We start from the raw sequence: 115,343 nt of genomic DNA, 5'->3' as shown, positions 1-115,343 counted from the left end.
TCCAACACATCCTTGACCAAATCAATGCCGATGACAATGCCAGAATCATTCGCGGTCATTTGAACATCGTGTATTGGTCTAAGGATGCCAAAGCTCTAGATAAAATCACTTCAAAAATCAAGACTGAGTTCAAGGAATTGGATATCATTCCCTACTATCCGAGAGGCGAAGAACGGAAAAACTACATTCTAAACAGCTACTGCTGTTTTTCCTCTAACTTCTCGAATAACGATTTATATGTAACCGATTTAAAACACGCGCTTTGCCTGTTCATCAATAATACCAATTACAAATCTGATGCTACCGGAATCATTTTTAACGACCGTGAACATAACATTCCTGTTTTAAAGGATGTTTGGGATGAACAGAAGAAACGAATTAAAGCGCGGAACTTTGCTATTTTTGCTCCTACTGGCGAAGGCAAATCCTTTTTGGCCAATAACATTTTGCGTCAATACTTTGAAAGTGGCGTTCGCCTGGTCATAATCGATTTGGGTGGTTCTTACACCAAATTCGCCAAACTCTATCCAGAGAAGTACACCGTACTTCGCTACGAAAGCGGAAAGAATTTGGGTATTAATCCATTTTATATTAGCGACACGAACGACCTTACACCGGAACGCTTGGAAGATTTATCCGTGTTCCTGTTTGAACTCTTTGCTTCAGATTTAAAAGTGACCAAAGCACAATCGGTTTCTATCAAAAAGATCTTGCGACATTATTACGAAAGCATTTCTGAAAATCACTCATTGGATGGATTTTACAGCTTTATAGAAAAGAATCAAGAAAATCTACTTGATACTCTTAAAATCCATCCCGACTACTTCAATATCACGAGTTTCTTGCACGTAATGTCCGAATATGTCGGCGATGGTCTATATAGCTTTCTATTTGAGGTAAGCGAAGATCAGACCTATAAAATCGAAGACAAACGATTGATTGTTTTTGAACTTGATGAAGTGAAGGACAATAAGGAAATCCTGTCCGTAATGTTGAAACTGATAAAGTCGGCAATTCAAAGAACGATTTGGAAGAACCGAGCGGAAAAAGGCATCATCCTCTTCGACGAGTTTGCCAAACAACTGAAGTTTGAAAACGTATTGGAAAGTGTCGAATTTTATTATCAGGCGATAAGAAAGCAGAACGGTGCGATTGGGATTATCCTGCAATCCATCAATCAGCTTCCAAATAATTCAACTTCCGCAAGTATTTTGGAAAACACGCAAGTTATCTATAGTCTCAATAATGAAAAAGGTTATGCAGAATTGGTCAAGCGGCTCAATCTCTCAACGCACGATTTAAACCAATTAAAATCTATCAAGAACAATCTTTCCGGGCCACGAAAGTACACTGAAATGTTCATCAAAATTGGTAAGGAAAGCAACATTTTTCGGCTCGAAGTGCCTAAAAAGGTTTATGCGGCTTACCTCACAGACGGTAAGGAAAATGAAGAAATAATGAAGCTCTACGAGCATCATCAGGATATGGAAAAAGCAATCATTGAATTCACTTTTAAAACTTAATACTATGAAATCAAAAATTTTAATACTCGCTATGGCGCTCTTGTTCAGCTTTAATAGCAAAGCCCAGGGAATGCCCACTTATGACAACACCAACTTTATCAGCTTGGTAAAACAACTGGTAGAATCAGGAAAACAAACAGCTCAAATGATTAAGTCTGTGAAATTTTTAAAAGATGCAAAAGAAAGCATCGAGAAAGTATCGAGCGTAGTACGGCAGCTCAGAGCGGTGCAAGAAATTGGAGAAAATAATCAACGTCTGATCAGTGTGATGCAGAATGATTTACAAGATATTCTAAACTCACCCTATATAAAACCAGATGAAGTCTCAAGAGTGACGGAATCCTTTAACGCAGTGGTAGAAAATTCCTTGGAAACTATGGACTTTATCGATGAAATTCTTTCCAGTGATTACCTCAAAATGAGCGATGCGGAACGAGCGGAAATTTTAAAAGAAAAAGAAATGCAATCTAAAGAAATGGTATCGGACATTACGTTAAAAACGAAGCGCTATCGAGATATAATTTCTTTCAGAAAAATGCAGGACAAAGTCAATAACCGTGAAACAGATTATTAAAAGATGACTGCCAATATCATTTTAGGAATAGGTTTGGAATACGTTGATACTGTTTTTCAAACCATACAAGCCAGCGATTTTTCGCAATACACAATTGCGGGAATGAAAACGCTTGCTGTGCTTTTTTTCTTGGTAAATATTCTTAAAAAATATAATGAGGGCGTCGCTGATAAGGACGGTTATACTTGGGGCCTAAGTCCTACGGAACTGGTTAAAAACTTTGCCATCGTGCTATTGGTCATTTTTTCTACTCAGATATTGGGCTTTTTTGATGGTATTTTAGTCGCCATTGAGGGGCAATATCGAAGTACCGCTCCTGCGCTTCTTCCACTCCAAATGCAGGATATTCCTATTGAAGAGGATGTATCGGCGTTGGAAGCTGCCAGAAAAGCGATGTCCCTGCTTTACGAAGCTTTGGTCACGCCCCTTTATGGTTTTAAAATTTTCGCCTTCTTAATAAGCCTTTTTCTGTGGATATTGGACTTGTTCATCTATCCATTGTTTCTCGCTGAACGCTTTTTCTTGTTGGGTATAATGCAGGCCTTTTTCCCGTTGGTCTTAAGTCTTGCCGTTTTTGAAAAATTCCGTTCAATGGCATACAATTTTTTCAAATTGTATGCAGCGGTCTATATGCTCGTGCCAGCATTCTTCCTTGTCAACGTTTTTGTGAATGCGATTTACACCGAACTCAACACCAACTTTTGGCAAAACCTCTTCGGGACCGATTTTGGAAGTGGCTTTTTCGCACCGGTAGTAGAACTTGGATCCATAGGCTTTATCGTTTTCCTGAAATTCAGACTTTATAAGCGCGCAACCTCTTTTACCCTAAAATTATTTACTGCTTAATACAAAATCTATGAAAACACCCTATAAAAATATTTATGCCATTTTAAAGCTCAATAGGTTTATCGTATTGGCAGTAATAATTTGCGCGTTGCTGTCTAGCACTTTTGCCGTATGGATGGCCTTCACCACGAATAAAAAAGCGTTGAACAGCGCTTTCGCTATAAATACAGATGGCAGTATTATTCCCTTAAAACTCGTCACTCAAAAGGAAAATTTTAAGGTCGAGGCTTTGTCACATTTAGAACTGTTTCATAATTATTTCTATAATATCGATGCCAGCAATTATGAAAAGAACTTGAAAAAGGCGCTATGGCTCGGGAATAGTTCCGTAGATAATCTCTATCGCCAAAAGAAAGCCGATGGGGTTTATAATCGGTTGTTGCAATATTCCCTGGTTCAAAAAGTATTGAGCATCGATTCCCAAATCGAGAAAAAAAACGACACCTACAGTTTTAGGACAATTACCATTTTTGAAATCAACCGTGGGTCTATCGTTGACACCTACGAACTGGTTTCAACCGGAAAGTTGATTACCGTTGACCGAAACTTCCCGAATAACCCGCACGGACTTTTAATAACCAATTATTTTGAAAACACCTTAAAGAAAATTTCAAATGAAAATCAATAATCCGAGTGTGAAAAATCACGCGAGTATTTAAAAATTAATAATTATGAAAATAGAAAAGAACAAAATAGTATTTGGGTCGGTGCTCGCTGTGATATTCATTTTCCTGATCTCCTATTCCGTGATGGTTATGGGCGATGACGAAAGTGAAAACGAAAACCTTAAACAGACCGCTGTTCCTGAATTGGAACAAGATCAAAAAGAATACGATTCCAAACTGGATGCCATCAACGATTTAAAAGAAGTGCGTGAAACCAATGCGCCTAGTATTTACGATGAAAAATTGATTGACTCATTGGGCATATATGACCCCGATTTACCTGAAAAGGAAAAAGAACGTATCGTGGACAGCATTTATGCCTCTGGCCAGATCAAATATTCTGATAGGACCTACCAAAATTTAGGAGACAAAAAAGCTGCTTCTGTTAGTACGCCTGAAGTGGATTCTTCAGAAATAGAACAGAAACTAAAAATCGATGCCAAAGAAATGGGATTGGAACACCAACTGTTCTTTGCTTCAGACCCGAAAAAGAGTTCCATTTCAATTTCTGGAACTACTGATGCGATGATTTATGCAGTGGTTGATGGTGACCAGGTGGTAAAGGTTAATTCACGTTTAAAAATGCGTCTTTCTAAAGCCGCAACCATTAACAACAAGAGGATTCCGAAGAACACTCCCATTTTTGGCTTTATTAGCTTTCAACCCAATCGTGCCCTGATTGAAATCGAAAATATCCAACATCATCCAACCAACTTGAAAGCTTTCGACTTACAAGATGGTAGCGAAGGGATTTATGTGGAAAACAATTTCCGGGCAGAAGCCACCAACGAAGTCTTGGATGACATCATCGGCGATATCAATATCCCAACCGTACCGCAAGTAAGCGGAATAACGAAAGTGCTTAAACGCAATAACCGAAACATAAAAGTCACCGTTCTCAACAATTACAAACTCATTTTAAAACCTAAATTATGAGCTCATAATCCCGAACAGAATTCAGGGTAAATGAGACATTTAAAACTCAATCTTATGAAAAAGTATATCTCTATTTCGATATTTTTATGTGGTATCGCTTTCGCCAAAGCACAAACACCAATTATACTTGATACCATTTACGCCAACGACCAAAAGAACGTTGCGCTGTTCTTTCCAGAACCCATTCGTCAAGGAATTACAGGAGCTGAAAACTTTGTGTTCACCTATAATCGAGAAAAGCAGCAATACTTTGGTCTCTTGCAGGCAACCCCTGGGAAAGAAAGTAATCTTTTGGTAATCAATCAAAATGGTTCGATTTTTTCGTATATTGTTAGGTACAGTAAGCAACTTTCGACGCTGAATTATTTTATCCCAAAATCCAGTAGCATCGGCAACGAGAAGCCAATTGTAGCGGATTCTATTAAAGTCGATACACCCAAAGCAGCGATAGATAATCAGGCATATTATTATCAAAAATTCTGCTCATACCTAATCGACCGAAAGCAACGGATCGGCAGGATTAAAAAACGTAATGAGGGCATTGTTTTGAGCATTGAAAACATTGTTTTTGATAAAGAAGAGCTGTACTTCGTTATTCAAATTGAGAACAAGTCCAGTTTGGATTACGATTTGAATTTCTTGAACTTTTCAGTCGAAACCCGACAAAAAGGAAAGAAAAAATCATTGCAGACTCTGCTGAAAGAACCTGTTTTTAAACATAATGTTCCTTTAAAAATCAAAGAAAACGAAACCGCGAGGATGGTTTATGTGCTGCCAAAATTTTCAATAGGCAATGACCGCAGGGCTATCTTGGAACTGAATGAGAAAAATGGCGAGCGTGATATACAACTGAAAGTCTCGCATAGATATATCAATAATCCTAATTAAGAACGTTATGAAAAAAACAGTTATTTACTCCATAGTCTTGCTATTTATGGCCTGTGCAGGGAAACAAACAGCAACTCCCACCGAAACTGCAAAAACAGTTATTGAAAGCTTTTATCAAGGCGATAAGGACACACTGAAGAAATACACGACCGATGAAAGTTATGCCAATTTTATGAGCATACAAGACTTATATTCAGAGAGTGGAAATTCAAACTTTAAAGTTCTAAAAGAAACCTCTGACGGTAAAACAGCTTGGGTAAAATTCACCACTTCCTACACCGATGAACCAGAAACCTTTAAACTTATTATGGACAATGGGCATTGGAAGGTCACGGAACGGGATAAGGGGGAGAAAGCGCCATATTAATTTTTAAAATCTACATTACAACGGATACTGATAAAACATTTTTTCAGCAGAATTAATTTTCTAAAAGCCCTTCTGGGCTTTTTTATATTATGAACATCTTCTTAAAAAGCCCTCACTAATTAAACCGTTAAGTGGTTCACAATAAGCACTAAGCCCAGCGAGCCAATTCAGAATGTTTAACGCTGAAACATTTACAATGTTTTCCTAAACTAATCCAACAATTTTTTTATATTTACAATGAAGTTAAACTTTAATTTTTATTAAACTAAATATGCTTAAGGAACTTCTTAAATCAAAAGGTGTCAAGCAAAAATGGCTTGCTAACAAAATAGGTGTTAGCGAGGTTTCTGTTAGTAATTGGGTAAAAGGTAAAAGTGAGCCAAGCCTAAAAAACTACCAGAAAATTAGTGAACTACTTGACATCCCATTAAAAGAATTGACGAATTAATGGTGGTAGAAAAAAAATATAATTTTTCATTTACGGCTGCTTCTCTGCGTACAAGAGAATTAGTGATCGTTGCAAAGCATCAATTAGAAAATCCAGTTGAAGATATTGAAGCTGTTCTAGGAAACGGAAAAAAAACTACAGGTAAACGCTATTTGAATGAAATGTCTAAATGGCTTGAAGTGCTTACAGACACTCAAAAAAGTTATCTACTGGATAAAAGCTTTAAAGTTCAAAACGAAATAGCATTTCTTGCTGTCTCCAAATATTTTGAATTCATACGTGATTTTATTGTAGAAGTAATCCGAAATAAATATCTCGTATATGATTATGAATTAACCGAAGGCGATTATATTTCTTTCTTTCGTCGTAAGGCAGAATATCATCCAGAAATGGACACGCTTACAGAAATCACTCAAAAGAAAGTAAAGCAAGTCACCTTTAAAATATTAGAGCAAGCTGGCCTTATAAATAACATAAAAGCAAAAATGATACAACCTCAAATTATTGAGCCCGAAACTAGAAAAGCAATCCTAAACGATAATATAGAACTGTTCAAAATCTTCTTATTAAGTGATTTTGATATTGAAAATTTGAAAGCTTAGATATGGAGAGTTTAACACATAAATTTGACCATCTATTTAAAGTCATCTCTTCGTCTAATTTTCTAAAAAAAGAATCTCTAGGTGGTGAAATTCCATTTTTTATTTCATCTTATAAAGCTGAAGAAGAAGTTGCTTGCAGGGAAGAAATACGCTTACTGAAAAAAAAATTAGAAAATAAAGGTGTGCCCATTTTAGAGTTGAATCTTTATGAGCTTGCTTGCGAGATTTTAGAATCTAAAGGTGGTATGGAACGAATGTTCAAAGTTGAAAAAGCAAAATCGAAAGATAAGTTTTTAAGCGCATTGCAATCTTCACTAAATATGCATCAAGTATTGATGCCATTAATAAAACAAAAGATAGAATCAAATAATGCAAAGGTTTACTTCCTGACTGGAATAGGTCTGGTATTCCCCTTTATACGTTCCCATAACGTACTTAATAATCTCCAAAATATCGCGAAAGAGGCACCTACAGTTGCTTTTTTTCCAGGAGATTATAATGGGCACACCTTAAACCTTTTTGGGTTGTTGAAGGATGACAATTACTACCGTGCATTTAATATGGATAAAATAGAGGCTAAAATATGATCAAACAATACTTCGACAGACCTATAGACCGTGCTATTGAAACGGTTATTAAGGCAGATGACCGCGATAATATTTCAACAGAAGTTACAGAATACGTTATTACTAACGAAATAGGAAAAAAAGTTAGAGACTTTTTTCAAGCCTATAATGATTATGCCGGCGCAAATGGCGTTTGGATTTCTGGTTTTTTCGGAAGTGGTAAATCTCACTTATTAAAAATACTGTCTTATGTGCTCGAAAACAAAGAATACGAAGGCTGGAAGTCTGGGGAGCTGTTTGCAGAAAAAGTAGAAAATGATGCAATGCTTAAAGGCGATATCCTAAACGCAACACGCATCCCTTCAGAATCTATATTGTTTAATATAGACCAGCAAGCCCAAATTACGAGTAAGGAAGATGCCAACGCTATCTTATCTGTATTCTATAAAGTGTTTTATGACCATTTAGGCTATTACGGTTTTCAACCCCACGTTGCAGAATTTGAAATGTGGCTAGATGGCAAAGGCAAGTACGACGCTTTCAAAACTGAATATGAAAAAGTAAATGGCAAAGATTGGGAAGTAGATCGGTTAGAGTATTTCGTTTTAGAAGTAAAAGATATTCTAGCTACCGTTTTTAATGAAAGTCCAGAAAAATATGAGAATATTCTTGATGAGCTTGAGGATAAAAATAAACAATCTATTGAAGATTTCTGTAATCGTGTAAAAATCTACATCGATTCTAAGCCTAAAGGATTTCGATTAAACTTCTTTGTAGATGAAGTAGGTCAATATATTAGCGATAACACCAAGTTGATGCTCAATTTACAGACCATAGCCGAAACCTTAACGACAAAAACAAAAGGCAACTCTTGGATTTTAGTGACATCGCAAGAAGATATGGAAACTGTTGTAGGCGATATGAATAAAAGTCAGCAAAATGACTTTTCTCGTATTCAGGCACGTTTCAAAATAAAAGTACCGTTGACGTCTGCAAATGTCGATGAAGTCATAGAAAAACGTTTACTTGACAAAAATGATAACGCCCAAGAAGAGCTAACCAAAGCATACAAAAAGAATGGCCCACATTTAAAATCGCTACTTTCTTTTTCTGAGGCTGGGGTTCAGTTCAAGGGTTATCAAGACAATGCCGATTATGCTAATAAATTTCCTTTTGTACCGTATCAATTCGATTTGTTTCAGCAGTGTAGAATTGCCTTATCAAATCATAACGCCTTTCAAGGAAAACACGCTTCGGTAGGAGAACGTTCTATGCTTGGTGTGTTTCAACAAGTTATTAAAGAAATCCAAGAGCGTGATAATAATGCCTTAGTAAGTTTCGATTTAATGTTCGAAGGTATTCGTAATGAACTACGTGGCGAAATTCAGCAATCTATAATTCTAGCTGAAAAACAACTGGACGATCGCTTTGCCATTAAAGTGCTTAAAGCCCTGTTTCTAGTAAAATACTTCGGAAATTTTAAAACTACAAAACGCAATATTTCAGTGCTATTGATAGATGATATCAATGTAGATCTTAAAGCACACGAAACAAAAATTGATACTGCGTTAACCCTATTGGAAAATCAAAGTTATGTGCAACGTAATGGAGACATTTTTGAGTTCTTAACCGATGATGAAAAGGATGTTGAAGAAGAAATTAAGAACACAGATATTGATGAACAAGCCATCACGCAACTTCTAAAAGAAATTCTGTTTGATGAAATCATACGAGATAATAAAATTAAATATTTAGATAATAAACAAGACTACGATTTTACCAGTAAAATAGACGGTAGTTTCTTTGGTCGTGAAAAAGAGCTGGAAATTGAAATTATAACCGACAATTATCAAGATTATGATAACGAAGCTTTCTTACAGTCTCAAACAATGGGAAGTACAGGGATGAAGTTGGTTTTGGCATCTAATGCAACTTTTATGCACGATGTTAGAATGTATATTAAAACAGCAAAATACGAAATGCAAAATAGAGGTTCTGGAACTAGACCTCAAGTAGCCCGTATTCTTCAAGAAAAGTCAATGCAAAATGTGACACGTAAGAAGAATTTAATCTTTATGGCAAATAAAGGCTTAGGGGAATCTAAAGTGTACCTAAATGGTGGTAAGCTAGAAATGACAGCTTCTAGCGATGGTAAAACTAAAGTTATCAATGCTTTCCAAAAACTAGTAGCGGTAGTCTATCCTAATTTACGAATGTTAAAAGCGGTTTCTTTTTCTGAAGATACCATAAAGAATACTATTCGTACTTCACCAGACGCTTTGTTTACAGATGATGACAGCACAATGTCTGAGGCAGAGGGCGAAATTTTTGGTGAGATTTTAAAACGCAAAAAGCGAAGTGATCGTACAACGCTTAACGACCTTAAAAACACGTTTACTAAAAAACCCTATGGTTGGTATCCTAACGCTATTTGGACAATAACGGCAAAACTTTATAAACGTGGTAAAATCGAAGCCAAGCAAGATTCTAATTTATTAGAGAATGAAGCTTTTTTAAACGCTTTACTCAATAGCTCAAATCATACCAATACCATCCTCGATCCGCAAGCAACTTTTGATGCAAATGCTGTTAAAAAATTAAAAGAAGCCTTTAAGGATGCTTTCGATGAAAGCTGCCCGTTACGTGAGGCAAAAGATGTGGCTGTTGCTTTTAAAGATAAAATAGTACAGATGCGTATAGATGTAGATCAACTTCTAGCACGCAAACAGTCTTATCCATTTTTAAAAAGTCTAGAACCATTTTCAGAGAAATTAGGCCGATGGTCTAAAAAAGAATATAGCTATTTTATTACCAATTTAGCTGAATTTGAAGATGCTTTATTGGATAACAAAGAAGATTTGCTCTCGCCAATTCAACGCTTTATGAATGGGGAACAGCGTACTATATATGACGATGTTAAAACCTTATTAGAAGGCAATACAGCAAACTTTGATTATATACAAAGTGATGAATTAGACACCTTAAAAACCTTAGTAGCAAGTGACGCACCCTATAAAGGTAATGGCGTTCAATTGGCCAAAGCAGCAAAAGATGCGCTTTCAATTAAGGTTTTAGAGCTTATTGAAGAAGAAAAGAAAGCTTTTGTAAAAAAGGCAGATGATTACATAGATGATATTAAGAAACGACCTGCACTTAAAAAATTAGATACAGAGCAGCAAGCCAATGTAATAAGTACATTAATTCGCAAAAAAAGTGCAATAGAAAATGAACGTTTTATAGCTAACATTCGCCAATCTAAGCAAGAATTATCTCAACTTCATACAGATGCACTAAACCTTATGGCTAATATGGCGGCGCCTAAAGAAGAAGGTAAAGCAGCAGAACCCGTTACAAAATACATAAGACGCTCGCAAATTCACGTAGATTATGAAAAGAATGAACTGGTGACAGAAGCCGATGTAAACGAATATGTAGAAGCACTTAGGGAAGCCTTTTTAAAGCGTATTAATGATAATACTAAGATTAACTTATAGTAAATGACCAAAAAGGAACTCATAGCAAAGCTAAACGATCTGGAATGGGAAGATTTTGAGGTAAAAGAAGCCAAAGCATCTGTACCAAAATCTTGTTGGGAAACGGTGAGTGCTTTTTCTAATACGTCTGGTGGTTGGCTTGTTTTTGGAATTAAAGAAATTGGAAAATCCTTCGAAATTCAAGGGGTAAATAATCCGGAAAAAATAGGACAAGATTTTTTAAACACCTTAAGAGGTGAAAAATTCAATGTGTTTATAGACACCAAGCAAGAGCGCTACACTATTGATGATAAAACAGTTTTAGCATTTTACATTCCTGTTTCAGCTCAAAAACCTGTGTATTACAATACGCAAGCTAATACATTTATTCGCAGATCAAGTAGCGATCAAAAAGCACGTAAAAATGAAATAGATGCTTTTTATAGAGACCAAACCTTTGGAACAAAAACATCTGAATTAGCGTCAAACACCTCTAAAAAAGACATAGATACCACATCACTAAAGCAATATCGCGATTATATGGCACGCTTTAATCCAGATGTGAGCTATAACCGTTTTGATGAAGATGTATTTCTTTCGAAGCTTCGTATTGTTGATAACAATCAGTTAACGTATGCTGGTTTGTTGTTTTTAGGAAAACGGGATACCATTGAAAAACATTTTCCAGATTTTAGAATCGATTTGCTGGAGATTGAAGGCAAATCTATTTCCGAAGCCACTTCAACGTATAGTTTTCGTTTAGGGGAATTTGAAAACCTTTGGGATTATTATTTTGAATGCTTTAAACGCTTAAAGCCCGAAGTAGATGTAGCATTTCAGTTAACAGATCAAGGTTTTGGTCAAGAACTTTCCCCTGGTTTAAAAGCCATACGCGAAGCTTTGGTAAATATGCTAATGCACGCCGATTATTTTGCACCTAGCCATTCGCGCATCCGTATTTTCACAAACCATATAGAATTTTATAATCCTGGTGGACTACCCAAACCCATTGAAGAATTAAAGGCAAAAGATTTATCCTTACCACGAAATCCATTGATTACCAAATTATTTAGAATGGTGCGCCTTGCAGAAAACGCCGGCTATGGGTTTGACCGTATAGAAGCCAACTGGAAAACCTATAACAATACAACACCTGAATACGATATTAGTTTTGACGCCACTATCCTAAAATTATACACATACGCGCAAGAAGAAAACAAAGAAATTTCGGACAATAATAAAAATAACTTCGGAGTAACTGTAGAAAAGCTTCGGAGAGAACTCGCAAATCAAAAATTGAACAAATCACTGATTAATAGCATTTTAAATACTGGTTTTGATGGTTTTTTAGAATATCTGGAAGCTGAATTTCCAAAAACTTCGGAAAAGCTTCGGAGTAACTTCGGAGAAACTTCGGAGAAGCTTCGGAGAGGAAGTGCCAAAAATAGTATTCAATTATTGATGTTAATGGAAAGCGATGGCAGTACCTCGGCAGAAAAGGCCAGTGCTATTTTAGCGGTGTCCTCCCGAACCGTAGAAACCTATATTGCTAAATTAAAAGAACTAAATATTATAAAACGAGAAGGATCAGATAAACTGGGTCAATGGATATTAATAAATGATGATTTATAAAAAAAAGGCACTGCATTGTCACTGTAAATAAAAAATAGAATTGTAACAAATGAACACCAACCAACTAAAACGCTTTGCCCAAGAAGCCCGTATAAAACTCATAGACCAAATAGGTGCTAAACTAGAAAAGGTATTAACCAGCGATAGTGTTGCCTTGCGTGAAAAAGCAGGTCATTTAAAAAAGCTCCAGGAAGCTATTAATAAAACGTCTAAAACAGCCGTAATAGACACTGTAGCTTATACGTGGTTTAACCGTTTTGTGGCCTTGCGTTTTATGGATGTAAATGGGTACGAACCTCTAGGCATTTCTATAGTAAGCCCAATAAAGGATGGTACATTACCCGCTATTTTACAAGAAGCCAAACAAGGTAACATACCAGAAGAGTTGCCTGTACAACAACAACGTATTTACGATGTGTTAGACGGTAGAATACCGAGTACAGATGCACAGAATGAAGCCTATGCAGACTTATTAGTGGGTGCTTGTAATCATTTAAATAACGTATTCCCTTTTCTATTTGAAAAGATAGATGACTATGCAGAGCTGTTACTGCCGGATGATTTAATTTCTAGCTTTTCTATTATAGAAGATATTAGAGTTGGAATGCAAGCTGGAGACTGTGAAGAAGTTGAAATTTTAGGTTGGTTGTATCAGTTTTATATTTCAGCTTTAAATGAGAAGTTAATTAGCTCAAAAAAGAAATACACTAAAAATGAATTAGCACCAGCCTCACAATTGTTTACACCTAAATGGATTGTGCAGTATATGGTCGATAACACTTTGGGGCAAATTTGGTCAGAAATTCGTCCAGATTCTAAGGTAATTGATACGTTAGAATTTTACATTAAGCCAACCTATACCGATAAATTAAGTAAACGAGAATCTAAAAGTATTGAGGACATCAAATTCTTTGAACCCTGTGTGGGTTCAGGACATATTTTGTCGTATGCCTTTGATGTATTTTATAAAATCTATGAAGAAGAAGGTTACAATCCTTCTGAAATACCAGCATTAATCATTACCAAAAATTTATTTGGAGTAGATATAGATCGTAGAGCTTCACAAATAGCTTCTTTTGTTTTATTAATGAAAGGGCGTCAAAAACAGCGTCGTTTTTTACGTACAGTAGCTAAAGACCATATAGAACCTAATATATCATTTTACCAAGATTTTGAATTTGATAATAAATTCAAAAATGCAACTGCATTAGGATCTCTAATAGAAATTACACCTAAAGAAGTTGCTAACTTTAAAATAGAAGAAAACTCATTATTTGCAGAGCGTCAACGAGAAGTATTTAAATTGTACAAACTATTGGGACAACGATATGATGTAGTTGTTACTAATCCACCGTATATAAGTTCAAAACGTATGGAAGGTAGTTTAAAACAATATGTCGAAGTAAATTACCCGGAAACTAAATCAGATCTTTTTGCAACATTCATATTAAGGTGCTTGGGCTTATGCAATGATAATGGCTTAACAGGATATATGACGCCTTTTGTTTGGATGTTTATTTCTAGTTACGAAAAACTAAGAGGCGAAATTATTGCTAAACATTTTATTAATAACCTCATACAATTAGAATATTCAGGCTTTGATGGGGCAACGGTGCCTATATGTACATTTACATTAAGAAAACAAAACTTAGATAATGCTAAAGGAAGTTATATACGTTTAAGCGATTTTAAAGGCTCTCAAAACCAAGCACCAAAAACACTAGAAGCTATTGAAAAACCAAATTGTGATTGGTTTTTTGATGCTAATCAGAACGATTTCAAAAAAATTCCAGGTAGCCCTATTGGTTACTGGTTAAGTGAAAATATGATTCGCCCTTTTGAGTTGGATGATAGTATTTCAGAATATGGCTTATTGAGAGAAGGTATTCATACTGGTAAAAATGCTTTAGTAATACGTTTTTTCTTTGAAATAAATAGGAATGATTTGCTTATAAATTGCAGTTCAAATGAAGAAATTGATATAAATAATAAAACATTTGTTAGATATAATAAAGGAGGAAGTTATAGAAAATGGTATGGAAATAATGAACACGTAATAGCGTGGAATAAAGTGTATCGTGAAAAATTATCAAAATTGAAAGGACACGTAAGACCAAGCAAACATTTATATTATAAGAAAGGTAATGAGTGGACTTTAATCAGTTCCTCTATGTTAGGAGCCCGATTTTACAATGATGGAGTATTAAATGATGTTGCCTCACATTATATTGTTTGTGAAAATGAAATCGACAGACTGATATCTTTGGGTTTGCTCAATAGTAAAGTTTCAATTCAATGGTTAAAAGTTTTAAACCCAACATTAAATTTCAGTAGCGGAGTAATCAAAAAAATTCCATTTAGAAAGAACCTGAAAACATTGGTAAATAAAGATTTTATAGTGGATTGTGTCCAAATTTCAGAGATGGAATGGAATTCGAGAGAAACCTCTTTGGATTTCCAACAAAATGAAGTTATACGCATAAATGGTCAGGACCTTGAAGAAGCCTACGACAGTTATCGTCAATATTGGCAAAACAAGTTCTTTGAGTTGCATAAAAACGAAGAAGAACTCAATCGTCGGTTTATCGACATCTATGGGTTGCAAGACGAGCTAACCCCAGAGGTGCCGTTAAAAGATATTACTATTCTTAAAGACGAAACCAGTATAGAAAACAACCAATTGGTGTTTGATGCCAAAGAAGTGATGCAGCAATTTATAAGTTATGCGGTAGGCTGTATGTTTGGGCGATACAGTTTGGACAAACCAGGTTTAATACTGGCTAATCAAGGAGAAACATTGCAGGACTACCTGCAAAAAATCCAAAATTCGAATAACAAATTCCAAACGCTAGATGACTTAACCTATATTCCTGATGATGATAATATTATCCCAATACTGGATAACGAGTGGTTTGAAGATGATATCGTCAACCGTTTCTACGACTTTTTAAAAGCCACCTTTGGCAAGCCACATTTTGATAAAAACTTGGCCTTTGTAGAAGACTGCATTGGCGATATACGCAAGCACTTCTTAAAAACATTTTATACAGACCACGTAAAGCGTTATAAAAAACGCCCTATTTATTGGTTGTTCTCTTCGCCTTCTGGTGCTTTTAATGCCTTAATTTATATGCACCGCTACACACCAGATACGCTAAACACAATGCTCAATGGGTATTTAAAAGAATACCAAGAAAAACTAAAAGCACAAGACACCCAATTAGAGCACGTTAAAAACGTAGGTACAGACCGCGAAAAAGTAACCGCAGAAAAAGAACAAGCACGCATTAATAAAGTGCTTATAGAACTGCAAGAATACGACCGCGAATTGTTTAAAATAGCCACCGAGCGTATCGCCATAGATTTAGATGACGGTGTGTTGGTTAACTATAACAAGTTTGGCAACGTGATTAAAGAAGTAAAAGGCTTAAACGATAAAAAGGCAAAGATTAAAGTGAGGAAGTTTGATTGGATAGATGTAACAGAAATACAGTAGGGATATGGCACTTGAAGTTCTATTTAATAAAACCGAGAATTTACACGAGAATGTCCAATTCAATCGTGTTGTAAAACGATTGATTCCATTTTTTGAAGAACAAGGATGGGATGGATTATTAATAGGTAATCCCGAAAATGAAGACTATCCTAGATTTAGAGCAGACGCTATTTTATTCTACACAAATGGTATTGTAATTATAGATTTCAAGGATTATTCCGGGGAAATATTGATGCCAATAAATGATGTGGATTTCGGTAAAAAGTCTTGGTTTATCAATGTTGCTGATGGCGATAAAGTAAAGATAGAGGCTGGTAATAATCACACTAATCCATACAGACAACTGAACACCTATCGCGGTGTAATGAAATCTATGATAGAGGATGATTCATTGATGCGTTATGTAATAAACAAGGGGCGTATTTGTGCTCTTAATATTTTTTCTGGTCCCATTACTCAAAATCGTAAAACTTCAAGGAAAGTTCCTTATTATCAACTTGTTCAAGAAATTGACTTGCATACCTTTCTTGATGCGTTCTCTAGTGAAAACAAATACGAGGTAACGATTGCAAATAGATTTAAGGCACTATTTCCTTCAGATGAATGGAAAGGGGATTTAACCATACAATTAGATAATCCTATTAAATCAGTAGAACAGACTTATAACTATATTGATCAAAATATACAGCCTATATTAAAAGAGTTTTTTACAACTGAAGGTTCAGGAATATTGGTACTTGAATCAATGAGTTCTGAACTAAGAAGCCAATGGTTGCAAAATGTAAACACTTTTGCTTTAGACCAAGAAGTTCCCGAAACAGATTTATGGTGTCACTCTTCAAGAATTGCCCATAAATTACAACGTAGTACGGGATTTGACATCACCAGTTTATATACAGTTATTTATGGAGGGAAGACTAAAACAGAAACGACCTCAGCTGATGAGGAAAGTGAAAGTGAGGATGAAGAAACTGTATCTCAAGAACAGATTGGTTTGAAAAGCGATAGAGATATTGATGATGCGGCAGTTATTATTATTCCAGAGTCACATCTTGTTTCTAGAAGTTTGCATCAATCGGACTTGCTTCGGTTTGGTTCGGGTAGATTATTAGAAGATTTATTTCAATTTTTAAAACTGAAATCTAATAACAGGAAGATAGTTTTTATAGGAGATCCATATATGCTGTCTTATGGCAAAAATGAAGATTCGGCATTAAATATTGAGACATTAAATGAATTATTCCCTGATGGAGATATTTTACATTTTAGACACGAACACAAGATTAAAGAAAACGATAATAAGTTATTAAAACTTAGAAGGTCTATTGCTGGCTCAATTGATCACTCAATTTTTAACTATTTAAAATTTAACTACGATCAGTCTGTTATTTTAACCAAGCACGAACAAGCGACAGCGCATTTACAAGAATGGTTTAGTGAGAAAATAGAAAATGAGCCACAAAATGCTGTATTGCTTTATTCAAAAAAAGAAGCAAGAACCACCAATAATTGGATAAAAAATAATGTGCTAAATAATGGAAAACATCTAGCTAAGGGCGACTTACTTTTGTTAAATAACAATATCAATATTCCTGATCAAACAGGTTTTGGGACACCCACTAAAATTGCTAATGGCAGTTATTTTTTAGTGCAAGAAGTTTTACACCTGGAAAATGAGGATGTCACAACTAAAAAAGATGGGCTTATTGCTAGATTAAGGTATCGACATCTTGAAGTTAAATTACTCGCAAATAATGCTATCCCAAATTTTAAATTAATTTTTCTAGAAAACTATTTTGATGGTGTAGAAGATTTGACACGGGAAGAGTTAAAAGCTGTAAAAATTTTCACATCCCAAAAACTTGCAAAACTTAAAAAGCAGCACCCGTTTGAAGAGAGTTCAGATTATCAAAACCTTGTATCTGACAAAGAATTTATTGAGTTTCAATTAAAAATTGAAAATTGGCAAAAAGCCAAACAGAATAATGAAAAAGTTTTAAAAAAGGATTTAAAAGAATTTGAAGTTGGTCGTAACAAGATTGAAAGATCTTATAAAAGGAATTATACTTCTCAATTATTGTTTCAATTGCGCAAAACAGATCCATACATCAATGCAGCTTTAATTAATTATGGCTGGGCAATTACGGTACATAAGTCAGTTGGCTCTAAATTTGAAAATGTGCTTTTTAAAGCACTACAGTCAGAAGATTCGGGTATTACAAACGAAAGTTATTATAGATGGTTGTACACAGGATTAACTGCATCTTGGAAAACAGCTCACATATTAAATCCACAAACTATAGACCCTTTTATCAATTGTCATTTTACAGATGAAGTAGAAATTACTGATAATGTTAGCCTTGATATCAACAGTCAAATGCTAAGTTATGACAATGAAGTTACCTTAGATGAATTATCGGGGTACTTTCCTGATGGCTTAAAGCACAATACAGCAGTCTTTATTGGGAAATTACATAAGGAACTCAATGATTTTAAGATAGAATCTGTTAGAAAATATTCGGATTATTTAAGTAAAGTCGTACTAATCTCTAAGAATGAAAATAACGTGATAGTTGCGATTAACAATCGTGGAAATGAAGAAATTTCATCGGTACGAATTGAAGGAAATGATACTGAAGATGGATTGGTTAAAAAAGCCATAGATCAAATTTACGAACAAGAGTCTCAAAATTCTTTTCCAACGGATTATCGAGGTGATATTTATAACGACTGGAAGGAACAATTATCTTTTGAAGAAATTACATTACACCTTTTAGAATGCCACAGGAATGAAGATAGACTTGCAGTAGTGGATGCAGATGATGTGGTGAAATTTAATTTAAGATATACAACTGGAGAAAGAAACAGTGGTTTTTTCACTTCACTACAAATAAAAGAGAAATCGAATCAAGCATTAGTTGAAGACATTAAAGCATTATTGGATGAAAACTAAAAGAGAATTTCAAGATGAAGCAAAACAGTTGCTAGAAAACGACCCAAGTAAATCTTTGGACGTTTGTCTTGAAATGTATACTAACTATCCAAGTGAGTTTAATAATTATGATGCAGTAACCCTACTGCAAGCTGCCAGAGCTTCTAAAAGAATAAATATTAATAACCTTCCTGAAATTATAGAAAATTTTAAGGACTATGAAATTGTTTCAAGCTTATGCGGATGGTATGTATTTGACAATTTTATAAAACACAAACAACCACAGGTGATTTTAAATAGCGAGAACTTAATAAATAGCTATATAAACATCATAAAACAAAAGGATATAAGCGTTGATGATAACTATCCTTGTCCATTTACCATCATACTTTTTAATTTAATTGAGGCACATTCCAACAACCTCTTCAATGCCAATAGAATCTATGAATATTGCAAGAAAATAAATCCAGAGTACCTTTCTAAAAAAACATCTGAATATACAGATCAAGAAGGAAAGACGAAAGAAAACCCTTCTGACTTAGAATCCTTTTACCAATACTACACTAAGGCTTGTGATAAATTAAACAAAAGTAATGAAGCCATAGAAGCCTGTGAGAAAGGGCTAAAGGCAGTTGATAATTATCACTACGATAATGATTTATGGTTCCAAATGAGAATTGCTAGAGCCACTAGAAATTTAAAAGATTACGAGACTAGTGAAAAAAAGTATTTAGAGATTATCAATTCTCGAGCTGGAAGCACTAAATATTTTTTATTTAAAGAATACTCTGAATTACTTTATGAACAAAAACGTTACCAAGAGAGTTGGATTCAGTCTTTGCGAGCTGGAATCCAATTATATGATGTGAAATTTAGTGCAGGCATACTACTTCATCAATCGAGATTGCTTGCCAGATTAAATCGGATAGATGAAGCAAAGAAATTTGCTGAGATTATATTTTTAGGTGTTCAAGAAAATTTATGGAATAATTCTACGAATTATCAAAAGCTTATTAACTACTTCGAAATTAAAGAAGTAAAAGGAAAAGCAGACAAGTCCTTTAAAGAATTGTACAAGACATTTAAGGATGAGCTTTATATGGAGTATGAAATCAATCAAGGTGAGATAGTATTTATACATCCACGAGGTAAAGTAGGGAAAATTAGATATTCAAAAAATGAAAGTATTAATTTTTCGAAAAGTTCTTTTAATAATAGAGTTCGAAATCTGGATGAATTTGCTGGTGCGAAAGTGTCCTTTGTAATTGATTACGATTACAAAAGTGAACCGATTGCAGAAAATATCAAAATAGAAAGTTTAAAAGTCCCGGAAGTATTAGTTGGGGAAACTTTTGAGGGAAAAATTCAGAATATTGTTGATTTTGGATTATTTATAGATATGGAAAATGGTAAAACTGGATTAGCGCATCAATCAACCCTACCAAAGAATTTCCGAGAAATTTACGAAGTAGGTATTACTGTGAAAGTACGTATTGAAAAAGAAACCGACAAAGGTTATAGTTTAAAGGTAATTGAATAATATTTATAGCCAAGGACTTATAGTGAAAAATTCGACTAATTAGACAACTCAAAAAATAATTATAGTTAAAATAGAAGATATAATTAATATTAAACACATTTGTTAAGACCACAAAAATAGAATGGACTTTATGAGAAATTGACTAAAGCATTTGAATTTTCAAAGCTTTTGGAGTGTCTACATTTGCTGTAACGAATTTAAATAGTCCGCAAACCATAAGAAAAAAACTATGAGTAATATTATAATATACCCAATTGAAGAACAAAACAAAATCACTAAAAACCCTATTAATATCGGGATAGATTTAGGGACAACTTATACACTTATGGCCACTGTTGATGCTGCAAATGTCAATTTTAATAAAACCAATCAAATCCCTGTTCAATTTGTAAGATTTCCACAATTCAGCCCTTTTGAATTTGACCAAACCATTGAAGATGAAAAAATTGCCTCTATTGTAGCGTTTTATAAGGGCAAACCCTATGTTGGAAATAATTTATATCACTTAAAAGGGCATCCAGAGTTTCAATACAAAAAAAATATTTTTTACCATTGGAAAGTAGAAATGGGTGTAGATCATCATCCATTATATCCAAACGCTATAAATGAAAAGTTAGATATGCCATATAAAATAGCAGGTGGCATAATGAATTATATGCGAAAAACCTACAGTCAAGGAAATGATTATGAGCTAGCAAACACCATTATTACCGTTCCTGCATCTTTTCAAGCCAACCAACGTAAAGATACTTTAAAAGCTGCTAAAATGGCTAAAATTAGCACGAACGACACAATGTTAATTGATGAGCCTAATGCTGCATTTTTAGGGTATTTTAATCGGCTGGTTGATAGCGAAAAAGAACGTTGGTCAAAAGAAGTAAAAAACAAAAACGTATTAGTAATCGATTTTGGTGGTGGTACTTTAGATTTATCATTACTTAATGTAGACTTTAGACGTGATACAGGTATTACAATAAGTAACAGAGCTATTTCTAGATATAATGACTTAGGAGGTCAAGATATAGATTTATTAATAGCAGAAGAACACCTCTTGCCTAAAGTTATAAAAACAATTCCAAATTTTGATAGTTTAGATATTTCCGACGTAAAAAACACCATTTTACCACAACTTATCGTAATGGCAGAAGATTTAAAAATCACGGTTTGTAACGCAATGAGTTTAAAAGTTGGTAGCGGAGATATTTCAAATTTAAATCTCAGTGAAATAATTGCAACGAGATTAGATAATATTTTAGTGTTAAATAATAATAGTTACGATTTAGGGGAATTAAAGCTAACAGCAGAAAAGTTCAAAGAATTATTTGTCAAATTTTTTAGAGGCAAACAATACAAATTCAAATATTTCGATAAGGCCATCACAACAATCAGCACTTCAATTTCTGAAATTATTGAAAAATCAAATGAAACTCTTGATGCAGTAGATTTTGTATTATTGGTTGGCGGTAGCTCTTTCAATCCCTTATTAGGAGCTTTAACACAAGAGAAACTTATAAATGCTCAATTATTAGTATCACCAGAACCAGATAAATTAGTTGCAGAAGGAGCTGGTGTGTATTCCTTTTTTGTCAACCAATACGGTATTTCATTAATAAGTCCAATTACCAGTGATAATTTAGGTGTGCGCTTAAAAGGAAACCGTTTTTATCCAATAATTGAGCGTGGTCAGTCATTACCTCAAATAGTGAATATACCGGATTTTAAATTACAAACTAATCTGCTTTCAGAGGTAATAGTACCAGTTTGTATTAATGGAGCTGATTTTTCTATTGGAGAAATTCGTTGTTCTTTAAATAAATTTTATGATATAGATACAATTATTAAAATAGAGGCTGAAATAACCCAAGATAAAGTATTTAAAATGCAGGTTATTGCAGATGATGAAATTATTGGAAATGCAAAATTTGAGAATCCGTATGCCATAGGGAAATTAACAGAAGAACAACTAGAAGTATTTGAAGCGCAATCAAATCTAAACAAAGCACAACAAGCTAGAAATACTTCAGAAGAAAAACGATTTTTAAAAACGCTCATTGACAAGCACTTTAAAGCCAATAATTATTTAGGAGCACTTGAAAATGCAGAAGTCTACATCAAACGCTTTGACGATCAAGATAGCTGGATTTGGAATATGAAATACATCCTTAATTCGCGTCTAGGTCGTTTAGGAGCTGCTAAAAAAGCATTAGAGCGTGCTATTGAGATAAATCCAACTGAACCCGCTTGGAGACATAATTATGCGGTGTTATTGGAAAAAACAGATGCTAAAGCTGCTTTAGAATATTTAGAAATGCAAGCTGAAGATATAAAAGAAGAAACCACTATTAGATGTAAAATAGCATTACTTAAAAATGAAGTCAATAAGGATACTACAGAATTACAAAAGATAGTTAAAGATTATAAGAATAATCCAGCTGGTTTTTCGCAATTTGATAAACGAGTATTGTTAAATGATATTTTTGGTCAAGTAGATGAACCTTATGCCTATATAGACCCTAAAACTAAAAGAAGAAAAGAAGATGAAGGAAAGTATTTAGATATGAATAACCTGCCATTTTAAATAAGCTTAAACAATCAGATAATATGTTTTTAATACCGTACAACCGTTTATCGGAAGAACAAAAGGGAATTGTAAGACGAATTTCACGTGAACAACAAAATTTATTTGTAGAAGGCCCACCGGGTTCTGGTAAAACTCTGATTAGTTTATATACACTTAGAGATATGGTACAAGAGGGCACAATTAGACCTTTACTTTTAATGTACAATCATAGCCTATATGGATATTTAAGAACAGCAATGCGAGAACTAGAAATCTCTGACAACATTACTATTGCAACAAAGGATAAATTTTTTTGGGATTTAGCATATCAAAATAATATAGATAGAAATCAGGGCGGCTCTTATGAAGAAAAATATGATCGTTTGTTGTCTTTACTGCTACAATGTAATTTAAGTAAGACTTATGATGTTACAGTAGTAGATGAAGTTCAAGACTTAAATCCCAAAGAATGGGTGTTAATAAAGAAAATATCGAAGAGAATTACTTCTCTTGGTGATTTTAATCAAGGAATTTATGAAACAAAACTTACTAAACTAGAAATTGTTGGTCAAGGGTTAATGGAGCGGCTAAACAAAATATTTAGATTTCATCAAAATATAGCAAAATTGGCAGCACTATTTTCTAGATCCAATGATGATATAGAAGCGAAGGTTTCAACTACTTCTCAAACCATTCCTCAAATAATTCAAGTTGAAAGAAATCAAGAGTTTCATAAAATAAACGAAATTTTAGTTTCTTTAAGAAATATGAGACAACGTATTGGAGTAATTTGTCCAGACAGGGATTTACTTAATGAATTGTCTGATTATTTAAGAAATCAAAATATTGATTTTAATTACTACAAAAAAAATAGAGACTTAAGGGATCACGATTTTACATCTACAACACCTTTATTAATTTCTAGTTATAGTTCTAAAGGTCTGGAGTTTGAACACGTTATTCTATTTGGGTTTAATAATAGTAGTAGTATGGTTCAAAAATTAAAAAAAGAAAATAGGTTAAAAGATGTGTTATATGTAAGTATTACACGAACTAATGCCAATCTTTATATTATTAAGTCTTCAGATACGATTTCAGAAATTACAAATATCAATCTGTTTAGCAACAACATCCCAAATAAAGTAGAAGACGACTGGTTTTAAAATTTAGCAAATGGAACAAAAAATTTATATCTCACTAAAGGAATCAGAGAACCTTGTTTTTAATAAACTTATAATCATTCCTAAATCTAGGTTTCAAATAAGTCGCGCTCAAAAAGATTGGAGTATAGCATTATTTGTGATCGAAGAAAACTTAATAGAACACAATGAAAGATTATTTATAACATCAGGCTCAGTTATTAAATATGAAATACCAGAAAAAGAAGAAAATTTATTTATAAATCATTTTAGAGTCCCCAAAGGTCTGTTGGTCATTGCTAAACGTGAGGTCAGAGATAGTCAAAATATTGAAGATAAAATTAATTTTCCAGATGAGGCTGGTTTTAGTCCCGAAATCAATCTTTTCAAAGGTTTTCGAAGAGGTTTAGTGCAAAACTATTCTTTAATTATTAATGATAATCTTTCAAAAGAATTTTCAGAGGAAGTATTCGCTGTTATTAATAATCTTGAAGCATTATCTGAATTCAAGGTTAATTTTATAAAAGAAATAATCTCACAGGGGTTTTATCCTATTAAAGAAAGAAACGATGGTAATTTTTACACCGAAGCTGTGAAGCGATTCAATTGGTTAGGTGCTTTTATTTTTAAAGAGTTTCCTCGTATAAAAGAAGTAAGTGAAGAGGATTTAAAAAATGCTAAGCAATGGCTTCTAAACTTAAAAGACAAAGAAGACAGTAAGACAATACTAAAAAGTATTGCAAATGTGCCAGATATCTTTTTTGAGGAATTTGAATTTATTATTGGTTATTATGTTGCAGCTTCATTTTTTGAAGAAACGAATACTGGTGAAAATTATTTTTTAGAAATTAAAAATTATCTTAAAAAACTGAAACTCGAAAAAAACTACAAAGCTTTATTTTGGTCAATCTTTTTTAAAGCTATTTTTAAAGAGGAAGTGGACTTCCTTTATCTAATCCCTTCTATCCAAAATCAGCAACGACGAATTGAATGTAAATTAATAGAATTGTTATTTGATGGATTATCAGTCTCCTGCAAAAATGCGGAAAATATATCGATATCAAAAAGACAAGCTGTCGCCGAATATCTTCAACTACAAAATGGTGGAGCTTTAATAGAGCCTATATTTATAACTAAGAATGATAAAAAAAATCTTTTAGAAAATAATTTTAGTAATAAACGATTATTAAATATTGGTATAGAAATCAAAAACGACTCTTCGTTTAAACACTTATTTCATAATAGTTGCCTATCTGGGAATTCAAACTTTACCTTAAACTTAACAGTAAAACCTTCAGAGGCAACATTTTACATAAATGATACTAGCGAAGTCAAAGATTGGTTAAAAGGTTTGAAAATTAAAACAAAACCTTTAAGTAAAATAATTGATAATAATAAAAAAGCATTAGTAGGTTTTTTAATACCAGAATCTTATGAACGTAGTTTATTTAAATTTTACGAATGGATATTAAATAATGCAGTGAAGTCTATCTTATTTAAAACTATTGTTTTTGTGTTGTTAGTTGATGAAGAAGTTGAATATATACAATCACCTGAATTTCAAAATAAGAAAATTGAAATGGAAAGATTTTGCAAAGCTAAATTTGGAGATAATACAACTGTCCTAGTGAAAAATGAAAGTGTAAGTTCTGATGGTGAAATAAAGAGAAATTTAAAACATCTTTTAGAACACTATAATATTAAGGATATTGAGCTGATAAATGAAAATATCGATGATAGAATACATAATTGGGTTTTAAGTGTGAACAATGAATATCTTGTCGAATCCGAAATAAATGATTTTTATACAGTTTTAAACAAATGAGCATTAAAATACAAGAAGCGTTAGAAAAAAAGTTCCAAGATCACGATGTGATTTTTTGGTATGATGAGCGCAATGAATTAAAAGAAAGCTTTGATGTCCTAGATTTGAAAGGTGTTGAAAAGTGCCATCTACAAGACAATGAGTTTGAAATAAAGTATAAGATAATAACGAACACACCTAAAACTAAATTTCTAGTCTATAGCAATGCCCCTAAACCCAAACCCAATGAAAATTGGTTACTGGATTTAGAATTGGCATATCACATTTTCCATACCGATCAAGAAGCAATTATTCTTCAAGAATTAGGGTTAGAATTTAGTTTTAAAGAATTAGTTGGGGAACATATTCAATTTTTCAAGTCAAAAGATCGCGTTGATAAATTAAAGGAGTTATTAGGCAAAGGGGACTCTCATAGAGACATTCGCTACAAAATGGTAGCGGTAACCCTTAATACCGATTACGTTAACCTAAACACGTTTATTCACGCACACGGAACTGCCTTTGCCAATGGAAATGAGAAATTACAAAGAGATTTAGAACGTTACGAACTATCAAACTTTTACTGGACTCAAATTCTAAATAAATTTAAGTACACAAGTAAAACGCCATCCATCTATGATTTTCTTGTAGAAGCGTTTACAGATAATTTCAATGAAACTGAAACCCCTAAACTATCTAAAGAAACAAGACTATTACTCGCGCTTTGGAAAGATACCATTACCTACCGTGAAGGGTTTGATAAAATTTCTTTGCAAATAGCCAGTGACCTTCAAATTGAAAGTGTTCTCAACAACTTACCATTAGAAAAAGCAGTGAATGATGAACTGTTTAAACTCACGGATAAGAAAATAATACACGATCTCGTTCAGCGTTTAATTACAAATGAAATCTCAAATGACAGCTTACAGCATATTGTAAAGCAACGAGAACATACATTTTGGTACAACCCACATTTTGTTGCATTCTATGAAAGTGTGTCGTTTGCATCACAACTACAATTTCAAATTCAAAAACTTAAAGTAGCATTTAAGTCTGCTGAAAACGGTTTAGAGCAATACACCACGTCACTTTATAAAATTGATTATCTCTATAGAAAGTTTATACTAAACTACCGAAGATCTAATCAAGATAACATACTTTCCGGATTGGCTCAAAAAGTAGAAAAGCTATATACCAATGATTGGTTACTGAAGTATAATGACAAATGGCAAGCTGTTATTGATAATTTAGAAACCTGGCCAATAGCCAGAAACTATAGTCAACGACAATTTTTTAAAAAACATATTCAAGCTTTTGTAGAAAAAAAGCAACGTGTATTCGTCATTATTTCTGATGCATTACGATATGAGTGCGGTGTTGAATTGCATAAAAGATTAACACAAGAGAATAGATATGATAGTGAGATTGAAGGCGCTTTAGCGTCTTTGCCATCTTATACCCAATTAGGGATGGCGTCTTTATTACCTCATAAAGAACTATCCATAAAAGAAGGAACAGACCAAATTTTAGTAGATGGAATGCCTTCTATGGGTATTCCATCTCGATCTAAAATTTTAGCTAAAAATTCTGGTGCTCGTGCAACTGCAATATTAGCTGAAGATTTTATGAAGTTTAGTGCCAATACAACAGGCAGGGATTTTGTAAAAAATTATGATGTGATTTACATCTATCATAACGATATAGATGATACTGGTGATGATACTACAACGCAAGACAAAGCATTTGAAGCAGTTGAAAGAGAGTTAAATTATCTGATTGATCTATTAAAGAAGATCTCTAATATGAATGGTAATAATATGATTATTACTTCAGATCACGGTTTTTTATATCAATATCAAACATTAGAGGAAAGCGATTTTACTGAAGCTGAAATAAAAGGCGAAGTAGATAAATTGAATAGAAGATTCGTTCTTGGAACTGATTTAAAAGGTAATGAGGCAGTAAAATCCTTTACCCACAACCAGCTTGGCTTTACCAGTAACGGAAATGGACTCATTCCAAAATCCATTAACAGATTACGTGTAAGTGGATCTGGTTCAAAGTTTGTTCACGGAGGAGCTTCTTTACAAGAAATTGTATTGCCAGTAATAAAAGTGAATAAAAAGCGTCAGGACACCACAGCTCAGGTAGAAATAGATATTATTAAATCTACTGATAAGATTACTACTAACCTACTCGCTGTTTCCTTCATTCAAACAGAGCAGGTAGATGACAGTATGTTGGAACGTAAAATTAAAGCCTCTATTCAAGCAGAAGATGGCACGTTGTTAAGTGATCAATTTATCTACACTTTCGATATTAAAGAAGAGAATCAACGACAGCGAGAAGTTAAAAATAGATTCCAATTAACTGCTCAAGCAAGCGGTAAATATAAGAATCAACGTGTAAAATTGGTGCTAGAAGAACCTATGGATCGCGCTAACAAATGGAGAACATACAAAGAGTATTACTATACCCTTAATATTTCTTTTACTAACGACTTTGATGAATTTTAGAACCTATGAACGCACTAAATGTAAAAATAAACGAACACTTTGCAGGTAAGGTAGTTCGTAAGGATTTAACCAAATTAGTAAAAGGCAATGCTATAGTTCCTACGTATGTTTTAGAATATCTATTAGGACAATACTGCGCTACAGATGACGAAGCAACTATTAATGAAGGCGTAGAAACGGTTAAAAATATCATTGCCAAACATTTTGTGCATCGAGACGAGTCTCAAATAATTAAATCTACAATTCGAGAAAAAGGTTCTCATAGAATTATAGATAAAGTAGCAGTTCAGCTAAATGACAGACAAGATAGATATGAAGCTTCCTTTGCTAATCTAGGTTTAAACCGCGTTCCAATTTCAGATGCCCTCATTAAAGAACATCAAAAACTGCTATCTAGTGGTGTTTGGTGTATTTTAACTTTGGGGTATGTTCCTTCCGAGGAAAGAAATCATATCCCTTGGATGGTTGAAAGTTTAAAACCAATTCAAGTTTCCAATGTAGATATTGAAGAATATAAAGGTGCTCGGAAACATTTTGACAAGGAAGAATGGATGGATATTTTATTACAATCTATAGGTCTTAATCCAGAAGAATTTACATTTCGTTCAAAACTGTTGCAATTAACTAGACTTGTTCCGTTTGTTGAGAATAACTATAACCTCATAGAATTAGGACCAAAAGGAACAGGAAAATCACATATTTATTCTGAAATGTCGCCACACGGTATCTTAATTTCTGGTGGTGAAGTATCAAAAGCAAAGCTATTTGTAAACAATAGTTCAGGTAATATCGGATTAGTTGGGTATTGGGATGTTGTTGCTTATGATGAATTTGCAGGTAAAACAAAGCGTGTAGACCGTGGTTTAGTGGATATAATGAAAAATTATATGGCTAATAAATCCTTTTCAAGAGGAACTCAAGTCTATGGTGCTTCTGCTTCAATGGTATTTGTTGGAAACACAGACCATTCCGTAAACTATATGATGAAACATAGCGATCTTTTTGAGGCCTTGCCTAAAGATTATTATGACACGGCTTTCCTTGACCGTATGCACGGATATCTTCCAGGGTGGGAAGTTCAAAAATTACGAAATGAAATGTTTACTTCGCAATACGGTTTTATTGTTGATTACCTTGCTGAAATATTAAAGAACCTACGAAAAGAAGATAGAACCCACGATTATACAAAACACTTTGAACTATCAAGTTCAATTACGACTAGAGACAAAACGTCCATTGCTAAAACATTTGCGGGATTAATAAAAATAATCTACCCAGATAATGATTTCACAGAAGCTGATGCTAAAGAAATTTTAGATTTCGCTATTGAAAATAGAAAACGTGTAAAAGACCAACTTCGCAAAATGGATGAAACCTTTGAAGAAGTTGATTTTAGTTACGTCAGTAAATCCACAGGAGAACATTTTCCTATCCTGACACTTGAAGAGGTTGAAAATGAAATAAGACCTACAACAAAACAAACGGAAGTTACTGAGAACAAACCACTTCAGAAATCTGAAACCGCTAAGTTATCACTAGAACCTGGACAAAAAATAATTAGAGATAATCAGTCCGGTATTTCCTATGATAATTTGTTTGGAGCTTATTTATTAAATGCTACTGATTTTAAAATCACAGATCCCTATATTAGGTTACCATATCAGTTGCGGAACTTTATGGAACTTGCAAAACTCATTAGCGAAAAGAAAGATCCAGACACAGAAGTTAAACTTCACTTAGTAACAAGTAATAATGAAGAGTTTATTGAAAATGCGAAAGATGCTTTTGAGCAAATGCGCTATTCTTTGGAATCAATGGGTATCCTATTTTCCTATGAGTTTGACGATTTTATTCACGACAGATCTATTGAAATGAATAACGGATGGAAAGTGATTTTAGGGAGAGGACTAGATATTTGGCAAAAAACTGGCGGTTGGTATGATATCAATGAATACATCCAAGAACGACGGGTTTGTAAAGCTTGTGAAGTGACTTTTGTGACAGTTGGCTCTTAGACTTCTTTCAATATGAAGAAAATACGTTTTAGCTAATATGAAGAAGGAAACTTTAAAAACCGTAAAAAACTTTGCTAAATTTATAGGCTAAAACAACCATTCACTTATAATATGTATGTATCGCAACTTGAAATTTCAAATTATAGAAACTTTATCAATTTTACTGTTAAACTAAAACCGGTAACGCAAATTATTGGTGAAAATAATATCGGGAAATCCAATCTTTTAGACTCTTTAGGCTTAATATTCAGCCAAGAAGTGTCTTTTTTCAAAAGGCGTATGTTAGAGGTCTCAGACTTTAATTACGAGACTATTCTGAAGCTTAAAAAAGAAATTCTTGATACTTCTATAGAGCCAAAGGATATTTCCTATCCAAAAATTACAATAAAAGCAACTCTTAAGGATTGGGATCTAAAACAAGAAGCTGTTATAACTGACTGGATGAGTAATTCTGAATTTACAGAAGCTACTCTTACCTATACGTTTGCACCAATATCATCTTTTGATACATTTGAAGAAATAACCCAGCAAAGACAGTTTCTTAAGGACTACGAAAATGAATTAGGGTCTGAGGAATTTACTAAAATACCCGAAAGCGAAATTCTGAATCTGATAAATTTTCCCATTACAAAGTACCACTATCGTATACACGGTGGAAATCAAAATGAGAGCGTAGCGAATACCTATCACTTAAACCAACTTAAATTTGAACTATTGGATGCACTCAGAGATGCCAAATCAGAACTTTCCGCAAGTAGGAATAATGGATTACTTTTTAGAGTGCTTAATGCAAATGAAGAAACCGAATATCAAGACTTAAAAAAACAGTTAGTAGGTCTTCAGCGAGCAATTGAAGGTAATGTAGCTATTTCAGGAATAAAGACTCGGATTTCAGAGCAACTTGATAAAATATCATTGAGTACCGAAACATCCAATAATGTTGTAGACCTTATATTCTCTCTACCAAATGTATCGGACTTATTGAGGAAACTGAGCCTAATTTATAACGATAACCCCATAAAAATCGAACGTAATGGAACTGGGCGAAACAACCTTCTTTTTATTTCGTTAATGCTCTCTTTCATAGAAGATCCTGAGCGAATGCAGTCCACTTTCTTCAGAATTGTCGGACTTGAAGAACCAGAAGCGCATCTTCACGCAAATCTTCAGAATCATTTAGCCTCAAATTTTGAAGGGCTTATAAAAAAAGAGGACGGTACTTACAGAAAGGATATACAGCTCATTCTAACTTCACATTCTAACCATATTACCACCAAAATAGATTTTGAAAATACTGTGGTGATTCATTATAAAAACGGCATTGTACAACCTCATTATATATTGGAAGGTTTTGGAACAACTGCCGAAGAAAAAAGACAAGTAAACTATCTCAAAAAATATCTTGATAGTGAGAATGTCAATTTGTTTTATTCAAGACGATTGGCATTGGTAGAAGGGATTTCTGAAAAACTTCTATTCCCTATATTCTATAAAATCCAAACTGGCGAAACTATTGACCAATCTGCAACTGCTGTGGTTAATGTTAATGGACTTGCCTTCAAAAATTTTATACAAATAATCTTAAACGGCTTTCATACAAGGTGCTTAGTTTTAACTGATAGCGATATTGGAACACAAACAGAGCATAGGGCTCAAGAACTTAAAGACAAATATGATGCTGTAGATGAAGTTGGTGTTCAAATTTCTGAATTATCTACGTTTGAAAAAGATTTAATTGACTGCAATAAATCTGGAAATGGTAAAAAAATCTTGTGTAAAGTTGTTCAACTGGTACGGCCTAACTCTGGAAAAAAATATGTAGAAGAATTAGGCACAAGTGATATTGATGTCGAAGGATATTTTGCTTTAATTGAAGGCTATAAAAGCGAATTTGCTTTGCAACTCTCACTATCGCTGGCAGAAGACCATAGCGGTTTTACAATACCAAAATACATTGAAGATGGTATTAAATTTTTAGACCCTTTGATGTAATAGATATGGGAAATGTAACTAAGCCAAAACTTGTTATCGCTGGTCCTGGGGCTGGAAAAACCCACGGAATGGTAGACGAAATAATTCACGCCCTAAAATCCTTGGAACGTCATCGTTATATGATAGTTGTTACCTATACCAATTCGGCAACAAAAAACATAAAAAAACGGCTCGGCAAGAGATTAGCCATACCACCTAATTTATTTATTGGCACCATTCATTCCTTTTTGAATAGATTTATAGTGATTCCGTATTCGAGTTTACATAACGAAGATGTCAATGGTGAAAAATTGTTTATTCAATGTGGAACTGATGATGTTTTAAAAAGGATGTTTGATAATAGTGGTGAAACACCAGACTATAAAGCTAAAAATTATATTAAAAGTAGATTAACTACGTCCTTACACAAAAGTGGATACATTACCTATGACCAGACCCTCAATTTAGCTAAAAAAGCCATCACGAACCAGAGAATAAAAGAAATGTTGGCTAACAGAATACAATATTTGTACGTGGACGAATTTCAAGATACTGGAAATAAAATGTTCTCAATAATAGAATCTCTTAGAAAGGAAAAAAAGACAATAATATATTGTGTTGGCGACCCAGAACAATATATTCAAAGCTTTGACTCTTCGATTAGGAACTTCCAAAATATCCCGATTCTCAAAGCTTCAAGAATGAACCAATATGAGACCCTATTAAATAAAATTAATAGACGCTCAGTAAATACGATTGTAACATTCTTGAATAATTTTAGCAAACGTGTTTACGAGGACAATACTTTTGAACAACAATGTCATAATGAGATACTTGGTACACCTGTAAAATTTATAAGTGCGACCCAAAATATTACGGCAATGCTTCCAGAATTCTTTGCTCGATGTGAAAACGAAAACATTTCGCATAAAGAGCGAGGTGTAATAGCCAAAAAGAATGATGTCGTAAATAAGGCCATCGCCGCTTTGAATGGAAATGTTCTTGCCCCAGATAAATCTGCTAAGGTTTCAGCAGTTTCAGAAATCAAAGACACATTACTATCCTCTTTGGGAACTAACCAAAATGCCTTTTGTGAAGAACAAGGTTTAACGCCATTTGATTTAAGGATAATGGCGGTTCAAATAATAAGAGCCATTCGTGTGGAAGTTATAACAAACGAAAACACTTTTGCTGCTTTCGTTAAAGATGAGTTTGACCTTACTATTGAAAACGACATACCTTTTAAATTAGATAATCTAAGGCAAATTATCGTTTCTAACACCGATGCAGAAGCTATAATGGTATCAAACATTCATAGATTTAAAGGACTTGAATTAGATGCTGTACTCGCTGTTGCTAAAAATGAAGCAGAACTAAATCTTTGGTTAGAAACTGATACTGCAACCAGGGATGCACATTCGGACAAAGGTACAAGTGACTATCCAAGATTGGGCTATGTAGCCTTCAGTAGAGCAAGAAAAATATTGTGTATTGCTTGCTTAGAACCAATCTCAGACAATACGAAAGAAAAACTTAATCATTTAGGGGTAGAAATAGATGCCCCAACTCTGAAGTTTCCCAGTTTAATTTAATGCTACTCATAGTGCTTATTTAATTTTGAAATATCGACTTCGCCTCATCATAAACCCGCTCAAAATTAGCCGCTAAATCCGCTTGAAAAAATTGCTTGGATTCTTCAGGAAGTTGCCTTGCAATTTCCTGTAATTTGAACTGTACCTTCTTATCCTTCCCATCAGCATAAGTAATAAACTCTCCCTGCTTTAAACGAAAAAACACATCTGCTCGTATTTTGGGTATTTCCTTTTCCCCAGTGGTTATTCGAGTATCGAAATCTAAATTATGACCACGACTCACGCTTTTGGTCGGGTCTTTAACGATCTCAAAAAAGCGTTCGTAATATTTTGCGGTGTCTGGGTCGTTGACTTTTCCGAAAAACTGATAGGAAAGGTTACTTAAAATTGCTTTGCTTGCCTTATCGCCATACATCATATCGTTCTGTATCTTGTCCTGCATCACGTAAATCGTAGCAATGTCATAACTTCGCAAGGTTGCCGGAATACGATGCATATTCAATAAACGAATCGTCGGCGCTTCTTCCATCAAGAGGAAAGACGGTTTGGAATTTCGCACACTCATTTGTTTGGTAATCGTATGAATGATGGTGGCAATAACTGGAGAATAAGAAGTTTCAAACTTAGGGTTGTTTACTATTGAGATCACAGCAGGATTTTCAGGATTATTAATATTCAGTGGAACTTCATCTGCGGACAAAGCCATAAAAATCCGTTGGGTACTAATTCGCTTTAGCGCATTGGCCAAGGTGCTTTTTACACCAGCGGTTTGTCGTTCGGAATCCTTTCCACTTATAAAGGCATCTGCCATTGCACGAGAGGTTGTGTTTGATTCCAAAAATGCAATGAGGCTCTCTGTGTCCAAGAATTGGTAAACAGCGATTAGGTGCGGTAAAGTGCAGTATTGAGGATAGGATGTTTTCAGTTTCCAGATCAATCCGCCAATCAATCCTTCTGCTGCATCGTTAAAAAATTTGGTCGTGCCTGTGGTTCCAGATTCCCGCTGTTCCAAAAGATTCTCAATCAAAACCCGGGAAACTTCATTTACACTTTCCTCGTCCTCCAAATATCGCGGTGCTATGGGATTTACCCGATGTATAATCTTATCGAATGAAATAATTTTAAAAGGTATTCCCGAATTTTGGAATAACGGATAGGCAATTTCAGTCAACTCAAAATCCTTATAATCGTGAATGACTCCGCAGAAGTTATACTTTTGAAAATGCCTTAAAAATCCATAAACCACACTTTCTGTCTTTCCACTTCCAGCAGAACCAATAATGGAAGCTCCACGTTTGATGTTCTTTAATTTAAAGCCTCCTTTATTGGTTGGAAAATTGACCTGATATTTACTGTCACCATTATCCGGTTCTTCCGTTTTATGCAAAAAAACATACAATCCTGTATTAATTAGCATCAGCGGACACACTAAATACAGTAAGGTAAAATTCAAATCAGTTTCCATCGAAACATAATAAACCAGTATTGCAAGTATTAAAATATTCAGAACAAAACCAAAACGCGTAACGCGATACAATCCATAAAATAGCGTACTGAACAAGCCAATAATCGAGAATAAAACTATAAGATTTTCTATTTGCATCGTTCTAAAATTAAATTCCAATGGAACTCGATTTAATGGCCACGTCCACACCACTTCGCAATCGGTTAAATACTTTTAACGCCAACTGAACTTGATTCGTTGGGATGCTTGGCATTATTGGCAGTCCAGCTTTGCCCATCAACTTGAAAGCGATTGCTTTTTCATTAGTGGGTAGTTTCATCAAGGAGGCAAAATAGATTTTTGGATTTTTGATAAAATCCTTTCGAGCTTTATAGGTTTCAGCAAAATTTCGCTGATAGCCAAAAGTGGTATCAAAAGTCTTTTCCGCGCGTTCAAAAAACTGGTCCCGATTAAAGCCCCTGCCAACTTTTTTACCGTGCATCTCAACATTGGATGCTTTATATTTACTTCCTGGCGATAAGCTGAACGAATTGGAAGCATCTTTTCTACTTACAATTATATGGATGTGGCTTTGGTTGCCATCCTTCTGCATTCCCTGAACAATCCGCTTCCCGTTTTGTTGATGTGGCGCTTGACTTTCCAACTTGGCTATTTCTCTTTCCCGTTTCTTTATGCTTCCCTCCATAGAGCCGATCTCAATATTTCGGACTTCATTTTTTAGCTGAAGTATTTTCGTGGCATAAGGTTGGTTTTCCCGTATTTGCCTATCCGTGCCTTTAAAAGTTCTTTGGTGCTCAATTTTTGCGTAGTACTTAATATCGTCAACGCTAATTGGGCGACCATTGATTTCCCGATTGAAGCATTTCACATAGTCCTTCATCAATTCACGAGTATATCTTTTTAAATCGTTACTGCTATTCTCTAATCTTCGCAATTCATACTCGGAAGGACTGACCGTGATAGAATAAAATTTCGGCTCAATCTTTTTAAGCTTGGCAGCGTTTCCATCAATTTCCTTAACAACTTCCTCGGCCGAAATATCATCACCATATTGATTGAAAAAATGCTCCATACCTTCTTGTTCTATGCCTTGATTTTCCTTCTCCAAATAACCCACAAAACTTGCCGAACTTTGCCCATAGGTCTTTCCTAATTTCTGTGGTGTAATTGTAATATACATTTGATTGGTTTTATAAATTAGATGGGTTGCGCTCCCGATATTTTGGTTGGCTATCATCCGTTTTTTTCTTTTCCAAGATGAGCGGTTTATTTTTGGGTTCGGCTTCTTCAAATAAGGATTGCATCATTGCAACGGTTGGTTTGGTTTGGCTTTTTTCAATATCCTTCAAGATGGCGATAACGCCATTTATTCGTTTTTTGATTAAAATTTCCAAGGTCTGTATATGTGGACCCATCGACTCGTTTGGAGAGATGCCGTTATCCTCAAAAAATTCTATCATTACCAATAAGGTCATCGACTGGGATTTGGAAATTTTTCCACAATACCGCCTAAATCTTTGAGCTACAGATGCTTTGATTTTCAAGCCTTCAAACCGCTCTTTTTCATATCCTTTATCCATTTTTTCATAAAAAATTTACTGATTTTGTTGGGCTGAAAGGCTTTTTTCATAAAAAATGCACCTCACAATTCCATAATCACAAAATCGAATATTATTAAAACATTGAAAATGAATGGATTGAAAAAGAAAAAGAATACTCAACATCGCGAAGCGTGTTATCCTCTTGCTATTCCTTTTCGCCCCGATTTCTCGGGGCAAAAATCCATACCATTCCTGAAAAAGTAATGGCATTTACTTTTATGAAAAACCGAACTGAATTTTTTATGAAAAAATAATTTGATGTATAGAACTATCTGTATTAAAACATCGAAACCCTTGCGAATAATTGAAACCAAAAACAGAAATAACAATAAAAGACCCTTGAAAATTCAAAGGTCTTTATAGTTCTATTTGGCAAAATTCAGATATTAAATACGTACGTATAACTGTACAAATTTCGCATTGCCTCTTCTTCAATCATATTTTCAAAGTTGGTACAATGCCTTTTTGCATACTTACGATTTATGTTCAACATCTTTTTTGGAACTTTCCAAAAGACGCTCCTGTGCTTCCTCGTTCAAGTCTGAATAATTAAGATAAATCATAACGCTAGGTTTTAAAATTTCTTAATATTCGCTTGGTAACATCAGCGTATTATCCACAAAAAATAACCGCAGTTCGTCCAATGGAAAATCCGTTATTTTATATCCGTGCTTTTCCAAAATAGTACCATCGCCATCGCTGTACGTTATTTCGGCTTCGTTGCCAGAATGATCCTGCTTTTTTGCAGGAAGTCTTTTAAAGTCAATGGTTATAAAATAACTTTTATCCATTAGGCTTTTGGCAATTATTGATGCATCTGTTATCAACCAATAGCAATCTGCTGCATTGGCTAAATATTTCAGTCCGTTCGTGTATCGGGTTCTAATCAATGGTATTTGATAAATCGTTTCAGACCCATTGAAATGTTGTAATCCTTCTAAGATTTCGTTAACTTGTGCTTTCATTTTGATTTCTATTTATGGAGTTAATAATGAAAAAAGAGGGCGCTACTTTAGACGGAAACGCCCTCTTTATTTTTTAAAAATTACTCGGCATTATTGCCGTCCTTAGTTCCCAACAATAATATTTCGTTGGCTTCAACTTCGGTAACGTATCTTTTGATACCGTCCTTATCCTCATAACTTCGGGATTTTAGTTTTCCGCTCACTCCGATTTCCTTGCCCTTTCCGGCATATTTCTCGATAATTTCGGCAGTTTTGCCCCAAGCTACTACGGTATGCCATTCGGTATTTTGTGTTTTCTCGCCATTGGTGTTTTTGTAAAACTCGTTTGTAGCAAGTGAAAGACGGGCTACCTTTTTACCGCTTTCAAGGTTAGTAATGGTTGGCTCTTGACCAACATTTCCAATTAACTGTACGTGATTTTTTAAAGTGCTCATAATAAAAGAATTAAAGATTAATTAAAATACTACCTGAACCATTCAGACAGTTTGCGTTTATATTTTTTTGAAATGATTTACTTATTATATCCAGAGCGTTTTCCCTTTTTTGTTTTTTTAACTTTAGTCCCGCTTCCTTTTTATTGTTTTCGTAAGATTTCATAAGTTTTGTTTTAGATTTACTTCCCATAGTGCCGTCGCTGTTACCTTTTTTTGTTGCTGATACAGTTGAAATATTTGGAATTAATAAGGACTTATAAAAGGGAGTGTGCGACCGGTTATGCAGTCCGTTTAACTTCTGAATGTTGGTATTTTGCTTACAAAAAAATGGTTATGACAGTGGCGGTGCGGAAGTAGGTCTAAATGCTTTTTTGAGGTATGAAAACATAGGAAGTGGGACTAAATAATTAAATGGAATTCTGATTTGGCGGACGCTATTCTCAATTTTGGCTCGGGAATGAAGTGTCCCGTTCCAGCGCAGCGGATCGGGTTAACGGAATGAAAAGCTGAAATTGGGGATTGTGTCCCAGACGTTTGAAGAGAAGCTCTTTTCCCGAAATGTAGCTTTTCGCGAAATGTAGGGAATGGGCTGAACGGCTAATGAAAACAAATTATCTTGTCGAAGTAGGATTTAAAGCGGACTTGACTCCAAAGGTGGAGATAGGAATGGAGTTTGACCGCTTCCCGGCTTTTCTCGGGAACAAGCGGGCAAGTGGAATAGAAATCGGAAGCTTTGGGGTTGTGTCCAAGACTTTTTTAATGAAGTGCTTTTCTCGGAATGGAGCTTTTTGCGAAATGTAGGGGAATGGGCTGAGTGTAATATGAAAACCAATTATCTTTTTGAAGTAGGATTTAAAGCGGAATTGACTTTAAAGTTGGAGATGGGAATGGAGTTTGACCGCTTCCCGATTTTTCTCGGGAATCAGCGGACAAGTGGAATGGAAATTGGAAGCTTTGGAGTTGTGTCCAAGACTTTTTTAATGAAGCGCTTTTCCCGGAATGTAGCTTTTGGCGGAATGCAGGGAGAATGGGCTGAATTAGATAACGATATTCATTATTTAATTTCGACCACAATTTATCTCTATGTTAAAATTTAATTGCATTTGGTATTAAATGAGACTAAATGATATGGAATAAAATTACTGTTTTAAAAAAGCTTTATTCTGTACCTATTCTGTACCCATTGCAAAAAAGAAAGGCTCCACATTTCTGTGAAGCCTTGTCTTTACTAGTAGCGGGAACTGGACTCGAACCAGTGACCTTCGGGTTATGAGCCCGACGAGCTACCTACTGCTCTATCCCGCGATTTGTGTTGCAAATATACATCCTTTTATACATTATACAACATAAGAAGCCAGAAATTATTAATATTTTTTACATTTAAACCCAAAAAGTCTGCATATCAGAATCTTATAAACGAAATAATAGGGTATAAAAAAATATGATAACCTATCGCGCCTGCAACCATATTAGTATAGAAGATTTAGTATTTTCTTAAAACAATATATAATTAATCAATGTAAAAAATAAAATCAGTAAGTTAACCAATCCTTATGAAGTATGGATTATTATGTTAAAATCCGCATAAATATCAATTTTAATAGTCTACTTTAAGGAAATCACATTAAATTTAAAAAATTAAAAGCAAGTTATTTTAATTAAAAAATTACAAATTACATTGATAATGTGGTTATTAAGTTGATAAACGGAGTTCATTTGAAGTAATATCTATCCATAAAAAAGTGAAAACTAAATAGAGTAGATTTATTAGAGTGATTTGTTTAACCCTAGAATAACAATGTAATTAGCAGAAGTGATTTTTGCGAAGATTTTTATAATTAGAATACGTTCATTAGCATTGTATTGAAGAACTTACTTGCTGTATAAAATTCAATAGTTTATCAACAAATAGAAATTTTAAACACTAACCTAAAAACTAAAAATTATGGTACGCTGGATTGTTATTTTTTTAATTATCGCCTTAGTTGCAGCAGTATTTGGATTCGGAGGAATCGCTGACGGAGCTGCAGATATTGCACAAATTATCTTTTATATCTTTATTGTCTTACTAGTTCTTTCTTTACTGGCTAGAATCTTTAGAAGATAAGGGAAACTTTACACTGATAAAAAAAGGCGCAAATTTTCATTTGCGCCTTTTTTTATTGATCTAGAATTTCTGTCCGAAATTCTACTAAATTTTCCCCTTCAAATTTTACAGTAATTTCTATAGGATTACAACACACTTCACAATCCTCAATATAAGTTTGATTGACAGATCTATCTAATAGCATAGAAATTTCTTCCCAACAATGCGGACATTGAAAAAAGTGCTCTAACATAGGTAGTAGTTTTTTTATTAACTGAATTGATCTAAATCTTCTTGAACCACTTCCCACTTCTCCATAAATTTTTCTAATTCGGCTTTTTTAGCTTCATATTTTTTGAAAAATTCTGGTTGAGCTGCTAATTCCTCATAATTGCTTGCCAATTCTGCATCTATTTTCTTGATCTCTTTTTCTAGCTTATGAATACTCGCCTCTGTATTGCTTAATTTATTCTGAAGTGATTTTAACTTCTTTTGATCTTTATATGATTTTTTAGAAGATTTTTCTGGCGCAGCACTTTCTTGCTTTTTTACCACGGTTCGTTTCTCTACTTCCCGCATATTCTCAACATTTCTCTCTGCCAAATAATCATCTATATCACCTAAATATTCTTTGATGTGATGATTTTTAAACTCATATACATTATTGGTAAGACCCTGCAGGAAGTCTCTATCGTGAGAAACCAAAATTAAGGTTCCTTCAAACTTCCGTAAAGCTTCTTTTAAAACATTTTTTGATTGAATATCTAAGTGGTTAGTTGGCTCATCCATCACCAACACATTAAACGGCTGCAAAAGCATTTTCGCCAGGGCCAACCGGTTTCTTTCTCCCCCAGATAAAACTTTCACATATTTTTCTACCTCGTCTCCTCTAAAAAGAAAAGATCCCAAAATATCTCTTACTTTACTTCTATTGGTTTCGTTAGCCTCGTCAATCATCGTATCTAAAACGGTTTTATTTCCGTCAAGGTATTCTGCTTGATTTTGAGCAAAATAGGCAATCTTCACGTTATGTCCCAATTTCATTTCCCCCTTATGCTCTATTTCTCCAACAATAATCTTTGCTAAGGTAGATTTTCCTTGCCCGTTTTGCCCTACAAAAGCAGTTTTGGTATTTCTTTCTACCAGTAGATCAATATTTTGCAAAACGTGCTTATCACCATAATTTTTGGTAATTTTATTTGCTTCAATCACCACTTTTCCAGGAGTCACAGAAATTGGAAAATTTAAGGACATTACGCTATTATCATCTTCATCCACTTCTACCCTGTCAATCTTATCTAATTTTTTAATTAAAGACTGCGCCATCGACGCTTTAGAGGCTTTAGCTCTAAATTTTTCAATCAACTTCTCTGTATGTTCTATTTCTTTTTGCTGATTTTTTTGCGTTGCCAATTGCTGCTCTCTGCGCTCCTTTCTTAACACCAAGTATTTAGAATAAGGTTTGTTATAGTCATAAATGCTACCCAAGGAAATCTCTATAGTTCTATTGGTCACATTGTCCAAAAACATTTTATCGTGCGAAACAATAACCACGCAACCCGAATAATTTTTCAAGAAGTCTTCCAACCAAATGATACTTTCAATATCTAGGTGGTTCGTAGGTTCATCTAAAAGTAAAATATCATTATTTTGAAGTAACAATTTTGCTAACTCAATTCGCATACGCCATCCGCCAGAAAAGGTGTCGGTTTGTTTATCAAAATCTTCCCGTTTAAAACCTAAACCTTGTAAAATTCTTTCCGTTTCGCCTTGGTAATTATAGCCTCCTAATATTTCATATTGGTGTTGCACATCGTTCACATCGATCATAAGTTGATGGTATGTATCACTCTCATAATCGGTTCTTTCGGCTAAAGCATGATTAATTTTATCGAGTTGAGCTTCTAAGGTTTTAATTTCCTTAAAAGCTTGATAGGCTTCTTCCAAAACCGTTTTACCTTCATCAAAATCAATATCCTGTCTTAAAAATCCAATTCTAATATCTTTTTCATAGGCAATTTGTCCTGTATCGGGTTCAAAATCTTTTGCCAGTACTTTTAACAAAGTAGACTTTCCAGCTCCGTTTTTCCCTACTAATCCCACACGATCTCCAGCGCCTAAGCGAAAAGTGATTTCCTGAAAAAGATATTCTCCTTGAAAGGAGATGGATAAATTATGAATGTTTAACATTAATGTAACTTATGTAACTTGATTATCCTGCAAATATCCTTAATTTTGTGATGCAATACCAATGCTTATGGATTTATTTAAGGGATCAAAGATTTACAGTATTTTCACTGGTTATTGTCCAGTTTGCCACGGGGAAAGTATGTACAAAGAGAGCAACCCATACAAATTAGGAAAAGTTATTGAAATGCACGAACGTTGTTCTAAGTGCAACACCAAATATAAAATGGAGCCTTCATTCTTTTTTGGCGCCATGTATGTTAGTTACGGCGTGGGAGTAGCGGTTTCTGTCGCCGCATTTATTATTGCGCACTATTTTTTGGGCGCAGATTTATTGGCTTCTTTTTTTAGTATTGTAGCGGCCTTGGTTCTACTCATGCCTATTATAATGAGGCTCTCTAGAAATATTTGGATTAATATGTTTTTTAGTTATAAGGAAGAAGCTGCTTCAAAATCATCATAAAAACGAGCTACATTAATTTCTTTAGGGATTTCTTTATCAGAAAAAATCGCGGATACCAATTGCTGAGAAAGTGTGGGAGCAAATAATATTCCTCTACTTCCAAAACCATTGCAAACGTGAAGATTAGAATGTTTGGGATGTTTCCCCAAAATTGGTTTTCTGTCGGGAACGGTGGGTCGTATTCCTGATTCTTGATCTATTACTTCAAAATCACAGGTTATCATTTGCTTTAGTTTTTGCTTCAATTGAGTTTTAGCATCCTTACTTATAGAATCGTCCAAGAAATCGCGACTGTAGGTGGCACCAAATTTATAGATGTCTTTTCCCTTCGGAATTATAAAAAAACTACCTTTTACCATTTCCTGAAGTTGTAAATCTTTCGCCTTAAAGGTAATGTATTCGCCCTTATTTCCCTGAATAGGGAGAAACCCAAAATATGGATTAACCTTTACGGAAGCTCCCTCGCAAAAAATAATGTGGTTGGCAGAATAATCTTGGTATTGTACCTTATTCTTTGTTAATTCTAAATCGGCATAATTGAATACCTCTTCTAAAAACTGATTTTTTTCTTTAAGGTAAGATTTATAGATAGTTAAAAGTTTAGAAGTGTCTAATAGCGCCGTATGTTTGGTCACCCCCATTTTGTGGGGAGCCGTAAGAAATGGATTTCTATTCGACTGTAACTCTTCGCTTAGAAAATAATCCAACACTGGTTTTCCTAATGCTGAAAACCAATCATTTTGTTCCTTTGCGGATTTAAAAACTCTTAAAATTGATTTTTCTGAAAATAATTCTTCCTGAAATTGCTCTTGAAAGCCAAGATAAAATGGAAGTGCATTCTCATAAAGTTCTTGAGAGTTCCACGCCAAATTAAACTTCTTAAGCACAACAGGATTAAATACTCCGCCTGCCACTTTTGAAGCATTTGTGCCTGTTTCAGCAATTACCAATACCTTTTTATTCTTCTCTTCCAATCGTTTTGCGACAGACAAACCTGCAAGACCAAAACCAATTACAAAGACATCAAAATGAGTTGTAGACATAATTTATGCGATAAAAAAAGCACCCAATTTGGGTGCTCTTATAGTTTTATGGTATGAAAAACACTAGTAGTTCCACATATCAGATTCAAAGTTTCTAATGGATTCCTTAATACGGTTAGACTCTAACAGTTGCATTAAAGAATTCTCCACCTTATATTGAGTGATTTCTCTATCTCCATATACGTTATCCTCTTTGTAGATTACAGCATCAAATCTTCTAGAGTTAAGTAAGTGATCAAAAGTGATAGGCTGCGACGTGTTCTTAGGATTAAAAACCTTTGCTTTATGCAAAGCAGGTCTTAACGCTGGATAAAATACCCAAAACATTTCAACAGGCTCAGATAAAGCTTTACGCTGCTCATCGCTCATCTGAGTTCCGCTAAGGGAAGCTACTTGAAGTTCTGCCTTTAAAGAAGCAGACAATGCCATAGGAGCAATTCCTATCAGTCTATACCTTAATTCACCTTGTCTTTTATCAAAATACCAGTATCCTCTAATACGGTATCCTTTTACGTCTTCAGGTTTAAGTTCAGATTCTACAATCTCTCCCATTCCTAACTGTAATGAATCTTCAGGCACACCTTCGTTCATTCTCTGCTGACCGATATCTGTGATTCTCTTCATTCGAAAGTTATCTTGGATCTCTGCCGTAGATAGCTTATTCATGAAATAAGAATCTCTATAAATGTTAACGCTATCTTGTTCAATAGCATCTTGGATCACATTAAATAAAGGTTGTCTAGAAGGTGTTTCCCGCAATGGAAATAACAATGGAAAATTTACTCTTTGGTTCAAGTCAATATATTCCCAAGTAGTTTTCGCCCAAAGAATATCTCTATCGTCAATATAACCATATTGCAAAGGTTCGTCCTTATCACTCTGTTTTTGAGCCTCGGTTTTTATTCCGATGCTGTCAACATTCTTGGCATTTAAAAGATTTGATTGCGCATGTACACTTACAAAACATAAGGTAAATACCGCTAAAAAAGAATAAATTTTTCTATTTTTCATAAAATATTTTTTAATCTGTAAGTTCTAGAAAGACTGGTGAAATATTAGGTAAAGTGTAAGAAGAATTTCCTGCAATCTTAGCCTTAATATTAAACAAAGTCACTACCGCACCTCTTGGCGCTCCATTTAATGCCGCTTTTGCAGCACCATTTAACTTATTTCCATTCACGCTAACTGGAGGCTTTCCTTGCACTTGAAATTGGAAGCTTACCACGTTTAGGTTTAAGTCGAATACGAAATCTGGTAGCTTAGCACTTACTTGTGCAACAGCTGCCGTATTTCTTGGCATTCTAATCGCTCCACCAGAAGCATCTCTACCTGCAACATTACCTATTGGTCTTGGTATTTCCTTAATTCGGAAAACTTTGCTATCGCTAACAGAGGTTCCATCGGGTAACTTTCCAGAAACATTAATTTTTACTTCTTTTGCTTTGATGTTGGTTACATCCATTACATACTTAGAGTTTCCTCCAGCGCTAGATAAACCAGGACCATTAGCGCTAACCGTAGGCACTCCAGGAATAGAGATAGTCATTGGGTTTTTAACACCACGGTAAACCACATTCATCTTATCTGCAGAAATCACAGCCGAATTTGGTTTAGGAATAACGGCATAAGAAGTGCTAAATGGTAAGTCTACAATAGAATCTCCTTCTTTAAATTGAAGCATTCCGTTAATTTCTTGTTGTCCTACATTACCCGCAGCAAAATCAAGCTGTACAGTTCCTGTTCCAGGGTTTTCTACCTCGTTATCATTAATAACTACTTTATCAAAACTTAAAGAGTTATCAAAACGACCTAAAACCACTTTTCCTTTAAAGTTTTCACCACTAAAGAAAGCTGTTTTCTCTGGTATTACAATAGCCTGATAGTTACTCATAGATAACTGACTCGTCTGCTCACCCTGCATCATTGCTGATAACAATTGGTTTTCAACCGTTTTGATATCATTTTGCATTTGTGTTAGATTAGTCAATGAAGCTACGATTGGGAAACCAACGAATTTATAATTAATCCACTCCTTTTCAATTCCCTCGGCAGTCTCTACTGGGTCGGTATTAAACTTATCCTGAACAGTTTTTTCGATACTTCTATATTGCTGCCCGCTAAGACCTTGCAATATTTCAGTCATTTGTCCACGATAATTATTAATTTTGTCAAGAAATTCTTGACCGTCTTTGGTTACTTTACTTTGGTAAAACCGTTCATCAAAATAATCGGTTTTATCCATAGTCTCATAATCAAAGTTTCCTTCATCATCCTTATAATCTCCAGCTTCAATTGCTCCTTGTTTAAGGCTTGCAATGTAGTTATTCAAATCTTTTGAAATAGCTTCTACTTTTTGCGCATCCTCTTGCAATTTTTGATACTGCTTAGGTTGATCTGCTGCTTTCGCAGCTAAGCCCGCCATAAAAGCGTCGTTACTCTCTGCAGCATATTGGTTTGCTTCTTCTAGGCTTACGTTAATCATTCCAAAAGCTGTAAGTACCTCTTTTGACATATTTAGAGCCATCATCGCGATGAATACCAAATACATCAAGTTAATCATCTTTTGCCTTGGGGTTTGTTTTCCTCCTGCCATATCTTAAATTTTTTGTATTATTAATTAATATGAACTAGGCTCTTGGACGCATAGCGGTTAACATTCCTCCATATACCCCATTTAAAGAAGATAAATTAGAAGTTAAACTTTCCATTTCTGATTTTAATTTTACTGCATTCTCTGCAACAGCTTTATTTGCTTCTGCTTGTCTTGAAGCAGACTCTACTTGCACCTTATATAAGTTGTTTAAAGATTCCATTTGTGTTGCAGCCAAAGTCATTTCTTCACTATATTTCTTTTGAGAAGCCATAGAATCTACCGTTGGCCCCATGTTTTTTGCAGCACCTTCAAAATTCTTAATGCTGTCTCCTAAGCTACTCATTAATGCACCGTCAATTTTTGCTTCTTTAAGCATTACATCTAATTTTTTAGAAAGAGAATCTTCTACTTCAGTAACATTTGCGCCTCCAGTCATAGATCTTCCAGGACCTCCTGCTCCTGCTAATTCAGGATACACTAAAGACCAATCTAATTCGTCATCTACAGGTTCAAAAGCAGATACCGTAAATACCAAAGCCTCTGTTACTAGTCCTGCGATAAGCATTTCATTACCAAAAGGCCAGTGCATAATTTTAAATAGTGCTCCTAAGATTACAATTGCTGCACCTAGACCGTACACCATATTCATAATTTTCTTTGAATTCTTCGAATTTGCCATAATTTAAGTTTTAGTTGTTTTAAGTTAAGTTAATTGTATTTGAGATAAAATTTTAAGTGGTTATTGTGGGGGTTGATTTAAGTCAATATCATTCGAGGAATGATCTTGTATTGTTCTAAAACCAATATAACTTCTTGCAGAATCTGCATATTCGTAATCACGAGAACTTACTTGCAAGAAATAAGCAACATCCTTCCAAGATCCTCCTCTTACTACTTTGCGTTGATTTTCAGGGTTATTTACATTAGGATTCATAGAAGAAAAATAGTCATAAGATGCTGCATCATAAGAAGAGTGTACCCATTCTGCTACATTTCCAGACATATTATATAGGTTATAATTATTAGGCTCGTAAGATTTAGCTTCTACAGTATACAAAGCTTGATCTGCCGCATAATTTCCACGCAAAGGCTTAAAGTTAGCTAAAAAACACCCTCTGTCATTCTTAGCATAAGGACCTCCCCAAGGATAGGTAGCTGATTCTAACCCGCCTCTAGCAGCATATTCCCATTCCGCTTCAGAAGGTAATCTATATTGTCTTACTCTTTGTTCTCCTTTTGATACCTTATATCCATTGTGCAGAAGCGTTCTCCAATCACAAAAAGCTTTTGCTTGCTGCCATGAAACTCCCACTACAGGATAATCGTCATAAGCTGCGTGCGCAAAATAATCGTTATGCATTGGCTCATTATATGAATAATTAAAATCTTTTACCCACACCGTTGTATCTGGATACACTCCTATTTCTTCTGTTTTAATAAAATTAGTTCTATCTCCATTTGATCTCGCTGCAGCTTCAATATCCATGTACTTGTAGCTATACTTAAACATATTTACGTCCATTAGACGCTGCCCATTGTAGGACTGCTCCATAGGAAGATATAACTCATCCATTACATACACATATGACTCATCTGGATAATTCTCTGTTTCCCAAATCAATTCGACATCCCAGTTTAAACGCTGATTATTCGGATCATAGTGTTTTGAGTATTGTTGATATGGAGTTTGATTACTTGCTGCACCGGCTCCACCTCCTGCATTATTATTAGCAGATCCTTTAAAGGCAAAATCATTAATAGAGGTTGCATTACCTCTACCACCACCTTGGCCAGTACCTCCTCCAGCGATTTCAGCTTCTTCCGCCAAACGCTGTCTAATAATGGAATCTCTAGTCCAATGAACGAATTGTTTATATTCAGAATTAGTGATTTCCGTCTCATCCATATAGAAAGAACGAACCGTAACTGTTTTCGTTGGTGCGTTGCTTAGCCCTGCAAGATCCTCATCAGATTTACCCATAATGAATGAGCCACCTGGAACGGTAGTCATACCATAAGGCTTTTCTGAATGCCATTTTTGACCTTTAACACCGACTAATTGACCTTGAGTTCCTCCTCCACAACTTGCTAAAAAAGAGACAAGGGCAACAATTGAAAAAATTTTCTTCATAACTATATTAGGTTAAGATGATCTAAATTTAAGGGCGTAAACCTATCCAATAATTTTCAAAAAAACAATTTTTTATTTAAAAAATCGTTAAATTTTGGATTAATTCCTTAAAAATTCATAACTCATTTTTCCTTCTCGCTTTCCACCAGCGTTCTGGAATGTTTTGATTACAAGCTTCCTCATAATCTTGGTATGTACAAGGCAATAACGTGTGTTTTTCTAATTTATTGTTAAAATTTGCAGAATAAGGGATTTCAATCCACCATCTTCCCGAAAAATTACTCTTATAAAAGATTAAAACATCGTCATTAACAGGCACTTGGTATTTTAAAAAATTTTCTTTAGAAGCTAAACTATTTTCATTTTTTCTATAGGTAACTCCTTCTAAAAAATACCATAAAATTTGGGATACCAACTTAGCACTATTTTCTGAGTTCACCAAATAATCTAGATGATACAGTCCAAAACTACTTAACTCATCGCTTATACCGGCATACCTTGCAATAGCGCATATTTCTCTACCATTGAAGCCGTTAGGCTTTAAATTATTTGCACCCAACACTGAGGCTTCTATAGAGGTAATATCTATTGTTACCATATTTGCATTGCGAAAAACGGGCTCTACAACAGCAATATTTTGCCCTACTTCTCCCAAACGATAAGCATCAAAATACAGTTTTTCTAATAAGCCTATTTCCTCTTGTGAATTGAAGTAGGTTTGATAGCCTACATTGGAATAATTAAATAGATTGTAGGGCTCATTGACCACCATCTTCCCCACAAAAGAGCAAGAAGTGATGTCTTCTTCCGTATTGCCCAAATCGAAACGAGAATCTACATTTACATAATTTACCATAGAACCATAATCGTCGTAAGCTCTATATTGTGCATAAGCTAGATCTTGACTTCCGCCAAGAATCACAGGAATTACATTTTGTTTTAACAATTCAAAAACCACCGATTTTACCGCAAAATAAGTATCTTCTACACTATCTCCCGACATAATATCACCTAAATCGGCGATTTGTATATCCCAATTGCCCGAATGTAGCTGATAAAACTCCTTACGGATTGCTGTAAAGTCAAAATAAGCGTGAGGCGCTTTAGTATCTTTTCTATTTTCAACTACTCCAAAAATGGCTATTTGTACTTGTTCTAAATTAGGAAAATCTTCTCCTTCTATATACGCTTGGATTTGATTTCCCAATAGAGAAGGTGATTTTTCTAAAGATTCTAAAAAGCTTTCAAAAGCCAAGGGCTTAAAAAAATCAATACTCATACTTATTTTTTAGTTTTTTTAGTGGTTGTCTTTTTCTTTGTGGGAGTTTTCTTCTTTTTCGCAGCTTTCTTTTTAGTGGCTTTTTTCTTTGGTGCTTTCTTCTCGATCATTTCTTTCACCTCATCAAGCGTCAATGCAGCAGCATCTGTAGTTTTAGGTAGTTCTATTTTAGTTTTTCCCTTAATTACTTTAAATCGTCCCCAGCGAGCTTTCTCTACACGAATACCCTCATCTTCCCAGTTATGAATCACTTTATCTCGCTCTTTCTTCTTTTTATCTTCTATAAGCTCAATTATATCATCTTCTGATAAATTATCGAAATCGTATTTTTTATTAACGTTGATAAAAATATTGTTCCACTTTAAGTAAGGACCAAATCTTCCTACAGCTTTTTGAACTCCCATACCTTCATATTCATAAATAGGAGCATCTGCCTTTTCTTTAGCTTTAATCAACTCCATCGCTCTATCAAAAGAAACATCTAAAGGATCTTCTCCTTTATCTAAAGACACATATTTTTTCCCGTAGCGTACATAAGGTCCATAACGACCGTTATTTACTTCTACTTTTTCACCTTCGTATTCTCCTACCTTCTTAGGAAGTTTAAACAAATCCATCGCTTGCTCGTAGGTAATATTTCCTAAGGTTTGGTCTGGCCCTAAGCTGGCAAATTGTGGTTTCTCTTCATCTTCAACACTTCCTATTTGAACCATAGGTCCAAATTTTCCTAACCTTGCACTTACAGGCTTACCGCTTTTAGGGTCTTTTCCTAAAACGCGTTCTCCCACTTCGCGCTCTGCATTTTCGGCAACGTCTTTAACCGTAGGATGAAACTCGTCATAAAACTCGTTCATCATCTCTGTCCACTTTTCATTTCCTTCGGCAATATCATCAAAGTCTTGCTCTACTTTTGCTGTAAAGTTGTAATCTAAAATGTTGCTAAAGTGTTGCACCAAGAAATCATTTACCACCATACCTACATCGGTTGGGATTAATTTTCCTTTATCACTCCCCACCATTTCCGTTAAGGTCTTTTCAACAATTTTATCGGCTTTAAGCTTAAATTTCACGTATTCTCGCTCTTTACCGTCAATAGATCCTTTTTCTATATACTTTCTGTTTTGAATGGTAGAAATCGTTGGCGCATACGTAGACGGTCTTCCAATCCCCAGTTCTTCTAACTTTTTCACTAAAGATGCTTCTGTATACCGCGATGGCGGTCTTGTAAATCGCTCTGTCGCAGTAATAAAGCTATTTTTTAATGCATCTCCGTTTTTCATTGCGGGCAGCAATCCTGCTTGCTCTTCCTCTTCATCATCTTTTCCTTCTAGGTACACTTTTAAAAATCCATCAAACTTAAGCATCTCCCCATTTGCTGTAAATTGCTTCGCGTGCTTATCGGCATCAATTTTTACATTGGTTCGCTCCAATTGCGCATCGCTCATTTGGGAGGCGATGGCTCTTTTCCAAATCAACTCATACAAACGTTGTTGGTCTCTTTCTGCAGGAACGCTATGGTTTTCAAAATGCGTAGGTCTTATTGCCTCGTGCGCTTCTTGTGCGCCTTTAGATTTCCCTTTATAATTTCTAGCTTTTAAATATTTTTCGCCGTAGGCGGAATTGATCTCGTGTGCGGCGCCTTTTTTAGCTTCATCGGAAAGGTTAACACTATCGGTTCTCATATACGTAATATGACCAGCTTCATATAAACGTTGCGCCATGTTCATGGTCTTACTCACCGAAAAATATAATTTTCTTGCCGCTTCTTGTTGTAATGTAGAAGTAGTAAACGGCGGAGCAGGAGATTTTTTTGCTGGCTTTTTGGTAAGGTCTGCTACCTTAAAGTTGGCGCCTATATTTTCTTTTAAGAAAGCTTCTGCTTTTTCTTTACTCGGAAAGTTCTTCGGAATTTTAGCTTTAAAACTTTTTCCTTCCGAAGTAGAAAATTCAGCATCTATTCTAAAAGAAGCCTCAGTTGTAAAATCGAGTACCTCGCGTTCACGCTCTACGATTAATCGCACAGAAACCGATTGTACCCTTCCCGCAGATAAACCTCCTTTTACTTTTCTCCACAAAACAGGTGAAAGCTCATAGCCTACCAAACGGTCTAAAACTCGTCTCGCTTGCTGAGCATTTACCAAATTATAATCTATTTCTCTAGGATTCTCTATGGCCTTAAGGATGGCATTTTTGGTAATTTCGTGAAAAACAATACGTCTGGTTTTATCTTTATCTAGCTTTAATTCTTCGGCTAAATGCCAAGCGATCGCTTCTCCTTCACGGTCTTCATCACTAGCCAGCCAAACCAACTCTGAACTGTCTGCTAGCTTTTTTAATTTTCTAACAACATCTTTTTTGTCTTTGCTAACTACATATTTAGGTTTAAAATCTTTTTCTACATCTACCCCTAATTCTTTTGTAGGAAGATCTGCAATATGTCCAAAACTAGACTCTACCTTATAATCTTTCCCTAAAAACTTTTCAATGGTTTTCGCCTTCGCAGGGGACTCCACAATCACTAAATTCTTCGCCATAATAGTTGTTTTTCGAATTGCAAAAGTATATGAAATTTTTAAAATGCAGCTTTTTCTTTTGACTTCAATAATTTTTATTGCTGTATAAAGATCTTTTAAAAGCTTATTTCTCTACCTATTAGCATCTGCTGCAATCATAACGAAAAAAAAATTAATCTATCTCAAAATCCTTAAAAACGAATAGCTAATGATATCTAAATCTACTCAAAAATCACTTGTCTAGGTTCTCCTAAACGAAAATCTTGAAAGCCAAAATCTTCACCTCTAAAGCTGTTGGTATTGATGATGTTATTTCCTTCACTGGGCATGGTTGGATAGTAAGAGAAGGAAATCTGAAACGAATCGAAGACCAAGTAATCATTACGAATAATAAAACCAGCTCCAAATGATGAAAACAATTCATTGCTCGCGTAGGCGTTGTCATATCCTGCTAAAATCCCTACGCTGGCGTGCACGAAAGGATTAAACCGAAATCCCCAAAAATTCCAAGGAGAGTAGAATTGAGTTTGCAAATCTAGCACATACTTTCGCGTGCCGTTTGCAGGACTTTTAAAGCCATGAATATTCCCATTATCATAATCTATATACTTGTACCTTCTTCCGTAGTTTAAGTAATTATAGCTATTTACACCTTTAAAGTAGGGATTTTCATTAAGCCCAATACGATCTATTTCAGAATCTAATCTATTAAAGCCTAAAACCAATTGCGGTTTTACAAATTGCCGCATTTTCCATCCTTTACCTAAATCTAAAAGATTACTAAAGTAATTTGCCTTCAAACTTAGTGTAGTTTGCTCTGCACGCGAACCATTGAAAAATGTTCCCAACTCAAAATTAGCACTCATAAAACCATAATTAGAGTAATCACCATAAGAGGCACGCAATCCCGAATAGAAACGGTTTCTTTTATTTTTTCGTTGAACCCCTGCGGTTACTGAAAAAAGCGCTCCTACGGGTACATCTTCTATTTCCCCATCCCTAAAAATATAACTATCTTCCACAAACTGTCTAGAAGTTATCCCAACACTGGTAAGATAAAAACGTTCATTAGAAAAATAACGAATACTATCATATACTCTCGCTGGCGTTTCATTATAATTTAGAAAAAAAGACCGCAAGCCTACAATTAAACTTGTGGTACGTTCTGCTTCAGAATTTCCTTTTAATAAAGGAAAAGCATAAGCTCCCCAATAATTTTGATAAAGATATTTAAAATCTTGGTTGGTATAAATAGCACTGTCTTTAGGAAAAGGTCGTCCTAAGAAACGTTCTTGAATAAATGCACCTCCCGCCCAACGGGCTAATGGCGAGTAGAATTCCCTATTAACGGCAACAAAATGATCATAGTATTGATTTAAATCAAAAGCATATTTCCCAGTAATATCGATAAATGTATTTTGAATATTAGGGACCGTATATACCGTTTCAAAACCAGTACTCCCATCAGAAAGACGTTTTGCATATTTCATACTCAGCCGATGTCCCGTTCCTGCAAAATTACGTTCTCGCAAGCCTAATCTTGTTCGCGTACCCGAAAAACTTCCTCTAGGGATAAGACTCCAAGAATCTAAAACCTCAACTACCACATCTAAAGAATCTTTAGAATTTTGTATGGGTCTTGGAAGAATTCTCACTTTACGAATATAATTTTGCTTCCTTAGAAGACGGGCAGTTTCTTGAATTACTAAGGTATCTATCGTTTCTCCTTCTTTAAATAATAAGAATTTCTTAACCGTTCCTTTATTGGTTTTAACGTGGATCGTATTGCCTGTTTTCTCAAACCAGTTGCGAGGATCGGGAATCGTATCATCAACGGAGTAACCAAAGGGATCGTGACTGCGAATCACAATATTCCGAATAACTTTATCTTGATAAGGTTTATAATTTGGAAGGTTTTGTTGATTTTCTTCAGTATTGGATTTAGGCTTAGAGCTGCGAAAAATCCATTTGTGTAACATTTTAGTAAACTTTCTTTGCTTAGAATAGTTCTTTATATTTTTATACAAAACCAAACTATCTTGGCCTTTGCTATTTTTAACTACAATGGTGTCTTGAGCAATACTATCCCGAAGCGTTTTTTTATCCTGAGCGCAAATTCTTGCACTCAAGAATAATATTAGTAAAAGGAGTAAGGTATTTTTCAATATTTAATTTCTATAAATTCAGAATTATCTCCAGCTAAAATAAAAGAGCAGTATGGATTACTTCTGAAATCATTCGCCACAAAAGTAATCAGTAAAAAAATAGAATACTGACATAATAGTAGAGAAACTTTCTAATCTAAGTGTAGAAAAAAAATGGATGAAGCATTTAAACGCACTGGCTCGATATAAAAATAAAGACTAGTTATAGAGGATTAAAATATGTTGAAGTTTTTCAGAAATAGAAGAACAGACTAGTTCATATTAAAAGTGCTTAACAATTCTATGCCGCTTTCTGTATATTTATACTGCGATAATTGATTTCCGCCCACCATTAACAAAACTTCTTCTAAAGGAATCACATCAAAAGTTTCTATTTCTTCAAAATGATCTATTAAAGTAAGCTCTGGGGTGTTTGTTGTATCATACACTTTTAAGCCAAAGCTGCCATCACACACAAATAAGAAGTTGTCTTTAATGCCCAAGCCATAAGGCTCCTCCATTTCATAAGTGCTAGCACGAAACGGATTCGTTTTATCTGAAATATTAACCACTTCTAACTGACTCAAATCCTGTCCGCATAAATTACCTCCTCTTATCGTAACATAAGCCATATCGCCTTGCACCACCACAGGATCACAACCCATAATATGACTAATTTCTGACACATACGTTGGATTGGTAGCATTGTCTATATTATAAATGTACATTCCGCTAGCGCTACCCAAATAAAGGTAATTGTCTAGACTAAAAATGGTTTCAATATCCCAACCTACATATTCCGAATTTACCTCGACGGCATTTGCTGGATTTGTAATATCGAAGATATGCAGCTCATTTGGGGTAACGGTGTAAAGATAATTTTTCACAATATTGAATCTAGCTAAAGAACCTCCCGTGCCCGAAGAAAAATCTGCACTTTCGTTTACCATAATATCGACTTGAACTTCTATAAAATCTGTTCTTAAAGAATATCCCACCACCACTTCTTCAGAAAAATCTACATTCCCATAATCTGCATAATCTGCTTCTGCAGGAATTGGTAGATTAATCGCTTCAAAAACATCTTCTATGGTGTTTTGCAACTGGATATTATTGATGTCTGAAATATCAAATACTACTAAATCTATTCCGCTATTAGCGTAAAGCAAATCGTCTTTAACTGCCACATCTGTATTTTGAGGAATACGAATAAAAGCTTTTTTTACTGGGTTTTCTGGATTAGAATTGTCTAGAACATGGACTCCTTTTAGATTGTCGTTTATAAAAATAAGGTTTTGATAGGTATAGATTTTCCCAGACTCTTCAATAGCTGCGGGTTCTTCTACATTTACCATCGCTCGAAAATCTGTTAAAGGCATGGTTTCTGGAACAGCCACTTGTACTTCACGAAGTTCTGATTGATTTGCATCATCTTTATCACAAGCAACAAGTGAAAGCAAACAAACTATTAAAAAAGCTAATTTTTTCATGAATAGATATTTTATTTAAAGATACTACAATTGCTAAAAGGTTGCTTCTTATGAGGTTAAAAATTTTAAAACCCATTTTGCTGCAATCTTCTTTGCAGAAAAACTCATCCTTAATCATTAAAAATATAATAAGTTGAAATTACTTTACGGAAAGCTATAAAGGTTAAGCTATTTTCAAGATGTTCGTATACACCTTTTACCACTATTTCTTCACTTATTCCGTATAGAAAAAAGAAGTTTTAAAAACTTAGTCTGTCAGTTTGTCAGAGTTTGCTTTTCATTGTATCTTTGCCTTTTCAATTTTAGGAGTACATTAGATTATGGAGAAGGTTATTAACGAAAGCAGCCAAGGTAATTCCCTCGTTTTAGAAGGAAAAGAAACCAATACTAAAAAATTATTTATAGAAAGTTACGGTTGCCAAATGAATTTTAGCGACAGTGAAGTCGTAGCTTCCATTCTTACCAAAGATGGTTTTAATACCACTCAAAAACTAGAAGAAGCAGATTTGGTTTTGGTCAATACCTGTTCTATTCGAGATAAAGCCGAACAAACGGTACGTAAGCGTTTAGAAAAATACAATGCGGTAAAGAAAATCAACCCTAAAATGAAAGTGGGCGTTTTAGGTTGTATGGCCGAGCGTTTAAAAGAGAAATTTCTAGACGAAGAAAAAATTGTCGATTTGGTCGTAGGACCAGATGCTTATAAAGACCTTCCCAATCTTATAAAAGAAGTAGAAGAAGGAAGAAGTGCGGTAAACGTGATTCTTTCTAAAGAAGAGACTTACGGAGATATTTCTCCCGTAAGGCTTCAATCTAACGGAGTTTCGGCTTACGTGTCTATCACTCGGGGTTGCGATAATATGTGTACTTTTTGCGTGGTTCCGTTTACTCGTGGGAGAGAACGAAGCAGAGATCCGCAAAGTATTTTAGAAGAAGTACAAGATTTAGTGAATAAAGGTTTTAAAGAAATCACTTTGCTAGGACAAAATGTAGACAGCTATTTGTGGTATGGCGGCGGACTCAAAAAAGACTTTGAAAAAGCCAGCGAGATGCAAAAAGCTACGGCGGTACATTTTTCGGCTTTGCTAGAAACGGTTGCCAAAGCACATCCTAAAATGCGTATTCGGTTTTCTACCTCCAATCCGCAGGATATGACTTTAGATGTGATTGAAACTATGGCTAGACATAAAAATATATGTAAATCCATTCACCTTCCCGTACAAAGTGGAAGCAATCGGGTGTTAAAAGCCATGAACCGTTTGCATACCAGAGAGCAATATTTTGAATTGATTGACAATATTAAAAGAATCCTTCCAGAGTGTTCCATCTCTCAAGATATGATTGCCGGATTTCCTACTGAAACCGAAGAAGATCACCAAGACACGCTTTCTTTAATGAGAAGAGTGAAATATTCCTTCGGATTTATGTACGCATATTCTGAACGTCCAGGAACTATGGCTGGAAGAAAACTAGAAGATGATGTTTCTAAAGAAATCAAGCAACGCCGTTTGGCAGAAATTATAAGCTTACAACGAGAACTTGCTGCAGAAAGCACACAACAGCATTTAGGCAAGATAGAAGAAGTACTTATAGAAAAGGAATCTAAAAAATCTGATTTACACTGGAGTGGAAGAAATACACAAAATACGACCATCGTTTTCCCTAAAGAAAATTATAAAGTAGGCGATTTTGTGATGGTAAAAGTAGAAGATTGCACCAGTGCAACACTTATAGGAACCCCAGTAGGATATTCAGATAATAATTAATTTATGGAATCTGTTCAAGCAACAAAACAACGTTTTGGCATTATAGGAAACGACCCAAGCCTTAACCGCGCTATAGAAAAATCTATTCAGGTAGCTCCTACAGATATTTCTGTATTGGTTACAGGAGAAAGTGGTGTAGGAAAAGAAAGTATTCCTAAAATTATTCATTCATTATCACATAGAAAACATGGCAAATACATTGCCGTAAACTGTGGTGCTATTCCAGAAGGCACTATTGATAGTGAACTTTTTGGGCACGAGAAAGGTGCTTTTACGGGAGCTACGCAAAACCGCAGCGGTTATTTTGAAGTAGCCGATGGCGGAACCATCTTTTTAGATGAAGTAGGAGAATTGCCGCTTACCACGCAAGTTCGTTTGTTACGTGTTCTAGAAAACGGAGAATTTATTAAAGTAGGTTCTTCTAAAGTACAAAAAACCAATGTACGCATTGTGGCGGCGACCAATGTAGAGATGTTTGAAGCCATCAAAAAAGAGAAGTTTAGAGAAGATTTATATTACCGCTTAAGCACTGTAGAAATTAACCTTCCGCCGCTAAGAGATCGCAAAGAGGATATTCATTTATTGTTTAGAAAGTTTGCTTCAGATTTTGCTTTAAAATATAAAATGCCCGCAGTAAAATTAGACGAGGAAGGTGTAAAAATGCTTTTAAAATACCATTGGGCCGGGAATATTAGACAGTTAAGAAATGTAGCCGAGCAAGTTTCTGTCTTGGAGCAAGAAAGACAAATTACTTCAAATACGCTACAATCGTATTTACCCCATCAAGGCTCCAACCTTCCTGCGGTGATCAACGATAAAAAGAAAGAGAGTGACTTCAGTAATGAGCGCGAAATTCTTTATAAAGTGCTTTTTGATATGAAAAGCGACCTTAATGATTTAAAGAAGCTTACGCTGGAATTGATGCGTAACGGAAATAATGATGAGGTAAAAAATGACAATGAAAGTCTCATCCAAAAAATTTACGGCGATTCTGAAGAACAAGAACAATACGAAGAAGAGTTAGAAGAGCAAATGGAAGTACTTCAAATTCCTGAAAAAAGCAATCCTTCTTCCCAAGAAGATAAATACGCTTTCGCGGAAGAAATTCAAGAAGAGGAAACGCTTTCGTTGCATGATAAAGAATTAGAACTCATTAAAAAATCTCTAGAGCGTCACAGCGGCAAACGAAAAGCCGCAGCAGATGAATTAGGCATTAGCGAACGTACGTTATATAGAAAAATTAAGCAATACGACTTGTAAAAAACAACTTATGTTTAGAATTTTAAAAATTAGTTTTTTAGCAAGTGTACTATTCATGCTTTCTAGTTGTGGCATTTATTCGCTTTCTGGAGCAGATATTGGTAATGCTGAAACTTTTCAGGTCAACTTTTTCCAAAATAACGCAAGTTTAGTAGAACCAGGAATCGATAGAATTTTCACCAACCAATTGCAAGATTTTATCAACAGTCAAACCAGTTTGAGCTTAACCAATGAGGGCGGAGACTTAATATATGAGGGAGAAATTACGCAGTATTATATTGCACCTATGACTTCTACCAGCCAAAATACAGCAGCCCAAAACAGGTTAACCATTGCAGTTAACGTAAGGTTTTTTAACAATAAAGACCCCGAAAAAGATTTTGAACGAAGTTTTTCCTTTTATTATGATTATCCCGCCAATCAGCAATTAATTGGCGGAACTTTAGACTCCGCTTTAGAAGAAATTTACTTAAGAATTAATCAAGATATTTTTAATGCTTCGCTAACCGACTGGTAATTTAATATGACAAAAGAAGAATACATCTCACACATAGAAGAAAACTCGCTTTTACCCGAAAGCAAACTTAGAGACTATCATCTTTTGTTAGAGCAATTTCCTTATTTTCAATCGGCTAGAGCAATTCAGTTAAAAGCTTTAAAACAGCACCATAGTTTTAATTACAATCCTGCGCTTAAAAAAACGGCAGCTTATACTACGAATAGAGAAGTTTTATTTGATTATATCACTTCCGCAGAGTTTGCTCAACAAAAAGTTTCAGAAAAAATAAAATATAGAACGCAGCAAGAAGATTTGGAGGAAGAGAATCTGAACATGGATTTATCTGAAGCCAATCTTGTATTAGACCCCAATTTATTTCAAAAAATTTCTTCCACATCTTCCGCAGAGAAAGAAGAATTAGAAGAAGATGTTTTGCAACAAGGCAAGCCTTTGGAGTTTACCTCTAACGAAAAGCATTCTTTTAGCCAATGGTTACAACTTACATCGGCCAAACCGGTAAGCGAAAAAGAGAGATCTTCTACGGCATCTGATGACAGATTTAGATTAATTGACAAATTTATAGAAAAGAAGCCAAAAATTATTCCTTCAAAAGAAGTGCCATCTAGAGCAGCGCAAATAAGTTCAGAGCCCGCAAACACGAGCTTAATGACTGAAACTTTGGCACGAGTTTACCTAGAACAGAAAAATTATTCCAAAGCAATTCAAGCATTTAAAATATTAATCTTGAAAAATCCCGAAAAAAGTGGTTTATTTGCAGACAAAATTTGGGCAATCGAAAAATTACAAGAAAACAAATCATCATGAATACATTTACAATATTTTTAGTTTTAATCGTTATCGTAGCATTTTTGCTTATAGTTGTTATTATGGTTCAGAATCCTAAAGGTGGAGGTTTATCTTCTTCTTTTGGAGGCGGAGGTGGAGCTCAAATAGGAGGCGCTCAAAACACTACCAATTTCCTAGATAAGAGTACTTGGACGCTAGCTACCGTACTTTTGGTGCTTATCTTATTGTCTAACTTAGCGATTATGGATGGAAATGGATTAGGAGAATCTAGAATTATAAATGATGATACTCAAACTACGATGCCTGTGGATGCCCCCGCGAATGATGAAGGAGGAATTAGAGAATAAAAAAATATTTTTTTACAAAAAATGCCATCTGTCCTGTGACAAGATGGCATTTTTTTTTGTCTTTGACAGACGAAGGCTACTTGGCATAATTTTAGTCTATTATCTCTCAAATAAGAAAATAATTTTTAACTAAAATATTAAAACAATGGGATTAAAATTTAAACCTCTAGCAGATAGAGTTGTCGTAGAGCCTGCTGCTGCAGAAACTAAAACAGCATCTGGTCTTTACATTCCTGATTCTGCAAAAGAAAAGCCACAACAAGGAAAAGTAATTGCTGTTGGGAAAGGTACAAAAAAGCATGATATGACAGTAAAAACGGGAGATTCTGTTCTTTACGGAAAGTTTTCTGGTACCGAACTTAAGCTAGACGGAAAAGATTATTTAATTATGAGAGAAGACGAAATCTTAGGGATTTTATAAACTCATCACCTTTAAAATTTAATTCTAAATTATTTGAAACTTAGGTTTCAACAAAAAAATATAACATGGCAAAAAATATAAAATTTGATATTGAAGCACGCGACGGTATTAAGCGTGGCGTAGATGCATTAGCAAATGCGGTAAAAGTAACTTTAGGACCAAGAGGTCGTAATGTGATTATTAGTAAATCTTTTGGAGCCCCTGTGGTGACTAAAGATGGAGTTTCTGTTGCAAAAGAAATTGAGCTAGAAGATCCTTTAGAAAATATGGGAGCTCAAATGGTTAAAGAAGTAGCTTCAAAAACCAATGACCTTGCTGGTGATGGTACTACTACTGCTACTGTTTTAGCACAAGCTATTGTTAAGGAAGGACTTAAAAACGTTGCTGCAGGCGCTAACCCAATGGATTTAAAAAAGGGGATAGACAAAGCGGTTGAAGCCGTTACCAAAGAGTTAGAAAAGCAAACTAAAGAAGTAGGAAGTTCTTCGGAACAAATTAAACAAGTAGCTTCTATCTCTGCTAATAACGACGAGCTTATTGGAGAATTAATCGCCGAAGCTTTTGGAAAAGTAGGAAAAGAAGGAGTAATTACAGTAGAGGAAGCTAAAGGAACTGAAACTTACGTAGATGTAGTGGAAGGAATGCAATTTGACAGAGGATATCTTTCTCCGTATTTTGTAACCAACAGTGAAAAAATGACTACGGATTTGGAAAATCCTTACATCTTGATTTTTGATAAGAAAATCTCTACGATGAAAGATTTAATGCCAATTCTAGAACCTGTAGCTCAATCTGGAAAGCCTTTATTAATTATTGCTGAAGATGTAGACGGAGAAGCTTTAGCTACCTTGGTAGTAAATAAATTAAGAGGTTCTTTAAAAATTGCTGCGGTAAAAGCACCTGGTTTTGGAGATCGTAGAAAAGCCATGTTAGAAGACATTGCTATCATTACTGGAGGAACTGTAATTTCTGAAGAAAGAGGATTTACCCTAGAAAATGCAACCTTAGAACAATTAGGGACTGCAGAGAAAGTAAGCATCGATAAAGACAATACTACTATTGTAAATGGGGCTGGAGAAAATGATGTGATTACTAACCGCGTGAATCAAATCAAAGCGCAAATTGAAAGCACAACTTCAGATTATGATAAAGAAAAGCTGCAAGAACGCTTGGCTAAATTAGCGGGTGGAGTTGCTGTATTGTATGTAGGAGCTGCATCTGAAGTAGAAATGAAAGAGAAAAAAGACCGTGTAGATGATGCTTTACACGCTACAAGAGCTGCCGTAGAAGAAGGTATTGTTGCTGGTGGAGGTGTTGCTTTTGTAAGAGCAATAGCTGTTTTAGCTAACTTAGCTACAGACAGTTTAGACGAAACTACAGGAGTACAAATTGTTGCTCGTGCTATTGAGTCTCCGCTAAGAACGATTGTGCAAAATGCAGGAGGTGAAGGTTCTGTTGTAATCAATAAAGTTTTGGAAGGTAAGAAAAACTTTGGTTACGATGCAAAATCTGAAACTTATGTAGATATGCTTAAAGCAGGAATTATTGATCCTAAAAAAGTAGCACGTATCGCTTTACAAAATGCGGCTTCTGTTGCAGGTATGATTCTAACTACAGAATGTGCTTTAATCGATATTCCAGAAGATAATGCTGGTGGTGGAATGCCACAAGGAATGGGCGGTGGAATGCCAGGAATGATGTAAGAACATTCTCTTTAGAATTTATAAAAAAAAGCTCGCTTTATGAAAAAGTGAGCTTTTTTTTTATTCTTTTTTATGGATGCTGGATTTCTGAAAAATTTTGAAAACTGTCATTCTGAACCTGCCCGTATCATTCAGGCGGGTTTATTTCAGAATCTCATCCTAGTGGTTCAAAAATTAATATGAGAACCTTTATCAAGGCCTCCCCATTGATACGAGCAGATTTAGGCTGACAGAAATTTACTTTTTAGACAGTTTCTTCCTATTCAGGTCTAAACTGAATGTATTGATTGCTAAAGAATAGTCTTTTAAGTGTTAGTTTCCGACTCAAGAGTAAACAAGACTATTATTAAGACTGAATGCAGATATACAAAATGAGCTTTGCACTACCCACTCAAAAATAAAACCTCAACTTCAAACCAATACTAGATTTAGTTGCTTTACGGAATCAAATCCGTAAAAAAAATCTAATTCAAATTAATTTGTTTTCCTTTTGGGTATTTGATGGTATAAGAAAAGTCTTTAGTTGAATTAATATTGGGCTGCACGCTAAATTCCCAAGTGAGTAAACCAGTTTGCTTATTATAATCTGTAGCATTTTGGTTTATATCTTCTATTTTTATTTCAGCGTTTTGAGAAATAGGAATGCGATCCACTAATCTTAATTTTATCGCTGTTTTCTTCTGATTACGAACCGTAATCGCATAACTCTTGTTTAGCTTGATGGCATTGCCAAAGAAACTTTTATCCTTCTTGCTATTGATTTGCTTACGCTCTACTTGCACGGCAGGATCTACTCCCAAAGAAATAGCCAACTCTTCTTCGGTCACTCGTGGATCTAATAGGATTTTACCTGCATAACTTCCTGCAAAATAGACACTAGCCTCGCCAGGAAGCATATCATACTCTTCCCAATCTTTTACAAGGGCAGTTAAGAATACTTTTTCCTGAATTAATGGTGCCGTAAAATGCTCATAGGTGGCTGGAATATCAAATTTTTCAATCAATACACTTTGAGCTTCCTGAGAAGATTTTATACTGTAGGGCTTAGATAAATGAAACAGAACTTGGGTAAGCGCTTCTTGCTTGATCATACGCGGTTCTGGAGTCTTCTGTTTAACCATAGCATCACTAGACATTATCACCTCTTCCTCTAACTGTACACCAGCAACTCTATTTTTCATCGCATTATGAACAGGATTATTTCGAATAAAGTTTAAATAGATTGGATTCACTGTAGGCTTTGTACCATTCACACTAGGATCTCCCGTAGAAAGACTTAGTTCTACATTCTCCCAATCTTGACCGCTGGACTGATATACAAAAGCTTTATAGGCAAAATTGAGATTGGCTTCTGTATTTTGGGTTCTAATCTCATACCCTGGATACCAACCCGCATTATTCACCACATACGTAATCTCTAAATTAGCAGTTTGTGTTCTTGAGGCTTCCAAGTCAAGAACAATTTCTCCAGTAGGTTTTTTTAAATCGGCCCTAGACTGAGCTAAACTTTGATGAAGCTGATTAATTTTTCTGCGTAATTCTTTTATTTCTACATCAAGATCATATTGCTGGGTTTTTAAACTTTTTGTTTCGGTCTTGTAATACTTGGCGTAAGCATCCAATTGTGCAACGCTAAGGTTTTGCTTTTCATTATTCACTTTCTGATTGACGAGCAATAAATTAAGCGCATTCTTTAAGCCTTCAGATTCGTATTCTAAACTCGCCTTGCTGCGTTCTAAATCCGCTAAACTAATTTCAAGATTTTTCACCTCAACACTCGCTGCTTTATTTTCTAGATAATTTTGTCTAAAACTAATTCCGTGCATTGTAATTCCGTCCAGACCTTTTACCTGAATACTATTCACATCAATCACCGATGATAAATTTTTAAAAACCACATTTGATCGACCTTCCGTCAAACTGAACCTGCTACTTGCCTCTAATTGTGCTTTTTGCACATATACTGTAGCTTTTTGAGTGGTAAGTTTGGGTTCTAGATCTTGAGCAAACATGAAAGTGCTGCTCGCTAAAAATAAAATAAGAAATCGCATAGGCTTAGGTTTTATATCCTTTCTAAATCAGAAATAGTAGTATAGATTGTTACAGTTTTCAACAAAACAATAGTTGTACCACAAATAAAAAAGCTTGCTCTTTAGAAAGAACAAGCTTTTATTTATCGCAATCAAAAACAAGTTCCTAAGAAACTGCCTTCAACTTTTTAATCGTGCTTTTGTCTAAAGCTTTTTCAGCGTAAGACTTGGTCACTTTTAATTCTTTTTCCTTTCCTTCAGGCATTTCGAACATCGCATCAGTTAAGATGGCTTCACAAAGCGAACGCAATCCACGTGCCCCTAGCTTATATTCTATGGCCTTGGTGACGATATAATCTAAAGCTCCATCTGTAATCGTAAATTCGATATCATCCATCTCAAACAATTTGGTATATTGTTTAATCAGAGAATTCTTTGGTTCAGTTAAAATTGCACGAAGTGTCTCTTCGTCAAGCGGATTCATATATGTTAATACAGGAAGTCTACCGATAATTTCTGGAATCAATCCAAAATCTTTAAGATCCTTAGGGATGATGTATTTTAAGATACTATCTTGTTCTATGGCATCTTCAGATTTGGAAGCGCTATACCCTACCGCCTGTAAATTAAGACGCTTGGCAATTGCTTTTTCAATTCCATCAAAAGCTCCTCCAGCAATAAATAAGATATTCTCTGTATTTACTTCGATAAATTTTTGGTCTGGATGCTTTCTACCTCCCTTTGGCGGAACGTTTACTGTAGTTCCTTCCAAGAGCTTTAATAAAGCTTGCTGTACTCCTTCCCCACTCACATCTCTAGTGATGGATGGATTATCACTTTTACGTGCAATCTTATCAATCTCATCAATAAAAACAATTCCTTGTTGGGCTTTTTCTAGGTTATAATCTGCCGCTTGTAATAAGCGTGTTAATATACTTTCTACATCCTCTCCTACATAACCAGCTTCTGTCAAAACAGTAGCATCCACAATCGCAAGAGGAACGTTAAGCATTCTTGCAATGGTTTTCGCCATTAAGGTTTTACCAGTTCCTGTTTGCCCCACCATAATGATGTTACTTTTTTGGATTTCGATATCATCATCACTTTTAGGCTGCAATAAACGTTTGTAATGATTATATACCGCCACAGAAAGTACTTTTTTAGTATATTCTTGACCAATTACATAATCGTCTACAAATTTTTTGATAGATTTAGGTTTGCGTAATTTAAACTCCGTAGAAAGTTCAAGTGCTCCTTCTTGCTTAGATTCTTCCACCACAATACCGTGTGCTTGTTCTATACAGCGGTCACAAATATGTGCATCCAAACCTGCAATAAGCAAGCTGGTGTCTGGCTTCTTTCTTCCACAAAACGAACATTCTAATTCTTCTTTCGCCATATCTCTACTTTATGCTTTAGTTTCTTCTCTGGTTAAAATCTCGTCAATCATTCCGTATTCTTTCGCTTTATCGGCTTTCATCCAATAGTCACGATCACTATCCTCGTGTACTTTATCATATTCTTGTCCAGTATGCTTCGCTATGATGGTGTACAATTCTTTCTTTAAGGTCATAATCTCTCTCGCTGTGATCTCAATATCGCTCGCCTGTCCTTGAACTCCTCCTAAAGGCTGATGAATCATTACTCTAGAGTGTGGAAGTCCACTTCGTTTTCCTGCTGCACCTGCACATAATAAAACAGCTCCCATAGATGCTGCCATTCCTGTACAAATGGTAGCAATATCTGGTTTTATAAACTGCATGGTATCATAAATACCTAAGCCTGCATATACACTTCCTCCAGGTGAGTTAATGTAAATTTGAATGTCTTTGTTAGCATCTGTACTTTCTAAAAAAAGCATTTGCGCTTGTACAATATTGGCAATTTGATCATTGATTCCTGTTCCTAAAAAGATAATTCTATCCATCATCAATCTAGAAAAGACATCCATCGCCACCGCATTCATTTGTCTCTCCTCTATAATATTTGGAGTCATCCCAGTAGGCGTCATGCTACTTACTATTTTAGAATAGTAGTTTGGATTAATCCCTTGGTCTTTGGTCGCAAATTTTTCAAATTCTTTTCCGAAATCCATAGTTATTTTTTGTTTTTAGCTTTTTTGAAAGCCTTATTTTTATTGAATAAAAAAGGCGTTATTCCTTATTGGTTTAACGCCTTAAATATAAGTATTAATTCTATAAAAGACTATTTGTAAACTTCCTTAACAAAATTTTCGTAAGTCATTTCTTTTTTATCCAAATTAGCTTTCTCCTTATAGAAATCTAATAATTTTTGATTCATTACCTGCTCAGATAATTTTTTCACTTCTTCTTGGTTAGAAAGTACTCTAGCGGTGATGTCTTCAATATCTTTATCGGAAGGATCTGTTTGACCAAATTGCGCCATTTGCATTTTGATACGCTCTTTAGTGATTTCTTTGATTTCTTCAAATTTTACCTGAAGATCATTCTCTTGCACCAATTTCCCTTCAATTAGCTGAAAACGCAATCCTTTTTCACTCTTCTCGTATTCTTCTTTCGCTTCTTCTGCGGTAAGTTGCTTTTCTCCACTTACACGGATCCACTTTTGTAAGAATTCTCCAGGAAGATCAAATGAAGTCGTTTCAATCAAACGCTCTGTGATATCATTTAACAACTGCTGATCGCTTTGTTGCTTAAACTGATTCTCTGCGTCTTCTTTAATTTTTTCTTTCAGTTGAGTTACGGTAGTTACATTGCCTTCACCAAAAAGTTTATCAAACAATTCTTGATCTAATTCTGCAAGCTCTTGTTTATTTACTTCAGTAATTTCAAAAGTCACTTCTACATCTAAGTCGTGCGCTTTATCGTGTTCTACTTTTAAAAACTCTACAAGATCGTGATCATCCTCAAAAAGACTCTTTGTTTTTAAGTCTATTTTATCTCCTACTTTAGCTCCAACAAACTTATTTAAGTTTCTTTTACCTTTTAATTTCTCTAAAGGAAGCGTAGTGGTATTTTCAATTCCTTCTTCTTCGTTTTTAAAAGTACCTGCAACCACATCTCCTTCTTCTGCAACATCTTTAGATACCAGTTTCCCGTATTGTTTCTGAATAGTTTTCACTTGGTTATCAATCATCTCCTCATCGGCAACGATTTGGTACTGCGTGATTGGCTTTTTCGTATTTAAGTCCACATCAAACTTTGGAGAAAGACCCAATTCAAATTCAAAAGAATAATCATCTTGCTCCCAATTGAAACTTTCTTGATCTTTTGGTAACGGATTTCCAAGAACTTCTAATTTCTCTTCCGTAATGTAGTTGTTAAGAGATTCTTGCAATAATTTATTTACCTCATCAACCAATACAGACTGGCCGTATTGTTTTTTCACCATTCCCATAGGCACGTGTCCTTTTCTAAAACCAGGAATATTGGCCGTTTTACGGTAATCCTTTAGAATCTTTTCTACTTTTGGGTTGTAATCCTCTTTTTTGATATCAACCTTTATCACAGCATTTAGCTCGTCTAAATTCTCTCTTGTAATTTCCATGCTTAAATCTTCTGAATTTTGGAGTGCAAAATTACACATTATTTACCTGCCAACCAAGTTTTTAATCAACTTGATAGCTCAATATTTAATTTACGAAAGCTATTTCGCCTTCAAATTAAATCTTTTTTTGGAACTAGCATCAATTCCGAAGTATAAAAAAGCACCCACATAAAATGCAGATACTTTTTTAGAGATTCAAAATAGTTACTTAACGAAATTTATTCCATCAATGAATTTAGAATAGATTGCAATATAGATAGGCATAAACTAAAGATAAGTGCCCACCAAAATCCATCTACGGCGAAACCGCCAATTAAATTGTCTACGATTAAAATAATAAAAGCATTGATGACTAAAAGGAATAAACCTAAAGTAAGAATTGTTACTGGAAGCGTAAGCACCACCAAAATTGGTCTTACAATTAAATTAAGTAGTCCTAAAATCACGGCAACAATAATTGCAGTTCCGTAGCTAATTATCTCAACTCCTGGGAGTAATTTACCCAATAACACTACTAAAATAGCGGTCACTAAAATACTAAGTATAAGTTTCATAAGATTGATTTTTTATAAAAATAAGAAAGGCACTCTAAAGTAGAATGCCTTTGTAAAAAGATTAACGATATGATTACTCTCCAATAGCAGGTCCTCCACTGTAATATCCAATATTTACTTTAGGTATGGTCGAGTTATAGGTAGTGTTGATAGAATTAATAATTTGGTTCGCCATAAAAGCATACCCTCTAGGAGTTAGGTGAATTCCGTCTAGAGAAAAAGCTCCTCCTGTTGCAAACTCACTTGTAATAGTTCCTCCGTCATAATTAATTCCGCTGGTAGCAACTCTATCTAACAGGACGTTAGCGTCTACAAAAGCTAAACCTTTTTGAGCCGCAACACCTTTAATAATTTGATTAAAAACTGCTGTTGCTGTTGCCACATCTTCTTGTTCTGAAGGAAGTAACACATATTGATCTTGCATGGGATACGTAACGCCATTTACAGCTAACTGACCAGCAGTTTGTTCTGGTACTCCAACTGCCATTAATTCTGCGATACGATCCATATTTACGGTACCAATTACAGAAGAACTCGTTAACACCAATAAATCATTTGCATTTGCTTGTCTGGCTTGCCCGTATTGAGCTCCATAAATTGCTGCCGTTTGCGGATCAAAACCACCTCCAATAAGTACTTGTGTTAGTTGTGCAGAAAGATCTGTTAATGATTCGTCATGAATTACAAGTCCACTTGCGCCTGATGTTGAGAATTGTATAGCTCTTTCTGGAACTCCCAAAAATGCAAAAGCTTGATTCAACTGAGCGTAAGTTGCATTTAAAGTTGGCAATTGCTCTCCCAATAAAGTAGGAGTCAATGGATTGTATGGAACCGTGTTAAAATAAGGTGTAGAAGTAACATTTGGAATATTTAATACTACTCCTCCACTTGCTGAAGCTGTAAGCGCATCCACTTCTTGACTATAAACCGAGGCAAATACATTTACATCTGTAATATCGTTAGAGCCGTACGTAGATGGATCTAAATTTCCTTGCTGATTTACTCCAGCCCCACCAGCAGCGGCATAGCCTAATACATCGTTATTTCCTATCCACAAGCTAAAAAATGTGGGGTTTTGCGCCACCGCATCTTCCAATACTGTTGCATTCTCTGAAGAACGAAAACGTGCAAAATATGGGTTAGCCATTCCGCTTGGTACTCCTATTGCATTACCATAGCCAGGAGCGATTAAATGAAAACTTTTTGCTCCAGGCACGCCCATATTATTAAAAGAACCTGTTAGCGTGTTAGTGATTTCTGTTGTTGGAGTCCCAGCAATTGGTGTTGGCGCAGGCATTCCATTTACCAAAGATAAGGTTAAACGATTACCTGCAATTTGAGTTCCGTTTAAAAGAAGTCCGCCGAGGTTACCATTCATTAAAGGCTGTTTAAAATCTCCACCTCCAACGTGCTTAAATTGTTGTGCTAGAATATTAGGAAAAGAATTTTTTTGTCCTTGTACATATAATGCATTATCTGCATAACCTGCCGTAAGGGAATTTCCTACAGCTACATAATTTTCAAAATTTGCTTCTCCTTGATTATAAACCTGATCGTCTTCAATAGACTCGTCAAACTCTGGCTCACAAGCAACAAGGCTTAAGGCCAAAATTGCAGTATATTTTATATAATTTTTCATATTCATCTCTATTATAAATTAAAAGTTACTCCTAAACCTCCCAAAAGAGCGTTACTCTTGTAAGTTCCTCCAAAAGGCACACTCGTTCCATCTTCCATATAATAATCATAAGAAGCACCTACTTCTTTGAATCTTAAATATGTAACCGCTAAATCTACAGCAAACCTTTTACTGATTTGGTAGGAAAGACCTCCCGTAAATCCGTGAGAATCATTTCGTGGCGTTTCCGGAGCAAAGTAACCTTCTCTAACTGGAGATTCATCAAAGTAATATCCCGCTCTTAAAGTCAATTCATCCAAAGCTTCATATTGTAAACCAAATCTATAAGTAGAAGCATTTTTGTAGTTTCTTGGGTTAGAAGAGTCTGGCACGTCGTCTGGTGCAAAGTCAATATTTAGATTAGTATAGACTTCCCAGTACGCTCTATTATAATCGAAAGCAAATAACCATTTATCGCAAAATTCATAAGATAAACCTACAGAAAGTTCAGCAGGCATAGGTAAAGAAGCATCAAAGCCTACTTCCCCGTTTTTAATTGGTGACAAAGGAGAATTTGGAACGTTAGAGAACACAGCTTCCCCATCTTCCGCTTCTAAAATAATTTCTGAGCGGTAATTAAATCCAATTCTTAGATTTTCGGTTGGATTAAACATCCAGCTCGCAGACCATCCCCAATTGGTTACATTAGAAGCGTCTACCTCTACGTTAGAGCGATTTCCTTGTTCATCGGTAAGGGTACGGTTTACATTTTTGTTAAAATTAACCCCGCCTGTTGCGTAGATTGGCCCTCCTCCAATACTAAAATATTCAGATATTTTTATAGAGATTAAAGGCTGAATGTAAATAGCTTGCAAATCAATCTTATTTACCAAATGCGATCCCGCCCAATCTGTTGGATACTCCACTACACTGCCGTACGGAGAGTAAGCACTTAGACCTACAGATAGAAAATCTGTAACGCGGTAAGAAGCATAAAAATAAAATGGAGTTCCAATAGGGTTATCTGTCTCAGAGAATTGTCCCGTATTGTTATTTTGCCATTTTACATTAGACATTACGCCAGTTACCCCTGCAGATATATTTAAATCGTTTTCTAAATAAACTAATCCCGCAGGGTTAAAGAAAGCTAACTCCGCACTATTTACTACTGCCACCCCTGTGTGGCCCATAGCTAGAGCCCTCTGACCTTGAGCACTTACTCGGTAACCACCTGCATAAGTAACACTCGCAGCAAGTAAAAAGACCGCAAAAAGAAGTAATTTTTTCATAATCATACCAAATGTATTAAGTTAATCATTGTATCAAATTTAACATAAATTAGCATATAGCCAAGCCTTTTCGATAAATATTATGCAGGCATAGTAAATTTATGAGAATTTATGAATAAACGCCATAATGATTTGGAAGAAATCCTCTGGTTTTTCTGCGTGGACCCAATGCCCCGCGTCTTTAATAATTACGGTATTGCTTTTAGGAAAATGGGATTTAATAAGCTCCCGGTCTTCTTTACGGATGTAATTGGAACTGCCTGCACTAACAAATAAGGTATCTTTATGAAATGTATCTTCCTCATTTAAAGCTTTTCCCACGTGCTCTACTTTTTCTTTTAAAACTTCCAGATTCATACGTAAAGCTAACTTTCCTTTTTCTTTCCAATAGAGGTTTTTAAGCAAAAACTGCCTCACTCCCCACTCTGAAATGTATTCTTCTAGTTTTTCATCGGCTAAGCCTCTAGAATCTAAGTCGGAGTTTTGTAACATCGTTAAACCTTCTAAAATAGTTTGATGGTGTGGCTCATAATATTTGGGCGCTATATCTACTACAATAAGGTTGTGAACCAAATCTGGATAGTTTGTCGCTACTTTCATCGCGGTTTTTCCTCCCATAGAATGCCCTAGCAAAATGATATCTTGTAAATTTTTCTCTTCACAATACTCTTTAATATCTTCTGCCATTACATCGTAGCCAAAATCCTCTGTATGCGGACTACGACCGTGGTTTCTTTGATCTACTAAGTGAACTTCATATCCTTCATCTGAAAACTCTTTCCCTAAGGTTTTCCAATTATCCCCCATTCCCAAAAAACCGTGCAGAATGAGAAAAGGCTTCCCTTTACCAATTATTTTTGAATATAGTTTCATATTACTGAAGTCGTTTTAGGTATTTATGAATTACTACTTCTAAACCTTCATACAGAGATTCCGCGATAAGCGCATGTCCTATAGAAACTTCCAGTAAACCCGGAATGTTATTTTTGAAAAATTCAATGTTTTGTAAAGACAAGTCGTGACCTGCGTTGATCCCAAGTCCTAGCTCGTTGGCTAATTGCGCGCAAGCGATATAGGGTTTAATCGCATTCGTATTTCCTTTCTCATACGCGCTAGCAAAATCTTCGGTATATAATTCTATTCTATCCGTTCCCGTGGCTACCGCATGTTTAATCATCTCTAAATTAGGATCTACAAAAATAGAGGTACGAATGCCGTTATTTTTAAATTCAGTAATTACTTCTTTTAAAAAATCTTTGTTTTTCACAGTATCCCAACCTGCATTAGAAGTAATGGCATCTACCGAGTCTGGCACCAAAGTTACCTGAGTTGGTTTATTTTGAAGTACCAAGTCTATAAATTTAGGAACAGGATTCCCTTCTATATTAAACTCGGTCTTTACTATAGGCTGTAAATCCCGCACATCTTGGTAAGTAATGTGTCTTTCATCTGGTCTTGGATGAACGGTAATCCCTTGCGCTCCAAAATTTTCAATATCTTTTGCGGCCTTTACTAAATTGGGAAAATTACCACCACGAGCATTTCTTAAGGTGGCTATTTTATTAATATTTACACTTAGCTTTGTCATAAATTTATCTTTTGCTTTACAAAAATACAAAGTTGTCATTCTTTCATGTGGTATAATTTAATTAATTTGCAGATAAAAACACGCAGTATATGCTATTGTCCAATTATATTATTAATGATGTAGAATTACAATCTGTAAATCAGTCCGTAGCAAGTTTTAAAAAGCTTTTTAATGAACTTACTTGCACGCACGTACCGGTAGAAAAAGATGGCATTTTTATAGGTTCTATCAGCGAAAATGACTTAAGATGCTTTGAGAATGATAAAACACTAGAGGAATATCTATATGCCTTAGAGCGATTTTTTGTTCGAGATACAGACAATTGGTTGGATATTTTAAAGAATTTTGGTGTAAATAACGCCAATCTCATTCCTGTTTTAGAACAAGAATCCAATAAATATCTAGGTTATGTGGAATTAGGTGATATTATGTCCTTTATTAATGATACCCCCTTTTTAAAAGAAAATGGTGCTATTCTGGTTGTGGGAAAAAACTTTACGGAATATTCTTTTAGTGAGATTAGCCAAATCATAGAATCTTCTAATCATAAACTACTGGGTGCTTTTGTGAGCAAGATAGAAAATGACGTAGCCGAAATTACTATTAAGGTAAATGCAACTGGTGTGAATGACCTTATTCAAACCTTAAGGCGTTATGGGTATAAAATTTTAAGCGCACATGAAGAAGATGCCTACACGAAAAATTTACAAGAAAGATCTGACTACCTAGACAAATATCTAAATATATGAAAGTAGCAATTTACGGACAATTTTATCATAAAAATTCTGGGCAGTATATTCAGGAGCTATTAGACGCTCTAGAATTACAAGATATACAAATAGAAATCGAAGAAAATTTTCTCACTATAATTAATGAGAATAGCAGTATTGACAGACAGTACAATAATTTTGCTACCTTTAAAAAGCTCGATAGGTCCTACCAGTTATTTTTTAGTATTGGGGGAGATGGTACTATTTTAAAAAGCATCAACTTTGTAAGAGATCTCGATATTCCTATTGTAGGAATAAATACGGGTAGATTAGGCTTTTTGGCTACCATTCAAAAAGAAAATATAAAAGCCATGGTACTGGCTTTAAAAGAAAAAAAATACTCTATTTCTAAAAGAGCATTGATTACCATTGCAACATCTCCAGAAAACGAAGGTCTTTCAGATATGAACTTTGCTTTAAATGAGGTTGCGATTAGTAGAAAAAATACCACTTCGATGATTACCATAGAAACATGGCTTAATGGAAATTACCTCAATGCATATTGGGCAGATGGACTCATTGTCTCTACCCCCACGGGTTCTACAGGGTACTCCCTAAGCTGCGGCGGCCCTATTATAGACCCAAAAACCAATGCCTTAGCCATTACCCCTATCGCTCCTCATAATTTAAATGCAAGACCTTTACTAATTCCAGACGATACAGAACTTACGCTCAAAGTAACTGGAAGAGAAAATATGTTTTTGGTTTCCCTAGACTCAAGATTAACAAGTCTAGATAATGACACGACCATTACCATCAAAAAGGCGCCATTTACCATAGGCTTAGTTCTTTTAAATGAAGATAGTTTTATCAAAACCCTTAGACAAAAACTACTTTGGGGAGAAGATAAAAGAAACTAAAACAATAAAAACGAGTATAATTTGTTAATCATAGAGGTACAAAAATCATATAAATTAAGATAGAGAAAACTTAATTCATATATTTGCAAACTTTTAAAAATCTATGAAGTATTTAATCGCTGCCATAACCATATTTATGTGTGTTAAAGATGTACGTTCTCAAACCTATGAATTAGGCGCTTACTTTGGAGGCGCTAACTATATTGGTGATGTAGGACCCACCAACTTCATAGCTCCAAAAAGCTTAGTGGGGGGAGGTATCTTTAAATGGAATAGAAGTAAAAGGCACTCTTTTAGATTTACTTTACTTCATACCACCTTAGAAGCTGAAGATAGAGATGCGAATGAAAACAGAAGAAGAAATAGAGGTTATGCTTTTAAAAGCCAAGTTACCGAAGCCTCTTTAGGGATTGAATATACCTTTTGGGAATGGGATCTCCATACCCTAAGACCGCAATTTACTCCCTATCTTTATACTGGGTTAACAGGTCTTTTGACAGAAGATCAATACCTAAGTGAATCCAACCGTATTACTCCCTTTGACAATAAAATAACAGCAGCAATTCCTATGGTAATAGGGATAAAAGGGACTTTAAGTCCTTATTGGGTTATAGGGCTAGAAGTAGGCGCCAGATACACATTTACCGATAACCTTGACGGAAGTAATCCGGAAGAATTTGATGGTGGTGATACTTATCCGTCTTTTGGAAATCCCAACACAAATGACTGGTATATGTTTGTGGGTGTTACCTTAACTTATACCTTTGGCCGAAAACCTTGTTACAGCGCTTTTTAATGAATTTGAAAGAGAAAATAAATAAAGATAAACTACCTAAGCATATCTCCATTATTATGGATGGTAATGGCAGGTGGGCAAAAAAGCAAGGATTTTTGCGCGCTGTAGGTCATGAGAAAGGAACGGTAGCCGTACGTGAAACCGTAGAGTCTTGTGCAGAAATAGGTATTGAAAACCTTACGCTCTTTGCTTTCTCTACAGAAAACTGGAACCGACCCAAGCTAGAAGTAAAAACCCTTATGAAGTTATTGGTTTCTTCCCTTAAGAAAGAAATTAAAACTTTAATGGACAATAATATTAAGCTTACGGCTATTGGCTGTTTAGACAACTTACCAAAGAAAGCGAGAAAAGAATTGGAAGAAGTAATTGAAAAAACTTCCAAAAATAATTTAATGACTCTAACTCTCGCTCTTAGCTACGGCTCTAGAGAAGAGCTTTTAAGTGTGATTAAAAAAATAAGTGAAAAAGTTTCTAACCAAGAAATTTCTATTGCGCAGATTGACGAGAATGTTGTACAGCAGCATTTGTATAGTCATAATTTACCAGATGTAGATTTACTCATCAGAACAAGTGGCGAACAGCGCATAAGTAATTTTCTGCTGTGGCAAATCGCTTACGCAGAATTATATTTTACAGAAGTATTATGGCCAGACTTCCGTAAAGAAAACCTATTTGAGGCAATACTTAATTATCAAAACAGAGAAAGAAGATTTGGAAAAACCAGTGAACAAATCAATTAATATATTGATGTTAAAGAAACTATTACTTTTAATACTTTGCGTATTCGCATTTAATCCTATTCAGGCTCAAGATATAGCCATTGCTAACGGTAAAGAATATACCGTTGGCGAAATTACGGTTGTAGGGAGTCAAAATTACAACGAGCAAACCGTGATTGCTTTTATGGGACTTAAATCTGGAGAAGAAATTTTTATTCCTGGAGATAGAATAAGTAACATCATTAAAAAACTTTGGGATTTAGGTCTATTTAGCGATATCAATCTATACGTGACCAACGTAGAAGGTAATGTAGCCGATTTAGAATTAGAGATCGTTGAAGTGCCAGAACTTAATGAGGTAGAGATTGTAGGTCTTAAAAAGAAGAAGAAAAGAGCTAATATCATTAAGGATAATAACTTAAAAGCAGGCTCTAAGGTGACTGAAAACCTTATCACCACCACACGCAACTCTATTAAAAATACCTATGCTTTAGATGGTTACCTCAACGCCAAAGTAGATATTAGAACCAATACAGTTAAAGACACCGCAGACGTTTCTGAAGCAGAGCAAGTAAATATGATCTTAAGAATAGATCGTGGAGAAAAAGTAAAGGTAGCGAACATTAATATTAATGGAAACGAAGTCTTTACAGACGCTAAGGTGCGTCGCCAAATGAAAACGAAGCAAAAAAGTTTTTTTAGATTTTGGAAAAGATCTAAATATATTCAAGATGAATACGATCTTAGCAAAGAGAAAATCATAGATAAATATAAATCTAAAGGTTATCGAGATGCAAGAATAGTTTCTGATACGATGGTGAAATTAAATGAAAAGGATGTTGAACTTACCATCAACTTAGAAGAAGGAAACAAATACTATTTTGGGGATATCGCGTTTTTAGGAAACAGTGTTTATTCTGATAATCAACTAAAGAATCTTCTAGGAATTTCTAAGGGAGATGTGTATAACGGCACTTTATTAGAGAAGAAAATAAGCGATCAAACCCAACCTGACGGAGAAGACCTTACCAATTTATATCAAAATAATGGTTATTTATTCGCACAAATAAGTCCGGTAGAAACAAAAATCTACAACGACACCATCGATTTTGAAATACGTATTAGAGAAGGAAAAATAGCTTATTTTGATAGAATTAGTGTTTCTGGAAATGACAAGACGAACGATCACGTAATTTACAGAAACATACGAACAAAACCAGGTCAAAAATATAGCAAGCAAGATGTAGTGAGAACCGTAAGAGAATTAGGTGCTACCGGATTTTTTGATGCAGAGCAACTTTCACCAGATTTTAAAGTAAATCCTGCAGATGCGACAGTAGATTTAGATTACAAAGTAGTAGAAAGCGGTGCTAGCCAAGTAGAACTTCAAGGAGGTTACGGCGGTGGAGGTTTTGTAGGAACTTTAGGATTGTCCTTTAATAACTTCTCTCTCAAAGGAATTTTAGATAAAGATGCGTACAAACCATTACCTATGGGAGACGGTCAAACTTTATCTTTAAGAGCACAAGCTGCGAGTTTCTACCAAACCTATAGCTTATCTTTTTCTGAACCTTGGTTGGGAGGTAAAAAACCAATCCGTTTAACAGCTTCTTTTTCTCATACGGTTCAATATTTTTATGATGCGTTTGAAAGAGAAGCAGATAGAGATAGAAGATTTTTAATTACGGGTGGATCTCTAGGTTTGGCCAAAAGATTAACCATTCCAGATGATTACTTTACTGCCTCTGCTGCGATAAGCTATCAACATTATAACTTAAAAAACTATAATATTGGTTTATTTACGTTTCCTAATGGATATGCAAACAATATCGCACTAACCTTAGGATTAAGTAGAGACAATACCTACACCAATCCTGTTTTTCCTATGGGAGGTTCACAATTTAGTGTTTCAGCAAAATTTACTCCTCCATATTCTGCTTGGAATGGTGTAGATTATGCCGAGTTAGGAAATGATCCTGAATTTCAAACGAATGGAGAGGCAGATGTTGCTAAAATAGATCAAGAGCGATTTAAATTATTAGAGTACTATAAAATTAAATTTAAAGGTACTTGGTACAATAAATTAATTGGTAAATTAGTGCTTAAAGCTTCTACGGAATATGGATTCTTAGGAGCTTACGACAATGACCGCGGGATACCTCCTTTTGAGAGATTCTATTTAGGAGGAGATGGTTTAGGTGGCTATAGTCTTGACGGAAGGGAAAATATTGCACTTAGAGGTTATCCTAACCAATCGTTAATCCCAAGAGATAGAACAGCTGGCTCTAACCTCACTAGAAATGATGGGGCCACTATTTACAACAAATACTCTCTGGAATTAAGATATCCAATTACATTAAAACCTGCCGCTTCTATTTACACCTTAGCTTTTGTAGAAGGTGGAGCAAGTTATGATGGTTTTAAAGATTTTAACCCTTTTCAATTAAGTAGGTCTGCTGGAGTTGGATTACGTATATTTATGCCTGCCTTTGGACTTCTTGGTATTGATTTTGGTTACGGATTTGATCCTATTCCTGGTACCAATAATGGAGCTAGTGGTTGGGAACCGCATTTTATTATTGGACAACAATTCTAGATTGGCACGATATTTTCTAACATGAACTCGAGATGATGAAAAAAAATAATTTACTTCTTATTATGATGGCAATAGCATTTAGCTTTCAGGCAAATGCGCAAAGAGGAATCAAGATTGCTTATATTGATATGGATTATATTTTAAAAAATATTCCAGAATACCAACAAGCCAATCAGCAATTAGAAAGTAAAGTTCAAAAATGGAAGTCTGAAATTGAGTTGATGATGAGCGAGGTAGATGATATGAAGCAAAATCTAGAAAATGAACGAGCTTTATTAACCAAAGAGCTTATAGAAGAAAGAGAAGAGGAAATTACTTTTGAAGAAAAAAAAGTGTTGGATTATCAAAATGAAAGATTTGGAGCGCAAGGAGATTTGATGGTTCAAAAAAGACAATTGGTTCAGCCGGTTCAAGACCAAGTTTTTAATGCAGTGCAAGAAATTGGCCTTAAACGAGAGTACGATTTTATTTTTGAAAATTCCGCGGATGCGTTAATGTTATTTTCTGCTGACCGTCATGATATTAGCGATCAAATATTATCTATGATTGAAAGAACAGCAAGAAAAACAGACAATAAAAATAGAGCTAATGAGGTGGCAGAGACAGATGACAAATACAAATCTGTAGAAGGCGCCAAAAAAGATGCTGCGGAAGAGGCAAAAAGAGAGCGAGAGAGACAGATTAAAGTAAATGAAAGAGAAGCGTTGTTAGAAGATCGCCAAGCTAAAAGAGATTCGGCTAGAGCTGCAAGGCAAGCCGCATATGATGAAAGAAGAAGAAAACTATTAGAAGATAGAGAGCGCAGAAGAGATAGTATAGAAAACGCTAGAAATAGGTAATAACAATAAATATCAATTAAGTAACAAACCATTAATTTTAAAAAGATGAAACAATTTAAAACAGTATTAATAGCCGTATCGTTTATGTTAGGTGCCATTGGATTTACCAATGCTCAAAGTTCTAAAATTGCTCACGTAGGCACACAAGAACTTATAGAATCTATGCCCACGTACCAATCTGCTATGTCGCAGTTAGAAAAGTTAGAAAATACCTATAGAGCAGATATTGATGACTTATTAAAAGAAGCTCAAAACAAAAATCAACGTTACCAAGCTGAAGCAACTTCAAAAACTGAAGAAGAAAACGCGACCAGAGCTAGAGAATTACAAGCCACTCAAGAGAAAATTGTTCAATTTCAGCAAAATGCTCAAAAGGAATTACAAAAGAAAGAGACTGAATTGTTAAGACCTGTTTACGAGAAAGCAAGAACTGCTATCCAAAAAGTTGCAAGAGCAAAAGGCTATGATTATGTTCTAGACTCAACTACTGGAGCTGGTGGGGTACTTTTAGCAGACGGTTATGATCTAGCTAACGATGTAAAGAAGGAGTTAGGAATCTAATTCTATTTTTTTCATAAAATACTTAAAAAGCGTTTCTAAAATAGAAACGCTTTTTTATTTTTACTCTACTATGAAAATCATAAATAAATCTTCTCCTATTGGAATGTTTGACTCTGGCGTTGGCGGCACTTCTATTTTTAAGGCTGTACAGCAACTTTTACCAAGCGAACAGATAATTTACTTAGCAGACAGTAAAAACGCTCCCTATGGCGCTAAATCTAGACAGAAGATTATTGATTTATCCTTTAAAAATACAGAGTTCCTTCTAAATCGTGGCGCAAAGATTATCGTTGTTGCTTGTAATACAGCTACAACTAACGCCATTAAAGAACTAAGATCCACTTTTGATGTTCCTATTATTGGTATAGAACCTGCCATTAAACCCGCAGCACTTCAAAGCACTACTAAAGTCATTGGCATTCTAGCGACTAAAGGTACTTTAACGAGTAAACTATTTGCCAAAACAGCAAAAATTTTTGCAAAAGATATTGAATTGATTGAGGTAATTGGAGAGGGACTAGTGCCGCTTGTGGAACAAGGGGAATTAAATTCCCAGCAAACGAAAGACTTATTAGTGGAATTATTGCAACCTATGCTGCTAAAGAAAATAGATTATTTGGTGCTAGGATGTAGCCATTATCCCTATTTAATCCCTTTAATTAAGGAGATTCTACCTTCAGAAGTAAAAATTATAGATTCTGGTGAAGCGGTGGCAAGACAAACAAAAGCAGTTTTACAAGATGCAAAACTGCTTTATGAGGGACCTAAAAAATCCTCTATATTTTATTCTAATCAAAATCCTAAGGTACTAGACTATTTGGTTAATAAAGATAGACCTGAAATAGTTGAGGTTTCTTACTTAGATTTTTAGTAGTTAATTGCAGGACAATTACAGTGGTATGGTTCTTTGTTTTTCCCAAAGGTATATCCTAAAGTAATTTGATGGAAACCAGAACTAGTTAATACTACAGAATTTGCTTGATAAGTATAGGTATATGCAAACATAAAATCATTATAGTTGATTCCTAAAAACGGAGATACATACTGTGATTTTTGATTTTCTATAGTCGACAAACCATCGGTGCTATATTCTGCGCCATCAAAATCTCTTCTATAAGAAAGACCACCCCATAATTGACCAAAATCGAACTGCCTATATACCTTAAAGTTTACATCTATTGATGATTCTGAAGTTTCTTCTTTCATTTTAAAAAGCACAGAGGGTTCATACGACCAATCTGAACCATACGGCGCGATTAAGTATCCTAAAGAGAGTAAGTATTGTCTTTGGTTATCGGTTTCAAAATTTTCAGAAAAAATATCACGCTTTTGCGGAATTAAGTTTTTCACTGTAAAGTGTGAATAGAATTCTAGAAAATAGTACGACATTCCAAAATCTACATTAAAATAAGAATCTTGCTGCTCTGTTCCCGAAATAATAGGATCATCAAAATTTGTACCCCCAATAAGATCGCTTTCATCCAATTTTTCTTGTAAAACACCCACATTTAATCCAAATGACAATTGGTTTAAATATACACGGTCTCTAGAGAGTAAAATATGATAAGCAAAAGTAGCATAAACTCCTTGTTGAGAAAAGCGACCATTACTATCGTTGTATAAAATACCTCCAATACCAATATTTTCTCCTACTCTTCCATTTAAACTTAAGGTTTCTAAAGAAGGAGCATCATCTACATCGAACCATTGTCTTCTTCCGGTAAGACGAATCTTATTTCTTATACCAGCGCCAGCCATAGATGGGTGTACTAGATAAAGATTATCGGTTAGGTAATCTGAGTAAACAGGAATTCCTCGTTCTTGAGCTTGAGACAAAAATGGTAGGGCAATAATTACAAGAAACAAGTAGGTTTTGATAGATTTCATATTTCATTAGGGTATTATCTCGTCAAATTAAAACAAAATGGGAAAAAGTAAAAAATTTATAACCATAATATTTAAATCTTATTTAACAGAAGCACTAAAATTAACATAAAAACAGTACTTTCTGAGGCTTTTAATCGTACTTTATTTCTCCATATAAGCCGTAAATATATTCATTTCATTGTATTTCTTTTAGTATTTTTGTTTAAAATTTATGATTATGAGTAATTACCTTATAGAAATAAAGTCAACAGCCAATAAATCTATACTAAAATTCGAGGCAAATCGGTTTTTAGTGAACCATAAAAGCTATGAATATAAGAATATTGATGAAGCTTCTAAATCGCCTTTAGCGCAAAAATTATTTCATCTTCCTTTTGTTAAAACGGTTTATTTAGCACAAAATTTTGTTGCGATAGAGAAATTTGACCTAGTAGAATGGAAGGATGTTCAAGAGGAATTAAAAATCCAACTGGAAGAGCTTTTAAATTCGGGGATTCAAATCGTCAAAGATCCAGTAGCTAAACCCAAAAAAACTCCTACAACAGTATACGCAGAAGTCACTCCAAACCCAAGAGTGATGAAATTTATAGCCAATAAAAAATTAGTGATACAATCTATAGAATTTAAGAATATTGATGAGGCCTCAAAGTCGCCCTTAGCGAAAGCCCTATTCCACTTCCCATTTGTTAAAGAGGTTTTTTTAGATGAAAATTATGTCTCAATTTCTAAATATGATGTTGCAGAGTGGAATGACATCACCTTAGAGTTAAGAGAGTTTATTAGAGGTTATCTCGAAGAAGGAAGAGAAATCTTAGAAGAAGAAGTTGCTGTACAACGCAATACTGCAAAAAGTCAGACCAACAGCTCTACACCAGCTACAGAGCATCTAGATGAAACTTCTAAAGAAATTGTTTCCATTTTGGATGAATACGTAAAACCTGCCGTTGCCAGTGACGGGGGGAATATTATGTTCGAGTCTTATGATGCAACCACCAAGACCGTAAAAGTCATCTTGCAAGGCGCTTGTAGCGGATGTCCTTCTTCTACGATTACACTTAAGAACGGAATTGAAAATATGTTAAAAGAAATGTTGAAAGATAAAGTACAAACGGTAGAAGCGATAAACGGTTAATTTCTCCTTACTGCCTCAACTTCTTGAAAGAAATAAAAAAGCTCCCAATGAGGAGCTTTTTTATTTTATACAATTATTAATTAGTACTAAAATTCTCGTTTAGCATCTTCATAATAGGTCTCAAATAATTGTAGTAGATTGATTGTGGAATTGATCATATCTTTCGTTTCTAAGAGAAGTCCGAAGTATAATTTGGTGTTTTTCGGACTCGTTTCTGAAGTGCGAATACGAGTAATCTGTTTTTGTATTAGCTCTGAAACCTTTTCGATAAGCGCTTGTTTCTGCACAATAATATGGTTAATATTCTCAAATGATTGGCTATCAAAAGTTTCTATAATTTCATCAAAAACTACCTGCAACTCTCTATCAATACTCTTTAAATCTCTAATTTGATTAAATTTTAGATTTTTATGATTATTGTGAACGTGCTTGTAACTAGATCGTGTAATTTGTGCAATCGACTCCACAATATCTTGTATATGATCTAAAAAGAGAATATAAAATCTACTTGCTTCCACAGAGTTTTCTTCTAGAGATTTTATAAAGTAGAAAACGTTATCTTTTAATTCATCTACCTCATCTTCGAGCACGTTAAGCTTTTTAGTATCCTTTTTTAGCTTTCCTAAATCGTGATAGCCCAAATGGTCTATTACTTTACTGTAGCGCTTATTGATTCCTTTGATTACATTAGAAATATTTTGCGATGTTTCTATCGTAATTTCATTAATGGTAATAATATCATTTCTATTAAAACGCTTTTTATTCTTCTCGGCTTTTACTTTTCTAGTGTGTAAAACGGCGCTTCTTACGATTAAAGAAACAGCTAATAGAACTAATAATACAATGGCAATCATCCCTCCATACCATATAATCGCTGCAAATATGGCTGCGGCTATAAAAGCAACAATAGCCGTTACAAACCAACCTCCTATAACATTAATAACTCCAGCAACTCTATACACGGCGCTTTCTCTATCCCAGGCTCTATCTGCCAAAGAAGTACCCATGGCTACCATAAATGTGACATACGTAGTAGATAGTGGCAACTTTAAGTTGGTTCCTATAGAAATTAGAATACTGGCCACCACCAAATTAACCGAAGCTCTTACCGTATCAAAAGCGGGTGCATCAATTCTTCTATCATTAACGAGCTCTTTTGGCTTTTGAAATTTCTCATCTATTTTATTTTTTACGGTAGATGGTAAAACAACAGAAATTCCGTTAGATAAATACACCGAATATCTTACTATAACTCTAGATAACGCGTTGGGTTGAAAACGTTCTGCGCCATCTCCTTGTCTGGCCAAATTAATTCCTGTATCTACTACCGCTTTTGCCTTACTAGAAAACCATAACGTAACTACCATAATTCCTCCTGCCGCAACTAACAACAATTCTGGTGTTTGCACAGCGCCAGCGAGTCCTACCATATTAAATTGAGAAGGAAGAATGCCTGTAGAAAGGTAAGCCTCCTGCCACAATTCAAAAGATTGCCAAGCCGCAATAGGAACCCCTATAAAGTTAACTAAATCATTTCCGGCGAAAGCCAAAGCCAGAGCAAAGGTTCCAATAAGAATAATCGACTTTAAAATATTAACTTTAAAAATACTCATTAATACTTGAGAGAATAAAGTCCAGACGATAAAGCTTCCTAAAATGATGATTAAGGTATTATTATCTACATAATCTTTTACATTTGTAGGAATAAAAGAAATACTTTTCATCCCTTTTATAAAAATGAAATAGGTGATTGCCGTGATAGAAATCCCTCCAAAAATACTTCCTACATACTTTATTTTCTTCTCAAATTGAAAAGAAAATACGAGTCTAGAAAGGTATTGAACCAAGGCTCCTATGCTAAAGGCAATGACGACCGAGAGCAAAATTCCAATAATAATTTCTAAAGCTTTAGAAGTATTTATATAGTTAGAAAGTAATTCATAGCCCTCTCCAATATGATACAATTTTATACAAGCCACACTTACGGCAGCTCCTAACAATTCAAAAACAATAGAAACGGTTGTTGATGTGGGTAATCCTAAAGAATTAAAGAAATCGAGTAGCAAGACATCTGTGATCATGACTGCCAGAAAAATAATCATGATCTCGTCAAAATAAAATTGACCGGGAACAAATATACCTTTTCGGGCGACTTCCATTAAACCACTAGAAAAAATCGCTCCCACCGCAACTCCTATACTGGCCACAATCATAATGGTTTTTATAGATATGGCTTTAGATCCAATAGCAGAATTTAAAAAATTTACTGCATCATTACTTACCCCAACAACCAAATCTGTTATTGCTAGTGCAAATAAAATCGTAAGCATTACGATATAAGTAGTTTCCATAAAAAAGAATTAAATCTGAAGCTGCAAAAGTGTATATTTCCTATTTCTTTATCTTATTTTTATTGTTATCAAAACATTAACTTTCAAGAATAAAACTTCAATAACAAAAAACTAAAATAATACAACCAAATGACTTTTGCGCAAAATAATCTTAAGAACCAATCGAGTCCTTATCTATTACAACACGCCAACAATCCTATTCATTGGCAAGTTTGGGAAGAAGATTCTTTACAAGAAGCCCAAAAACAAGACAAGCTTCTTATAATTAGTATAGGGTACACCGCTTGCCATTGGTGCCACGTAATGGAAAAAGAAGTTTTCGAAAAGCAAAATGTCGCCCATATGATGAACGACAACTTTATCTCTATAAAGGTAGATAGAGAAGAACATCCAGATGTAGATCAAATCTATATGCTCGCTTTGCAAATTATGACCAGACAGGGAGGCTGGCCGCTTAATATTATTGCCTTGCCTAACGGAAAACCAATTTGGGGAGCTACTTATGTACCCGAAAAACAATGGCTGAGTGCTTTGTATCAATTAAAGGATATATATCAAAAAGATCCCGCAAAGATGGAAGAGTATGCCGAAAAACTGGAGCAAGGTATTCTTTCTACCCAACTCATAGAAAAGCCTGAAAACAAGGGTTTTAAAAAAGAAATCCTAAAAGAAGCCGTAAATAAATGGTCGCAAAATTTTGATTGGACTTATGGCGGAGATAAAAATGCACCCAAATTCATGATGCCTAATCAATTGCAGTATTTATTGCGTTATGGCTTTCAGGAAAACAATGAGAATGTTTTAAACTATGTAAAGTTTACCCTCACTAAAATCGCTCAAGGCGGAATTAACGATGCCGTGGGCAGTGGCTTTTCTCGGTATACAGTAGATGACAAATGGCACATTCCCCATTTTGAAAAAATGCTTTACGATAACGCACAACTAGCTTCTTTGTACGCGAAAGCTTATCAAGTTTTTAAGGAAGACTTGTTTAAAGATACAGCTAAGAAAACATTGTGGTTCATAGAGAAAAAATTAGGAAACCCTGAAGGCTTATTTTACGCTTCTTATGACGCCGATAGTCTTAATGAAAAGGGAGATCAAGAAGAAGGCGCCTATTATACTTGGACAAAATCGCAACTGCAAAAACTTTTAAAGGAGGATTTTGACTTATTTTCAGAGCTTTACAATATCGATCATAAAGGATATTGGGAAAATGGAAGGTATATACTTTTCAAAACCGAAGATTCCAAAGAGCTTTTAGATAAATATAATTTAACCCAAGAACAACTAAAGCAAAAAGAAGAGAATTGTCTTCAAATCTTGCACCAAGAAAGATTGAAACGACCGTTACCGCTTTTAGATCACAAGTGCTTAACCAGCTGGAACGCGCTTACAATTTCTTCGTTCATAGATTATTATGAAGCTACCTCAAACAAATATTACCTAAACTTGGCATTAAAAACTGCTAACGCGATCTGGGAAAAATTATTCGACAGAAAATTATTTAAGAATTTTGTGAATGGTGAAAAGCAAATTTTAGGGACTTTAGAGGATTATGCTTTTTTAATTAAAGCTTATTTACAAATCTACCAAGTGACTTTTGGAAAAACTTGGCTTACAAAAGCAGAGCAGTTAACAGATATCGCTTTCGCGGAATTTTTTAATGAAGAAAAAACTTTATTTCATTTATCTTCTAGAGAGAACACCTATTTATTTACCCGTCTTTTTGAAGTACATGACAATGTGATTCCTAGTTCTAATGCCGTCATGTGCAATAATCTTTTTATGATGGGAAAACTAAGCAACACAGAAGAATATTCCGATATCGTGAAAAAAATGCTTCATACTTACGCAGATTCTTTTAGTAGCACTCCATCCAATTATAGCGAATGGATGAATACCTACCTCAACTATACGCACCCTTATTATAGCCTTAGTTTTGGAGAAGCATGCCACAAGAACAAATCCTACTTTTTAGAGAGGTATCTTCCCAATGTACTATTAAGTCCTAAAATGCCTTTTCATCTTACCCAGAAAGACTTCCGCGAAAGCGATGAAAATAAATATATGTTTTTATGTAAAGAACTATCTTGCCAAAAACCAACCAAAGAGAATATAGAAATTCTTCATCAGATTTTATTCAAGTAAGTTTAACAAAACTTAAACAACGAAAAGTTTTTATAGATAAAAAAACTAATTATTATCGGCTTTAAAAATATATAACATGGATAAGTTAAACAATGTTGAGTATTACGCAAAAGAATATGGTCAAAAGCTAATTGACTTTTTACCTAATTTAGTGGCTGCTATTGCCATTTTTGTGATTGGATGGTGGCTAGCAAAATTGGTTGTACGCTATGTAGCCAAGTTTTTTAAGAGTAGAGACTATGATCTTGCTCTAGAAAATTTTATTCTTAATATATTAGGTTGGGTTCTAAAGATTTTGGTAGTTATTACTGCCATCACTCAGTTAGGAATAGAAACTACAAGTTTAGTAGCTATAATTGGTGCTGCTGGTTTGGCGGTAGGTTTAGCCTTGCAAGGTTCTTTAGCCAATTTTGCGGGAGGTGTACTCATTATCATTTTAAAACCATTTAAAATTGGAGATTGGATTGAAGCTCAAGGAGTTTCTGGTAGTGTAAAAGAAATTTCTATTTTTTACACCCACATTAATACTTTTGGAAACCAATTGGCGGTAGTGCCCAATGGTAAATTATCTAATGATAATATTGTTAATTATACCGTGGAAGGAAAACGAAAAGATGCGATTAGCATTGGAATTTCTTATGATGCAAATATTAAGGAAGCAAAAGACATCTTAATGAACTTGATGACAGAGCAAGAAGATATTCATAAAGATCCTGCTCCGCAAGTAGTGGTGACTGAGCTTGCAGATAATTCTGTAAATCTATCACTTAGGTTTATGGCCTATAATGATGTTTTCTGGGGATGTCACTGGTATACTATTGAAGAGGCTAAAGTAAGGTTAGATGCCGCGGGAATTGGCATCCCTTACCCACAAAGAGATATTCATATTATTAAGGATTAAACCTTTTTATTAAATATTAAACGCCAAATTAATAGTTTGGCGTTTTTTTTTAGTATTTTTAACAATATCACGTATGAACTAAAAACTATTATCATGAAAAAATTACTCTTTTTATTAATGATTATCTTGTTAAGTACTCCAAGTTTTGCTCAATTATTAAATTTTAGTCAAGAACCTATAGTAATCCCTGAAGGATCAGCCCTTATTACGAAACAAACTGATTGGGACAAAGCTCTCAATAAAATCGATGACTTTAATAACAATCTAAAAAACAACACCAACTTTTTTATTAACAAAAAAGGAGAGAAAGTTGAAAATATAAATGTAATTGGTGATATGTATCTTTCAAGTAATTTTAAAAAAGCGAAAGTTATTTATAAAAAGACTGGGGAAGTCATTAACTTATTTGTGAGGTATAGAATTTTTGATGATTCTTTTGAAGCTAGAAAAGCCGCGGAGGACGAGAACACCCTTATTATGGAAAGATCAAACCAATTTGATGTTAAATATGATGATCGTCATTTCGTTTTTATCAATAAATTACCTGTATTTATTAATGAAGCTAATAATGGTTACGTTTTGGTGATGGCTGAAAATGATAAGGTCTCTTTAGTTAAAAGAATAAGCCAAAAATATGTTCCTGGTCAAAAGGCAAGATCTGCTATGGAGAGTAATAAAAAACCTAGACTTTTAAATAATGAAAATTACTTTATTGCTATTGATAATAAACTTACCGAAATAGAGCCTCATAAAAGAAAAGCATATAAAGCGTTTCCTGATCATCAAAAAGAATTAAAGCAATTTATTAAGAAGGATAATCTAAAATTTAAAGAGAGTTCTAGAGATGAAGATTTAAATAAACTGGTTAATTATTACGGAAATTTATAATAATTAAGAATTTGGAATAAAAATTGTACTTTGTGTTCAGAATACAATTTTTTTGTAAATTACAAATCCAAATTTTAAATTAAATATATGAAACGTATTACCCTTTTATTAGCTGTATTAACCGTTACATTTTCATTTGCGCAAAGATCTCCTGCCATTGCTCCTTCAAGCATATCTCAGTTTCAGCAAATGATATCTACTGTTGATAATTTTAATAACAATATTAAAAATAATACCAATTACTTCATTAAAAATGGTCAAAAGATAGAAAATACGAACGTTATTGGTTCTATGTATTATGATGATGAATTTAAGAAAGGAGAAGTGATTGATAAAGAAACCGGGCAAGTAATCTCTGTCTATCTAAGATATAGAATATATGATGATACTTTCGAAGCCAAAAAATCTCCACAAGAAGAGGAAACTTTAATTATGGAAAGAAATCCAAAGTATGATATTGTGATAGATGGTACAAAATTTACTTTTATTAATCAGCTTCCTATCTTCATTAACAAAGCCAATAATGGTTACCTTGTTGTTTTAAATGAAAATGATGACGCACAAGTATTAAAAAGAATCAGTCAGAAATTTACTCCTGGTCAAAAATCTAATACACCTATGAGTAGCGATAAAAAACCTAGATTAAAAAATGAAGAAAATTATTTTATTTCTGTAAATAATGAGCTTTTCTCTATTGAAGCTCACAAAAGAAGAGCTGCAGATGCTTTTCCAGATCACAATAAAGAATTAGAAAAGTACATTAAAAACAATAAATTAAAATTTAGAAGAAGTAATGAAGAGGAAGATCTAATCACTCTTACAAAGTATTACAATGAAGTAACGGAAAATTCTTAAGCTTTCTTTTTCTTCTGAATCACAAAATCTTTTAAATAAAAAGGTTCAAAATAAGCGACATCTTCAGTGTCGCTTATTTTGTATTTGTCATAAGCTAATTTTGCCATCTCTCTCGTAGAAGGAAGGCTCTGTACAAACATAGAATTCTCCTTGTCTAGAATCGTATCTTCAATTTTCTGTACTCCATCTCCTACAAAAAGTCTGTTCCCATTAAATTCTGCATACGAGTTTTCATCAATGAGTTTAGCTTCTACACTCGAAATTGGAATTAACTCACCATTTTTCAACTCAAAAACTGAAGTATAGACTTCCATTCTGCGTGCGTCTAAGATAGGAATCACATAAGTATTCTTAAAGTCTAGAGACTTGTATTGATGAGCGATAGAGGTAAGTGTATTTACCGCTATTAACGGAATATTTAGCGCGTAACACAAGCCTTTTGCTGCGGAAACGCCTATTCTTAATCCCGTATAAGAACCGGGACCTTTACTTACCGCTACTGCATCCAAATCTGCCAGCTCTTTCTTGGCCTCTTTTAAGACAGCCTCTATAAATAAGTGAAGTTTTTCTGCGTGAGAATAGCCTGGAGTTTTATCTTCTTTTATCGCAATTACTTTATCGTCTTCTGCTAAGGCAACAGAACAATTGATGGTAGTCGTTTCTAATACTAATATTAAAGCCAAAATTATTTCTCTTCTAAATTGCTTTTCACTTCTATTTTATCTCCCGCTTTTAAACTTTTGGTAACCGTATTGTACGGACCTATAATCACCTCATCGCCTACTTTTAAACCTTCAGAGATTTCTATATTCGTATCGTCTTGCACACCGGTTTTTACCACTTGTAACCTAGCTTCTTCTCCATTCTTTACAAAGACACATTCAAAAGTTTCATCTGTATTGGTCCTTTTGGAAGCCGATTTAGATTCTACATTTTGATTGGTATTTTTCTTTACGGAAGTGGTATCGTTTTTAATCACAATCGCACTAATAGGAACTCCTATAATATCTTTCTTCTTATTGGTGATAATATCTACCGTAGCCGTCATTCCCGGTCTAAAAGGAGAGAAATTTTCTGGTTTCCCTTCCGTAAGGTCCTGATAAGATTTTTTAAGAATCTTTACTTTCACGTCAAAATTAGTCACTTGGTCTGCCGTTAAATTATCTGCGGCAGAGTTGGATATTTCAGTTACCACCCCTTGAAACTCTTTTCCTAGATAAGCATCTACCTCTACGATAGCAGAATCTCCTATGGCGATTTTTACAATATCATTTTCATTTACTTCTACCTCTACTTCCATCTCTGCAAGATTGGCTACACGTAAAATTTCTGTTCCTGCCATTTGTTGGGTTCCCACCACTCGTTCTCCCAACTCTGCATCTAATTTTGAAATAGTACCAGACATAGGCGCATAAATGGTAGTTCTACCCAAGTTATCTTTGGCTTCATTTACAGAAGCTGCGGCACTTTGCACATTGTAATACGCCGATTCTTTTGAAGCCTGAGCCATTTCATACTCAGAAACAATAGCATCCCATTCAGATTTTGAGATCACCCCTTTATCAAAAAGAGTTCTGTTTCGGTCATAGTTGGCTTTTGCTTGTTTTAAACTCGCTTTACTTTGCGCTAAAGAAGCTTGTATATTTTGATAACTTGCTTGAGATCGCTGTAAGCTAGATTGGTATAAATCTGGATTAATCTTGACCAATAAGTCTCCTTTTTCTACGGTTTGACCTTCTTGGATTGGTAACTCAATAATTTCACCCGAAACTTCTGAAGAAAGCTTTACCTCAACTTCAGGTTGTATTTTCCCTGTAGCCGAAACCGTTTCGGTTATATCTATTTCATTAATGGCAGTTATTTCAACTTGTTTAAAGTTTCCAGTTTTACCAAACCATCCGCTTTTTTTACCAACTACCAATAACAAAATAACCGCTACAACTAAGGCAACAATTATAACAAGTGTCTTTTTTTTCATAATTATAACTTAATATCTTTTGCGTCTACACCAAAGTAGAGCTCTAAAACCTTTAATTTAAAAATATAATCGTATTTATTTCTGATAAGTTGACTTTGTGAATTTGACAATCTAAATTTTGACTGACTAAAATCAAAAGCATTTGTTAGTCCAACATCATAGCGTTCTTTTGCATAATCGTAAGCCAGCTCTTGCGATTCTACAGCAACTTCTGCTGCTTGATAAGCTTCTGCCGCTCCTTGAGCATCTACATAAGCTTGATACACATTCGATTCTAAATCTAGTTTTGCTTGCTCTAATTGATATTCTGCTCTCTGAATATTTATTTTATTTCGTTGAACGGAATTTCTTGTAGAAAAACCATTTAAAATAGGAACATTTAATTGAAGTCCGTAACTAATACCATCATTGAGATATAATTGTTCAAAAAATGGTAGAGGTGGTAATGTGGATAGAGCAAAATTTGGAGCTACAACCGCCTCTCCTGTAGATTCAACTTGACCGATAACTTGAGAAGGTGAATTGGGATCTATTCCACCCTGTCCAAAACGATTTGCTCCGGACTCTCTTGTATTGTAATTAAAAAATCCACTTAAGCTTGGTAAATACCCACTTTTAGCAATCTGAACATCTTTCTCTGCCAATTCTACATTAGATTCAGCAATTTTAATTTCTGATCTTTCTTTTCTTGCATTTTCAATAATTTGCTGTGGTGACTTTTGTAAAATTTCATTAACTGGAACACCATAGGTTTCATCTACTACATCAAAACTTTCGTAATCATCTATTAACAATGTTTGTGCAAGACTAATTAACGACAATCTTACCGCATTTTCCGCAATAATTATCTGTTGATTTTCATCTGCATTAGTAGCTTTAATTTCCAACAAATCACCTTGTGGTAAAACTCCCGCATCTACTAAGTCTTGTGTTCTTGTAAATTGCTCTTGTGTTACTTGGTTTTGTTCTTTTAAAACTTTTGCAGTTTCTTTATTAACTAACACTTCTAAATAGGCATTCGCCACAAAAAGTGTTATATCATCCTCCATTTTTTCTAGAGAATACATACTAGCCATTCTAGACAATTTTGCTCTCTGTAATTGTCTCAAATTACTCAATCCGTTAAAAATATTCACCCCTACCGTAACCCCCGCAGATAAATTCCTTGTAGTTTGATTTTGTAAAACCCCTGTAGTTACATTCTGGGTTAAACCTGTATTCCAAGAATTAGAAACATTTGCATTTATGGACGGTAAATAGTTACCAATAGCATCTTTTTTATCTATTTCTGAGATTTCAAGATCTAATTGAGACTGACGGATAGAAATATTATTTTCTAGAGCGTGCTTAACACACTCTTTTAACGTCCATTTTTTTTCTTGCGCTTGAAAAGTAAATGTCAAGAAAAAAAGAATAATAAAGCTAGATATTGATTTCATAAAAAGGTTTCTATGTATATATGTAGATTTCATTATAGTTTTGTTACAATTAAATTTAGTCTTTTTGACCAAAGTTCTCTGCAGGTTTCACCTGATTCCAAACTTTAATCTCATCATTTTCATTTATACCCTCTAAAACTTGAATGTAAATTCCGTCACTCAAGCCAAGCTTCACCTCTTGTCGTTTAAACTCCTGCTCTCCTGTTTTTAGCTCCACAAATGGCTCTTTAGTATCAGAATCAAACTGAACCAAAGACTCTTTTATCGCTAAAACATTTTCAACTTTATCTAAAATAATAGAAGCATTCGCACTTAACCCTGAACGAATAAAAGTACTATCTTGATTTTTTAAAGTTCCTTCAATTTCAAATTGAATAGCTCCATTTTCATCTAATCCTTTGGGTGCGATATAATCTAAAACCGCATCAAAAGTTTTATTTTCTATGGCACCAATTGTAATTTCTAACGGCAAGTTTTCTTTGATTTTCCCTACTTCAGATTCATCTACTTTTCCTTCAAAAATCATCTTATCTACATTCGCCAAGGTAGCAATGGTGGTTCCTTCATTAAAATTATTAGCTTCAATTACTTGGTTTCCCGTTTTAACAGGTACTTCTAAAACCATTCCCGTAATGGTAGAACGTATTTGAGTGTTGGCAGCGTTACCTACGCCACTTGTGGTTCCTGTTTTAATAATCTCAAAAGTTTGTCGCGCCGCATTATAGGTTTGTTGAGATTGACGGTAATTTGCCTCCACTTGATCAAAATCATTGGCAGAAATAACTCCTTTATCAAACAACTCTTTTTGACGATCGTAACTTTTCTTATCATTATCCATTGCTATCTTTGCTGTTGAAATCTGATTTTTTGCACTGGCTAAGTTAGAAACATTAGGCACCACTCGTAACTGAGCAATTAAGTCTCCTTCTTTAATATTGTCTCCTGCTTCAATATAGATTTTGTCTATAATTCCAGAAATATTGGGTTTGATAAGCACCTCATCTTTAGGCACAATACTTCCGGTGGCAACCGTTTCTTTTACAATCGTCTGCTTGGATGGCTTTTCGGTTTCATAGACCACAGGACTTTCTTGATTCTTCTGATACAAATAGTATAAGGAACCAAAAAATAGTACACCTATAACGATTAAAACAATGATGGTTAGTACTCTTTTCATTTTTATAGATTGATTTTAAATATTCTTATTCTGTTCTTAATGCGTCTACTGGTTTTATTCTGATGGCATTTTGGGCTGGAATTAAACCTGCCAATAAGCCCGAAATCACTAAGATTACCAAGGCGATAATCACCGTAACTAAATCTACACTTGGATTGAGAAACATCATTTCTGAAGTATCTTGTGAAGCAAGCACATAATTTACCAACCAAAGCACGCCAGTAGCCAAAATAATTCCTGCCATACCCGAAATGATTGTTAAGAAAACGGACTCTAATAATATCTGTCCACGTATATTCCAAGGAGTTGCTCCTAAAGCTCTTCGAACGCCAATTTCACTAGTTCTTTCTTTTACTACGATCAACATAATATTAGAAATCCCAATTACGCCAGAGAGCAATACTAAAATCCCTACAAAATAGGCTACAAAATTTAAGGCGGTAAACAAACCGCTTATTTTGTTGTATTCTTCAAATAAATCGAAGTTTCCAACGGCCCGTTCGTCCTCTGGGTGTATGCTATGATTTTTCTTGATCACGTCAAAAACTCCACTTTTAAGTGAGGTGATGGAATGATTGTCGTCTGCTGTAATTGCCATCCATCCTACCAAATCTCCCATATTAAAGGCTTGGGAAAAAGCGGTAAAAGGCACATAAATTTCTTTTTGATCTTCTTCAGAATTTCCTCCGCCAGTACTTTTCTTTTTATAGGTTCCTATTACTTGAAAGTTAACTCCGTTGATTTTGATATAACTTCCTAACACCGCCTCTTCCTTATCATACATATTAGTTCTTACTCCTTCACCAATAACCGCAACTTTTCGTTTTTCGTGTATATCATTATAGTTTATAAATCTACCCGCCGTAATGTCTAAAGGTTGTTGATTGATAATTTCGGGATAATCACCGTACACATTAAAAGCCCCAGATTTTAGTCCGCGTACCACATTATTAGATCCTCCAAAACCTCCCAGTTGATTTCTAGGAGAAACATATTGAAGCCCTGGCACATTATCTTTAATCGCTTGAACATCTTTGGTTTTAAAGCTATATCTTCTACCCTTGGGTAAACCCTTGTAGGGTTTAGATACCGTTTGCGTCCACATAAACATGCTATTGGTCGCCATACCTCCAAAACCTTGTTTTACTCCGTTTTCTAAACCTTTTCCTGCTGCCAACAAAATAACTAAAATAAAGATTCCCCATAGCACACCAAAGGCTGTAAGTATGGTTCTAAACCAATTGGAGGTTAGGGATTCTATAATTTCGTTCCATTTATCTCTACTAAACATACTATTCGTCTCTTAAGGCTATAATGGGTTTAATTCTGGCTGCTCGCCAAGCGGGAAAAAATCCGGCGATAGCCCCAGCAAAAATCAGTATGACTACCGTAGTTATGGCGATATTAAAATTAACCGAAGGATTGGTGATAAATTCCGTTTCTACCATAGGTCCAACAAATTCTAACAACACTAAACCTAAAAATAGACCTAAAAATCCTGCGATGGCGGTTACGAAAATTGACTCGTGTAAAATCATGGTTACAATAGATAACGGTTGTGCACCTAAAGCTTTACGGATTCCTATTTCTTTCGTACGTTCTTTCACGATTATGAGCATAATGTTACTTACCCCAATTACCCCAGCCAAGATTGTTGCAATCCCTACAAACCAAAAGAACATTTTTATCATGGACATGAGTTCATAAAAACGTTTCGCATTCTCTAAAGAGTTATTTACAGAAATAGCGCTATCATCCTCTGGCGCTACATCATGAGCTTTTTTAAGTTTATCCTTTAATTTTTCAGAAAACTGAACCGAGGCCGCGGTAGCTTTATCAAAGTTATCCTCCATAGGTAAGCTAAAAGATAAGTTACTTACTTTGTTTTGAGCACCAAACACTTTTTGCGCTGTGGTAATAGCCACAAATACTCTAGACTCTTCTCGCTCTCCTCCAGGATCTGTAAATACCCCCACTACTTTAAAATTGACTCCAGAGATTTTAACGTATTTTCCCAGCGCTTCTTCATTTTTAAACAAATCATCGTTTACTTTTTTACCAATCACTATGCTCTTAGTGGTATGATCCACATCTAACATATTAATGTGACGGCCTTTGAGCATCGTCTGATTTTCTAGAAATTGATAATCGGGATAAATTCCTTCTACTCGATAACTCCCAGACTCTTTTTTATAATTTACCATTCCGCCCCAAATACGATAGACAGAAGACTTATGTTCTAATTCATTTTCATGTGCTTTTACAATTTGATCGTAATCTTTATTGCGAAGCTGAATTTCTCTTCCAGGGTTCATCCCTTTGTACTCTACGGATGTAACCCCCGTCCAAACATAAATCATATTGGCGGCATCCTCTTGAAACTGACTTGAAATCCCGTTTTGCATTCCCTGGCTAACACCTAATAGAATAACTAAAATAAAAATTCCAGAAAGTACAGATAAGCCCGTAAGAAATGTCCTTAGCTTATTTTTGCTAATGGTTTCAAAAATCTCTTCCCAACGTGCTAGATTAAACATTATCTTTAGCTCTTACTTGCTTTACCATAGAATCATCTATAATCACACCGTCTTTAAGATTGACGATTCGCTTGGTCATATGCGCAATATCATCTTCGTGTGTTACTACTAAAATTGTCTTTCCTTCATCGTTAATCCCCTGAATCAAATCCATCACTTCGTAGGAAGTTTTAGTATCTAAAGCGCCTGTTGGCTCATCGGCTAGTAGAACTTTAGGATCACTCGCCAAGGCTCTTGCTATGGCGACACGTTGTTTTTGTCCTCCTGAAAGCTCGTTTGGTAAGTGTTTTGCCCACGGTGCTAATCCTACTTTTTCTAAGTAAGCCATAGATCTATCTAGACGCTCACCTCTGCTTACACCTTGATAATATAACGGCATCGCCACATTATCTAAAGCGGTTTTATAATTTATAAGGTTGAAGGATTGAAATATAAAACCAAGAAATTTGTTTCTATATTGAGCAGCAATTTTTTCGTTAAGGTTTTTTATAGGCACATTATCTAGATGATAAGAACCTGCATCTGCTTCATCTAACATGCCTAAAATATTAAGCAAAGTAGATTTCCCAGAGCCAGAGGAACCCATTATAGAAACCAATTCTCCTTCTTTTACACTAAAATTGATGCCTTTAAGTACATGCAAAGAAGTAGCTCCTGTTTTATACGATTTATGCAGGTCTTTTATGTCTATCATAGGATTATTTTTTCTTCCGCGAAAGCGCAGTAGTTAACCATAAGACTAAGAAAAACAGGATTCGTTACAAGAGATGTACTAGATAATCAGTAAATTTAACATTTAGGTAGAAGACTTATTTGATCTCATTAGTCTATAAATAGCGACTCCTACTCCAGCCACAAGAATGTAAGGAAAAACCATTAGGTATACAATTCCATCATTAATAGCTTCTGCTGCACCGCCATCTACATCACTTTCTAATACTGCTCTACACATAGAACATTGCGCGTAAGCCACATTAAAAATTAGCGAAATCGTTACAATCAGTAAAAAAGAAATTGTTTTTTTCATCATCAACATTTAATAATAAGGCAACATAAATAAATACACCAAAACCCCAGTTACCGAAACATACAACCAAATAGGAAATGTCCAGCGTGCGATTCTCCTATGTTTTACATATTCTTTTGTTAGGCCACGATACATTGTAAATAAAACTAAGGGAACAATAACTATAGAAAGCACAATATGCGTAATTAGCACAAACAAATAAATAGGTTTTAAAAAACCTTCGCCAGCATAAGGAACTGGTGCGTTACTTAATTTAGAGATTACATAACTTCCTAAAAATATGCAAGATAAAAAGAACGCCGTAATCATTACGTTACGGTGTAATTTCTTCTCTCCTTTACGGATGAGAATGTAGCCCACTAATAAAAGAAATGCGGTTGCGCCGTTAAGCATCGCGTGAAAAAATGGATACGTTCCCATATCCAACCCAAAAATATCATACCGCGCTGGCATGTTCATAAGAACAAGAACAACTAATGGAATGATCACAGATAAAATAATAATAACTGGCACCACAATTCTATCTGTCTTCTTTAATGCACCCATGGTATTTTATAATAAGTTTTTAATGTCCTCTTTAAGCATTTCTATATTTTTTTTATCCAAACCATTGTAAAAAGCAATTGGATTGCCAAAATCATCATATCTAGAGCGTATGACTCCTTCTTGATCTACCAAAGCAAAATAACCTGAATGCTCAAAATTACCATCCATTTCTTTATTTTCTGCTACGTAGAGGTTAAAACCTGTATTAGCCAACTCAAAAATAGCTTCTCGCTCTCCCGTTAACATATTCCAATTGGGAATTGCAACGCCGTATTCTTCGGCGTAAGCTTTAAGCACCTTTGGCGTATCATGCTCAGGATAAATGCTAAAGGATGCTATTCCAAAGTTAGGATTGCCATAAAATTCATTTTGAATTTTAACCATATTTTCATTCATCTTAGGGCAGATCGTAGGACAGGTTGTGAAAAAAAACTCAACTACGTATACCTTTCCTCTATAATCTTCATTTGTTATGGTCTCTCCATCCTGATTGGTAAAAGAAAACTTAGGTACCTCTCCTATTTCAGCCATATCTGGCGTAGTAAATTTAGCTATAATTTTTGGCACTGCCCAAATTCCAAAAATAAGAATCACTAAGGAAATGCCTACGTAAGAATAGTTTTTCATAGCCTATTTATTATACTTTTTCAAAGCCAATCTATATTCTGCAAGTATCACTTTTACATCATCATCCATCACATTATTCAGTTCGCCCACAGAACTGGTATTGTAACCATAATTTTCAATTTTAGAATGATCATCTTCTCCCTTTCTACCTCTTAAACTGCCATTCTTATCGATTATAAAAGCGTGGGTATTGGCTAAATCTTCGTTTAAGCTTAAATTGGTCTCCAAGCTATGAAACAATTCTTGGATCGCTTCCGCGGAAGCAAAACCAAAATTCCATTTCACAATATCTGTAGTTATAGATAATTCTGCTAAAAGATCCTTTGCTGCTTGCTGTTGACCATCTTTTGCGATAGCAACAAATTGAAAATCATTAAAGTTATAATTTTTATCGTAAATCTTTTCATTGAGATTAAACGCATTACCCTCCATTACATTGATATTATCTCCATAAAACATAAGAATGGTGATTTTGTCTTTAAACTGAAGTGGTTTTCCGTTAAAAGAAGAAAAAGAGTTTAAATTCTTTACTTGCGGAGTAATGGTTGGAAGCTTAGCAAAATTATTAACTCCAGAAGCGAAGAAAAGATAGGCTAAAATTGGAAGTGCAAAAAGCACAAAGAGAATTGTAAATTTTTTCATTTTTGGCGTATTGCTTTAGATCTTAAAAAATAAAAGACGGCTTTAATAACCGTCTTTTATTTTATTATAACTTTTAGAAGTCCCAAGTCATCTGCCCATTTTGATAGACTTCATATACGTAGTCTCCTTCGGTTAATAAGATAAAGAGGAGGTAGGAAATTAAAAATACTCCCGTCCAAACTACAGCTCTTCTTAAGCCTTTACTCTCATGCTCCATATGCATAAAAGCCCAAGTAATTAAATATGCTTTATACAAGGTTAAGACAATGAAAATCCAGTTTAATAAAGACATATAAATAAAAGTTGTCTTCACTAAAAAATCTGGTTTTAGAATTCCTAAAACTACTTCTACTATAGTAACCGCCGATAATATTGCAAAAACTAACCAAATTCTTTTTGCAGCAGAACCGTCGTCTTGATGCGTTGCTTCGTGTGCCATTTTTTTATTCTTTATTTTATTAAACTAGGTAGAAGAATGTAAATACAAATACCCAAACTAAATCTACAAAGTGCCAGTAAAGTCCAACTTTTTCTACCATTTCATAACTACCTCTTCTTTCGTAAGTTCCAAGAATCACATTAAAAAATATAATGATATTTAATAAAACTCCAATACTTACGTGAAACCCGTGGAAACCTGTAATGAAGAAAAAGAAATCTGCAAATAATGGCGGACCATATTCGTTATGCGTTAGGTTTGCTCCTTCTACAACATTTACAGCTCTATCATTCATATAGACTAGAGATTTTTCTCTAGACAGAACTACTTTTGCTCCATTTTCATCATTCTCCAAGGTTCTAACTAAAATATTATTCTTGGCTTTAAAACCTTCCTTTATCTCGTTAATGGAATATGTAGTTAAGTTTTTTTCATCTGTAGTATACCAAAGACCGTTTTTACGCTCATGAGAAACCCTATCTTCATCTAAATCTACAGCTATATCTTTTAAAGCTACGCGCTCGCCGTCTGTATTTACAAATTGTAGAATTTGTCCTCCTGAAGTTTCTACTGCTCCATAAGTACCTTTTATAAAGTTCTTCCACTCCCAGGCTTGGGAACCTAAGAATATCACTCCTCCAATAACGGTAAGAAACATATAAATGGTTACTTTCCCTTTCTTCATATGGTGGCCAGCATCTACTGCCAGTACCATAGTTACAGAGGAGAAAATTAAGATAAAGGTCATCAAGGCCACATAATACATGGGAGCATCTACTCCGTGTAAAAAGGGAAAGTGATTAAAAACCTCGTCGGCGATTGGCCAAGAATCTAAAAACTTAAATCTAGAAAAACCGTAAGCCGCTAAAAAGCCGGAAAATGTTAATGCATCAGAAGTGATAAAAAACCACATCATCAACTTTCCATAACTTGATTTTAAAGGAGATTTTGAGCCTCCGCCCCAAGTCTTACCTTCGGTTCCTGTTCTTGCAACAGTAGCTTCCATAAAGAGAAATTAATGTTAAAATATTTAGCAAAAATAGTTAATTTTCTTATCTAAAGAAATATAAAAATAAAAACAGATATATCCACAGGACATCTATGAAGTGCCAAAATGTTGCACCCAGTTCTATACCAAGCATTTGACCGCTTTTATACCGCTGTTTAGAATTATTATAAATTACCACTAACAATACAATGACACCTGCAAATATATGCGCTAGGTGAGCAAGCACTACCAAATAAATAAATGAAGTGGTTATAGTGCTAGCGCTTCCTGTAAAATAGTATCCGTTTTGTAAAATTTGATTAAAACCTTCAAACTGAAGGTAAATAAATCCCAAGCCTAAAGCTAAAGTAATCCACAACAAACCAGATGCCTTCATAGTAGCATTTTTTCTAATAGACTTCTTGGCTAAATGAAAAGTGATACTACTTATCAAAATAAGTGCGGTACTATAAATAAAAACATTAGGCAGCTCAAAGTCTTTGAGCCAGTCTGGTCTATTTTTACTTACTACGTAAGCACTCGTTAAGCCGGCAAACATCATTCCCATGCTAATGATCCCAAACCAAAGCATCATCTTTTTTGATCTTGCAATCTTTTCTTTTTCCGTTCCTTGGGTTAAATCCATATTCGTATATATTTATCTAATACATAAATGATTTGTAATACCGTAATGTATGAAACACTAGCAAACATTAATTTTTTTGCTGAAATTTCATCTCGATTTTGAAATAATTTGTAGGCATAGTAAAGCATTCCTAATCCTAAAATTAATATCAACACTCCTGAAACTGGAGTTAAATAAAGTCTTCCTGTGACACCAAAAATGGGGATTAAAGATACCGCAATGGTCCAAATCGTGTATAATATGATTTGAATGGCTGTACCCTTATCTCTTTTTCCTGTTGGAAGCATAAAAAAACCGCCTCGCTTATAGTCGTCATACAACCACCATCCCAATGCCCAAAAGTGAGGAAATTGCCAAAAAAACTGTATCATAAATAAGGTTCCTGCTTCAATACTAAAACTTCCTGTTGCAGCCACCCATCCTAACATAAAAGGAATAGCTCCCGGAAACGCTCCAACAAAGACAGAAAGTGGAGTTCTAGTCTTTAATGGCGTATAAACACTTACATAAAGAAAAATGGATATCGCGCCAAACATCGACGTTATAGGATTGATATAATATAAGATAGCCAAACCTAATCCTGCCAATGTAGAACCAATAAATAACGCTTTATTCACAGACATTCTTCCAGATGGAATAGGTCTGTTTTTGGTTCTATTCATCAATACATCCAAATCTCTTTCAATGATTTGATTGAATGCATTAGAAGCTCCCACCATCATATATCCTCCTATCGCTAACAATAAAACCTCAACAAAGTCGATAATTTCAGCACCCAAAAAGTATCCTGCTACCGAAGAAAAGACTACACTTACTGCTAAGCGCATCTTCGTGATTTCTTTGAAATCTGAAACAAGATCTATCGTCTGATTATTTGTGATGGTCTTACTCAAAAAAACAGGTTGTTTTGGAGTGCAAAGATACTGTTTAAAACCCTTCTAACAAGTCCCTTTTATTGTTAAATGTTTTTAAGCGGCAATTGTGAAATAACCTAAAAGTCATAATACCAATTAAACAAGTCTGTCCTTAATCCAAAATTCAACCAAGTGCTGTTTTCGACGAGATTAAGCTCTGTATCTTTTATGGTAGGCGAAAGATTTCGCTGTATAATACTGGCATACACTTTCAAATTTGTTGCAGGGTTCACCAAGTAACCTAGCTCAAATTCCCCATAGGTAAAATCAACTTTATTTCCTTGATAGATTTCATTCCCTAAATCTGTCTCCCGATCATATTCTGTACCATAGATATCCCCTCCATAATAAGGATCTTTATCGTTAGTTAATTCGTAACCTTTTGCACCAAACATAAATTTAGCCTGCCCATACCATCTTTTTAAGCGATATCTAGCAATAAAAATAGCTTCGCTAAAGTTAGCACCTCTAATATGCGCCATAGATTGATTGTTATGCCCATAATTTAAAGTCACCGAATTGTGAGAATAAGTATAAGGCCTCACTCTATTATATTCCATTTGCAGATATAAATTATCTACGTTAAAGGCATTAAAATATTTTAAACCCAGTTGATAACCAATTTTGTTTTTATAGCTGTTATCTCCTCCAATGATATCTTTAGAAGAAAACTCATCAATCATCAATTGCCCATAAGTGTTTAGTTGATTAGAGATTTTGTATTTGTAAGCTAAGCCAATAAGCGCATTCCCTCCACGAGAACCCGTAGAAAACTCGATTGCACGATAAAAGATGATGGGGTTAAGGTAATTTATATCAAATCCGCGGTCATTGTCATTTTCCCATAAAACAGATTCAAACAAACCAATATTAAGACGCTTGGTAATATTATAACTTAAATAATGCGTTGCCATATATTTGGTTCTAAAAGATCCACTTTCAGTCACTTCTGGGCGTATATCTCGTAAAGACATCCAAGTATTGGTGTATTTTAGTTTCCAAAAGCTAGTACTCACCTTAAAATACGGATACGGACTAGCGACATCACTCATTAACAAGCTACGGTAACCATCTCCTATGAAGTTTTTGCCGTGACCAAACTGAAAGTTAAATGTTGTATTAGGCGAATAAGAAATATACCCCTCGGCGGTAGGATAATCGTAAGAATCTTCTTTAAAACTTTTTGCAATTCCTCTTCCTGGAATTACAGCTGGATTTCCTCCATCTGGCTTAATAGATTCTGCATAGTTATTAAAATAACCCGCAAACCTACCTTGACTTTCATAGACTGCAGCATAAAAATTAAGGTTTTTACCAATTCCTCCTTGAATAACTGCTGCCCTCGTATTATTATAGGTGTTTTTAAAATCGGCATCAAAATCTTTTCCTACTTGCAAATCGGCTGCTACATCTGCATTAAACCAATAATCTTTCCCTTGCAATCTAATGAGGCGTTCATTAAAAAATTTACGAAACAACCATGAGTCGCCCTTCAACTTTAAGGAATCATTCTGGGCTTTAAAGTCATAATATTTATTTACCGTTCCATATAAAAATGGTTTTACACTCGTGTGCGCATTAGTCCCTACTCTGTTTAATTCAAAATCAAACCGACTGTAAACTTCGTGAGAAAAAGGAATATTAATATTGCTTTCAAATTCCCTGTACTCATACTTTTCATATTCCGCCTCCAAATCTTCATATTCCGAAGACTCTACCGTATCTGCTCGCTTCTTTGTGTTCTTAACTTCGTTTTGGGCTATAGCATTATTGGGATCTATGTTGATTTTATTTTCACCCGAAAATGGCACATAAATAGGATATCTAAACTGAATATATGCAGGTTTACCGTTATAAGTTGCCGGCTTCACTACAGGAAGTTCTTCAAAAACGCGTTGCATTTCTGTTTTCAATTCTTCACTAATCGCATCAATGTAAAGAACTTTAAACATGCCTTCTTTGGTCACTTCAAACAAAACGGTCACATTACCCGCAAAATTTTCTTTTGCCAAACTCTCTGGCATTTCAAACTTAGATTTTATAAAAGTATTTAAGCTTAATTTAAAGCAGCTCTCCTGCTGCCTTACGGCAACCTCTTCACATTCTTCAAATAATGGATACTGCTCCACATCGGAAATTAAAATTTGCGCTTTCGCGGAATTACATACAATAAGGCTTATAAAAAGAACAAATAAGATACGCATAATATTGGTCATAAATTTGGCCGAAATATACGCAAAAGTATTTTTAAAACGCTAAAACATATAGCATACCGTTTTGAAATCTTATACAATTAATGAATATCAAAAATAATAGGCAAACTATAACTCACAGACACCTTCTTGCCTTGTTGTTGCGCGGGCTTCATTTTAGGTAATAAATTCACTACTCTTTTAGCCTCCTCTGCTAAGGCTTCGCTTACAGATCTTGTTTTAATGTTCTCTACAATACCCAATTCATTCACTGTGAAATTTACGTATATCCTTTGCTCACCGCTTAAATGAAGCTTTGCAGCCAAATCCCCATCAAACTTATTTTTAATCGATTGACCAATTTGAGATGAAAAACAAGCTCTAATTTCTTCCTGAGTCTCATATACTTCACAACCAGGAAAAACAGGAGCCATCTCTACAACTCTAAAGCTGAATTCTTCTATTTGCTTTTCTGCAGGTTTTTGGAGACCCATTTTACCTAATTCTTTTTTTTCTGGGTTTATTGGTGCTACAGGATTTTTAGGCTTAGAAGTCTCTACAGGGTCTTTACTAGGTTTTACGGGCAGTTTTTTGGTAGGTTTCTTTTCTTTAGTAACTACAGTTTTTTCTGGTTGCTTGTTAGGCATACTAAAAACAAAAGGTTTTTCTGATTCTAATTCCTTAAAACTAGCGGTCTCAGGATTTAAAATTTCAATTTCCGTTTTATTTTCTATCAGAAATATCGCTATCAATAAGGCTGCAATTAAACCCATCTGAAAATAAACGACACTGCTTTTGCGGGTAGGCTTATTCTTTCTCATAACATATTGTTTTAGTTCTACAAGTGCAGAATCAACAATGCTGCCAAAACTAATGAGCAATAAAAAAAGCCTTTAATCTTTACATTAAAGGCTTTTGAAATATAATATTATTCTTCTTAATCTTGGACTTGAAAAATAATTGGCAATGAATAAAGTACTCCCACTGCTTTTCCTCTTTGCTTACCTGGAGTCATATTAGGTAGCATATTCACTACACGCTCTGCTTCTTTCTGAAGTCTTGGGTGCGGCGCTCTTGCTTGAACTCCTGTAATTTTTCCGTTTTTATCAATTTTAAAACGAACATAAACTCTGTTTACACCAGTAAGACCTAGTTCTGACCCTAAATCGGTATTAAATTTACTGTTGACAAAATCTTTAATCTTGTCACTCATACATTTCTTACGCTCATTATTGGTTGTAAATTTTTCACAACCAGGAAATAAAGGTACATCTTCAATCGCTGTAAAAGGAACATCTTCAATTACCTCTTCTGGCGCTTCTTCTACCTCAGCAACTTCCACAATTTCTGGCTCATCCATTACCTCCGTAGATTCGATAATTTCTTCTTCGATTTCTACATCATCCTCAACAACCTCAATAACTTCGGGAGCTGGCGGTGGTGGCGGTGGTGGTGGTGGTGGAGTTTTGATTTGCGTAATAGGCATATCTTCTTCATCGAGTTGATCAAACTGAACTACTCCTTGATCTATGTCCTCTTTATCGTAGGTTTTCCACTCAATAGCACGCCAAGTAATAAAAAGCATTAAAATAAGACCCAGTTGAAAAAAAAGCACGCTTTTCCTTCCTAGATCTTTTTTTGGGTTTTTCTTTGGTTCCATAATTAAATTTTATCGAATTGCTAATGTAATTATTTTTTACAAAAAATCTAAGTTATTCTTTAGTTTTAAAGTTTTGGATTCTCAATCTTAACATTATTACTAGAATATAAGCGCTTAAAACTCCTAATGAATTTGCCAATACATCAAGACGATCTATAGTTCTATAACTCGTAGCAACATCTTGTAAAACTTCAATAAGAATGCCAAAAGCAACTATTAGCAAACCAATTATTAAAAAAGGCTTTTTCTGAATCTGCTTTCCCAAGTTACAGCTTATGTAATACAAATACCATATAAGGCTAAGTCCTAAATAAGCTATGAAATGAAAAACTTTATCAACTTGATCAAAATTAACTTTAGGCAGTCCGTCTGTGCGCATTAGAGAAGCGTAAAGAATCCCTATAGAAAACAGCAGTGCTATAGTTAAAATTAATTTAGGCGCCAATAAGTTCTTTATAAGCCTCTGCATCTATTAAGTCTTTTACTTGCTCTGGTGCTGTCATTTTAATTTTCACCATCCAACCATCCCCGTATGGGTCTGTATTTACATTTTCTGGCTCATCTTCTAAAGACTCGTTAAACTCAATAATCTCTCCAGAGAGAGGTAAGAAAAGATCAGATACTGTTTTTACCGCTTCTACTGTTCCAAAAACTTCCTCCCTTTCTAAGGTCTCATCTACGGTTTCCACCTCCACATATACGATATCTCCTAATTCGCTTTGTGCAAATTCTGTAATTCCTACAGTTGCAATATCGCCATCAATCTTAATCCACTCGTGGTCTTTAGTGTACTTTAATTCGCTTGGTATGTTCATTTTAATTGTTATTTTATAAGTTACTGTTTAATTTCCAAAATTATACCTCAAGGTAAACCCAGATCTTATGGTGGTTTGTGGAAATGCAGTAGAAACAGCGTATTCAGAAAAACTATGGTCGTAATAAAATATTGCGGTTAAGTTTTTTGAAAGCGCATACTCTGCATTAAAATTGAATCCCCAAATATCTTGTCCCGAAGTAGTTTGACTATTATTAAAATCTAAATACCTAATAATAGTTTCATTTCTTCGGTAAGATAAATCTGCCTTAAAGATTAAATCACTTCGTATTATTCTTTGCTGCCCAGCAATTTTAGTAGCCATCGTTAAATTTCGTAAACGATACCCTAAACCTAAAATATATTCATTCCCTTGAATCTCGGTAAGCAAGTTATTGTCAAAACTAAGAGATAATTGTCGATCTTTCTTGATTTCCGCTAAAATCTTTACAGAATTTTTTAATTCCATATCCACTTTTACCAAAGGGGAGAATTGTTCTACCAAGTTTATGTTAGAAATCAAGAATGGATTCTTATAATCTCCAGACTGATCTACATTGCTCTCTCCGTAGGGGTTACCTCTATCATAATCTAGATTACTTTGAAACTGGTTCACATTATAAATAGATGTATAGCCGTGTTGTATACTAAAACGTTTGAATTTATCTTTAAACCAACCCAAACGCATTAATCCGGTATATTTCAAATTCCAGTTAGGTAAGGGCGTATCTCTAAAAGTTCCTAAACTTACATCTTTCGCATCGCTTGTCGTATAAGCCGAAAGAAATGAAGGTAATAGTACCGCTTGGCTATTTTTACCGAAGCCTTTAGGATAACCGGTTTCTTGATCTATATTGTTAGCATCTGTTAAGTCAATTCCTGCCTCTGTTGCCAAGCGATTAGCAATTTGCAATCTGTTTGCTCTAAACTCATTAAAAGCATCAGACTCCTGACTATCACTTTTGCTGAATGCAGAAGAAATCATAATCGTAGAAATATTAAAGTTTCCGAAGGCATTAGGGGTTAAAGATCTATACTGAAGGTCCTCTTGATTCACTCGGTAATTCTCTGAATAAGTTTCAGAATATAATCTATTTGCCGTAAGATCTAAAGTTAAATCTGGCACTAAATCTATATTAGCTTGAATGCTAAGATTTCTGGTTTCATTTTCTGTATATTGTTCGTTAAACTCTTGGTAAGCAGTAAGCCATCCACTAGAAGCTGCTTTTTCTCTAACATCTGCCTGACTTCCAAAAGTAAATCCTGCTGTAGGCTTTAAAGTACCCGCAAAACCTACATCATTGGTATAACCCGGTAAATAAATACCATTGGTTTCTTGATAATTCACAGTTAATCTTCTTAAAGAAGTAACTAGTCCTATCGCAGTATTTAAAGCTTTATCGCCTCCTGTAAGTTCTGTTGCAGCACCATCTTTTGCATCTTTTGCCGCGTCTTTCTTATCTCTAGCGAAACCTAATTTATTACCAGTATTAGGTTTTGCATCTTCGGTGCCAAATTGAGGTCCTCTTCCTGTTGCTCGAGTAGCTCTCTTTTTTACCAAACCTAAATACCTGTAAAGTGTATTCATCTCAAAAGTTCCATTGATTTGATGCGTATTCGAATTTTGAACACTATTTCCAATATTTGGAATCCCTGGAAGATCCTTTAAAATTTCTGAACCTTTTTGCCATTGAAAATTCCCTGTATAAGAATATTGCGCTCTTACAAATTCTAAAAATGGAATTTTATCTAAAGGTAAATCATAATTTAATTGGAAACTCTGGTAGTGTTGGTTGGGATCGCCTATCTCAAAGAAATCATCCCAAACTCCAACCGTATTATCTTGAATATTCTCCTCATTAATGTAGTTTCTAACAATTCGGTTATTAGAACTATTAAAGTTAAAACTAAGTGATTCTGTTAGGTTATGGTTAATGGTATATTGCCAATCAAACGTATAATTTCTTTGGTACAAAGTTGGCAATCCAATAGAACCCGGCGGCAGATTAATCTCTCTGTATTGTTGCTCATTATACTGTCTTATAATATTAGAACTTGCTGAAATATTTGAAGGCAAGGGATTGATATTAAAATCTTTTATGGGTCTATAATAATCGCTACTATCTAAAAATTTAATGTTTTTAAATGGCTCTATCACTAAAGGTGCAAATGCATAATCATACGTTGCCCCTATATTTACATTTTGATTTAGAGCATCTTCTATCTCAAAATCTCTATGATCTTCTTGGTTATACGTACCAGAAAAAGAGAAGTTTTCTACATCATACGGCATAGGCTTTCTATCTGGATTGGTTCGCTCTTTTCTCAATCCAATCACACTTACACTTTGTCTTTTCGTATAATCTTCTGCTCGTTCTTGTAGTTCATCTCTGCGGGAATCATCTTGGGTATTATCGAGGAGTGTTTCTAGTTCTAAATCTAAATATTCGGGATCGTATTGCGGGGTAATTAATTCTTCTCCACGACTGTAGGTAAATGGAATTTTAACTCCCCAATTTTTTGGAAGCAATTGCCCAACATTTAGATTACCTACTACATCGTATTGTTTTACATCTTCTCTACTTCGTTGGTTTGGTCCTTGCTCAATTGAACCAAAGCCTACCGTACTTCTTCTTCCGGTGGCAGATACTGTGGCAAAATCAGCGAAATTGGTATCCATATTTAAGACGGCTGCCCAGCCACCTTCATTTTTCAAATCGGATAAACGGAGTTCATTAAACCAAACTTTACCTGAAGCATCGGTCGTTCCTGTATTTTTTAATCCCAGCATCAAGACTCTAATATTTCCAAAACTAGGATTTCCTTTAATTCCCACTCTTAATTCTCCTGCGTTGCTCGAATTGGACGGAACTAAATCCGAAGTAAAGAAATTTAGATCTATAGAATTGTACGCATTGTTTCCTATAACCAAGGATTTTATTTGCTGAAGCAATTCTAAAGGTAAATTTAAATCATTTTCTATAGGCCAAACCGCTCTAGGCTGAATGGAGTTCTCATCACTTGTGGTTAACGGAATTTCTATTTGGTAAAAGTTATCAGAAAAATCTGTTCCCATTCTAATAAATGCCGTTAGCTCTCCATCCAATAAAGTAGGGGCTGGAAAAGGTAAACTCTCTGCGTGTAAAAACATTTCTAAATTTTTATACTGGCGCATATCAATTTGAAAATTCTTATACACCGCTCTAGAATCTTGCGGAGCTAGTTTTTTAACTGTTAGCGACAAAGACTGTTCGTCTTCTCTAATCGTTTGGTTGTTATTCACCATCTCTTCTCTTACCACTCCTGGCGGAGTTACATAGTCTGAAGTTTGCTCTTCACTTACCGCTGCTACTTCTAGCGTGGTATTTGGTGTGTTTTCTGGATCGCTCCCATTAGGTACTAAAGCTTGATTATACCTTCTATAATCTCCTCTTACCAAGTCTAACGTACCAAAACGTAAGACGACATCATCACTAAATCCGGAAAGGAACATGCGCATAAATCTTACCGAGCGTAAATCTGCAATTCCATTTACGGAATACTGACTATCTGTTCTTAACGGAATTTTAAACTGCACCCAACGCACATCCATCTGGCTTCCGTTTTGAAGCGTAGTATTTAAGGTTTTTACATCGGTAATATAATCATTATCAATACCAGCGATAGAACTGGTGTTGTTGTTCACACTCATATCTCTATATACAGGAACTTCGTACTCAAAGTAACTGTCTATGGTATTCATCGTGTTGTCTCTATTTACATCTTCTACAGATGGAATGGTAGTGTTCCCTCTGTTGTTTTGCCCAACTTCTGTAGGTGAATTTCCTTGCAAACCGTTGTACCGCTTATACCTGCTAAGAATATCTCCTTCTGCACTTAAATAATATTCATAATTATCATTGGCGGGATCTTCTAAACCAGCAAAACTGGCGAATTTCTGAGCTTCTAAAGCGTCATCTAAACCGTTTAAGCCTAAATCCTGATTCACGCGTTCTTGTCCGTCACTATCAAAAGCATACACCAAAGATTGATTGGAAGGGACTCTACCAAAAGCAGTTTCTATGGTGCTTCCTGCAGATCCATCTTTAGGTAAACCATTTTCGTATTGCTTTCTTCCGTCTTTTAAAACATCTTCAGAAATACTTCCCAAGTTGAAGGTAATTTTCCCTTCGTTAATGGCATTATTTTCCTGATAGATAAAAGGATCCATCACCCAAAATTCTATAAATTCTACATTGGATTGTTCAAAGTTGGTTGTGGTAATTTCTCGTGTAATTCCGCCAAAATTCTCGTTGGGATTAGGTAATGTATTCGTTCCTGCTGCGGAAGGATTAAAGTTATATGCCCCACGCTCTCTCGGGTCAAAACTAAGATCTAAGGTATAAATAGCTTGCGTCTGCCCCTGAACGATATCTGTATTCGGGAAAATTTCATCTATAAAAACTCTTCTAGTCGCATAGGTAGAAAGATCGGCATCGGTGATTCCGTTAGGACGCTGACTCGTATAAAAAATAGGATCTATCGTGTACCAATTTAATTTTGCTCTTTTATATCCTGAAGCTAAATCATTATTCGCTTTTTCTCCTCCAAACCCAATAGGCGCACTAGACAATGACCAAGAAAGAGGCGTCATTACAGAAATGGAAGTTTGTGAAGCTTCAAAATCATCTACATAAGAAGTAGCAACTCCGTTAAAATCATCTCCTTTTGGAGAACCTGGTTGTAGATATGCAAACTCTCCACGAACAGAGAAATTAGATTCTACATCGGTATCTATATTAGGAAGTTTATTTACAAGTCTAGTAAAAAATGGAACTTCCGTAGAGTAATTTAAGTTAAACCCATACATCGAGTTATTGATAGGCTCGTAACTGTAATTAGATTTCTGCGTAAGCGGTCTTTCATTTAAATTAAGATAGGTACCACCTATTAAAAAGTCTTCGCTAAATTGATGCTGAACATCTATACCTGTAAATCTCTTGGTTTGCTGCCCAAATAAAGCATTGTTCTCTGTAGAAACTTGGATAGGCGTATCTGAAGCCAAAAGAGCTTCATCCAAAATTTTAACTCTTCCCAATTGATAATCTACCGTATAATCTACACCTTCTTGCAACACACGACCTCCAGCAGTTACCGTTACAGATCCTTGAGGCACATTAAATGCTCCAATAGGAATCCCGTCTTGTCCACTCGATTTATAACTACCTTTTAACTGAAACTTATTTTTATCGGCTTGCTCCTGTTCCGCTTGTGTTTTTGTAGTCTTATAAAGCGCTCTAAATACATATTTAGATTGGTTTTCGTTATAGGTATTGATATCGTTATAATCTTCATTTCCGCCGTTAGGGTTGTTATCTAACTTTTCAAATAAATATTCTCCAAAAGGTTCTACGGAAGTAAAAATAATTCGACCGTTTTCGGGATCTATAGTTAATCCGGGGACATAATCAAAGAAACCATCTCCGTCAACTACTGGGTCATTGTTTAGATTTAAATTATCTAAGTTAAAAACACTTAGTAAATTCTCGTCTTCTACATCTTCTGGTAATGGTGTAGAGGAGTTTGGCGCCGGATTGATATAGTTAAGCGGCTGCGGATCTGTATATAAAATATTAAACCTAAAATCTTCTTTTTCCAATTGAAAAGCATCTAGGCTATAGATATTTTTCATCATCAAATCCCAAATAGGTTCATTCACATTCGTGATAGGACTCTTTAAAAGTTTCACCACCAAATTTTGATTAATGGCAATCACATTTTGGTTAGGATCATTCGGGTTATTTGGATTATTTGGGTTGTTTGGGTTGTTGTTAGGATTAATTCCGCCTTGAGTAGCTTGTACGCCATCGTTCGCAAATTCTCCTACTTGATACACTTGTCCGTTTACCGTATATTGAAAAGCTACAGCCAAGACCTCATCATTGCTAATTCTTTGATTTAAAGAAACATATCCCAACTGGGTATTTAGGGAATATTCATTAGGCTCTAATTGTCTAGCATTTTCTAACTTAGCATAATCTACTCCTTCATCTACATCTCCAGAGTTAGCACCAAAACCTTGATCTACCGTAGCTACATCACGAATCGCCGATGTTAACACAGATTGTTGCGGCCCTGTAATTCCCAATGGATTAAAGTCGTTATTCGAGTTGCTTGGATAAGCTCCCGGTGTAGAATTTAAAAAACTTGCAAATCCTGGTGGGTTAATAGGGTTTCCGTTTTGGTCGTTTAAAACTCCTACATTTTCAGGATCTGATTCCCCTAAATCTTGAATAGCTACAATATTTCTCGCATTGGTTAAGGCTTGCGTAGAATTTGTTCTATTGGTTACCCAGATTTGTACGCGGGTTACCTGAATGTTACTATTGATAAATGGATAATTCTGAAGCGATTTATTATATTGATTTCTAAAATAATGCGCTAAAAAGAAGTGTCTGTTTTCGTCATAATCCAAGATAAATTTCTCAAATTCTTGAACAGCTCCTCCTCCCTGAATATTAGTGGTTTGTCTTTCTGAATTTT

General features: G+C 34.8%; 94 protein-coding genes, 1 tRNA gene and 1 pseudogene (2 of these 96 cut by a window edge). 45 read left to right on the top strand and 51 right to left on the bottom strand.

The features are described 5' to 3' along the window. From RLT85_RS02740 to RLT85_RS02635, 22 genes are all read left to right on the top strand, one after another. Window positions 1-1,523 carry the 3' portion of a TraG family conjugative transposon ATPase gene (locus tag RLT85_RS02740; protein WP_311400520.1) on the top strand. Its footprint begins 898 nt before the window's first position, so only the last 1,523 of its 2,421 coding nucleotides appear in the window; its start codon lies beyond the left edge, outside the window; the stop codon is at window positions 1,521-1,523. Between the two features lie 4 nt (window positions 1,524-1,527). Beyond that, entirely contained in the window at window positions 1,528-2,097 is a 570-nt protein-coding gene (locus RLT85_RS02735) for a conjugal transfer protein (protein WP_311400519.1), read from the top strand. Between the two features lie 3 nt (window positions 2,098-2,100). Continuing rightward, window positions 2,101-2,943, top strand: coding sequence for a hypothetical protein (locus tag RLT85_RS02730; protein ID WP_311400518.1), 843 nt, complete (start codon window positions 2,101-2,103; stop codon window positions 2,941-2,943). A gap of 10 nt (window positions 2,944-2,953) precedes the next feature. Beyond that, on the top strand, window positions 2,954-3,571 hold the full coding sequence (locus tag RLT85_RS02725; RefSeq protein WP_311400517.1) for a conjugal transfer protein TraK: 618 nt from the start codon (window positions 2,954-2,956) through the stop codon (window positions 3,569-3,571). Between the two features lie 43 nt (window positions 3,572-3,614). After that, complete coding sequence (gene traM, locus RLT85_RS02720; RefSeq protein WP_311400516.1) at window positions 3,615-4,544, top strand: conjugative transposon protein TraM; 930 nt, start codon at window positions 3,615-3,617, stop codon at window positions 4,542-4,544. 54 nt (window positions 4,545-4,598) lie between these two features. After that, entirely contained in the window at window positions 4,599-5,432 is an 834-nt protein-coding gene (locus RLT85_RS02715) for a DUF4138 domain-containing protein (RefSeq protein WP_311400515.1), read from the top strand. A gap of 7 nt (window positions 5,433-5,439) precedes the next feature. Continuing rightward, complete coding sequence (locus RLT85_RS02710) at window positions 5,440-5,799, top strand: Tim44 domain-containing protein (RefSeq protein WP_311400514.1); 360 nt, start codon at window positions 5,440-5,442, stop codon at window positions 5,797-5,799. Between the two features lie 271 nt (window positions 5,800-6,070). Beyond that, window positions 6,071-6,247 (top strand): helix-turn-helix transcriptional regulator, encoded by a 177-nt coding sequence (locus tag RLT85_RS02705; protein WP_311400513.1) that lies wholly within the window; start codon window positions 6,071-6,073, stop codon window positions 6,245-6,247. Beyond that, window positions 6,247-6,849: a DUF1819 family protein gene (locus RLT85_RS02700; RefSeq protein WP_311400512.1), complete on the top strand. Its 603-nt coding sequence runs from the start codon at window positions 6,247-6,249 to the stop codon at window positions 6,847-6,849. The genes RLT85_RS02705 and RLT85_RS02700 overlap by 1 nt, the downstream gene beginning before the upstream one ends. A gap of 2 nt (window positions 6,850-6,851) precedes the next feature. Next, window positions 6,852-7,436 (top strand): DUF1788 domain-containing protein, encoded by a 585-nt coding sequence (locus RLT85_RS02695; protein WP_311400511.1) that lies wholly within the window; start codon window positions 6,852-6,854, stop codon window positions 7,434-7,436. After that, entirely contained in the window at window positions 7,433-10,909 is a 3,477-nt protein-coding gene (gene brxC / locus RLT85_RS02690) for a BREX system P-loop protein BrxC (protein ID WP_311400510.1), read from the top strand. Before RLT85_RS02695 ends, brxC begins: the two co-directional genes overlap by 4 nt. Before the next feature lie 3 nt (window positions 10,910-10,912). Then, the gene (locus tag RLT85_RS02685; RefSeq protein ID WP_311400509.1) at window positions 10,913-12,520 is read left to right on the top strand and encodes a DUF8451 domain-containing protein; all 1,608 of its coding nucleotides are present in this window, start codon (window positions 10,913-10,915) and stop codon (window positions 12,518-12,520) included. 49 nt (window positions 12,521-12,569) lie between these two features. Continuing rightward, window positions 12,570-16,016, top strand: coding sequence for a BREX-1 system adenine-specific DNA-methyltransferase PglX (gene pglX / locus RLT85_RS02680; protein WP_311400508.1), 3,447 nt, complete (start codon window positions 12,570-12,572; stop codon window positions 16,014-16,016). Between the two features lie 4 nt (window positions 16,017-16,020). Beyond that, the gene (locus RLT85_RS02675; protein ID WP_311400507.1) at window positions 16,021-18,969 is read left to right on the top strand and encodes a C-terminal helicase domain-containing protein; all 2,949 of its coding nucleotides are present in this window, start codon (window positions 16,021-16,023) and stop codon (window positions 18,967-18,969) included. Further along, window positions 18,959-20,488, top strand: coding sequence for a S1 RNA-binding domain-containing protein (locus tag RLT85_RS02670; RefSeq protein WP_311400506.1), 1,530 nt, complete (start codon window positions 18,959-18,961; stop codon window positions 20,486-20,488). The genes RLT85_RS02675 and RLT85_RS02670 overlap by 11 nt, the downstream gene beginning before the upstream one ends. Before the next feature lie 229 nt (window positions 20,489-20,717). Beyond that, complete coding sequence (locus RLT85_RS02665; protein ID WP_311400505.1) at window positions 20,718-23,066, top strand: Hsp70 family protein; 2,349 nt, start codon at window positions 20,718-20,720, stop codon at window positions 23,064-23,066. 23 nt (window positions 23,067-23,089) lie between these two features. Beyond that, window positions 23,090-24,211: a UvrD-helicase domain-containing protein gene (locus RLT85_RS02660; RefSeq protein WP_311400504.1), complete on the top strand. Its 1,122-nt coding sequence runs from the start codon at window positions 23,090-23,092 to the stop codon at window positions 24,209-24,211. Window positions 24,212-24,221: 10 nt separating this feature from the next. After that, entirely contained in the window at window positions 24,222-26,012 is a 1,791-nt protein-coding gene (locus RLT85_RS02655; protein ID WP_311400503.1) for a hypothetical protein, read from the top strand. Further along, the gene (gene pglZ, locus RLT85_RS02650) at window positions 26,009-28,507 is read left to right on the top strand and encodes a BREX-1 system phosphatase PglZ type A (RefSeq protein ID WP_311400502.1); all 2,499 of its coding nucleotides are present in this window, start codon (window positions 26,009-26,011) and stop codon (window positions 28,505-28,507) included. The genes RLT85_RS02655 and pglZ overlap by 4 nt, the downstream gene beginning before the upstream one ends. 5 nt (window positions 28,508-28,512) lie before the next feature. Continuing rightward, window positions 28,513-30,522 carry a BREX system Lon protease-like protein BrxL gene (brxL, locus tag RLT85_RS02645; RefSeq protein ID WP_311400501.1) on the top strand — a complete coding sequence of 670 codons (2,010 nt, stop codon included), beginning with the start codon at window positions 28,513-28,515 and terminating at the stop codon, window positions 30,520-30,522. A 111-nt stretch (window positions 30,523-30,633) separates the two neighbouring features. Beyond that, complete coding sequence (locus tag RLT85_RS02640) at window positions 30,634-32,514, top strand: ATP-dependent nuclease (protein WP_311400500.1); 1,881 nt, start codon at window positions 30,634-30,636, stop codon at window positions 32,512-32,514. A gap of 5 nt (window positions 32,515-32,519) precedes the next feature. Continuing rightward, complete coding sequence (locus tag RLT85_RS02635) at window positions 32,520-34,085, top strand: UvrD-helicase domain-containing protein (RefSeq protein WP_311400499.1); 1,566 nt, start codon at window positions 32,520-32,522, stop codon at window positions 34,083-34,085. Window positions 34,086-34,104: 19 nt separating this feature from the next. Here the strand turns inward: RLT85_RS02635 and RLT85_RS02630 are convergent, their stop codons facing one another. The 7 genes and pseudogenes from RLT85_RS02630 to RLT85_RS02600 form a co-directional block, all read right to left on the bottom strand. Next, window positions 34,105-35,688 carry a type IV secretory system conjugative DNA transfer family protein gene (locus tag RLT85_RS02630; protein WP_311400665.1) on the bottom strand — a complete coding sequence of 528 codons (1,584 nt, stop codon included), beginning with the start codon at window positions 35,686-35,688 and terminating at the stop codon, window positions 34,105-34,107. A 10-nt stretch (window positions 35,689-35,698) separates the two neighbouring features. Beyond that, window positions 35,699-36,730, bottom strand: coding sequence for a MobB family relaxase (gene mobB, locus RLT85_RS02625; RefSeq protein WP_311400498.1), 1,032 nt, complete (start codon window positions 36,728-36,730; stop codon window positions 35,699-35,701). A gap of 10 nt (window positions 36,731-36,740) precedes the next feature. Continuing rightward, window positions 36,741-37,130, bottom strand: a complete 390-nt coding sequence (locus RLT85_RS02620; protein WP_311400497.1) for a BfmA/BtgA family mobilization protein — start codon at window positions 37,128-37,130, stop codon at window positions 36,741-36,743. 400 nt (window positions 37,131-37,530) lie between these two features. Continuing rightward, window positions 37,531-37,714, bottom strand: a pseudogene (locus RLT85_RS02615) (hypothetical protein). 21 nt (window positions 37,715-37,735) lie between these two features. After that, on the bottom strand, window positions 37,736-38,116 hold the full coding sequence (locus tag RLT85_RS02610; protein ID WP_311400496.1) for a DUF6876 family protein: 381 nt from the start codon (window positions 38,114-38,116) through the stop codon (window positions 37,736-37,738). An 80-nt stretch (window positions 38,117-38,196) separates the two neighbouring features. After that, window positions 38,197-38,550, bottom strand: a complete 354-nt coding sequence (locus tag RLT85_RS02605; protein WP_311400495.1) for a single-stranded DNA-binding protein — start codon at window positions 38,548-38,550, stop codon at window positions 38,197-38,199. Between the two features lie 10 nt (window positions 38,551-38,560). Next, window positions 38,561-38,713 carry a hypothetical protein gene (locus RLT85_RS02600; protein WP_311400494.1) on the bottom strand — a complete coding sequence of 51 codons (153 nt, stop codon included), beginning with the start codon at window positions 38,711-38,713 and terminating at the stop codon, window positions 38,561-38,563. Window positions 38,714-39,371: 658 nt separating this feature from the next. On the opposite strand from RLT85_RS02600, the gene RLT85_RS02595 reads away from it, so the two are divergent. Continuing rightward, window positions 39,372-39,647, top strand: coding sequence for a hypothetical protein (locus RLT85_RS02595; RefSeq protein WP_311400493.1), 276 nt, complete (start codon window positions 39,372-39,374; stop codon window positions 39,645-39,647). 135 nt (window positions 39,648-39,782) lie between these two features. Here RLT85_RS02595 and RLT85_RS02590 read toward each other — a convergent pair. Beyond that, window positions 39,783-39,855, bottom strand: a tRNA-Met gene (locus tag RLT85_RS02590). A gap of 640 nt (window positions 39,856-40,495) precedes the next feature. Between RLT85_RS02590 and RLT85_RS02585 the strand changes: the two genes are divergently transcribed. Then, the gene (locus tag RLT85_RS02585) at window positions 40,496-40,657 is read left to right on the top strand and encodes a DUF1328 domain-containing protein (protein WP_311400492.1); all 162 of its coding nucleotides are present in this window, start codon (window positions 40,496-40,498) and stop codon (window positions 40,655-40,657) included. Between the two features lie 52 nt (window positions 40,658-40,709). Here RLT85_RS02585 and RLT85_RS02580 read toward each other — a convergent pair whose 3' ends face one another. Together RLT85_RS02580 and RLT85_RS02575 are read right to left on the bottom strand one after the other, a co-directional pair. After that, window positions 40,710-40,889 carry a CPXCG motif-containing cysteine-rich protein gene (locus tag RLT85_RS02580; protein WP_311400491.1) on the bottom strand — a complete coding sequence of 60 codons (180 nt, stop codon included), beginning with the start codon at window positions 40,887-40,889 and terminating at the stop codon, window positions 40,710-40,712. 17 nt (window positions 40,890-40,906) lie between these two features. Next, a complete protein-coding gene (locus RLT85_RS02575) occupies window positions 40,907-42,826 on the bottom strand; it encodes an ABC-F family ATP-binding cassette domain-containing protein (protein ID WP_311400490.1) in 1,920 nt (639 codons plus the stop codon). Between the two features lie 67 nt (window positions 42,827-42,893). Here RLT85_RS02575 and RLT85_RS02570 point away from each other — a divergent pair, with 67 nt between their 5' ends. Then, window positions 42,894-43,286 (top strand): DUF983 domain-containing protein, encoded by a 393-nt coding sequence (locus RLT85_RS02570; RefSeq protein ID WP_311400489.1) that lies wholly within the window; start codon window positions 42,894-42,896, stop codon window positions 43,284-43,286. On the opposite strand, the gene RLT85_RS02565 is transcribed toward RLT85_RS02570, so the two are convergent. The 9 genes from RLT85_RS02565 to RLT85_RS02525 all read right to left on the bottom strand — a co-directional run bounded on the left by RLT85_RS02565 (window position 43,253) and on the right by RLT85_RS02525 (window position 56,479). Continuing rightward, window positions 43,253-44,329: an NAD(P)/FAD-dependent oxidoreductase gene (locus tag RLT85_RS02565; protein ID WP_311400488.1), complete on the bottom strand. Its 1,077-nt coding sequence runs from the start codon at window positions 44,327-44,329 to the stop codon at window positions 43,253-43,255. The genes RLT85_RS02570 and RLT85_RS02565 overlap by 34 nt on opposite strands. 63 nt (window positions 44,330-44,392) lie before the next feature. Next, a complete protein-coding gene (gene porN / locus RLT85_RS02560; RefSeq protein ID WP_311400487.1) occupies window positions 44,393-45,340 on the bottom strand; it encodes a type IX secretion system ring subunit PorN/GldN in 948 nt (315 codons plus the stop codon). 10 nt (window positions 45,341-45,350) lie between these two features. Then, entirely contained in the window at window positions 45,351-46,922 is a 1,572-nt protein-coding gene (gene porM / locus RLT85_RS02555) for a type IX secretion system motor protein PorM/GldM (protein WP_311400486.1), read from the bottom strand. Between the two features lie 34 nt (window positions 46,923-46,956). Then, complete coding sequence (gene porL, locus RLT85_RS02550; RefSeq protein ID WP_311400485.1) at window positions 46,957-47,601, bottom strand: type IX secretion system motor protein PorL/GldL; 645 nt, start codon at window positions 47,599-47,601, stop codon at window positions 46,957-46,959. A gap of 60 nt (window positions 47,602-47,661) precedes the next feature. Beyond that, on the bottom strand, window positions 47,662-49,053 hold the full coding sequence (porK, locus tag RLT85_RS02545) for a T9SS ring complex lipoprotein PorK/GldK (RefSeq protein ID WP_311400484.1): 1,392 nt from the start codon (window positions 49,051-49,053) through the stop codon (window positions 47,662-47,664). A 115-nt stretch (window positions 49,054-49,168) separates the two neighbouring features. Then, window positions 49,169-50,332: a formimidoylglutamase gene (locus RLT85_RS02540; RefSeq protein ID WP_311400483.1), complete on the bottom strand. Its 1,164-nt coding sequence runs from the start codon at window positions 50,330-50,332 to the stop codon at window positions 49,169-49,171. A gap of 2 nt (window positions 50,333-50,334) precedes the next feature. Next, a complete protein-coding gene (gene topA / locus RLT85_RS02535) occupies window positions 50,335-52,866 on the bottom strand; it encodes a type I DNA topoisomerase (RefSeq protein WP_311400482.1) in 2,532 nt (843 codons plus the stop codon). A gap of 200 nt (window positions 52,867-53,066) precedes the next feature. Next, window positions 53,067-54,974, bottom strand: a complete 1,908-nt coding sequence (locus tag RLT85_RS02530; RefSeq protein WP_311400481.1) for a BamA/TamA family outer membrane protein — start codon at window positions 54,972-54,974, stop codon at window positions 53,067-53,069. Window positions 54,975-55,261: 287 nt separating this feature from the next. Beyond that, window positions 55,262-56,479, bottom strand: a complete 1,218-nt coding sequence (locus tag RLT85_RS02525) for an LVIVD repeat-containing protein (RefSeq protein ID WP_311400480.1) — start codon at window positions 56,477-56,479, stop codon at window positions 55,262-55,264. A 320-nt stretch (window positions 56,480-56,799) separates the two neighbouring features. On the opposite strand from RLT85_RS02525, the gene miaB reads away from it, so the two are divergent. The 7 genes from miaB to groL all read left to right on the top strand — a co-directional run bounded on the left by miaB (window position 56,800) and on the right by groL (window position 63,282). Further along, the gene (gene miaB / locus RLT85_RS02520) at window positions 56,800-58,245 is read left to right on the top strand and encodes a tRNA (N6-isopentenyl adenosine(37)-C2)-methylthiotransferase MiaB (RefSeq protein WP_311400479.1); all 1,446 of its coding nucleotides are present in this window, start codon (window positions 56,800-56,802) and stop codon (window positions 58,243-58,245) included. Between the two features lie 3 nt (window positions 58,246-58,248). Then, entirely contained in the window at window positions 58,249-59,505 is a 1,257-nt protein-coding gene (locus RLT85_RS02515; protein WP_311400478.1) for a sigma-54 interaction domain-containing protein, read from the top strand. Between the two features lie 10 nt (window positions 59,506-59,515). Beyond that, window positions 59,516-60,022 carry an LptE family protein gene (locus RLT85_RS02510; RefSeq protein ID WP_311400477.1) on the top strand — a complete coding sequence of 169 codons (507 nt, stop codon included), beginning with the start codon at window positions 59,516-59,518 and terminating at the stop codon, window positions 60,020-60,022. 6 nt (window positions 60,023-60,028) lie between these two features. Continuing rightward, window positions 60,029-60,829, top strand: a complete 801-nt coding sequence (locus RLT85_RS02505; RefSeq protein ID WP_311400476.1) for a DUF8458 domain-containing protein — start codon at window positions 60,029-60,031, stop codon at window positions 60,827-60,829. Next, entirely contained in the window at window positions 60,826-61,158 is a 333-nt protein-coding gene (gene secG / locus RLT85_RS02500) for a preprotein translocase subunit SecG (RefSeq protein WP_311400475.1), read from the top strand. Before RLT85_RS02505 ends, secG begins: the two co-directional genes overlap by 4 nt. Before the next feature lie 145 nt (window positions 61,159-61,303). After that, on the top strand, window positions 61,304-61,579 hold the full coding sequence (locus RLT85_RS02495) for a co-chaperone GroES (protein ID WP_311400474.1): 276 nt from the start codon (window positions 61,304-61,306) through the stop codon (window positions 61,577-61,579). A 65-nt stretch (window positions 61,580-61,644) separates the two neighbouring features. Next, entirely contained in the window at window positions 61,645-63,282 is a 1,638-nt protein-coding gene (groL, locus tag RLT85_RS02490) for a chaperonin GroEL (protein ID WP_311400473.1), read from the top strand. A gap of 464 nt (window positions 63,283-63,746) precedes the next feature. On the opposite strand, the gene RLT85_RS02485 is transcribed toward groL, so the two are convergent. The 9 genes from RLT85_RS02485 to RLT85_RS02445 all read right to left on the bottom strand — a co-directional run bounded on the left by RLT85_RS02485 (window position 63,747) and on the right by RLT85_RS02445 (window position 73,889). Continuing rightward, window positions 63,747-65,333 (bottom strand): DUF4139 domain-containing protein, encoded by a 1,587-nt coding sequence (locus tag RLT85_RS02485; protein WP_311400472.1) that lies wholly within the window; start codon window positions 65,331-65,333, stop codon window positions 63,747-63,749. Window positions 65,334-65,478: 145 nt separating this feature from the next. Then, entirely contained in the window at window positions 65,479-66,711 is a 1,233-nt protein-coding gene (clpX, locus tag RLT85_RS02480) for an ATP-dependent Clp protease ATP-binding subunit ClpX (protein WP_311400471.1), read from the bottom strand. Window positions 66,712-66,720: 9 nt separating this feature from the next. After that, a complete protein-coding gene (gene clpP, locus RLT85_RS02475) occupies window positions 66,721-67,407 on the bottom strand; it encodes an ATP-dependent Clp endopeptidase proteolytic subunit ClpP (RefSeq protein WP_311400470.1) in 687 nt (228 codons plus the stop codon). 110 nt (window positions 67,408-67,517) lie between these two features. Continuing rightward, window positions 67,518-68,840: a trigger factor gene (gene tig / locus RLT85_RS02470; protein WP_311400469.1), complete on the bottom strand. Its 1,323-nt coding sequence runs from the start codon at window positions 68,838-68,840 to the stop codon at window positions 67,518-67,520. 218 nt (window positions 68,841-69,058) lie between these two features. Continuing rightward, window positions 69,059-69,394: a phage holin family protein gene (locus RLT85_RS02465; RefSeq protein WP_311400468.1), complete on the bottom strand. Its 336-nt coding sequence runs from the start codon at window positions 69,392-69,394 to the stop codon at window positions 69,059-69,061. Between the two features lie 73 nt (window positions 69,395-69,467). Then, complete coding sequence (locus tag RLT85_RS02460) at window positions 69,468-71,033, bottom strand: SGNH/GDSL hydrolase family protein (RefSeq protein WP_311400467.1); 1,566 nt, start codon at window positions 71,031-71,033, stop codon at window positions 69,468-69,470. 11 nt (window positions 71,034-71,044) lie between these two features. After that, entirely contained in the window at window positions 71,045-72,301 is a 1,257-nt protein-coding gene (locus RLT85_RS02455; protein ID WP_311400466.1) for an OmpP1/FadL family transporter, read from the bottom strand. A 99-nt stretch (window positions 72,302-72,400) separates the two neighbouring features. Beyond that, the gene (locus RLT85_RS02450; RefSeq protein ID WP_311400465.1) at window positions 72,401-73,174 is read right to left on the bottom strand and encodes an alpha/beta fold hydrolase; all 774 of its coding nucleotides are present in this window, start codon (window positions 73,172-73,174) and stop codon (window positions 72,401-72,403) included. A gap of 1 nt (window position 73,175) precedes the next feature. Continuing rightward, window positions 73,176-73,889, bottom strand: a complete 714-nt coding sequence (locus RLT85_RS02445) for a pyridoxine 5'-phosphate synthase (protein WP_311400464.1) — start codon at window positions 73,887-73,889, stop codon at window positions 73,176-73,178. 89 nt (window positions 73,890-73,978) lie between these two features. Here RLT85_RS02445 and RLT85_RS02440 point away from each other — a divergent pair, with 89 nt between their 5' ends. The 8 genes from RLT85_RS02440 to murI all read left to right on the top strand — a co-directional run bounded on the left by RLT85_RS02440 (window position 73,979) and on the right by murI (window position 81,901). After that, window positions 73,979-74,638: an acetoin utilization protein acuB gene (locus RLT85_RS02440; protein WP_311400463.1), complete on the top strand. Its 660-nt coding sequence runs from the start codon at window positions 73,979-73,981 to the stop codon at window positions 74,636-74,638. Beyond that, complete coding sequence (locus RLT85_RS02435; protein WP_311400462.1) at window positions 74,635-75,519, top strand: NAD kinase; 885 nt, start codon at window positions 74,635-74,637, stop codon at window positions 75,517-75,519. Before RLT85_RS02440 ends, RLT85_RS02435 begins: the two co-directional genes overlap by 4 nt. Before the next feature lie 103 nt (window positions 75,520-75,622). Continuing rightward, complete coding sequence (gene porG, locus RLT85_RS02430) at window positions 75,623-76,315, top strand: type IX secretion system protein PorG (protein ID WP_311400461.1); 693 nt, start codon at window positions 75,623-75,625, stop codon at window positions 76,313-76,315. Then, window positions 76,315-77,055 carry an undecaprenyl pyrophosphate synthase gene (gene uppS / locus RLT85_RS02425; protein ID WP_311400460.1) on the top strand — a complete coding sequence of 247 codons (741 nt, stop codon included), beginning with the start codon at window positions 76,315-76,317 and terminating at the stop codon, window positions 77,053-77,055. The genes porG and uppS overlap by 1 nt, the downstream gene beginning before the upstream one ends. Then, window positions 76,988-79,630, top strand: a complete 2,643-nt coding sequence (locus RLT85_RS02420; RefSeq protein WP_311400459.1) for a POTRA domain-containing protein — start codon at window positions 76,988-76,990, stop codon at window positions 79,628-79,630. Before uppS ends, RLT85_RS02420 begins: the two co-directional genes overlap by 68 nt. 35 nt (window positions 79,631-79,665) lie before the next feature. Beyond that, window positions 79,666-80,469, top strand: a complete 804-nt coding sequence (locus RLT85_RS02415) for an OmpH/Skp family outer membrane protein (protein ID WP_311400458.1) — start codon at window positions 79,666-79,668, stop codon at window positions 80,467-80,469. Window positions 80,470-80,514: 45 nt separating this feature from the next. Continuing rightward, complete coding sequence (locus RLT85_RS02410; protein ID WP_311400457.1) at window positions 80,515-81,030, top strand: OmpH/Skp family outer membrane protein; 516 nt, start codon at window positions 80,515-80,517, stop codon at window positions 81,028-81,030. Window positions 81,031-81,100: 70 nt separating this feature from the next. After that, the gene (gene murI, locus RLT85_RS02405; RefSeq protein WP_311400456.1) at window positions 81,101-81,901 is read left to right on the top strand and encodes a glutamate racemase; all 801 of its coding nucleotides are present in this window, start codon (window positions 81,101-81,103) and stop codon (window positions 81,899-81,901) included. Here murI and RLT85_RS02400 read toward each other — a convergent pair. Further along, a complete protein-coding gene (locus RLT85_RS02400) occupies window positions 81,898-82,917 on the bottom strand; it encodes a PorP/SprF family type IX secretion system membrane protein (protein ID WP_311400455.1) in 1,020 nt (339 codons plus the stop codon). The two genes, murI and RLT85_RS02400, sit on opposite strands and share 4 nt — an antisense overlap. 217 nt (window positions 82,918-83,134) lie before the next feature. Between RLT85_RS02400 and RLT85_RS02395 the strand changes: the two genes are divergently transcribed. Further along, window positions 83,135-84,049, top strand: coding sequence for a NifU family protein (locus tag RLT85_RS02395; protein WP_311400454.1), 915 nt, complete (start codon window positions 83,135-83,137; stop codon window positions 84,047-84,049). A gap of 86 nt (window positions 84,050-84,135) precedes the next feature. Here RLT85_RS02395 and RLT85_RS02390 read toward each other — a convergent pair whose 3' ends face one another. Continuing rightward, on the bottom strand, window positions 84,136-86,400 hold the full coding sequence (locus RLT85_RS02390) for an inorganic phosphate transporter (RefSeq protein WP_311400453.1): 2,265 nt from the start codon (window positions 86,398-86,400) through the stop codon (window positions 84,136-84,138). 129 nt (window positions 86,401-86,529) lie between these two features. Between RLT85_RS02390 and RLT85_RS02385 the strand changes: the two genes are divergently transcribed. The 4 genes from RLT85_RS02385 (at window position 86,530) to RLT85_RS02370 (ending at window position 91,195) form a co-directional block, all read left to right on the top strand. Beyond that, window positions 86,530-88,551, top strand: coding sequence for a thioredoxin domain-containing protein (locus RLT85_RS02385; RefSeq protein ID WP_311400452.1), 2,022 nt, complete (start codon window positions 86,530-86,532; stop codon window positions 88,549-88,551). 76 nt (window positions 88,552-88,627) lie between these two features. Then, entirely contained in the window at window positions 88,628-89,452 is an 825-nt protein-coding gene (locus RLT85_RS02380) for a mechanosensitive ion channel family protein (RefSeq protein WP_311400451.1), read from the top strand. Between the two features lie 93 nt (window positions 89,453-89,545). Beyond that, window positions 89,546-90,340: a hypothetical protein gene (locus RLT85_RS02375; RefSeq protein WP_311400450.1), complete on the top strand. Its 795-nt coding sequence runs from the start codon at window positions 89,546-89,548 to the stop codon at window positions 90,338-90,340. An 87-nt stretch (window positions 90,341-90,427) separates the two neighbouring features. Further along, the gene (locus RLT85_RS02370; RefSeq protein ID WP_311400449.1) at window positions 90,428-91,195 is read left to right on the top strand and encodes a hypothetical protein; all 768 of its coding nucleotides are present in this window, start codon (window positions 90,428-90,430) and stop codon (window positions 91,193-91,195) included. Here the strand turns inward: RLT85_RS02370 and tsaB are convergent. The 21 genes from tsaB to sov all read right to left on the bottom strand — a co-directional run. Beyond that, complete coding sequence (gene tsaB / locus RLT85_RS02365; RefSeq protein WP_311400448.1) at window positions 91,192-91,878, bottom strand: tRNA (adenosine(37)-N6)-threonylcarbamoyltransferase complex dimerization subunit type 1 TsaB; 687 nt, start codon at window positions 91,876-91,878, stop codon at window positions 91,192-91,194. The genes RLT85_RS02370 and tsaB overlap by 4 nt on opposite strands. Window positions 91,879-91,880: 2 nt before the next feature. Beyond that, entirely contained in the window at window positions 91,881-93,173 is a 1,293-nt protein-coding gene (locus RLT85_RS02360) for an efflux RND transporter periplasmic adaptor subunit (RefSeq protein ID WP_311400447.1), read from the bottom strand. Window positions 93,174-93,175: 2 nt separating this feature from the next. Beyond that, window positions 93,176-94,612, bottom strand: coding sequence for a TolC family protein (locus RLT85_RS02355; protein ID WP_311400446.1), 1,437 nt, complete (start codon window positions 94,610-94,612; stop codon window positions 93,176-93,178). A 55-nt stretch (window positions 94,613-94,667) separates the two neighbouring features. After that, the gene (locus RLT85_RS02350; protein WP_311400445.1) at window positions 94,668-95,789 is read right to left on the bottom strand and encodes an efflux RND transporter periplasmic adaptor subunit; all 1,122 of its coding nucleotides are present in this window, start codon (window positions 95,787-95,789) and stop codon (window positions 94,668-94,670) included. Window positions 95,790-95,814: 25 nt separating this feature from the next. After that, entirely contained in the window at window positions 95,815-97,080 is a 1,266-nt protein-coding gene (locus RLT85_RS02345; RefSeq protein WP_311400444.1) for an ABC transporter permease, read from the bottom strand. 1 nt (window position 97,081) lies between these two features. Next, entirely contained in the window at window positions 97,082-98,326 is a 1,245-nt protein-coding gene (locus RLT85_RS02340; protein ID WP_311400443.1) for an ABC transporter permease, read from the bottom strand. Further along, window positions 98,319-99,020, bottom strand: a complete 702-nt coding sequence (locus RLT85_RS02335) for an ABC transporter ATP-binding protein (RefSeq protein WP_311400442.1) — start codon at window positions 99,018-99,020, stop codon at window positions 98,319-98,321. Before RLT85_RS02335 ends, RLT85_RS02340 begins: the two co-directional genes overlap by 8 nt. A gap of 102 nt (window positions 99,021-99,122) precedes the next feature. Further along, window positions 99,123-99,353: a CAMCR motif-containing small membrane protein gene (locus RLT85_RS02330; protein WP_311400441.1), complete on the bottom strand. Its 231-nt coding sequence runs from the start codon at window positions 99,351-99,353 to the stop codon at window positions 99,123-99,125. Between the two features lie 9 nt (window positions 99,354-99,362). Then, window positions 99,363-99,899 carry a DUF420 domain-containing protein gene (locus tag RLT85_RS02325; protein WP_311400440.1) on the bottom strand — a complete coding sequence of 179 codons (537 nt, stop codon included), beginning with the start codon at window positions 99,897-99,899 and terminating at the stop codon, window positions 99,363-99,365. A gap of 6 nt (window positions 99,900-99,905) precedes the next feature. Beyond that, window positions 99,906-100,526: an SCO family protein gene (locus tag RLT85_RS02320; RefSeq protein ID WP_311400439.1), complete on the bottom strand. Its 621-nt coding sequence runs from the start codon at window positions 100,524-100,526 to the stop codon at window positions 99,906-99,908. Window positions 100,527-100,529: 3 nt separating this feature from the next. After that, entirely contained in the window at window positions 100,530-101,168 is a 639-nt protein-coding gene (locus RLT85_RS02315) for a TlpA family protein disulfide reductase (RefSeq protein ID WP_311400438.1), read from the bottom strand. A 73-nt stretch (window positions 101,169-101,241) separates the two neighbouring features. Further along, window positions 101,242-101,607 (bottom strand): cytochrome C oxidase subunit IV family protein, encoded by a 366-nt coding sequence (locus RLT85_RS02310; RefSeq protein ID WP_311400437.1) that lies wholly within the window; start codon window positions 101,605-101,607, stop codon window positions 101,242-101,244. Window positions 101,608-101,626: 19 nt separating this feature from the next. Further along, window positions 101,627-102,613 (bottom strand): cytochrome c oxidase subunit 3, encoded by a 987-nt coding sequence (locus RLT85_RS02305; RefSeq protein ID WP_311400436.1) that lies wholly within the window; start codon window positions 102,611-102,613, stop codon window positions 101,627-101,629. A 46-nt stretch (window positions 102,614-102,659) separates the two neighbouring features. Next, window positions 102,660-103,241 (bottom strand): cytochrome c oxidase subunit 3, encoded by a 582-nt coding sequence (locus tag RLT85_RS02300; RefSeq protein ID WP_311400435.1) that lies wholly within the window; start codon window positions 103,239-103,241, stop codon window positions 102,660-102,662. Continuing rightward, a complete protein-coding gene (gene cyoE / locus RLT85_RS02295; protein WP_311400434.1) occupies window positions 103,232-104,134 on the bottom strand; it encodes a heme o synthase in 903 nt (300 codons plus the stop codon). Before cyoE ends, RLT85_RS02300 begins: the two co-directional genes overlap by 10 nt. A 98-nt stretch (window positions 104,135-104,232) precedes the next feature. Then, a complete protein-coding gene (gene remB, locus RLT85_RS02290; protein ID WP_311400433.1) occupies window positions 104,233-106,371 on the bottom strand; it encodes a gliding motility outer membrane protein RemB in 2,139 nt (712 codons plus the stop codon). A 77-nt stretch (window positions 106,372-106,448) separates the two neighbouring features. Next, a complete protein-coding gene (locus RLT85_RS02285) occupies window positions 106,449-107,168 on the bottom strand; it encodes an energy transducer TonB (RefSeq protein WP_311400432.1) in 720 nt (239 codons plus the stop codon). A 116-nt stretch (window positions 107,169-107,284) separates the two neighbouring features. Next, window positions 107,285-108,007 (bottom strand): energy transducer TonB, encoded by a 723-nt coding sequence (locus tag RLT85_RS02280; protein ID WP_311400431.1) that lies wholly within the window; start codon window positions 108,005-108,007, stop codon window positions 107,285-107,287. A 52-nt stretch (window positions 108,008-108,059) separates the two neighbouring features. Then, window positions 108,060-108,476 carry a VanZ family protein gene (locus tag RLT85_RS02275; protein WP_311400430.1) on the bottom strand — a complete coding sequence of 139 codons (417 nt, stop codon included), beginning with the start codon at window positions 108,474-108,476 and terminating at the stop codon, window positions 108,060-108,062. Then, on the bottom strand, window positions 108,442-108,822 hold the full coding sequence (gene gcvH, locus RLT85_RS02270; RefSeq protein ID WP_311400429.1) for a glycine cleavage system protein GcvH: 381 nt from the start codon (window positions 108,820-108,822) through the stop codon (window positions 108,442-108,444). Before gcvH ends, RLT85_RS02275 begins: the two co-directional genes overlap by 35 nt. Window positions 108,823-108,849: 27 nt before the next feature. Then, a protein-coding gene (gene sov, locus RLT85_RS02265) for a T9SS outer membrane translocon Sov/SprA (RefSeq protein ID WP_311400428.1) crosses the window boundary here: on the bottom strand, window positions 108,850-115,343 show its 3' portion. The gene runs 808 nt beyond the window's last position; the window shows 6,494 of its 7,302 coding nt (coding positions 809-7,302); its start codon lies beyond the right edge, outside the window — the gene reads right to left on this strand; it ends in the stop codon at window positions 108,850-108,852.

It is taken from the genome of Mesonia ostreae (genome assembly GCF_031845265.1).
Taxonomy (GTDB): domain Bacteria; phylum Bacteroidota; class Bacteroidia; order Flavobacteriales; family Flavobacteriaceae; genus Mesonia; species Mesonia ostreae.
Note: the sequence above shows the minus strand (reverse complement) of the source record. Positions and strands in the feature narration are given on the sequence as shown.

Coding starts and splice junctions, on each gene's coding strand:
- RLT85_RS02595 (WP_311400493.1), top strand. CDS start 39,372: ATGAAAACCAATTATCTTTTTGAAGTAGGATTTAAAGCGGAATTGACT.
- RLT85_RS02285 (WP_311400432.1), bottom strand. CDS start 107,168: ATGAGAAAGAATAAGCCTACCCGCAAAAGCAGTGTCGTTTATTTTCAG.
- RLT85_RS02655 (WP_311400503.1), top strand. CDS start 24,222: ATGGAACAAAAAATTTATATCTCACTAAAGGAATCAGAGAACCTTGTT.
- RLT85_RS02525 (WP_311400480.1), bottom strand. CDS start 56,479: ATGAAAAAATTAGCTTTTTTAATAGTTTGTTTGCTTTCACTTGTTGCT.
- porM (WP_311400486.1), bottom strand. CDS start 46,922: ATGGCAGGAGGAAAACAAACCCCAAGGCAAAAGATGATTAACTTGATG.
- RLT85_RS02355 (WP_311400446.1), bottom strand. CDS start 94,612: ATGAAATCAATATCTAGCTTTATTATTCTTTTTTTCTTGACATTTACT.
- RLT85_RS02585 (WP_311400492.1), top strand. CDS start 40,496: ATGGTACGCTGGATTGTTATTTTTTTAATTATCGCCTTAGTTGCAGCA.
- RLT85_RS02435 (WP_311400462.1), top strand. CDS start 74,635: ATGAAAGTAGCAATTTACGGACAATTTTATCATAAAAATTCTGGGCAG.
- RLT85_RS02600 (WP_311400494.1), bottom strand. CDS start 38,713: ATGAAATCTTACGAAAACAATAAAAAGGAAGCGGGACTAAAGTTAAAA.
- RLT85_RS02380 (WP_311400451.1), top strand. CDS start 88,628: ATGGATAAGTTAAACAATGTTGAGTATTACGCAAAAGAATATGGTCAA.
- brxL (WP_311400501.1), top strand. CDS start 28,513: ATGAACGCACTAAATGTAAAAATAAACGAACACTTTGCAGGTAAGGTA.
- RLT85_RS02305 (WP_311400436.1), bottom strand. CDS start 102,613: ATGGAAGCTACTGTTGCAAGAACAGGAACCGAAGGTAAGACTTGGGGC.
- RLT85_RS02460 (WP_311400467.1), bottom strand. CDS start 71,033: ATGAAAAATTATATAAAATATACTGCAATTTTGGCCTTAAGCCTTGTT.
- RLT85_RS02415 (WP_311400458.1), top strand. CDS start 79,666: ATGAAAAAAAATAATTTACTTCTTATTATGATGGCAATAGCATTTAGC.
- clpX (WP_311400471.1), bottom strand. CDS start 66,711: ATGGCGAAAGAAGAATTAGAATGTTCGTTTTGTGGAAGAAAGAAGCCA.
- miaB (WP_311400479.1), top strand. CDS start 56,800: ATGGAGAAGGTTATTAACGAAAGCAGCCAAGGTAATTCCCTCGTTTTA.
- RLT85_RS02725 (WP_311400517.1), top strand. CDS start 2,954: ATGAAAACACCCTATAAAAATATTTATGCCATTTTAAAGCTCAATAGG.
- RLT85_RS02705 (WP_311400513.1), top strand. CDS start 6,071: ATGCTTAAGGAACTTCTTAAATCAAAAGGTGTCAAGCAAAAATGGCTT.
- porG (WP_311400461.1), top strand. CDS start 75,623: ATGAAGTATTTAATCGCTGCCATAACCATATTTATGTGTGTTAAAGAT.
- RLT85_RS02695 (WP_311400511.1), top strand. CDS start 6,852: ATGGAGAGTTTAACACATAAATTTGACCATCTATTTAAAGTCATCTCT.
- remB (WP_311400433.1), bottom strand. CDS start 106,371: ATGACCAATATTATGCGTATCTTATTTGTTCTTTTTATAAGCCTTATT.
- RLT85_RS02575 (WP_311400490.1), bottom strand. CDS start 42,826: ATGTTAAACATTCATAATTTATCCATCTCCTTTCAAGGAGAATATCTT.
- uppS (WP_311400460.1), top strand. CDS start 76,315: ATGAATTTGAAAGAGAAAATAAATAAAGATAAACTACCTAAGCATATC.
- murI (WP_311400456.1), top strand. CDS start 81,101: ATGAAAATCATAAATAAATCTTCTCCTATTGGAATGTTTGACTCTGGC.
- RLT85_RS02410 (WP_311400457.1), top strand. CDS start 80,515: ATGAAACAATTTAAAACAGTATTAATAGCCGTATCGTTTATGTTAGGT.
- RLT85_RS02345 (WP_311400444.1), bottom strand. CDS start 97,080: ATGTTTAGTAGAGATAAATGGAACGAAATTATAGAATCCCTAACCTCC.
- RLT85_RS02510 (WP_311400477.1), top strand. CDS start 59,516: ATGTTTAGAATTTTAAAAATTAGTTTTTTAGCAAGTGTACTATTCATG.
- RLT85_RS02280 (WP_311400431.1), bottom strand. CDS start 108,007: ATGGAACCAAAGAAAAACCCAAAAAAAGATCTAGGAAGGAAAAGCGTG.
- RLT85_RS02395 (WP_311400454.1), top strand. CDS start 83,135: ATGAGTAATTACCTTATAGAAATAAAGTCAACAGCCAATAAATCTATA.
- RLT85_RS02735 (WP_311400519.1), top strand. CDS start 1,528: ATGAAATCAAAAATTTTAATACTCGCTATGGCGCTCTTGTTCAGCTTT.
- RLT85_RS02710 (WP_311400514.1), top strand. CDS start 5,440: ATGAAAAAAACAGTTATTTACTCCATAGTCTTGCTATTTATGGCCTGT.
- RLT85_RS02455 (WP_311400466.1), bottom strand. CDS start 72,301: ATGAAAAAATTACTTCTTTTTGCGGTCTTTTTACTTGCTGCGAGTGTT.
- RLT85_RS02610 (WP_311400496.1), bottom strand. CDS start 38,116: ATGAAAGCACAAGTTAACGAAATCTTAGAAGGATTACAACATTTCAAT.
- tig (WP_311400469.1), bottom strand. CDS start 68,840: ATGGAAATTACAAGAGAGAATTTAGACGAGCTAAATGCTGTGATAAAG.
- mobB (WP_311400498.1), bottom strand. CDS start 36,730: ATGTATATTACAATTACACCACAGAAATTAGGAAAGACCTATGGGCAA.
- RLT85_RS02450 (WP_311400465.1), bottom strand. CDS start 73,174: ATGAAACTATATTCAAAAATAATTGGTAAAGGGAAGCCTTTTCTCATT.
- RLT85_RS02320 (WP_311400439.1), bottom strand. CDS start 100,526: ATGAAAAACTATTCTTACGTAGGCATTTCCTTAGTGATTCTTATTTTT.
- RLT85_RS02580 (WP_311400491.1), bottom strand. CDS start 40,889: ATGTTAGAGCACTTTTTTCAATGTCCGCATTGTTGGGAAGAAATTTCT.
- RLT85_RS02340 (WP_311400443.1), bottom strand. CDS start 98,326: ATGTTTAATCTAGCACGTTGGGAAGAGATTTTTGAAACCATTAGCAAA.
- RLT85_RS02495 (WP_311400474.1), top strand. CDS start 61,304: ATGGGATTAAAATTTAAACCTCTAGCAGATAGAGTTGTCGTAGAGCCT.
- porL (WP_311400485.1), bottom strand. CDS start 47,601: ATGGCAAATTCGAAGAATTCAAAGAAAATTATGAATATGGTGTACGGT.
- RLT85_RS02715 (WP_311400515.1), top strand. CDS start 4,599: ATGAAAAAGTATATCTCTATTTCGATATTTTTATGTGGTATCGCTTTC.
- RLT85_RS02440 (WP_311400463.1), top strand. CDS start 73,979: ATGCTATTGTCCAATTATATTATTAATGATGTAGAATTACAATCTGTA.
- RLT85_RS02665 (WP_311400505.1), top strand. CDS start 20,718: ATGAGTAATATTATAATATACCCAATTGAAGAACAAAACAAAATCACT.
- secG (WP_311400475.1), top strand. CDS start 60,826: ATGAATACATTTACAATATTTTTAGTTTTAATCGTTATCGTAGCATTT.
- RLT85_RS02315 (WP_311400438.1), bottom strand. CDS start 101,168: ATGAAAAAATTTACAATTCTCTTTGTGCTTTTTGCACTTCCAATTTTA.
- RLT85_RS02335 (WP_311400442.1), bottom strand. CDS start 99,020: ATGATAGACATAAAAGACCTGCATAAATCGTATAAAACAGGAGCTACT.
- pglZ (WP_311400502.1), top strand. CDS start 26,009: ATGAGCATTAAAATACAAGAAGCGTTAGAAAAAAAGTTCCAAGATCAC.
- RLT85_RS02700 (WP_311400512.1), top strand. CDS start 6,247: ATGGTGGTAGAAAAAAAATATAATTTTTCATTTACGGCTGCTTCTCTG.
- RLT85_RS02445 (WP_311400464.1), bottom strand. CDS start 73,889: ATGACAAAGCTAAGTGTAAATATTAATAAAATAGCCACCTTAAGAAAT.
- brxC (WP_311400510.1), top strand. CDS start 7,433: ATGATCAAACAATACTTCGACAGACCTATAGACCGTGCTATTGAAACG.
- clpP (WP_311400470.1), bottom strand. CDS start 67,407: ATGGATTTCGGAAAAGAATTTGAAAAATTTGCGACCAAAGACCAAGGG.
- RLT85_RS02635 (WP_311400499.1), top strand. CDS start 32,520: ATGGGAAATGTAACTAAGCCAAAACTTGTTATCGCTGGTCCTGGGGCT.
- RLT85_RS02390 (WP_311400453.1), bottom strand. CDS start 86,400: ATGGAAACTACTTATATCGTAATGCTTACGATTTTATTTGCACTAGCA.
- RLT85_RS02350 (WP_311400445.1), bottom strand. CDS start 95,789: ATGAAAAGAGTACTAACCATCATTGTTTTAATCGTTATAGGTGTACTA.
- RLT85_RS02565 (WP_311400488.1), bottom strand. CDS start 44,329: ATGTCTACAACTCATTTTGATGTCTTTGTAATTGGTTTTGGTCTTGCA.
- RLT85_RS02325 (WP_311400440.1), bottom strand. CDS start 99,899: ATGGGTGCATTAAAGAAGACAGATAGAATTGTGGTGCCAGTTATTATT.
- RLT85_RS02275 (WP_311400430.1), bottom strand. CDS start 108,476: ATGCAGAGGCTTATAAAGAACTTATTGGCGCCTAAATTAATTTTAACT.
- gcvH (WP_311400429.1), bottom strand. CDS start 108,822: ATGAACATACCAAGCGAATTAAAGTACACTAAAGACCACGAGTGGATT.
- RLT85_RS02485 (WP_311400472.1), bottom strand. CDS start 65,333: ATGCGATTTCTTATTTTATTTTTAGCGAGCAGCACTTTCATGTTTGCT.
- RLT85_RS02685 (WP_311400509.1), top strand. CDS start 10,913: ATGACCAAAAAGGAACTCATAGCAAAGCTAAACGATCTGGAATGGGAA.
- pglX (WP_311400508.1), top strand. CDS start 12,570: ATGAACACCAACCAACTAAAACGCTTTGCCCAAGAAGCCCGTATAAAA.
- RLT85_RS02385 (WP_311400452.1), top strand. CDS start 86,530: ATGACTTTTGCGCAAAATAATCTTAAGAACCAATCGAGTCCTTATCTA.
- RLT85_RS02360 (WP_311400447.1), bottom strand. CDS start 93,173: ATGAAAAAAAAGACACTTGTTATAATTGTTGCCTTAGTTGTAGCGGTT.
- RLT85_RS02300 (WP_311400435.1), bottom strand. CDS start 103,241: ATGGATTTAACCCAAGGAACGGAAAAAGAAAAGATTGCAAGATCAAAA.
- RLT85_RS02570 (WP_311400489.1), top strand. CDS start 42,894: ATGGATTTATTTAAGGGATCAAAGATTTACAGTATTTTCACTGGTTAT.
- RLT85_RS02540 (WP_311400483.1), bottom strand. CDS start 50,332: ATGAGTATTGATTTTTTTAAGCCCTTGGCTTTTGAAAGCTTTTTAGAA.
- RLT85_RS02730 (WP_311400518.1), top strand. CDS start 2,101: ATGACTGCCAATATCATTTTAGGAATAGGTTTGGAATACGTTGATACT.
- porN (WP_311400487.1), bottom strand. CDS start 45,340: ATGAAAAATAGAAAAATTTATTCTTTTTTAGCGGTATTTACCTTATGT.
- RLT85_RS02620 (WP_311400497.1), bottom strand. CDS start 37,130: ATGGATAAAGGATATGAAAAAGAGCGGTTTGAAGGCTTGAAAATCAAA.
- RLT85_RS02400 (WP_311400455.1), bottom strand. CDS start 82,917: ATGAAATCTATCAAAACCTACTTGTTTCTTGTAATTATTGCCCTACCA.
- RLT85_RS02605 (WP_311400495.1), bottom strand. CDS start 38,550: ATGAGCACTTTAAAAAATCACGTACAGTTAATTGGAAATGTTGGTCAA.
- RLT85_RS02375 (WP_311400450.1), top strand. CDS start 89,546: ATGAAAAAATTACTCTTTTTATTAATGATTATCTTGTTAAGTACTCCA.
- RLT85_RS02675 (WP_311400507.1), top strand. CDS start 16,021: ATGGCACTTGAAGTTCTATTTAATAAAACCGAGAATTTACACGAGAAT.
- RLT85_RS02330 (WP_311400441.1), bottom strand. CDS start 99,353: ATGAAAAAAACAATTTCTTTTTTACTGATTGTAACGATTTCGCTAATT.
- groL (WP_311400473.1), top strand. CDS start 61,645: ATGGCAAAAAATATAAAATTTGATATTGAAGCACGCGACGGTATTAAG.
- RLT85_RS02670 (WP_311400506.1), top strand. CDS start 18,959: ATGAAAACTAAAAGAGAATTTCAAGATGAAGCAAAACAGTTGCTAGAA.
- RLT85_RS02640 (WP_311400500.1), top strand. CDS start 30,634: ATGTATGTATCGCAACTTGAAATTTCAAATTATAGAAACTTTATCAAT.
- RLT85_RS02630 (WP_311400665.1), bottom strand. CDS start 35,688: ATGCAAATAGAAAATCTTATAGTTTTATTCTCGATTATTGGCTTGTTC.
- topA (WP_311400482.1), bottom strand. CDS start 52,866: ATGGCGAAGAATTTAGTGATTGTGGAGTCCCCTGCGAAGGCGAAAACC.
- RLT85_RS02370 (WP_311400449.1), top strand. CDS start 90,428: ATGAAACGTATTACCCTTTTATTAGCTGTATTAACCGTTACATTTTCA.
- RLT85_RS02505 (WP_311400476.1), top strand. CDS start 60,029: ATGACAAAAGAAGAATACATCTCACACATAGAAGAAAACTCGCTTTTA.
- RLT85_RS02515 (WP_311400478.1), top strand. CDS start 58,249: ATGGAATCTGTTCAAGCAACAAAACAACGTTTTGGCATTATAGGAAAC.
- porK (WP_311400484.1), bottom strand. CDS start 49,053: ATGAAGAAAATTTTTTCAATTGTTGCCCTTGTCTCTTTTTTAGCAAGT.
- traM (WP_311400516.1), top strand. CDS start 3,615: ATGAAAATAGAAAAGAACAAAATAGTATTTGGGTCGGTGCTCGCTGTG.
- RLT85_RS02465 (WP_311400468.1), bottom strand. CDS start 69,394: ATGAAACTTATACTTAGTATTTTAGTGACCGCTATTTTAGTAGTGTTA.
- RLT85_RS02660 (WP_311400504.1), top strand. CDS start 23,090: ATGTTTTTAATACCGTACAACCGTTTATCGGAAGAACAAAAGGGAATT.
- RLT85_RS02310 (WP_311400437.1), bottom strand. CDS start 101,607: ATGGCACACGAAGCAACGCATCAAGACGACGGTTCTGCTGCAAAAAGA.